Raw genomic sequence first — 115,343 nt, 5'->3', positions numbered from 1 at the left:
TTAGATAATCAACAAAAAAGATTTGGTACAACAGTAATAAATCTTGGAGCAACAACTACAGAGTTTGTTTGTTATAAGGGTAACTCTATGATTTATAATGGATTTATTCCTGTTGGGTCAAACCATATCACAAATGATTTATCAGTAATGCTTCATACTCCTCCTGTAGCAGCAGAAAGAATTAAAACTGAATATGGGTCTTTAACAAAAGATTATACACCTAATAATGAACTAGGTGTTACAAAAGTTAAAATTCCAAGAATAGGTGATGAGGATACTAACTCAGAGGTTGCCCTTGATTATATTCAAACTATCATTCATGCAAGAGTTGAAGAAGTATTAGTTCTTGTAAGAAATCAATTGAAAAAAAGTGGAATTTTAGATAATGTAGGTTCAGGAGTAGTTATTACAGGTGGAATGTCGAGTTTAGAAGGAATTAAACCTTTAGCTGAAAAAATATATGAGGGTATTCCTATTTCTGTTTCTAACCCTAAAAATATTAAAAATGGGTATTTAAATTTTGATGATCCAAGTATGTCTACAATAGTTGGATTATTAGAATATTCTTTAGGTGCGACAAGAAATTACGAGTTAGATTCAAGTAAACAACTTGTGAAACCGATAAAAAAAGAACCAAGAATTGAAAATAAAGTTATTGAAAATTCACAAGCCTCTATGAGTGATACAAGAAGAGGGTTTGAAAATGAGATGAATAAGCCAAATGAGGAAATAAGAGACACTTCAGCTGTATTAACACCTTTAGAAAAAGATAAGAAAAAAGGTGTTTCTAAGTTCTGGAGTAAAATATCGGAGTGGTTTTAAAATGGATAATTTATTTAAGGTGGACGATATCAAAGAAGAAATGCCAAACAAAGTGTTGTCAGATAATGTAGCAAAAATTTCTGTAATAGGAATTGGTGGTGGTGGTTGTAATATGATTAACCACATGATAAAAGAAGGTTGTAAAAAAGTTGATTTAATTGCTGCTAATACTGACTTACAAGTGTTACATATTTCTCAAGCACCTAAAAAAATTCAATTAGGTGTTAAGTTAACAAAAGGACTTGGTGCTGGAATGAAACCTGAAATTGGTAGAGATTCAGCTGTTGAGAGTTATGAAGAGATTAAATCTGCACTTAAAGGTGCTGATATTGTATTTATTGCTGCAGGACTTGGTGGAGGTACTGGAACAGGTGCTGCTGCTATTGTTGCTAAAGCTGCAAAGGAAGCAGGTGCTTTAACTGTTTCTGTTGTAACTAAACCTTTTACTTGGGAAGGTAAAAAAAGAGCAGGACTGGCAAGTCTTGGGCTTGAAGAACTTAAAAAAGTAAGTGATTCAATTATAGTTGTACCAAATGATAGACTATTAGAGATTATTGATGAAAATGTTGGTATGAAAGATGCCTTTAAAATTATTGATAATATTTTATATCAAGCTGTAAATGGTATGTCTGAGGTTATTTTAAATCCAGGTAATTCAGATATTAATACTGACTTTGCTGACGTTAAAACTATCATGCAGCATAGAGGTATGGCATTAATGGGTATTGGTAAAGCAAAAGGAGAAGATGCTGCACAAAGAGCCTTAGAAGATGCAATTGAATCACCTTTACTAGATAAAATGTCATTAAATGGGGCAAAGGGTATTTTAATTCACTTTAATATTCATCCACAAGTATCATTATTTGCTATTAATAATGTAATGGGAAGTATCAATGATAGAATGGATCATAATGCTGAAATTATATTTGGTACAACATCAGATAGAACACTTGAAAAAGATGAAGTAAAAATCACTATTGTTGCTACTGGTTTTGAATCAAAAGAAGATTTAGATAATGGAAAAGAAGACTCACATGAAGATGATGCAAATAAAAATTTATCATCTGATGATGAGAACTTTTTAGATATTCCACCATTAATGCGAGATTACGTAGTAAAATACCAATTTTAAAAAGAGGATTTTAATCCTCTTTTTCTACAATAACTATATCAAAAGATGTTTTTTGAACAACCAGAGCTTTTGTGTCTGGTACTACTGCTAAATTATTTATATTTTTCATTTTAGCTTTATATTCTTGTACTTCATTTTCAAGTTTTTCAAGTTTTTTATTTAGTTGAAGTATAATATCAACTCCAGCTAAATTTACACCTAATTCTCTTGTTAATGTTAGTACATATTTTATGTGGTCTATATCTTTTTGTGAATAAAGTCTTATTTTACCATTTGTTCTTGAGGGTTTAATAAGACCTTCTCTTTCATACTGTCTTAGTGTTTGAGGATGTATATTCAAAATCTCAGCAACTGCTGAGATTAAATACACAGGTTCTATATAGCTATTTGTTTCCATAATAAATCCTTTTATTCAGGAAGTTTATCTTTTAGTAACTCTACTAAACTCTCATCTAAATCTTCAACTTTAGGAAGAACAATATTTGCTTTTAGATGTAAGTCACCTTTTGTATTTGTTTTTCTATCTAAAACTCCAAGTTCTTTAACTCTAAACTTTTGATTTTGTTTAGTATTTTGAGGAACTTTTAGAGTAATAGTTTTATGAATTGTTTCAATTTCTACTTTTCCACCAAATAGTGCTGTTTTTAATGGAACATCAAAAGTTTTGATTAAAGTTGAATCATCTCTTTCATATTCATTAGAAGGGGCTACATTGATTTTTAAAATTAAATCACCTCTTTGTCCATGATATGATTTACCTTTTCCTTTTGCTCTAATTTTTTGACCATCTTTAATTCCTTCTGGAATTTTTACATCAAAAGAATCATTGTTTAAAGCAATATGTTGTTTACCACCTAAAATAGCAGTTGTGAAAGGTATTGTTATTTGGGCAGTTGTATCCAAATCTGGTTCATCAAAACCTCCAAATCCTCCAAAACCACCTTGGTTAAAGCCAGAAGAGCTAAATCCTGCTCCTCCACCAAACATTTGTCTAAGTATTTCATCTAAATCAACATTTCCACCTTGACCTCTAGCAAAATCATGGAAGTTTTGACCTCCAAACATTGAATCCCCATATTGATCATACTGTTGTTTTTTTTCTGCATCACTTAATACTTCATAAGCTGCATTTATTTCTTTAAATTTTTCCTCTGCAGCAGGATCTTTATTTACATCAGGGTGATATTTTCTTGCTAATTTTCTATATGCTTTTTTTATATCACTTACAGAAGCATTTTCACTTACTTCGAGTGTCTCATATAAACTTTTTGCCATTTTCCCGTCCTATAATAATTGTTAAGATATTTTTAAGAATATAATTATAGCATAAACTTGAGTCTAAGTCAATCAAGTTTAAAACTATATTTAGCACTATTAACCTTAAGTATGGTATTATGTTGAGTCTATTTAACTATAGTATTAATAAATATAAATGGAATATAAAATGTTTGAAAAAGATGAGTGGACACAGCAAGAACTATATAAATATACAAAAGAACTAGAAAAACAAGGAATTAAAGTAGTACTTATAGACACTATTTTAAAGCCTTTAGATAAAATAGAAACAATAACTTACAATCCTTTTGAAATGAATGAATATCCAAAAGGAACGGTTTTTGTTTTTTATTGTGATACAGGAAAATCTACAAAAGAGAGACTAAAATTTTATAAGTCAAAATTCCCTGATTATAGATGTATTAGTTTAAGAGGTGGAAGAGGTTATTGGCGACCTAATTATCAATTTATGGAAGAGTTAGAAAAAAATGTCTGAAAAAGTTTATGATTATATAGTTTTAGGTGCAGGAGTTGCAGGTTGTCATCTGGCTTATGAATTAGCCAAATATAATGAAAATATTTTGATAATTGATAGAAATAAGGATGTAGGTCTTGGTGCAAGTGGTGCTGCAGGGGCTTTTTTATCACCTTTATTAGGTAAAGATAATAAGTTTAAAACTCTTATTTCAAAAGCTTTAAGTTATTCAACAAAATTTTATAAGGATAATTTCCCTTCTCTTATTACAAATTGTGGAACATGTAGAATCCCTAAAAATGATGAAGATAGAAAGAAGTTTGAAAGTTATAAACCTTATATGGATTTTGAATATAAAGAGTTTGAAGATGGATATTTCTTTCCTATTGGTTCTCAAGTAAACTCCTATGAAATATGCAAGGCTTTAACAAAAAATATAAAAAAACTATTATCTTATGAAGTTTCTAAAATAGAAAAACTTAATGAATTTTGGTACATAAATAACGATATTAAAACAAAAAATCTAATCTTAACTACAGGAGCAGATATTTCTTTGATTAAGGAAGAGTATTTTAATATAAGAGCTGTTTGGGGGCAAAGAATCAATATTTCTTCTTCTACAGAAATAGATATAAATTATCATAAAGAGTGTTCTTTATCAAAATCAAGAAGTATAGAAAATAGTTCAAAAAATCTAATAAGCATAGGTGCTACACATAATAGATTTGAAGAAGATATGAGCCAAACTAGTTATGATTTAAAAAAAGCAGATTTTAACTATATAAAGCCAGATGAAAAAAGTTTAAAAATTATGGAAGATGATACTAAAAAGCTTTTATCTTTAGCTAATGATATCAAGCATTTAAAAAATGTAGAACTCTTAGATGTAAAAATAGGAGCAAGAGCTTCAAGTGTAGATTATTTTCCAATGGTTGGAAAGTTAGTTGACTCAGAAAAAAGTATTGAAAAATATCCTCATATTTTGAATGGAAGTTTTATAAAAAAAGAAAATTTAGAAATGATTAATAATTTATATGTTTTAAATGGAGTAGGGGGAAGAGGATTTGTTTTATCTCCTTATTTAGCTAAAGAGTTAGTTGAACATATTATAAATAAAAAAAATTTAAGTGAAGATATAGAAACATATAGGCTTTTTTCAAGATGGGCAAAAAGATTAAAAAATAAGAAATAGGAATAAAAGATGATAAAAAATGTTTTAAAAATTGTATTTTTAGGTGTTATAGGTTTTGCATTTTTAGTTTATTTAACTGCTCCTAAAGAAAGAGTAATACAAAAACAAGAAAATAGGCTTTCAAAAAATATTGCTTATTTATCTAGTCATTTTGAGATTATAGGTGAAAGTAATTACTTTAGAAAAGAAGTATTATTTCCAAAAGGTAAAGAAAAAACTATAATTGTTTTAAATCATGATGCCTTAGCTGTTTTTAATGAACTGGATAAATATACAAATAAAGATATTATACTTGTAGCAAATATATCACAAACTCCATGGGTAATAAAAAAATTGGCAGTAGATGGAAAACTTGAAGAATTATATAAAGATACAAATAATAAGCTTATAAATGATTCTTCTGGTGATTTTGTAAGAGTTCTTGGTTTAAATAGTATTATTCAAAATAAATATTATGTTTATAAAGTACAAAAAGATGGAAGTATTGAAAAGTCTTTTGAAGGTGAAGTAAAGCTTGATGCTATGCAAAAAGGAATATCAAAACTAGAAAAAACTTCTATTTTAAAAGCTTTATCTTTAAAGTTATAGTAAATTTATTTACTATAACTTTTCATAATATTTACAAGCTCATCCATTTTTGCCATAGCATCAGCTTGAGTTTTTGCCTCTTGGATTTCTTTTACTAAATGACCTTTTGCAAAATGTTCTACATAAGAGTTTATCATTCCATTTACAGCTCCTTTGATTGCTGTAAGCTGTCTTATAACTTCATAGGGATCTAAATGTTCATCCTTACAATCAATATCATTTTCAAGCTTTTTTTTCACGGAATTTACTTGACCATGAATTCTGTTTATTCTGTTAATTAACTTTTTATTTTCTACATCGCATTGATACATTTTAATCCTTTTATATAATACAATTTTTATGGTTTTGTATATTTTTTTCTGATTCAACTTGAATTAAAACATGATTAAAACCTATTTTATTTAAATTTTCTTCTATTTCTTCTGTGATTTTTTCAATCTCTTCAAGTTTTAAATTTATGTCATTTACTACTAAATGAAAAGAAATAAAATTATATTTTGTACTTGGTTTATGAATATGTAAATCATGGTATTGTATTACATTTTCATTTTTCTTAATTATTTTATTAAGTTGTTCTTGGCTTACTTCTACTATATTTATATCCATTAAAGATAAAAAACTCTTTTTTAATAAAGGATATGAATGATATAAAATATAAATACTAAATAAAACTGTTAAGATTGAATCAATAAAATAAACTTCAAAAAAGTAAATAAATATACCAGCAATAACTACGGCTACTGAGATTAAAGCATCGCTTAACATGTGTAAATAAGCTGATTTAATATTTGCATCTTCATCATTAGTCTGTGAATGATTATGTGAATGACTATGATTATGATCATGGTTATGTGAGCAAGAACTTACACCAATATTATTTAAAATATAAGCACTTATACCATTTGCTACAACAGCAATTAAACCTACAACAATCATATATATAGGGTTAATAGTTTCAGGGTTAAAAAATCTATTAATAGCTTCATAAATCATATATATCATAGTTACATATAAAAATAGAGTATTAACAAAAGCAGCCATCATTTCAGCTCTTACATAGCCAAATGTTTGTTTAAATGTTGTAGTTTTACTTCCTAATACAAGTGCTATATAAGTTACAACAACTGCTAAAACATCTCCTGCATTATGAAGTGCATCTGCAATAAGTGCAAATGAATTTGATAAAATACCAAATATTATTTCTGAAACAATAATAATGATATTTACAATTATAATAAGCAAAATCTTTTTTTCTCTTGACATAAAGAACCTTTAATATAATATAGTGGGGTATAGTATATTAAAAAAATAAAAAATTTGCAAGAAGTACTAAAAATCAATACTTCTGTAAATGGTACTTTTTATATTTTTTATAAAAAAGAGGTATTCCCCATCCAAGCAAAGGATAAATAAACCATAAAATCTCAAAGTTTGTAATTATATTTATTAGAATAAGAATTGTATTTACAAATAAAAAAGTTATGACACTTGTATCTTTTTTTAAAAAACTAAAGAAACTATTATCTGCTGTTGAATTACTTATTTTTTGATTTATTGGGTTTTTACTTTCTTCTATTATTTTTTGTAGTTGTGATACTTCAAGTTCGAAAGCTTTTGCTAAAGCATTTAGTGATTCTAAACTTGCTTTATTGTCTTTTTCTATTCTTTGTATTGTTCTTGAACTTAGATTACTTAATTGCGCTAAATACTCTTGTGACCAGCCTTTTTTTATTCTTAAATCTTTTATACTCATTTTTACTTCCTAAATTAATATATGATAATTTTACCATTTTTTAGGCTTTGTCGGTTACGACAATTATATGACAACTACTTAAATAAGATTATATTTATATTATTTTAGGGAAAGAGGAGTATATCCTCTAAATATATTTATTTCCCTGTAGCTACATTAAATTTTCCAACTGCACAAGAAACAAAACTTTTTGCAGTTGTTGTGGCTTTATCTAAACCAGATAACTCATCACTAGTTAGTGGGTAGCCAAGACTTCTTAGTTTTAATTTTAATGCTTCTTTTTTATCATCTTCTATATCAAGTGTGATTTTTCGTGGATTTACTTCTAAATCTACTTCAACTTCTCCAAATTCATCTTTTAAAGAGTTTATTAAAGTATTTGCACAACCACCACATTTTACATTGTAAACTTCAAATGTTTGTTTCATATTTATACCTTTTTATATGGAATTAATTTATATTATATACAAAAATCTTTATAGTTCAATTATTTGAAAAACTTATTTTCTAATGTATCAACTAGTTCTTGAACTGATGATATTGATTTATTAAATTCTTCTTTTTGTATATTAGTTAGGTTTAACTCAATGATTTTTTCCATACCATTTTTTCCAAGCATTACAGGAACTCCTGAAACAATATTTTTATGTCCATATTCTCCTTCAAGTTTAATAGCACAAGGGTAAATCTCTTTTTTATCTTCAAGAATTGCTTCTACCATCAAAGAAGTTGCATAAGCAGGAGCATAGTAAGCAGAACCAGTTTCTAAAAGTTTAACTATTTGAGCACCACCATTTTTAGTTTTTTCTACTATATCTTTTACATCATTTTCTTTTAATACTTCTGATAAAGGAACACCAGCAACAGTTGAGAAGTTTGGAAGAGGAACCATATCATCTCCATGTCCACCCATTACAGAAGCTTCTATTTGTCCTGCTCCATATCCTAGTTTTTCTAAAATAAAGTGAGACATTCTAGCACTATCTAAAATACCTGCCATTCCAATGATTTTATTTCTTGGGTATTTTGAAGCTTTTAATGCTGTGTAAACCATTGCATCAAGAGGATTTGAAACTATTATAATTATTGCATTTGGATTAAACGTAATTGTACTTTGTATTACTTGTGTCATAATTTTTGCATTAGTTAGAAGTAAATCATCTCTACTCATTCCAGGACGTCTAGCAACTCCTGCTGTTATTACTACTATATCACAGTCTTTGAACTCTTTATCTTTAATACAAGCTTTTACAATTGTATTTGATTTAGCTGCATTTGCACTTTGTGATATATCTAAAGCCATGGCTTGGACAATATTTTCTCTTATATCTTTTAACAAAATTTGTGAACATATATTTTTAGAAGCTAGTGTAAAAGCTAATGTTGAACCAACATTTCCAACACCAATAATACCGACTTTTTTATTATTCAAAATAGAAACCTTTAGTAAAATATTTTAAATAATTATATCAAATTGGTACTTATTTGTAGGATTTGAGATTGTTTATTTTGTGAGATAAAAGAGAAGTTTAAAACTTCTCTTTTTGTAGATTCAGTTATTAACCAATAATTGAATTTAAAGTAGCAGATGGTCTCATAGCTTTTGATGTTAATTCATCATTTGGTAAGTAGTATCCACCCATGTCTACAGGTTTTCCATGATCAGCAACTAATTCAGATACAATTTTATCTTCATTAGCAGTCATTGCTTCAGCAATTGGTGTAAATTCAGCTTTTAAATCAGCATCAACATCTTGTGCTGCTAATTCTTGAGCCCAGTACATTGCTAGATAGAAGTGAGAACCTCTATTATCAATTGAACCTAATTTTCTAGCTGGTGACTTGTCATTTAAAAGGAAAGTTCCAGTTGCTTTATCTAAAGTATCAGCTAAAACTTGTGCTTTTTTATTGTCTTGTGTATTTGCTAAGTGTTCAAAAGAAGCAGCTAAAGCCATAAACTCACCTAATGAATCCCATCTTAAGTAATCTTCTTTTTGGAATTGTTGAACGTGTTTAGGAGCAGATCCTCCAGCACCAGTTTCAAATAATCCTCCACCTTTCATTAATGGAACGATTGATAACATTTTAGCACTTGTACCTAATTCTAAAATAGGGAATAAATCAGTATTATAATCTCTTAAAACATTTCCTGTTACAGAAATAGTATCTAATCCTTTTCTCATTCTTTCAACAGATTTTTTAGTTGCATCTACAGGAGCCATAATAGAAATATCTAAACCAGTTGTATCATGTTCTGGTAAGTATTTGTTAACTTTTTTAATCATTTCAGCATCATGAGCTCTGTTTTCATCTAACCAGAAAATTGCAGGAGTATCAGATAATCTAGCTCTAGTAACTGCTAGTTTAACCCAGTCTTGGATTGGAGCATCTTTAGCTTGACACATTCTAAAGATATCACCTTCTTCAACGTCAAATGTAAATACATCATTTCCATCTTTATCAATAACTTTGATTTGACCATTAGCTTGTGCTTGGAAAGTTTTATCATGAGAACCATATTCTTCAGCTTTTTTAGCCATAAGTCCAACATTTGGAACAGTTCCCATAGTTTTTGGATCTAATGCACCATTTTGCTTACAATCATCAATAACAGCTTGGAATGTTCTTGCATAACATCTATCTGGAATCATTGCTAATGTATCTTCTTCTTGATCATCGGCATTCCACATTTTACCACCACCTCTAATCATAGCTGGCATAGATGCATCAATAATAACATCAGAAGGTACATGCAAGTTAGTAATTCCTTTATCAGAATTAACCATCGCTAATTTTGGTTGATTTGCATAAACAGCTTCAATATCAGCTTCAATTTCAGCTTTTTTATCAGCATCTACTTGATCTAATTTAGAGTATAAGTCACCTAAACCATTGTTAAAATTAACACCTAATGAATCAAATAATTCACCGTGTTTAGCAATTAAATCTTTGAAATATACTTTAACAGCATATCCAAACATAATTGGATCAGATACTTTCATCATTGTTGCTTTTAAATGAAGAGATAATAATACACCTCTTTCTTTTGCTTCATCAATTGCTTTTTGGTAGAATTCTTGTAATGATTTTGCACTCATTACTGTTGCATCAATAATTTCACCTGCTTCTAATGGAGTTGATTGTTTTAATACAGTCTCTTCTCCAGCTTCATTGAAGAAAGAAATTTTAACGTCATTTGCTTCAGTCATAGTTGTTGCTACTTCTGAACCATAAAAGTCATTTTCACTCATGTGTGCTACATCAGTTTTAGAGTCTTTTTTCCATTCACCCATTCTATGAGGATTGTTTTTAGCGTAGTTTTTAACTGCACTAGGAGCTCTTCTATCTGAATTACCTTCTCTTAATACAGGATTAACAGCTGAACCTAAAATTTTAGAGTATCTTGCAGAAATTTCTTCTGATTCGTCATAATTAGGTACATTGTAACCTTTTTCTTGTAATTCAGCAATTGCTGCTTTTAATTGAGGAATTGAAGCAGAAATATTTGGTAATTTTACAATATTTGCTGTTGGATCTTGTGTTAATTCACCAAGTTCTGCTAAGTGATCACCGATTTTTTGATCTTCTGTTAAGTTCTCAGGGAAGTTTGCAAGAATTCTTCCTGCAAGTGAGATATCTTTTGTAACCATTTCAATACCAGAACTTTTAGTAAAAGCTTTGATAATTGGTAAGAAAGAGTATGTTGCTAATGCTGGTGCTTCATCAACTTTTGTGTAAATGATCTTTGACATGTTTTTTCCTAAATTTTAATTTTTATGATGTCAATATCTTATCACTAATTAAATTTATCATAAATGAAATTTATAGTTAAAAATATGTCAAAAATATGTTTGTTTCAATTTTGCACAATTATTATTTTATATTCATCCATAAATCTTTTATAGAAGTAGGCTTTTGTTCGCTAACATCAGTTTCCATAATGGTTTTAGCCTCTTTATCAATTTGTGTTTCAACAGCTTTAACTTTAGTGTAACTTTTTTTAACACCTCTATTTGCTTTTATATTATTTACGTGTTCTTTGTAAGTCGTAGCAAATTTATGTAAACCTGTTTTATTATCTCTTACAAAATATAAATATTTGCTCTTCACAGGAAAAATAGCTGCTTTTATGGCATTTAAGCCTACTGCTGAAACAGGGTTTTTAGGTAGTCCAGGATATTTATATGTATTATATGAGCTATTATCTTCTTTGATTCTTTGAGCAGTTACTTTAATATGGGCATATTTACCATAGTTTAAAGTTCCATCCATTTGTAGTTTCATACCTTTTTTCAATCTATTATGAATTACACTTGAAACTATAGGCATTTCATCTATAGTTGCAGATTCTTTTTGAATTATAGAAGCTAAACTTAAATAATAATACCATTTCTTTTTATCATAAATACCAAATATTTTTTTTGAAAATTCTTCATATTTCTTACTAGTTTGAGATAATAAATATAACATTAAATGATCTTCTCTCATTCCATAAGGTAATGAATATGTATCTGCTAAAATATTCCCATCGGCTTTATATGCATGTTTATTATAAACTTCCCATAATCTATCTTCTGAAAGATTAAATTTTTTTGCTAACTTTTTTATTAAAATATAAGTAGTCTCACCAGGTACTAAAGTAACACTTTTTAATGCAGCTTTAGAAGTTGTTAATTTATATAAAAAATCCATTTTACTTAATCTATTTTCATCAATATTTATCCAACCACTTTGAATAAACCCTAAACTTCTTAATATAACTTTATCTATTATGTTAAGCTCAAAACCACTTTTATTTAGATAAGATACTATAGAATTAGTACTACCTTTTGGGATATACAAAACTTTTGTTGATGTCATTGGTATAGTTACATAAAATAAACCTATAATAGAAATAATAAGGAATAATTCAATAATGTTAAAAACAATTAAACTTTTATTAGTTTTTCTTCTTTTGCTTATATTTTCGGCGTTTTTGGTATTATTATCTGGCATAAAAATAGACTCTTTCTCTTTTGGTAATATAAATGTCACGCAATTCTATATAAAACTAGATAAAAAGCTTATTGTAGATGTCGAAAATATAGAATATAAATCAAAAAAATCACAAGTTCAGAGCTCTTATGATGATTTAAAGAAAAATATTGAACTATTGCCTAATATATTAAAAATATTTGAAAGAATTCATGTAGAAAGACTAAAGATCGATGGTAATGAGTTTACAATCTCATTAAATAATAAGTCTATTTACTTAGATAATAAGTTTATAAATTTTTCTTCAAATATTAAATTTCTATCTCAACAAATAGTATTTGATATGTATTCACTTTATTTAAAAGATGTGGATTTATTACTTGATGGAAAAGTAAGAGTTGATTATTTTAATGAAAAATTAGATTATTTTGGAAAATATTATTATCCAAAAGTTAGTGGAGATTTAAAACTTGAAATGACTGACAAATTGGCTAATTTTTATATAAATTCAAATAAATTTAAAAGTTTAAAATTTTTAAAACAGTTTTTTCGCTTACCAAATGAAGCAGAGGATTGGATGTATGAAAATGTGGAAGCCAGCTTAAAGCTAGAAGATTTTTACGGACAATTTGATTTAGAAAGAAAAACAGTAGTAGAAAAATCTTTGAGAGGAACAGCAAAACTATATGATGCAAAAGTAAATTTCCATAAAGGAGTCTCTCCTGTAAAAAGTAAACTTATCAATTTAGAGTTTAAAAAAGGTAATTTATATATAAATCTTAATAAACCTACTTATAAAAACATAAGTATAAACGGAAGTAATGTTGTAATTAGAAATTTAGCAAGCGAAAAAAATGGTGTTGTTGAAGTTAATATAAAAGCTAAGACAAAATTAAATACTCAAATAATTGATTTATTAAAAGTATTTGATGTACATATTCCTTTAGTTCAAGAAACTGGAATAACCAACGCCTCTGTTATTCTAAAAATTCCATATTCTTTAAAAAAAGAAATGACAACAAAAGGCTTTTTTACTGTAAAAAATGCAAAAATTAAAGCAAATGAGTTTGAGTTTTTTACAAAAAATGCAAATATAGTTTTAGATGGTTCTATCGTAGAAATAAAAAATTCTGATTTTGCATACTTAGATATGTTGAACTCAAAAATAAATAATTTAAAATTAGATACCAAAACTTTAAAAGCTAAAGGTGATGTATTAATAGATGAGTTTGTAGTAAAAACTACAGATACTAATATTGTGGATATTACTAATAAAAAAAGTAAGTTAGCACTTGATTTTAATGAAGCAGTATTAGTTTCTTTAGAAGATTTAGCCTTGAGTATTAATGTTGAGGAAAATGTAAATGTGATTTTAAAAGACTTATCAAAAATATATGAATACTCTTCTTTAATGAAAGAAAATTCTATTAAAAATGGAGCTTTAAGTCTTAATATTATTGATAAAGATAATCTTAGTTTTGAGGGTTCTATTTCAGGTTTAAATTATCCAATATATGAAAAATCAAATCTTGTCGAAAGTTTAGAAATACAAGGAAAACTAAAAGATAATAAAGTCTATATAAGCTCAAAAAATGATAAATTAAAACTTTTTGCAGAAAAAGAAAATATAGAAATATTTTTAAAAGATTACACTGTTGATTTAAGTAAAGAAGAGAATTCTAAAACTTCAACCCAAGTATTGACTATAAAAGGTGAAGATATTGTTTTAAAAACAAAAGATGATAAATACTATTTAAAAAATTTTAAGGCTAAAATAAATAAGGATAAAATAGATTTTGAAGCATTTGTAAACAATCTTGAACTTCCTTTACTTAAACATGGAAAAAAAGTAACTTCTTTAAATATTCAGGGTCTAGTTTTTAAAGATGAAATAAAAATAAATACTTTAAATAAGGACTTATTTGTAAGAATAAAAGATAAAAATAAAATTGACTTAGATATAAGTAATTATGATGTTTTAGTTAATTTAAAAGATGAAGAAAAAAATGATTTCACAAAAATTAATTTAAATGGTAAAAATTCTACAATTATTATAAATAATGAGTTTAAGTTTCTAGCTGATACTTATGAATTTAGATTAAAAGAAGATAATAGTAAATATTTACATTTAAAACATAAAAAAACTGATATAACTTATAAAGCTTCAAAAGAAGGAAAGATTGATATTTATGCAAATAATGTGAGTGATGAATTTATAAATACAATTTTTAATAAAGAAATTATTGAAAATGGTAAGTTAATGTTTCTTGCTAATGGTTTTGAAGATAATTTAAAAGGAAAAGTATTATTGACAAATGTTAAAATTAAAGATTTAGCAATTATTAATAATCTACTTATTTTTATACATAGTTCACCTGCTTTAATAAATCCTTTATTAGCAGTACCTTCTGTAGTTTCAATGGCTTCCAATAAAGGTTTTAATCTTACTGGATATAAAATAATAGATGGAGTATTAGAATTTGTTTATGATAATAAAAAGAAAATTTTAGATGTAAATAAATTGATTACAGTAGGTAATGGTATAGATTTTGATGGAAAAGGCAAAGTAAATTTAAATGATATGACTTTAGACTCAAAAATTAAATTGATTTTCTTTAAAGATTATTCGGCTATTGTAGGAAGTATTCCTGTTGTAAATTATGTTTTATTGGGTGAGAATAAAAGAGTAGCAACTCAAGTTAATATATTTGGAGATTTATCAAATCCAAAAATTTCTACAAATTTAACAAAAGATGCCTTTTCTGTTCCTGTAAATATTGGAAAAAGAATCTTAGAATCTCCTGTTAAACTATATGATTTTATTAAAGATTTAGGAAAGTAGAAACGAATAGAATTATTCGTTTCTTAATACATCGATAACATCGATTTTTGTAGCTCTTGAAGCAGGGTAGTAAGATGATAAAAGAACAATTACAACTGCTCCTACAATAATAGAAATAAAATCACTCGTTGCTAAATCAAGAGGTAATTTTGCTGTTCCATATACATCAGCAGGTAAAGATACTATTTCAAAAGTATCTAAAACCCATAATCCTATAAATCCTAAAGCAATACCAATTATAATACCAGAAAAGCCTATAATTGTACCAAGTCTTAAGAATATAGATTTAATCTCTTTAATACTAGCTCCCATAGATAAAAGTAGGGCAATTTCTTTTCTTCTACTCATAACAGTCATAAGTAAAGAAGATATGATATTTAAAGAAGCAACTAAAATTATTAGCATTAATACAATAAATAAGGCTGTTTTTTCCATTTTCATTGCTGCAAAGAAGTTTCCATTTTGTTGCCACCATCCAATAACGCCAGCACCAGTACCTTCTAAATCTTTTTGAATAAGCTTTATATCTTTAAAAGCATTATCTGAATATACATGAATTCCATCATAAGTTTCTTTATCCTTTTTTAATAGAGTTCTCAAGGCTTCTATTGATGTATACATATATGCTTTATCATAAGCATTTAAACCTGATTTAAATGACTCTTGAAAAGTAAATCTTTTCATTTTAGGAATCATAGAAAAACCAGTAGGATTTAAATCTGTGAAATATAAAGTAGCTTTTGAACCTTTGTTTAAATAAAGTTTATCACTTATTCCTTGTCCTGTGATAATATCATACTTTCTAAGTTTTAAATCACCTAAAGCTTCTTTATAAATAGAGTTTATTTTGGCTTCTTTTTGTGGAATTACTCCAAATATCATACCTCCACTCATAGAGTCACCACTTTGAATAATAGCTTGTGATGAAATATAAGGAGAAAACATTAAGTTTGGATATTTATTTTGAAGTTGATTTAGAATATTTTCATTTAAACCATTTTGAAATTTAGAATAAATTGTCAAAGGGTAATTCATGGTAAAAAGTTTTTTTTCAAACTCTTTTGCAGTTCCATTCATAATAGCCATAGATAAAATAAGAACCATAACTCCAATAGCTACACCTATAAATGCCAAAATAGCACTTATAGATATAAAAGGATTTTTTTTATCAAATCTTAGGTATTTTCTTACTATAAAGTTTACTAACTTTTTATTCAAAATTAGTTACCTGCTGCTAAACCTCTTTTAGGTCCGCTTTTTCCATGACATTGTTTATATTTTTTACCAGAGCCACAAGGACAAGGATCATTTCTTGCTATTTTCTTTTCATTTGCAAATATTTTATCTTCTTCCACATTTGTAATAGCACCTTCATTTGCTTCTTCCATTTGCTCTTTCATTTTAGCTAAAGCTTCTTGCTCTTTTTGGGCATCTTCATTTGATTGAAGTTGTACTGTAAATAAAATTTTAATAATTTCTGTTTTGATATTTGAAATTAATTCAATAAACATATTGTAAGACTCTTTTTTATACTCAACAAGTGGGTCTTTTTGATTATATCCTCTAAGTCCAATACCTGTCTTTAAAGTATCCATTGAGTATAAATGTTCTCTCCATGCATTATCTAAAATTTGTAAGTATAGTACTCTTTCTATTTCTGATTTTTGTTCAGGAGCTGCAATTGACATTTTTTGCTCATAAACTTCTTTGATTATAGATATTAATTTTTTCTCTAATTCTTCATAAGATTCAGCTTGAATATCTTCTAGTTTTATAACTAGATGTAATTCTTCTTTGAATTTTGTAATTATATAATCATAATTAAAGTCCTCAGAAGGCATACCATCAATAATTTCAGCATCTGCTAAAACATTTGCTATATACTCAGCTCTATTTTCTTCAAGTTTTGAATCAATATCATAGTCAGGTTTTAAAAGATCATTTCTAAATGCGTAAATTACTTTTCTTTGTTCATTTGCTACATCATCATATTCAAGTAAATGTTTTCTACTTTCAAAGTGCATAGACTCTACTTTTTTCTGTGCATTTTCAACTGCTCTAGTAACCATTCTTGATTCAATATGTTCACCTTCTTCAATACCAACTCTTTCCATTATTCCAGCAATTTTATCTGAACCAAAGATTCTAAGTAAGTTATCTTCTAGTGATAAGTAAAATTGAGATTCACCAACATCACCTTGACGTCCAGCTCTACCTCTTAATTGATTATCAATTCTTCTTGATTCGTGTCTTTCTGTACCTAAAATAACTAATCCACCTAAATCAAGAATTTCTTGTGACAATTTAATATCAACACCTCTACCTGCCATATTTGTAGCAATAGTTACAGCACCTCTTTGTCCTGCGTCTGCAATAATCTTACCTTCTTTTTCATGCTGCTTTGCATTTAAGATTGTATGAGGAATTTTTTTATCTTTTAATATTTTATGTAATGCTTCTGATTTTTCAATTGAGGCAGTTCCAACAAGAACAGGTTGTCCTTTTTCGTGTAATTCTTTAATTCTATTACACACTGCTTCAAATTTTTCTCTTTCACTTTTATAGATTAAGTCATTTTTATCAAGTCTTTGAATAGGTACATTTGTAGGAATAGATACAACATCTAAGTTATAAATTTCTGCAAATTCTGTAGCTTCTGTTTGTGCAGTTCCTGTCATACCTGCAAGTTTGTCATACATTCTAAAGTAATTTTGGAATGTAATATCTGCTAATGTTTGTGATTCTTCTTGAATTGATACACCTTCTTTAGCCTCTAAAGCTTGATGTAGTCCCTCACTAAATCTTCTACCTTCACTTAATCTTCCAGTAAACTCATCTACGATTATAACTTGATTGTCTTTTACAACATAATCCACATCTTTCTCAAAAATGAAGTTTGCTTTTAAAGCTTGATCTAAACTATGAGATAACATAGCATTTTCTAAAGAGTATAAGTTTTCAACTTCAAAAAGTTTTTCTGCTTTTTCAATACCTTGTTCTGTTAATAAAACAGCTCTGTTTTTTTCATCAACTGTATAATCACCAGTTGTAGTAGGTTTTTGGCTTGGGTCTTTAGGCTCAATTATTTCACCTCTTTCTAATTTTAAAGCAATTTCATTTGCTTTAAGATAGTTAGAGTTTTTATGGTTTGTTGGCCCACTAATTATTAGAGGTGTTCTTGCTTCATCAATTAAAATTGAGTCAACTTCATCTACAATAACAAAGTTATGTTCTCTTTGAACTTTTTCATTGATATCTAAAGTCATATTGTCTCTTAAATAATCAAATCCAAACTCATTATTTGTTCCATAAGTAATATCTGAATGGTATTGCTCTCTTCTTAAACCATCATCCCTAATATCTCCTGTAATAGCACCTACACTATACCCTAAAAAGTTATATAAAGGTTCAAGTTCACCTGCATCTCTTGATGCAAGATAATCATTTACTGTTACTACGTGTACACCTTTTCCACTTAGTGCATTTAATGAAACTGCAAGAGAACCAACTAAAGTTTTACCTTCACCTGTTTTCATCTCAGCAATTCTTCCTTCATGAAGTACCATCGCTCCAATTAGCTGTACATCATAAGGTCTCATATTTAAAACTCTTTTACTAGCCTCTCTTGTGATAGCAAAGGCATCATTAAGTACTTCATCTAGTGATTTATTTTCTTCTTGTACTTGTTTTTTTAATTCGTTAAAATTATCTTGTAATTCTTCATCGCTTAAGCTTTCGTATTTACTTTCTAAGGTATTAATAGCTTCAGCTCTTTTTCTATATTGTTTTACTTCTCTATCGTTTCTTGTGCCAAAAATCTTTGAAAAAACATTAAACATAAAATTAATTCCTTTTTGTTATAATCCAAAAGATTATATAGAAAAAAAGGTTAAAATATGTTTTATAAAACAGGATTGTTACTAATTGCTTGCTTAATAGTTTCAAATGCTTCAATTAATATAGAAAAATTAGATACATACAAATCAGATTTTACACAAAGTATTAAATCAACAACAGGTAAAACAATAGAGTATAAAGGGGCAGTTTTTATAAAAAAAGATGGAAAAATTCTTTGGAAGTATAAAACACCTATTATTAAAAATGTATATGTTTTAAATAATTTTGTCATAATAGATGAACCAGAATTAGAACAAGCAATTTATACAACTTTAGAAACAGAAGTAAATATTATTAAACTTTTAGAAGGGGCTAAAAAGCTTGAAAAGAATAATTACTTAGCAAATTATCAAAATGTAGACTATATTATTAAAACTTCAAATGAAGAAAATAAAATTGATACTATTTCTTATAAAGATAAATTAGAAAATAGTGTTACTATAAATTTTACTGATTCAAAAATAAATGTTAAAATAGAAGATAATATTTTTAAATTTACAGCTCCTGAATATTATGATATTATAAGAAAATAAAGTTTAAGTAAAATTAGATATAATTTCGCCTCTTTAAGGTAAACCAGACAATAGCTTGAATTTATATTCAAGAGGAAAGTCCGGGCTGCAGTGAAGTATGGTTCCATTTAGAGAATGGCTAGGGTAACCTAAGGGATAGTGCAACAGAGAGTAGACAGCCGAATTTTCGGTGATGGTGAAACGGTGAGGTAAGAGCTCACCAGACTTTTGAGTAATCTTAAGTGCTTTGTAAACCCAACCAGCAGCAAAAAGACCCGGTATTTAACTTCACATTTTTGGTCTTTGCAAGATTAGCTAAGTAATTTGCTAACTAGATAAATTATTGTCTTAAAAACAGAACTCGGCTTATTGGTTTACCTTATTTAATAGCAATAAAAAAACTACATATTAAAAAATCATTATCTTGAATATATTAATTTTAAATCAATCATAAAACACCTATGTATTAAGCTTTTTATAACTATAATAAGTATAATATTTTTTAGAAAAAATAAAAAGGTATATTTGAATATGGATTTTGAAGACATAACGATTTTATTAGTTGATGACAACTTAGAACATATAAAGCTTTTATCAGAAATACTTAATAAGTATTTTAAAAATGTTATAGAAGCAAATAATGGTAAAACTGCCTACGAACTGTATAAAAAAAATCCTAATATTGATATAATTATTTCAGATATAGAAATGCCAGAGGTTAATGGTTTAGAGCTTTTAAGGCTAGTTAGACTTTCTGATTTATATGTACCTTTTATTATTACATCTGCAAGTATAGATAGTAAAACTCTTTTAAAAGCTATTGATTTAAATGTAAATTCAATACTTACAAAACCTGTTGATATGAAAAAGCTACTTGAAAAAGTAGATATTTTAAGAGAAAAGAAACTTTTTGAAAAGAGATTTGAACAAAAGCGATTGGAGATTAAAAATTATATAAAAGCAGTTGATAAAGTTGCTTTAATTTATAAGATGAATGATAATGGAGGCATTACTTATATGAATGAAGGAATGCTTGATGTCTCAAAATATACAAAAGAAGAGATAAAAAATATAAACTTTAATGATTTAATTCATCCAGATATTCCAAAAAAACATATTGAAGAAACATGGCATGATATACGTGAAGATAAACTTTGGAAAGGTAATACCAAATTTATAAGTAAAGATGATGAAGTTTTTTATCTAAATAATACAATTTTTAAGATTAGAAATATTGATGATAGTATAGAGTATATTACAATTGCATTTTTAACTACTCAAGAAAATTTGAAAAAAAGAGATTTTCAAAAAAAAGTTTTACTAAATATAAAAGAAGCTAATCGAAAAGAGTTTAGTCTTAAAAAAGAAATTGATCAGTTAAGAAATGAATTATTTATGCTTAGAGCTTCTGTGTCAGATAATAGCCAATCAAACTTAGATGTTTTGACTAATAAAATAAAATCAAAAGAAAAACAAATCGCAAGTTATGAAGAACAAATAACAGAATTAAATAATAAATATAATAATATGCTTGTATCAAAAAAACAAGAAGTAGAACATCATGTAAACTCTATTCAAAGTTTTAAAATTAAAATTGATATGTTAAAAAATGATTTAGCTGTTAAAAGTGAAGAGTTAGATGTTACTCATGGAAAAATAAAAGAGTATCAGAATAATTTAGATAAAAAAGATAAGATTATAAAAGATTTAAGATTTATAATTGAACAGATGGAAGAAGAAAAAAACTAAAACAAACTTACAAAATAAGCTTCTAATAAAACTTTATATATAATCAAAACTATCAAAAGTCTAAAAAGAGATAATATATGAGAATAAATAATAATACTATATCAACACCAAATCAAGCTGATTTTAATAGACAAGTTAGATCAACGCAGCAAGTTGAACAAGCTAATTCAAGTAAAATAGGTAATGCATATAGTGTTAGTATTAGTAATTGGGCAAAAAACATAATGTCTGAATTTAAAGATGAAGAAATTGCTATTTTTAATTCTGATGTATTATCTTATAATAGTAATTTAGATTTAACATTAAAACAAAAAGTATAAGGTCTCTTATTGTTTGATTTTGAAGAGTTTACAAAAGAGGGCTATTTAAATGAATGGTATGCAATACCTGTTTTAATTATACTTATTATTTCTAAAGTTTTTATAGAAAAAAAATATGATGAAAATCTTAATAAAAAAAATAATGAAAAGAAGAAAGACTAAAAGTTAGTCTTTATCCTTTTTTATTTCTTGATAAATCTGACATTAAAATCGCAAGCCAATGAGTACTACTATTTGAATTAAAAGCAATTTTTAAAGTCATTGTAATAGGTACAGCTAAGAACATTCCTACTATTCCTAAAACCCATCCCCATAAAATAAGAGAAAAGAAGATTACTAAAGGTGAAAGCCCTAATTCTTTACCCATAAGTTTTGGCTCAATTATATTGCTAATTGAAATATTGATAGTCATATAAAGAACTATCAAAATAATAGTTGTATTTATGTCTGCATTTAAAAGTGATAAAAGTACAGCTGGAATTGCTGCTATGATAGATCCAACAACAGGAACAAAGTTAAATAGCATTGCTATAACTCCCCATAATACAGGATAGTCAACATCAAAATAAATTAAAGTTACAGTAATAATAAAACCTGTAAGAAAGCTTGTTGTAGACTTTACTAAAAAATATTTTTGAATATTATGAGAAAATAAATTGAAATGTTTTAACTTTTGTGCATTTGATTTAAATATTATTTTCAACTTTGTTTCAAAAGATTTACTTTCAGCTAATATAAATGCTATACCTATAATAATAAGTAAAAATTTAGATAAAAAGCTTCCTATATTTCCTATTATATTTGTAGTAAATCCAAAAAATGAACTTAGATTAAGTGTTTGTAGAATTTGATCTTTATCTACTGTATATCCGTATTGTTCTACTAAGTGAATACTATTTACTATTAAATCATTAAATCCTTTTTCATAAGAGCTAAGGTTACTTAGAAAATCTTTTAATGAAATATTTATAATATAATATACTAAAAGTGAAGCAATTGTAATAATTGATAATACTATTAAATATGAAATAAACTTAGGAACCTTACCTTTTTGTAAGAACTGTAATAAGGATGAAATAATTGATGAAATAAAAATGGACAGAAATAGTAATACCACTATCTCACTTGCTACTTTTAATCCTGCAATTATTACTACTGATGTTGCAAGATAAAAAAAGTAATTTCTTAAATTTACTGCATCCAAATTTTCTCCTTTTTTATTGTAATTATATCAATTGATTTTTAACAAATTCTAAATAATGACCCTCAACTTCTTCAAGTTCGTCATGATTTCCTCTTTGTACGATTTTTCCTTCATCTAAAACATATATCATATTTGCATTTTTTACTGTACTTAGTCTATGTGCAATAGTAATTACTGTTTTGTCTTTCAAGATAGGAATTAGAGCATTAAATAGTTTTGCTTCTGTTGACACATCAAGTGCTGATGTAGATTCATCAAAAATAACCACTGCAGGATTAGCTATTATCATTCTAGCAATAGATAATCTTTGTCTTTGTCCTCCACTTAATCTTACTCCATGTCTTCCTACTATAGTATCAAGTTTTTTTGGCATTTTTTCTATAGTTTCATATAGTTGAGCAATTTCTAAGGCTTTATATATTTCTTTATCACTTATATTTTCATTTCCCATAGTAATATTAAATCGAAGAGTATTATTAAAAAGTATAGGCATTTGTAAGACTAAAAATATATTATCTCTTATACTTTGTCTATTTAGTTTATCAATACTATGATTATTATATTTTAAATCACCACTTTTTTTAGAATAAAATCCAGAAATTATTTGAGCTAAAGTAGTTTTCCCACTTCCACTTGCACCAATTAAAGCTACTTTTTCTCCTGCTTTTATTTCTAAATTTATATTTTCAAGTACATTTTTATCTTCATTGTAAGAAAAATATAAGTTATGTAAGGAAATATCTACTTTTTTATCTTTTACACAAAGCTCTTCTTTCCCTGATTTTTCAGTTTTTAAATCTAATATTTTATTTAGTCTAACTAAAGCAGCATTTGCACTTGCATAAGAGTATTGAATTGTCAAAATATCTTGAACGGGAGTCATAATAAACCAAATATAACCAAACATAGCAAACATCATACCAATTGATAAAGAATCATATTCAACTAAAATTAATCCTGTAGCTCTAAATATTTCAAAAGCTACTAGAAAAATAGTAAATGAGAATCTTTCAAAAGCTACACTTTTATAATTAAATTCATTTGATGTTCTTTGTATATCTTTTGCTTTATCTATGGCTTTTTCAAAAAAGTATGACTCTTTATTACTTGCTTTTATTTGTCCGAATAATTCTAATGTTTCTCCTAAACTATCTTGAAAAGATTCTATTGTTTGATTTTCTTCTTTTTTTAAAATACCTGTTTTTTTAGATATTTTTTTAGATAAAATCATAACAATGGGTTGAATAAAAAGTATCATTAGTCCTAAAATAGGATCAATTGTAATAATTACAATTGCTACTGCTAATAAAGTTAAAACAGAAGCTACAAACTTACTAGCAATTGAGATAATAAAATTGTCTAATGTATTTATATCTGTAATAAGGTTTGATGTAATAGCACCTGAACCTAAACTTTCATATTCATTCATATTTACATTTTTTAAATGATTCAAGAGTTTTTGTCTGATTTTAAAAGTAACATACTTTGAGATTTTTGTAAAAATTTTGGTTATTACTACAATAAAAATAAAATGTATTAGTCTTAAAAATATTACTGCAAAAGTTACTAGACTTATATAATAAAAAGCATTTCCTTCGCCAAAAGTAGAGTTAATTGTATTTACAAATAAAGCAGGTTTATTAAGTAGTATTTCATCAACTAATACAGGAAGCATTAATGGTATAGGTACACTAATTGCAATAGCAATTACAGTAATTATTTGTCCAAGTATTAAACTTTTTTTATTTTCTAATAGTAGTTTAAATATATATTTTACTGATATTTCTTTTTTCATAATAGTCTTTCAATTTTTTATTATGAAATGTTTTACAATAAATAGCTTAAATTAAGGGTTAAATAAAAGTATTTTATCTTCAAATACACCCATAATTTTAATGGGTGTATATTTTAGATTTTAAGAAAGTTATTTTTTTCTACATTTTCAACTACATGTTTTGCAATATCATCAGTTTTTATGGCTACTTGATTCGCTTTATCTGCAATTTGAGCATTTTGTTGAGTGAATTGATCTAATTGATTAATTGCATCTGATATTTGTGACATACCTATAGTTTGTTCTTTTGCAGCATTTGTTACATCGTCAATTAATTGATTTGTTTGTAGAACTTTATCTTCTAAATCTTCAAAGCCATTTATCATATTATTACTTATGTCTTTCCCTTCTGTTGCATTTGATGAAGCACTCTCTACTAAGTCTTTTATTTCTTTAGCTGCTTGAGCTGATCTACTTGCTAAATTTCTAACTTCTTGTGCAACTACTGCAAAACCTTTTCCTGCTTCACCAGCTGTTGCTGCTTCTACAGCTGCATTTAGAGATAAAATATTTGTTTGGAAGGCAATTTGATCAATCATTGTAATAGCATCTGTAATTGCGATTACCTTTTCATTTATATCATCCATAGCTTTAGCTGTTTTTGAAGCTAAATCTTTCCCTTTAGAAGATGCTTCTTTAGTTTGTGATGAAATTTCAAGCATTGTTTGGGCTTTATGACTTGTATGCTTTATATTACTTGTGATTTCTTCAATTGAAGCAGCAGTTTGTTCTAAAGATGCTGCTTGACTTGTTGCATTTGATGATAGTGTTGAGACACTAGAAGATAACTCTTGAGCATTATTATTTAAGATATTACCATCTTTATAATTATCATTTAGAATTTGAGTAATCATACTGTTTAGGTTAATAATTTCTTTTCCTATTTTACCTGAGTTTTTTTCATCTAAAGTTTTAGTAAAATCTCTATTTGCATAAGAGTCTAATACCTTACTTAAATTATTAATATTTTCACCAACTTGTTGTTTTAAATTACTTAACATATCATTTAATAAGTCTTTTAATTCATTTAAAGCTTCGTTTGAAGTAGAAGTTTGGACATTTTTATCTAAATATCCTTGACTTACGTTTTTTACAATTTCTTTTACATTAATTATTAAATCATGATCTTCTTGTATTAATTTTTTTGTTTTATTTATATTCTCATTTACTATTTTTGACATTTCGCCAATTTCATCATTTGCTTTTATCTTTAAAGGGTTTGTATCAGTTTTTTCTTTATTTAAAAAACTAAAAAAGTCAAGTAATCCATCTTGGAAGTTGTTTAAGGGTTTAATTAGTATTTTATTTAAAATAAATATAAAAACAAGTGCAACTAATATTGATATAATAAGGCTAGTTAAAATACTCTTGTAAACGATTGTATTAATTTGATCACTTGCTTTTTTCTGCATATTAATAACTTCGTTTTCTATATTATCAATATAAGCACCTGTTCCAACTATAAAATCCCATTCTTTGAATCTTTTAACATAAGAAAATTTAGGTTGAGGTTTTTGTTTTCCAGGTTTTGTCCATACATATTTTACTAAGCCACCTGAATTACTTTTATTTGCTTTTTTTACAATTTCTTTATAAATATAGACACCATTTTTATCTTTTAAATTAACAAGATTTTTACCATTAAGTGAAGGTTTTGCAGAATGCCCAATAACTACATGATTAGAATCGTTTATCCAGTAATAACCATTTTTCCCATATTGCATATTCATTACAGCAAAAATAGCAGCTTTTTTCATTTGCTCTTCATTTGAACTATTACTTTGCTTATAAAAAGACTCAATAACTTTATATGCAAGTTCTACATAGTTTTTGAGTTCATTTTTCTTTGTTTCATAAGCTTTTTCTCTAAAGTCACTTATATTTATTTCATTTAGTTTTGTAATTCTATTTATAGAATCTATTATAGATTCTGTAGATATAACAAAAATTGTACCAACAGCTAGAATGAGAAGTTTTACTTTTATCGATAGATTCTTAAACATATCTTTCCTTCTATAGCATAATATGCTATTATTTATATGTAAATAATTATACTATTAAAAACAAAGAAATACTATAAATTGGAATATTAAAGTATAAAATCATAAAAAAAAAGAATTTAAATAATTGTTTATAACTATTCAAATGCTATATAAACGCTATAGTATGGTAGTGATTTAAAATTTAATTTTGAAGTTAGTTTTGAAAAAAGTTTAGTATTTATCTTGATATTTTATGTATTTAAGGTTTTAACCTTAAATACTTTATTAGTTAAATTGAAATTCTATATCCTACCCCAGAAATATTTTTAATTAGATTTTTATATATTTTTCTTCTTATTTCTTTTACTACAGACCTTAAGGCATTATGTGTCATCTCACCTTTCCAGAGTTTTTCATTTATTTCTTCGTAAGAAACTGCTCTATCTTTATTTTCTAATATGTAGTTTAAGAACATGTTTTCTTTTTTTGATAGAGAAATTATCTCTTTATCTTTCAATAAAGTATTGTTATATTTATCATAAATAAAATCATTTTCTAAATAAAGAATATTAGAACTTAAAGAATCAATATTTTTAATAACACTTAAAATGATGTTTTCTAATTCTTCTTTATTTGGTGTATTTGTTAAGTATTTTATATTTGTTTGCATAATTGCATCAAAGTATTCTTTTTTTGATATAGAGTTTGTATAAATAATAATATGAATGTGTTTGTATTTTGTTCTAATGATATTTAAAATATTATTTGATATTTTTTCTTCACTAAAAATAATGTCAATTTTTGATTGTTCTAAAACATTTTTGATTTCTTCTATGTTTTTTTTCACAATAAAATTATTTGCATTTTCTTGTAAAGTGTTTAGAACTTCTGAATCTTTATTTTTTAATATATAAAGTATGTTTAAATGTTTTAATCTTTTCATAAATTACCTTCTAAATTATTTATAACGTGTTTTATAACATAAAAAAATTAAAAAGTCTTTTAAAAAGTTATTTAAAATATATAAATGAGGTAAAAAGTAGCATTGTAACTACTTTTCACTAGGTGCTAACATCTTTTCACAAATTTCTAATTTCATGCCATCATGAAAACTACAGTTTAAGCCACATTTAAAAGTGCCTGTTTTTGAAATACCCATTGTTTCAAGTTGTTTAATAGACTCTTCTTTACATTGTTTTAAAGAATCAAAAGTCATTGGACTCTTTAAATTTCTTTTAGTGTTTGTTTTATCTGGATATATAAAAGAATGCCATTTTTCAATCTTTTTTTCTTCTGTTCCTAAGCAACCACTTAAAACTAAACTAACACATATTGCTAATAATATACTTTTAATCATCCATAACTCTCTTTTTATTAAGATTCTAGTCAAAAAATAGTTATAAAGAGTTAAATTACAGTGTTATGTAGTGTTTGTTTTATTAAGTTTATATTATTTATTTTATGTTTAAGATTTAGATTTTCTAAATACAAAGTTATTGCTTTTCTTAATTGTTCACTAACTTTTGCTGTTGAGGCTGCTTTATTTATAGTATCTGGCTTGTATCCTAATTCATAAGATAGTTTTTTATATGTTAGATTTAAATCTTTACAAACTTGTTTAATCAGATTAGGGTTTAATTCAGTATATATTTTTTCATAAGAAATATTAAATGAAATACAAGTATTAATAACTAATTCTTTCTTATCAAGAAGAATATTTCTATAATGATACTGTGCTTCATAAGGATTAAATAGCATAAGATTTTCTTGTTCTATTGAAAGAGATAGTTCCTTTCCATTACAAGTAACCATTTCATTAAAAGCTTTTGCTAATTCTTTTTCTTCTAAATGAAGAAAAGTCTCTATAAATAAATAAGAGTTTACAACATTTGTTTTACTTCTTGGATCTTCAAAATATTGAAATGTAAATTCAATATTATTACCTTTATATTTAAGGTTTAGATTTTGTTTATTTATACTATCTTTCAAAGTTAGATGAAAATGAAAAATATTATCTCTATTATTTGTTTGAATATTTACAATATTTGTTATATCTATTTTTTCATTATTTAATAGAGTTTTAATTAAATCCTCAACATATTTAGAGTCTTTATGGATTTTTTTTATATCTCTTACAAGGTAAGGAATTGTTTTAAATAGTTTACCTACTTGTGTCATTTTAAGTCCTGTTATATAATCTTTTAATCTAATCCTATTATACAGATGAAGCTTAAAGTTAATACCTTATATAAACTTATTTTTAGTATGTTTTCTTAAAAAAAAGTACTTTTTTTGTAAAATATCATTAATTGCTATGAAAGTGCTATATAATTCAAATTAAAATGCTACACTTGCTATGTAAGGTGCTTTACAATTATTATACGTTTGTTATGTTATAATTATAAAAAGTAAAGAGAAGATAAATGAAGAAAGTTTTATTATTATTTTTTTTTATAATTAATATTTCTTTTGCAAAAGTTGATTATTCAGAAATGAGTACACAAGAGTTAATTGCAATTATAGGATATGTTGAAAAACAAAATATAAATAAATTTAAAAAAGAACTTCAGTCGAGAATTCCAACTATGAGTGCAAAAGAAAAAGAAGAATATAAAAAAAATATAAGTAAATTAAAATGAAAACAAAATTATTATTACTAGAAGATGATATAACATTAAGTGAAACGGTTATTGATTATTTTGAAGAACAGGGGTTTAATATAGTTCCTGCTTATGATGGTTTAGAAGCAATAGAATTGATTTATGAAAATTCATTTGATTTACTACTATTAGATGTGAATGTTCCAGAAGTAAATGGTTTTGAAGTTTTAGAAAGAATAAGAAAAGACGAAAATAATACACCTGCAATATTTATTACTTCTTTGAATTCTATGGACTCTTTAGAACAAGGTTTTAACTGTGGCTGCGATGATTATATTAGAAAACCATTTGAACTAAAAGAACTTTTATTAAGGGTTCAAACAATTATAAAAAGAGAGTACTCAAATAAATCAGATATTATTAAGATATCTGATAATATTCACTTTGATTTAACTTCTAATGAGTTGAAAAAAGATGAACAAAATATGAAACTTAACTTAAAAGAATTAAAACTTTTAAAGTTATTTTTACAAAATCCAAATGAGCTATTAGTACACGATAGAATATATGATAATGTTTGGGATTATGGAGAAGAATATAGTGATAACTCTTTAAGAACATACATAAAGAATTTACGAAAAATATTAGGAAAAGATAAAATTGTCAGTCTTAAAAAGCTCGGATATCGATTTAACCAAGAGTGAAACTAGAACACTTTTAGGTTTTAGTTTTCTATACTCTTTTTTAACCTTAATAATTATTGGGGTTGTATCTTATCTTTATTATACTTTCCAAAAAGATTTAATGCTTCAAGAAAAAAGACAAATTCTTCAAGAATACTCAAATGATTTTGTATTTAGATTAAAAGATCTTCATGTAAATTTTGATAAATATAAATACTATCCTAGAGATGAAAAATTTAATTCAGCTATTTATGATAGTGATAAAATAGAAATTTTTTCAACTTTGGAATCAAATAAAATAAAATTTGATGAAGTAGCTTATATAAGCAATGATAAAATTCATTTTATAGAAAAACCAGAATCTTATTATTTAGGAGCAAAATATATAATAGTAGAAGTATCAGATGACAAGATATGGTACACAAAAGTAAAGAGTGAAATTATGATGTTTAGCCTAATTTCTTTTGCTATTATGTCTATTTTGGGATATTTTATTGCGAAATTGTTCTTAAAACCAATGAGAGATTCTTTACATTTGCTTGATAGATTTATAAAAGATACGACTCATGAGTTAAATACTCCAATTTCAGCAATTGTAACAAATATAGAAATGATAGATAAGAGTTTACTTGATGAAAAAACACTAAAGAAAATTAATCGTATTGATATTGGTGCAAAAACAATTTCAAATATTTATGAGGATTTAACCTTTTTAACTTTAAATAATAAAATTATTTCAGAAAATAAACAATTAGAATTATCAAAAATTATAAGACAAAGAGTAGAATATTTTAGAAGTTTAGCAACAATAAAAAGAATTAAATTTGATTTGAATATACAAGAAAATAGTACTTTATGGTGTGATGAAAAAAAGTTTTCAAAGCTTTTAGACAATCTTTTATCAAATGCAATAAAATATAATAAAATAGCAGGAATAATAAAAGTTTCATTAATCAAAAATAAACTTATTGTTGAAGATACAGGAAAAGGAATGAAACAAGAAAGTTTAGAAAATCTTTTTGAAAGATATAGTAGATTTGATAATAGTGTAGGTGGTTTTGGTATAGGTTTAAATATTGTTTATTTAATAGCAAAAGAGTATAATCTAAAAATAAATGTAAGTTCAAAATTAAAAATAGGTACAAAAATAGAAATATCATGGTAAAACTATTTATAATGGTCATTTTTCTAACTATCTCTTTATTTTCAAAAGAGTTAAACATCTATGAACAAAATTGTGTAAAGTGTCATAAAAAACTTCCTGTTTCTATTGATAAATATTTTTATAGATATCTTTTAAAGTATAGTTCTCAAAGAGAAGTAAAAAAAGCAATGAGCTCTTTTTTAAAAAAGCCAAAAGAAGATGAAACTATAATGCCTGAAGCTTTTATAAAAAGATTTGGACTTAAAAAACCAACAAAATTAAATAATAAACAATTACAAAAAGCTTTAGATATATATTGGGAAAAATATAAAGTCTTTGGAAAATTAAAATAGATAAGGATTAATAAGTGAAAAAAATTTTATTTTTGATTTATGTAGCTGTAAGCTTATCTTATGGGGATGAATTTACAAAAGAAGATGATTTTTTTTATAATAAAGAATATACGAAGTGTGAAGATGTAGCTACATCAAATATTTATGAAAAAGAGTTTAAGGCTTATGATAAAAAAGATTTTGGACTTGATAGTTTTGTTGGACTTGCATTAGGTGTAATTGCTGGAAGTCAAGTTGGAGATGGTAGTGGTAAAGAAGCTGCTGCTGTTGCAGGAGGTGTTATTGGTTTATCCATAGCAAATAGTTTAAGAGAAGACAATACTTTTAGATATAACTACGATTCTTGTGGTAATAGTACTTCAAAAAGTGATAAGACTAAGAGTTTAGCTCAATAGTCTTGTCACTGTTTGTTGATTTATATTGTTTGATTGAGCAGCTCCAAATGCTCCTATTTGAGCTAAAATATTTTGTTTTGAAAAACTAGTAACCTCTGCTGCAAAATCAGTATTAAATACATCAGCAGCACCTAAAGTAGAGTTGCTTTGACTTAATAAATTTCTTGTACTACTTTCAAGTTGATTTTGTACAGAAGCAAATTCTGATTTTATATCATTTAGATCATTTATTGCCGTGTCTAAAGTATCAAGATATGATCTAGCATCATCTGATGTAAAACTATTTGGATCTTCATTTAAAAGAGAATCCAAATTTAAGCCTTGAGTATTTGATTGAACACTATTTGTTTGAATTGGTGTTCCTTCTTCATCAGAAGTTTGGAATTGTAAAACTTGACTTTCTCCTTGATTTTCAGAACTATTTTGAAGTAAGGTATTTCCATTATAGTTTGTTTGACTTGCTATATCATCAAACTGAGTAAGTAAGTTTTGAATATCATTTAAAATAGCTTCTCTTCCTTCTTGATTTGTAGTGTCAGTTGAAGCTTGTAGTAATTTTTCTTTGATATTATCAAGAATAGTTGCTTGCCCTGTAAGTGCACCATCTGCTATTTGTGTTAATGCAATACCTGAGTTTGTATTTTCTATTGCTTGAGTATAACCACTTGTTTTTAGATTCAAATTACTTAATATAGATAATCCAGAGGGATCATCACTTGCTTGATTTATTTCAACACCTGTAGATATTCTATTTAAAGCCTGATTAGCATTTAGGTATATACTATTATTTACATGAGAGTTATTATTTACTTCCATGATAAACTCCTTATACTATGATTTTATAGCTATTGATATTAATTTAAGATTAAACATATTGTTAATTAGAAAATGAGGCTATTTTGATATAATCAAAAATTAATAAGGTATAGAATGAATTTACAAACACAATTAAATGAAATAATCAATGTTATAAATAATAATGACTTTGTAAGAGCCCATGACTTATTTGAAGAGTTATGGAGAAAATATAAAAATGATGAAAAGACAAGAAAAGAGTCTTTTATTTTAAAAGCTTTTGTAAATGGTACTGTATGTATTGAACTTTATAAAATGAAACGTATAAAACATAGTATAAATGTTTGGAGTACTTATAAAAAATATGAATATCTAATTGATGAATTTAAAACAATAAATAGTACAAAATATCAAGAAATAAAACAATTAATATATAAGAAAAGAGAAGAGTTTATAAAGTGATAATATTAGATTTTGAAACAAATACACATAATATTGGTGATGTAATAGAAGTAGCAGCTGTAAAACTTGATATAGTTGAAAATGGTTTTAAAATTGTAGATAAATTTCATAGGTATTATTTATCAAGATATCCAGTGAATTTTTATTCTTATGCTGTTCATAGATTAACACCTGAGTTAATAAAAGATTATAGAAAAGATAAAGATTATCCTTCATATTTCAATGAAGATGAGGATTTTAAAGAGTTTTGCTATGAGGCAAAAACTTTAGTAGCTCATAATATTAGTTTTGAATTAAGGCATATAGATAAACTTGCGAATTTTCAAAAACATATATGTACTATGAAAGATAATAAACATTTAGTTAAATCTTTAAATAGTAAAGGTAATATTAAAAACCCAAGTTTAGATGAGGTTTGTGAGTTTTATGGGATTGATTTTGATGAAAACTCACATCATAGTGCAACTTATGATGTAAGTAAAACCTTTGAAGTTTTAAAAAAAATGGGAATTTTAAAAAGTAATTAATTACTTTCTAAAATTTCTATTTGAATCTCTTTTTGTAGTTTTTCTTTTTTTCTTTTTTGCAGGCTGTTTTGTGGATGTAGATTTACTTACAGCTTTTTTCTGACTAAGTTTTTGTTTAGGTCTTGGTTTAAGTCCTCTTGGTTTTTTTTCTGTTGGTTCAAAGTCTTCAATGATATCTTTTTTCAAGTCTAAAATTAAATCTTTTTCAATTTTCATCATCATTTTATAGTCTTTGATGCTTAAAAGTGTAATAGCAATACCTGCATTTCCTGCTCTTCCTGTTCTTCCTATTCTATGAGTATAGTCTGCAACTGTTTCAGGTAGTGAATAGTTTACAACTACAGGTAAAAGTTGAATATCGATACCTCTTGCTGCAATATCAGTTGCTACTAAAACTCTAATGTCTCCACTTTTAAATTTTCTTAAAGCTTTTGCTCTTGCTGTTTGTCTGATATCTCCATGAATACATGAAGCTTTTAATCCATCTAATTCTAAGTGTTCTACAAGTCCATCAGCTTCTTTTTTTGTATTTACAAAAACTAAAACCTGAGAGTAGTTTCTTGAACCAATAAGATATGATAGCAGTTCATTTTTTTTAATTTCATCAACTTTTATAACTTGTTGATCAATTACATCAACACTTGATCTTTGATTTGAAACTTCTATTACTGATGGAGTTTCTAAAAACTCTTTGGCAAGTTTTTTAACATTTTGATTTAGTGTAGCAGAGAACATCATAATCTGTCTATTCATACTTGCATTTGAGAAGATTTTTTCAATATCTTCTAAAAATCCCATATCAAGCATAGTATCAACTTCATCTACAACAAGAGTTGTAACTGTTGATAAATTAACAGTTTTGTTCTTGATATGCTCTAGTAGTCTTCCTGGTGTTGCTACAATAATATCAACACCTTTTGCTATTTTTCTTTCTTGATCTTTTGATGAAACTCCACCAAAGACTACAGTTTTTCTAATATCTAAATATTTACTAAAATCTTCAATAGCTTTATTGATTTGATTTACAAGTTCTCTTGTTGGAGCTATAATTAAAGCTCTTAATGGATGTCCTTGATTATTTGTTTGATGTATTTCATCAATTATTGGTAGTACAAAAGCTGCTGTTTTACCTGAACCACTTTGAGCAGTTGCTATAATATCTTTTTTCTTTAGCGCAACGGGTATACTTTTCTTTTGAATTGGTGTTGGTTGTTCATAATTTAAATCTTCCAAGGCTTTAATAATACTTGGGTCTAAATTTAATGAATTAAATGCTTTGATGATAATTCCTTTAATATCTTTTTATAATCGCGATTATATCTAAAAATAGATAATTTTAATCAATATCTTTTTTAGGCGCACTAAAATGGTATCCTTGAGAATAATCAATATCTAATTGATTTACAACTCTTAAAACATCTTCATCTTCTACAAACTCAGCAATTGTTTTCATTTTCATTTTTTTAGCAAAATCAACAATAATTGATACAACCATTTTTGAGTCTTTATTTTTATGTATATCTTTTATCATAGAACCATCAATTTTTATATAATCTGCTTTTAGTTTTAATAAATATTCAAAATTAGAATACCCAGTTCCAAAATCATCAATAGCAATTTTTACACCATATCTTTTAACTTCTGAAATAAATCTTGATACCTCTTCAAAGTTTTCTATTGATTCAGATTCAACTATTTCAAATACTACTTGTGAACCTATTTGGTATTTTTCTAGCATTAAGAATATGTATGATTGTATATCTTCATTTAAAATATCATCTATTGTAAGATTAATAGAAAATTCATATTTACTATTTATAAATCTTTCAAAGCTTTTTTTAATTACCGTTTTTGTGATAATACTATAGTGTTTTGTTTTTTTAGCAATATTTAAAAAGAAAAAAGGTGATATAACTTTTTCTTCCTCATCTATTAATCTAACTAAAGATTCGTATTTTTCAATTTTCCCTGATTTATTATTTATGATTGGTTGGAAAAATGGAACAATCTTATCTTTTTTTATAGCAATTTTTAAGTTTTTTGTCCATTTAATATTATTTTCATATATTTTATCTAAGCTATAGTCATCTTTATAAACTAAAATATCAATAGCATTTTTCTTTGCATGTTTTAATGCCATATTTGCAGTTGATAATATTTTTTGATTTTCTTCATAAGAAATTGCAGCTGTAATACTAATACTCATTTCTTCATTTTCTATTTTAAATAAAGTATTATTTATTTTTCTTATAAGTTTATAAATCTCCCCAAAAAAGGACTCTTTTTCATAATTTTCACTTAAGTTGGCTATGATAGCAAATTCATCTGCTTGTGTTCTATATATAGATAAATTTTTATTACTATTAAATCTATTTCTTAAAAAATCTGCTATTTCTATAATAAGCTTATCTCCAAAGAAGTGTCCATAAAAATCATTTATTTGTCTAAAATTATCAATATTTAAAAAACATAAAGCTGGAATATCAATATTTTTTATATCATTTATAAGTTTTGCTCTATTTTTCAGGTTTGTAAGTTTATCTGTATTTGCAGCTTTTTTAATTGTTTCTCTTTGTTCAACTAATTCTGTAATATCATATCTAAAAGCAATATATTTAGTAATGTTATTATTTTCATCTAGTAATGGTCTAATAATTAAATTTACCCAGTAATAAGTACCATCTTTTCTTTTATTTTTTATTGTACCTTTCCATGTTTTTTTATTTTGAATAGTTTCCCATAAATCTTTAAATACTTCTTTTGGTGTATCTGGATGTCTTACTATACTATGGGGTGAGCCAATAGCTTCTTTTTTTGTGTAACCTGATATTTTTACAAAATTATTGTTTACATAAGTTATTTTCCCATTTATATCTGATTTACTTACAATAGCAGCATCATCCATAATAGATTGGTAACTATTTAAAAAAGCTATATTTTTTTCTAAATGATTTGATAAAATCTCAAAATCACTTGTAATAGTTTGTATTTCGTCTTTATTTTTACTATTTTGTAAAGAGTTTATAGAAATAGGTAACTTTACTTTCTTTTTTATATCTTTTATCATATCTTGAAGATTATTTATTGGTTTTAAGATATATTTATTAGTAAATAGAAATGATAAAAATAATGTTGCACTTAAAATAAGTAACCAAATATAAATAATAGTTTTTATAGTACTTTCAACTTTTTCATTGATAATTTTTTTATTTAATATATTTAGTAAAAATACATTGTTTTTATCTTTTAAGAAAGTAACTTTTTTTATAGAATAATCTTTTGATTTTTTGATCTTATCAAGTTCTTTTTTATTTAAATTTTTTGTAAAAATATAATGGCCATTTTCAAGTTGTATAATTATTTGATTAATAAAGTTTTCTTTCAAATTATTTAATAAAGTTGAATTAATATCAAAACACATCTTAATATAGCCAACAGTTTTATTATCTACATAAACTTTTGATAAATAACAGTTTTCAATAGAGTTATTTCTTGAAATATATTTAAATTTATTAAGTTCTAAACCTTCAATACTAATTGCTTTAGGTAGTTCTTTATCTTGAGAATTTAGCTTATTAACAAATATTTTTTTACCATTTTTATATGAAGTATATCCTAGAAGTCTTTTGTCTTGCATCTTTGAATTTACTAAAACTAAGTTTTTATCATTATCAAAAATTTTTATTGATATACCTTCTTTTAAACTAATCCATTGTGAAGATAAATCTAATAGTTTTTCTTTTTCAAAATCAAATACTACATTTGAATAATTAGCTGGATTTTGATAATTTGAAATAAGATTTAATGTAAGTTTTAAATCTTCATTTTTTGAGATATTTTGAGATAGATTTTTTATTTGTTCTTTTTTTTGAGTTAAAAATAACTTGAAAATTTTTCTATCATGTTTTATGCTTAAGATAGCTTGCTCTTCAAAAACTGCATTTATGTTTTTGTAGTAAACAATACCACTTAGAAGTAAACTAAGTGAAGAAATCGAAAATATTAATATAAATAATTTATTCCTTAACAAATATATCCTTTAAAATAATGGTTCAATTTTATGTACATTTTCTTTTGTAACTTTAATAGTGTTTAAATTTATGTTTTTTGCTACTTTTTTATTATTTATTATATCTATAATTGCATGAATACCTTCTTTAGCAGATGTTTGATAGACAAAGCTTGCATATTGTTGACCCGAAGTTATAGCATTTTTTGCACTTTTTATATAATCAATACCAACCATAGGAATATTTATTTTTTTATTATATTTTTTCATAACTTTTCTAACACCTTCTAGCATACTATCGCTATGAGAAAATATGGCATCAAATTTAATATTATTATTGTAAATATCTTCCATAACATTAATTGCATTAGCTCTTAAGAAGTTTGCATTTCTTTTTATAATATTTATGTTTGGATGTTTTCTTATTATCTCTTCAAAACCCTTAGTTCTTTCTTGTGTTGATGAAGCAGATTTAATTCCTTGAAGTTCTAAAATTGTACCTTTGTAGTCTAATTCTTTTGCTAGAAGTTCTCCTGCTTCTTGTCCAATTTTTTTATTATTTGGAGCAATAAAGGTTGTATAGTTATTACTATTAACAGTTCTACTTAGAAGTATTACTTTTATTCCTTTGTCAATTGCTTTTTTTAAAACAAGACTAGTAATATTTGACTCTATAGGACTTGTGATAATAAAATCAACATTTTGTTCAATAAAATATTCAATATCTCTTATTTGTTTTGTTATTTTTGCATTTGCACTTCGTACTAGTAGTTTTAAATTTTTATATTTTTTTACTTCATTTCTAAGCTCATTTGTTTGTGCTAATCTCCAGTCATTTTTTAAAGTGTCTTGTGCAAAGCCTATAATATACTCTTTTGCTTCTATATTTAAAGACAATAAAAAAAACAAAGATATTTTTATAATTTTTGAAAACAATATTAATCCTTATATTTTCTTGCAATAAGTTAAAATTATATTCTATTTAAACTTAAATGACTTATTAAATGTTATTTTGGTATAAATATAGATATTACCTATATTTTAGGAGTTTACATGGCGAAACGAATTCTTTATCCTTTGATGTTGATACTTTTAGCATATTTGTTGTTTTCAAATGAAGATGCAAAAATTATTATTTCAGGTGTTGCGATTTTTTTAATTGGAATGGTTTTTATGGAAGATGGTTTTAAACTATTTAGTGGAGGTATACTAGAAAAAGTTATTCAAAAAAGTACTAGTAGTATTCCGCGTGCAATAGGAACGGGTTTTTTGTCAACATCAATAGTTCAAAGTTCTTCTTTAGTTTCAGTAATAGTAATATCTTTTTTAAGTGCAGGATTGATAAGTTTAAGCGGTGCAATTGGTATTGTTTTTGGATCTAATATAGGTACTACTACAACGGCTTGGATTGTATCTAGTTTTGGTGTCAAAATAAAAATATCAGCTTATGCTATGCCAATGATTATTTTTGGTGTTTTATTTAGATTTTCAAAATCAGATACTTTAAAAGGTTTTGGAAATGTTCTAGTTGGTTTAGGCTTTGTATTTTTAGGTATTTCTTATATGAAAGATGGTTTTGAAACTCTAAAAGCTGCTCTTGATTTATCACAATTTGCCATAGAAGGTTATTTAGGAATTGTAGTTTATATTGCTTTAGGTGCAATTGCCACTATTGTTATTCAATCAAGTAGTGCTACTATGGCTTTAATTATCACAGCTTTAGCAACAGGACAAATTATATATATAAATGCCCTTGAACTTGCTATTGGAGCAAATATTGGTACTACAGTTACAGCAGTAATTGCTGCATTAGCTTCTAACTCAAATGGAAAAAGATTAGCCGTTGCCCACTTTATTTTTAATATAACCACAGGAATTATTGCTATAGTCTTTTTATATCAACTTGCTGATATAGTAGACTTTTTAGCTAGTAAACTTTTAATAGCACAAGAAAATTATAGTATGAAACTTGCATTATTTCATACCATATTTAATATTATTGGAGTTTTAGTAGTTTCACCTTTTACATATAAATTAGAGAATTTTTTAAAAGGCTTATTTAAAAATGAAAAAACATCAAAATCAAAACCTAAGTTTTTGGATATAGGTTTAACAAAAATTCCAGATGCTGCTTTAATTGGTATAAAAAAAGAGATTTTTCATCTTTATGAAAATGCACAAGAAGTGTTATCTCATGGTATTTATTTACACAGGCATAACTATAGAGGTGTTCATGTGGATACTTTAAGTAAAATTGTAAAAAATTCGAAACTTGATATTAATACTGATGTTAATCTCTTTTATACAAATAAAATCAAAAGTTTATATGGAGAAATAGTAAAGTTTGCTGCTTATGCCCAAGAAAGTATGGATGAAAAAGATAAACAAAGGGTTTATGATTTAAAAATTGCTGCAAGAAATATTGTTGAATCTACAAAAGATATAAGAGATTTACATAAAAATATTACTATTTATTTAAAATCAAAAAATGAATATATTAAAGAAGAGTATAATGATATAAGGCTAAGTATTGTAACTGTATTGAAAACAATCTATGATATAAAAGATGAAACAGATGAAATAGAAATTTTATCAGCATTAGAAGTATTAAAAGATAGTTTAAAACATTTAGATATTTTGAGAACACAAAAAATAGATGAATTAATTAGAGAGGATAAAATTGATAAAAAAATGGCAACATCTTTAATCAATGATGCATCTTTTGCCCATGATATTTCTAAAAACATAATTGAAGCAATGAGTATTTTACTTATAGATAGTAAAGACATCCAAGAATTAGGAGAGAAAATATGAAAGTAGAAAAAATATTTGATGAAATAAAAGATTTATATGATTTATCTTTAGGCACTACAAATTTTAGAGAGAAAAAAAGAGATATAAAAAAAGAAATTGAATCTAAAATTTATAAAACAAAAAAAGAATTAAAAAATCAACACTCTAAAAAACAAAAAGAAAAATTAGAAAAAAAATTAGAAATATTAAAAAAATTAAAGAAAAAAGTAAAGTAGTATAAACTTTTTAATATAATAACTCTATGACAAACTTTCCTATAAATGAAGTAATACCTCAAATAAAAGAGGTATTACAAAAAAAATCAAATCTTATTATTGAAGCACCTGCTGGAGCTGGTAAAAGTACTATTGTTCCTATTAGTTTATTAAATGAATCTTGGATTGAAGATAAAATGATTATTGTTTTACAACCAAGAAGGGTTGCTGCTATTGCAGTTGCTACACAAATGGCTTATCTTTTAGGTGAAGAAGTAGGGCAAACTATTGGTTATCAAATCAAATTACAAAAAAAGAAAAGTCAAAAAACTAAGATACTAGTTGTAACAGAAGGGATTTTAACTAGAATGTTACAAACTGATCAAGCTTTAGAGAATTGTGCTTGTTTAATTTTTGATGAATTTCATGAAAGAAGTATCAATAGTGATTTAGGTTTAGCTCTTAGTTTGCAGTCTCAAGAATTAATAAGAGAAGATTTGAAAATAATTTTAATGTCTGCAACTTTTCAAACAGATGTTTTACAAAATATTTTAACTAATTTTGAATTTATAAAAAGTCAAGGAAGAATGTATGAAGTTGAAGATATTTATCTTCCTTTGGATATAAAACATCCTTCATTAAATCAATTAGATGAACTTTTATCAAAGTACGTCTTAAAAGCTTTAGAAGATAATGAAGGGGATATTTTAGTATTTCTTGCTGGATTTAAAGAAATAGATAATTTAAAGAGGCTTTTAGAAAATAGTTTAAGTGAAGATATCTTAATAACACCACTTCATTCAAGTTTATCACAAAAAGAACAAAATCTCGCTATAAATAAAAATAAAAAAAGAAAAGTGATTTTATCTACAAATATAGCCCAAACTTCAATTACTATTCAAGGTGTTAAAGTAGTAATTGATTCAGGTTTAGAAAAGCTTTTAAGATATGATTATAATACTGGAATGAATCATTTAGAATACTCTTTTATTTGTGAAGATAGTTCTATTCAAAGAGCTGGTAGAGCTGGAAGGTTAAGTGAGGGTGTTTGTTATAAACTTTGGCATAAAAAAAGAATATTAAATCCAAGCACAACTCCAGAAATTTTAAGACTTGATTTAAGCTCATTTCTTTTAGATACTGCACTTTGGGGTGTAAATAATTTAGAAGAGTTAACTTTATTAGATAAACCTAAAAAAGAGTTACAAAATGCTTCTAAAAAACTTTTAAAAAGTTTAGAATTACTTGATAAAAACGAAAATATCACTGATTTAGGAAAAGATGTTTTATCTTTGGGTATTCATCCAAGACTTGGGTTTATGATACTAAAAGCAAATAGTTTAGGTTTTGCAAAAGAAGCTTGTATTGTAGCTTCACTTTTAATTGAAAATGATGTTTTACAAAATAATACAAAAGATTTTATGACAAGGTTTGAGGCTGTAAATGAACAAAGTCATTTAAATAGTGTGAATATAACCAGACTAAAAATTGTAAAAAAACAAGCTAATATGTTTTTTTCAAGACTTCAAAATTTAAAAGAAATAAAAAAGCAAGAAAGGTTTGATAAAAAGCTTTTAGGAATCATACTACTTTTTGCATATACTGATAGACTAGCTAAGAAAAGAGAAAATAGTGACAATATTTATGCTTTAAGTAACAAAAAAGCTGCAATACTAGAAGATGAAACTCTTCAAAGAAGTGAGTATATAGTAGTTTGTAATTTAAGTGCTAAACAAACAAACTCTTATATAAATCAAGCTCTTAGTGTAGATTTGAAAGAAGTTAAAAAATATTTGTCTAATCATCTAAAAACCACTATCCAAACAATTAATAAAGATAGTTTTGAATTATATGAAATATTAAAGTTCGAAGAGCTTGTAATCTCTTATAAAAAAGCCTCAAATATATCAAAAGAAGATTATATTCAAGCGCTTTTAGATTTTATAAAAACAAAAGGTGTAAAAGAGATTTTAACTTTTGATAAAAAAGCAATATCTTTACAAAATAGAGTGAATTTTTATAATAAAGCACAAAAACAAAATTATAAATGTGATTTAGAATTAGATGATTTTTCAGATGAAAGTTTGAGTAAAGATGTAGATATTTGGTTAAAACCTTATTTAAATAATATAAGAAAATTAGAAGAATTAAAAAAGCTTGATATTTATACGATTCTAGTATCAAGCATAGAATATGACATCTTAAAGGATTTAGAAAGACTTTTACCTACACATTTTACTGTTCCAAGTGGTTCTAAAATAAGAATAGAGTATTCACAAGATTTAACGGCAATTTTAGCTGTAAAAATACAAGAAGTTTTCTCTTTAAATACTAGCCCTAAAATTTTGGATAATCAAATACCTTTAACTATATATCTTCTAAGCCCTGCAAGTAGACCTATTCAAATAACTCAAGATTTAAAAAGTTTTTGGGATAACTCTTATGATGAAGTAAGAAAAGAGTTAAGAGGAAAATACAAAAAACATTATTGGCCTCAAAACCCTTATGAAGCCGTGCCTACGAATAAAATAAAGAAAAATATGTAGTATGAACTGATATATAAATACTATTAATTAATTCTTTTTTATTATAAAATAAATAAAAAAAAGGATTTATTATGAAATTAGGGGTATCAGCTTGTCTAATGGGGAGCATGTGTAGATATGATGGGACTAATTCAAAAGATGGTTTTATAGTAAATACCTTAGGTACTTATTTTGATTTTGAGCCATACTGTCCTGAAGCAGAAGTTTTTGGAACACCAAGACCAACAATAAGATTAGTTGAAAGAAATAATGAAATAAGAGTTGTAACTACTTATGATAAAGAAGATTTAACTGATACCTTAGATGAATCATGTGAAAAAAATGTAAATAGGATAGAAAATGATTATTTGTGTGGTTTTATTTTAAAAGCTAGTTCACCTACTTGTGGTTTAGAGAGGGTTAAAGTTTACAAAGAAATAAATGCACCAAGTGAAAAAAAAGGTGTTGGAAGGTTTGCTGCTAAGATAAAAGAAAAGTACCCTTACTTACCCATAGAAGAGGAGGGTCGACTAAAAGATGCTTGGCTTAGAGAAAATTTTTTGATGCAGATATTTGCATACAAAAACTTACATGAATTTATAGATACTAAGCCAGAGTTTAAAGATTTAGTTCAATTCCACACAGATTATAAATATCTTATTTATGCAAAATCAACTAAAGCATATAAAGAACTTGGAAACATAGTAGCAAATCATGATAAAAAAGATGTTGAAGATATTCTAAGAGACTATAAATTGGCTTTTTTGAAAGCTATAAATGAAAAAGGGAATATCAAAAAAACATATAATGTACTCTTACATATCTTTGGGTATTTTAAAAAGCTTATTTCAAAAGAAGAGAAAGAAGAAATTTTAGAATCAATTGAAGATTATAGACAAAAATTAATTCCTTTAATCGCAGTAATTAAAATCATTAATGTTTATACTAGAAGATTTGATGTTACTTATTTAAAAACACAGGTATTCTTAAATCCATATCCAAAAGAGTTAGCTTTAAGATCTGATTTAAAGGCATATAAGTAATGAAACAAGTATTATGGTTTAGAAGAGATTTAAGAATAACTAATAGTGCAATACTTTCTAAAGCAAAAGATGAAGTGTTGCCTATTTTTATTTTTGATACAAATATTTTAAGCTCACTTGAAAAAGATGATAAAAGAGTGAGTTTTATATATAAATCAGTCATAGAGTTAAAAGATAAATTAAAAAGTATAGGTCTTGATTTAGCAGTTTTTTATGGAAAACCTTTAGAGATTTTCTCAAAGCTTAAGGATTTAGGTTTTGATGAAGTTTTATGTTCATCTGATTTTGATTCTTATGCAAAGAAAAGGGATGAGGAAGTACAAAAATTAATACCTCTTAAAAAATATAGTGATTCATATATTATTAAACCTTGGAATGCTTTAAAAAAAGATGGCACACCTTACAAAGTATTTACACCTTTTTATAAAAATCTCTCTTTTCTTTGGGAAAGTGATGCCTTAGAAGAGTTTAAAGCAAATAGAGATTTAAAGCTTTTTTCTTATGATTATAAGCAAATTCCAACTTTAAAACAAATGGGTTTTGAGACAGCTGAATTACCAGAGTTTTTAAAAAAAAGTGCTGATGAACTAATAAATGAATTTTCGTTAAAAATTGATGATTATGAAAAAAATAGAGATATTTTTTATAAAAGTGCAACTTCATCTTTAGCTGTGCATTTAAGATTTGGACTAATTTCTCCTGTTGAGGTTTTTAACAAAATCAAAAAACTAAAGAATGCAAATATTGAATTTTTTATAAGAGAACTTTTTTGGAGAGAATTTTATAACTATATTCTTTTTCATTTTCCTAAAAGTGAGTTCGAAAACTTCAATGGTTTAGAAGTTTCTTGGAATCAAAATGAAGAAGATTTTGAAAAATGGTGCGAAGGTAAAACAGGAGTACCTTTAATAGATGCAGCAATGATTCATTTTAATAAAACAGGAACAATGCATAATAGATTAAGAATGATTGTATCTTCTTTTTTAACAAAAAATCTTTTGATTGATTGGAAAAAAGGAGAGAGATATTTCGCCTCTAAGCTTTTGGATTATGATGCAAGTTCAAATATAGGTTCATGGCAATGGGCAGCTAGTACAGGTGCTGATAGTGTTCCGTATTTTAGAATTTTTAATCCTTACACTCAAAGTGCAAAATTTGATAAAGAAGGATTATTTATAAAAAGTGTAATGCCAAAATTTAAAGATATTGATCCTAAATTATTCCATAAAGAAGGTGCTTTATCAAACAGTTTATTTGTGGATTATATAAAACCTATAGTTTCTATTGAATTTTCAAGAAAAAGAGCCTTAGAAGCTTTCAAAGGAGCCAAAAATGAAAAAGCTTGATATCGCTGTAGTTGGTTCTGGAATAGGGGGTAGTTTAATAGCTTCACTAAATAGTGATAAAAACTTAGTACTATTTGAAAGGGATAGAAATCTTGGTGGTTGTGCAAGTACTTTTAAAAGATTTGGAAGCTATTTTAATGCAGGAGCAACTACTTTTGTGGGTTATGAAAAAAATCATCCTATAAAAGAGATTTTTGATAAAATTGATTTTAAACCAGATTTATTAAAAAGTCAAGTTGCTATTAGAACTGTTCAAAATAAAAAGATTTTAGATAGAACAAAAGATTTTGATAAGTTTTTAGAAGATATAAATAAAATTTATCCAAATAAAAACAATGAGCTTTTTTGGAAAAAACTAAAACAAATTGATGAAAAATTTTGGAATTTAAAAAAACTTTACTTTGCAAAGTATAGTTTAAAGGCTTATATAAAAAGTGCTATTTTTGTAGCTGAACTTTTAAAAGAGTTTAAATTTGATATCTTTAAAAGTGCAAAAGGCTTTATAAAAGAAACTTTAGGTGATATAAGTGATGAGTATCAAAATTTTATAGATGCTCAATTGTTTATTACAGTTCAAACTACTTCAAAAAATATTCCTTTATTATCAATGGCATTGGGATTATCCTATCCTTTTCATGATGTTTACTATGTAAATAAAGGAATGGGACATATTTTTGATGGGATATTAAAAAGTGTAAATATTCACACTAAAGAGGAAGTATTAAAAATAATAAGAAAAAATAATGAGTATTTAATTCGAACTAATAAAGATGAGTATTTAAGTAAAAACATTATTTTAAACTCTACAGTATTTGATAGTAGTAGTTTTTTTGAAGATGAAAAAATAAAAAATTACTATAATTCTTTTAAATTCAATGATCAAAGTGCTTTTGTTGTATATTTAAAATTAGATATAAAGCCAGAGCTTATACATCATTATCAAATTATTTTAGATGAAAATATTCCAAATTGTATTTCAAACTCTTTTTTTGTATCATTTTCTGATGTGAATGATGAGGTATTAAGTAAAAAAGGTTTAAGTGTAACTATTTCATCACATACAAAAGCTAATTTATGGAAAGAATTTAATACAAAAGAGTATGAAAATAAAAAATTTGAAACAATGACTTATATTATAGAAGAGTTTTTAAATAATTTTGATATGATAAATAAAAATAATATTAAATCATTTTTTAGTGCAACATCTACTACTTTTAATAGTTATATAAATAGATTTAATTGTGGTGGTAGTGCTATTAGTATAAAAAATGCTTTTAGTCTTCCTTCTTGTAAAACACCTTTTAAAGGGCTTTATAATGTAGGAGATACAGTTTTTGCAGGACAAGGTTGGCCTGGTGTTGCTTTGGGTGTACAGGTTTTAAATAAGGAGTTAAATGAAGAGTTTCGAACTTAAAGTATCTTTTCAAGACTGGCTTTATATAATTGTAATTGCTGCATTTTTTGGATTTTTAATCTCTTTAGTTTTTTATTTTTTAAATGAAAATTTACAAAGAGCATCAACTATAATTTTTAGTACTTTTAGTGCTATTAATATTTCTATATTTGCTTCTGTTTTAATAACTATTTCAAATAATTTTATTCTTCCTAAAGTAAGTAAGCAGTTTTGGTACTTAATAAGTTTTGCTTTCTCTTTTTTATCTGGAGCTTTAGGTTTTTTATTTTCTTATATTTTCTTTTCAAAATTTAATATAAAAATAGTAGATTTTATTGAACCTTATGCAACGTATATTGGTATTACAATAGGTTTTCTTACTTTTTTAATAGGGCTTATTTTACATCAGTTTATTTCAATGAAGTATAAAAATGAATCAATAAAAAGTGAAATTTTGGAGACAAAACTAAAGGCTTTAGAGAGTGAATTAAATCCACACTTTTTATTTAATGCTTTAAACTCTATTAGTGAACTTATTTATATTGATAAGAAAAAAGCCGAACAATCAGTAATTAATGTATCAAAATTTTTACGAAATGCAATTTATACACAAAGTTTAATTAGTTGTGAAAATGAGCTTGAAATGGTTAAAACTTATGTAAATATAGAAAATACAAGATTTGAAGACAAGATAAAACTTTTTATTACATCAGATAATTCTAGTATGAAAAAATATATACCAAAATTCTCTATTCAGCTTTTAGTTGAAAATGCAATAAAACACGGCTATAGAGGAATTGATTTAAATATTTTTATAGAAATTAAGCAAGATAGAATTGAAGTTTGTAATGATGGGAAAGTAAGTGATAATGTAAATTATGGAACTGGTTTAAAAAATCTTGATAAAAGACTACAGTTATTAGAAATAGGTAGTTTAGATTATGAAATTGAAGATAAAATGAAGTTTATTATAAGGTTAAATAATGAAAATATTGATAGTTGATGATGAAAATTTAGCAATTAGTAGATTAAAAAGGTTGTTAAATGAAGAGGGTTTAGAGGATATTACAAGTTTTACAAATCCTCATGAAGCTTTAAAGCAATGTACAAAAGCAAAATATGATGCTGTTTTTTTAGATATTTCAATGCCTGAAATTACAGGTTTAGAATTAGCTAATAAAATATTAGAGCTAGAACCAAAAACTTTTGTAGTATTTCAAACAGCTTATGATGAGTATGCACTTGAAGCCTATAAAAATGGTGGAATGGGTTATTTATTAAAACCAATTGATAGTGAAGCTTTAAAAAATGAATTGAAAAAAATTGAAACTTATACACAAAACTCTATAAACAAAATACAAGATAAAAAGATTATTGCCAAAAGAGGGGACAAAATATATTTAATTGATTTGGATGATATTTATTATATAAGAGCAGATTTAGATGAAGTTATCATAAAAATAAAAGAAACAGATGCTTATGTGCGGAAAAAAATTGGAGACTTAGAAAAGCTGTTATCAAATAAAAACTTTTTTAGAGTACATAGGTCTTATATTGTAAATGTAGACAAAATTAAATCAATGCAAAGTGTGGAACAATCAAAACTTCAAATCTCATTTGATGATATTGATGAAGTAGTAACATCCTCAAAAGATGGAGCAAAAGAGTTTAGGGAGTATTTAGAGAGAAGATTGTTATAAGTTAACATTTTCTATATATTAAATACTTTATTTGAATGTTAAAATTTAAATAAAAAGGAGTTTACTATGAAAGAGTTTGAGAAAAGTACGCTGATTAAATGTAGTGTTGAAGAACTTTTTGATTTTCATACAGATACAAATAACTTAAAAGCAATAACTCCACCTAATATAAAAGTTGAACTTCTTACGCCTAATTTTAAAGCTCAAGAAGGAGAAATACTTAAAATTAAAAGTATAAAAAATTTTATTCCTATTAATTGGACTGTAAAAATACAGAAACTTCAAAGACCTAATATTTTGGTTGATGTAGCTTTAAAATCTCCTTTTAAATATTGGGAACACCAACATATTTTTATTGAACATGAGAATTTTACTGAGTTAAAAGATATAGTAAGTTATGAAATGCCTTTTGGAATAATAGGCGATTTTTTTGAACCATTTGTATATAATGATTTATCAAAGATGTTTGAATATAGACATGAAATAACAAAAAAATTACTTGAAAAAAATTAGCTTAGAGATTTATTTTCATTAAAACTTAATTGGTTATAATAACTAAAAATAATTTGGGAAAATAATTTGAAAAAAATACTAATAGTAGATAATTCTAAATTAATTATTAATGTTCTAGAAGAACTATTTTTAAAAAAAAATAATTTTGAAATATATAAAGCAAGCAGTTTACAAGAAGTTGAAACTTTAATTTTATCTAATGACTTTTTTTTAGCCATTTCAAACCTTGTATTGCCAGATGCTTTAAATGGGGAATTACTAGAAACTTTTAAGAAAGCGAATGTGCCAACTATTGTTTTAAGTTCTAAAATTGATGATAATTTTATGAAAACAATTGATAGTTTAAATATTCTTGATTATATTTCAAAAGACTCTATCCACGGTCTTCAGCAAGTTGTAGAATTAGCAGAACTTATTTTATATATTGAGAAAACAGAAATTTTAGTTGTTGAAGATTCTAAAGTTGTTGCTGCACAAATTAAATCTATTTTAGAAACACTTTTATTAAAAGTTAAAACAGTATGTGATGGTGATGAAGCATTAAAAGAATTAAAAAATAATAAAAATATATCCATGGTAATAAGTGATTTTAATATGCCAAATATGGATGGCTTAGAATTGACAAGGTATATTAGAAAAGACAAGCAAATTGATTATTTACCAATAATTATAATTAGTTCTATTGATAGTAGCAAAGAAAAGATTAAATTATTCAAAAATGGGGTAAATGATTTCTTAACTAAACCTATTTTAATTGAAGAATTAAAATCAAAAGTATTAAATACTTTTTTAAATACTAAAAAAATAGAAGATATTGAAAGCTTTAATGAGATTTTTAGTAAAAATATTATTTCTTCCTCAAGTGATAAAAATGGAATGATACAAACTGTTTCAACAGCATTTTGTGAAATATCAGGATATTCAAAAGATGAATTAATTGGTAAAAATCATAATATATTAAAACATCCAGATATGCCAGATTCATTGTATTCAGAACTTTGGAAAACAATCAAGTCTGGACAATCATGGAAAGGTGAAATTAAAAATCTGAAAAAAGATGGTTCTTATTATTGGGTAAAAGCCGTGATAGAACCAAAGTTTAATAAAAGTGGCGAAATTATAGGTTACTTTGCTATTAGAGAAGATATTACTGATAAAAAAAGAATTTATGAATTATCAATAACTGATGGATTAACTTCTTTATTTAATAGAAGGTACTTTAATGATACAGCAGATAATTTTGTACTTAAAACAGTTAGAAACAACAATATTTTTGCCTTTGTTTTACTTGATATAGATAACTTCAAAAAGTATAATGATACTTATGGACATCAAGATGGAGATGATGTTTTAATAAATGTTTCAGCTTGTTTAAAAGATACTTTCAAAAGAGATGATGATCAAGTATTTAGATTAGGTGGAGAAGAGTTTGGGATTTTGTTAAATGCCAAAACTAAATTAAATATAATGGATTTAGTTGAAGAAGCAAGAGATAATATTGAAAAATTAAATATTAAACATGAAAAAAATCCTCCATTAAATGTTGTAACTGCATCTTTTGGAGCAGTTATAATAACTATAAGTGAAAATAAAAATATGAAGATAGAAGATATTTATAAAAAAGCTGATGATCAACTATATAAAGCAAAAGAAAATGGTAGAAATAGAATTGAGTATTTAGAACTTTAAGTTTCTAAATACTTTTTTATTTTATTGGTAAGCTTATTATAAAACAAGCTCCTTTGTAGTTATGATTTTCAAAAGAGAAGTAGTTATTTTTTACTGTAATTTTACCTTTTATACTTTTTTCAATTATCTGTTTACTCATATATAGTCCTATCCCTGAACCACCTTTGTCTTTTTTTGTAGTGAAATGATTATCAAATACTTTATTGATATATTTTTCATTTATACCATTAGCATTATCTTGTATTTCTATAATTAGATAGTTGTTTTCTTTTTTAGTATTAATAAGTAAAACTCTTTTTTTATCTTTCTCTAGCTTTATGAGTTCTTCTTTTGCATTTTTAAGTATATTGATTAATACTTGAAGTAATTCATTCTCATAAGAGTACAACTCAATATCTTCAATATTTTGAATGATTTGAATATTGTTATTATTAAATTCAGACTTAATTAATTTAAAAGTTTTTTCAAATGATTTTCTTATACTAAAAGATTTTAATTCTTTTTCAGGATTAAAAAAGTTTCTAAAATCATCTATAGTATGACTAAGATTTTTAACAGACAGATTTATTGCTTCTATTGCTTCTTCTATTTCTTTTTGTGAAAAGTTATTATATTTTTGATTTAATTCAAGTAATCCATTTGAAGTACTTATTAAACTTAAAGGTTGTTTCCATTGGTGTGCAATGTTATTTATCATCTCTCCCATGGTTGCCATTTTTGATTGTTGTACTAATAGGTTTTCCTTTTCAATCAAGTTATTTGTTTGTTTAATTAAATCATTTTCATAGGTTATAAACATTTTAGATATTAATTTACTTATATAAAATGAAATTATTATAAAAATTATAGTTAATAAGAGACTAACAATTATTATTTTTTTAATAATATTATTATTTGATGCAATTAAATCTTTTTTTGCTTCTTCAATATTTTTGTTCAAATCATCAAAGTAAAAACCTGTACCAATAACCCAACCCCAATCTTCAAATGTTTTGATATATGATATTTTGTTAGTTGAAGTTAAATTTAATGAGGGTTTTATTGTTGATTTGTAATTAATAAACCCTTCCTTATATTTTTTTGCAAAATTTAATATATTTTTGATTGTATAAACACCATCTTTATTTTTTTTATTCAAACCATTTTTATATAAAAAAGTCTTTTCATAATGGGATAAAATATTACCTTTTAAATCTAACATAAAAATATAGCCATTTTTAGAATATCTTATACTTTGTATAAATTTTAATATATCTTTTTTAAGTTCTTCTTCAAAGTCTTCTATGTACTCACCTGTTCCAATAGCAACATTAAAAGGTTCAAAATATTTATAAAAGCTTATTTTTTTATATACTTTTTTATCTTTCGCATTTTTATACCAGTAATACGAATCAAATGTCTCTGTTTTGTTTTTTATAGTACGTATGATATTATTTACAAATTCATATCCTTTAGTATTTTTATATTTATAGAAGTTTTTGCCTTCTATTTCTTTATGTAAAGGTTGTAAAAGATTTGTACCTTTTTCATTATCAATAAATATATAGCCTCTTCCATTATTATAAATCATACCTTCTAATGCATGTTTAATAGTTTTAAAAATATGTTCTTTTGAATGAATATGATCTTCTTGTGATTCATTTAAGTAAATATTTGTAGCTATTTGGTGAGCTTCATAAACTCTATTTTTAATTCTTTGTTTTAAAAGATTTTCTGAACTTTCTTTTTTAATCTTTATATATTTATATATTTTGTTAACTTCTTCTTTTATTCTTTCTTCATTCTGTTTTAGATAGTTTTTTTCTAGTTCTTTTATTTCATTATTAAAAAAGTTGTTTTTTTCATTTATCAGAATTATAGTGATACTTATAGATAAAAATAGTACAAAAAACAATGGGCCATATTTAATAATGTTCAAAATATTGTTTTTATTATTGAGTTTTAACATATTAAATTATATCTTAATAATACTTTATAAATCTGTATAAATTTTTCTCAATAGTTTATTTAATTTTTATAAATTAAACTATCTTTGCTTTTCTAAAAAAAAGAAGTTATAATTAAATTATGTAGTATCAAACTTAATTTCAAGGTATAAGATGAAAACTTCAACTTTAGAAAATATTAGTTTATTATATGTAGAAGATGATGATACAACAAGAGAAACAATAACAAGATTGCTTAAACTCTCAATGAAAAATGTTTATACTGTAACCAATGGTAAAGAAGCATTAGCTTTCTTGAAAAAGAATGAAATAGATATCATTATCACAGATATTAAAATGTCAGAAATGAATGGTTTAGAATTTTCAAAAGTATTAAAAAATAATAATATAGAAATACCAATTATTGTTACTTCTGCTTATACTCAAACAGAATATTTACAAGAAGCTATTGAATTACATATAGAATCTTTTATGGAAAAACCTATTGATTTTAAAGATTTACAATTTAAGATAATAAAAATTGCAGAAAAAATAATTTCTACTAAAGAATTAAATAAAAAGAAAATAGAATTAGAACAATATAAAAAAGCTATAGAAATGACTAATTTAGTATTTTCAATAGATTTAAAGGGAGAAGTTAAACATGTTTCTAAAATGTTATTAGATTATTTAAAAACATATTTAAAAGAGTTTGATTTTAGACATATTAAAGATATCCTTCCTTTTCAATATGTTGAGATGTTAATAAAAAAAGTTAAAAAATATAAAATTTTTACTAAAACTTTAGTAATTAAGGTTTTAGATAGATCATTTACTGTTAATCTTACTGCTTTTGCTTCTGAATTTGATAATCAAAATATCAAGACTATAAAAGTGCTACTAAAAGATTTATCTCCTGTAGTAAAAGAAAAAGATGAAATAATAAGAAATTTATCTATTGATTCAGTAACTAAACTTAAAAATAAGTATTCTTTATTGAAAAGATTAAGTAAGCTAGATACAAATAATATCGCTTTATTAGTAATAGATATTGATGATTATATGAAATATATTAAAATGTATGGTTATAGTATTTCAGATGATATTTTAAAAGAAGTAGCTAAAAAAATTGTAGCTTTTAGCTCTTATGAAGTCTATAAACTTGATTCTGATAAATTTGGTATTTTAATTATAGAAGAAAATAAAATAAAGAAAGTAAAACTAAAGGCTTTTTTAGAAGAGTTAATCGAATTTTTAGATAGTAATATTTTCAAAGTTTCTTCTCATTTAAATTTAGACTTAAGTTTTACAATAGGAGTAAGTTTAAATTTAAAAGGAGATTTACTTGTTGAGGCTTTAATAGCTAAAGATATAGCTATTAGTAAAAAAGTTTCATATCTTTTCTTTGATGATATAAAAGATGTAAGAGAAAGTTTTTATAAAAATTTATTTGTTCAAAGAAAAATAAAAAAAGCTTTTGATAAAGACAATATCTTTCCTTATTTTCAACCTATTGTTGATAAAAATAAAAAGCTTATTAGATATGAAACCTTAGCTAGAGTATATGATGAAGAAGAAAATAGAGTTTTAACACCAGGGGAATTTTTAGATAATATTCAAAATTCAAAAAATTATACAAAATTTACAAAAAGAATAATTAGAAAGTCTTTTGAAAGTGCAAGTTTATTAGATAAAGCAATTTCAATAAATTTGTCTTTTGAAGATATTATAAATCCTGAAATTGTAGATTATATTGAGTATTGTGTAAAAGAGTATTCTATAAATTTAACTATTGAACTTCTAGAAAGTGAAGGTTTAAAAGATATAGAAAAAACAATTAGATTTTGTAATCTTATGAAAAGTTTTGGTGTAAAAATAGCAATTGATGATTTTGGTTCAGGGTATTCAAATTTTGAATACTTTTTTATTTTACCTATAGATATTGTAAAATTAGATGGGAGTTTAGTTAAAAAAGTTTCTGAGTATAAAGGATATATTTTATTAGAATCAATTATAAAATTTTGTAAAAAATCTGATATTCAAATTATTGCTGAATTTGTTGAAAATGAAAAGATATTTAATTTATTAGTTGATTTAGAAGTGGATTTATTTCAAGGATATTATTTCCAAAAACCATTACCTTTTGAGAAGATTATAAATGACTAAAAGAGTAGATTATTTAAAGCAATTTATATATCTTTTTATTTTAATTGGCACGTCTTTATCTATTTTAATTTTAGCAGTTACTTTTTTTGAACTAGAGAAATATAACAAAAAAGAGAGTTTAAAAAGTGCAAATACTGAAATTAAAGCAAAAATCAATGATTTTAATAAAAAGTATCAAGAATATAACAGTTTTTTAAGCTCTATAAAAAATAATTTGCTTTTCATTAATTATTTAGAAAATTCAAATTTTACAAATAAAAATAATTTAACATTTTTATTTACTGCATTAATGTCCCAAGAAAATGATGTTACACAATTAAGATATCTTGATATTAATGGCAATGAGAAATTAAGATTAGAAAGAAAAGTAAAAAATGATATTATAAATGTAGTTTATGAAAAGAAGTTACAAAACAAATTTCATAGAGATTATTTTAAAGAAGTTCTTAGTTTAGAAAAAAATAGTGTTTATTTATCAAAAATTGATTTAAATATTGAATATAATAAGATTGAAATTCCTTATAAACCAGTCTGGCGATTTGCTATTCCTATATATTTAGATGATATAAAAAAAGGTGTTTTAATAGTAAATTTTTTTATGCAAGACTTTTTAGAAAAACTTCTTGAATCTTCTTTATTTGATGTCCATATTTTTGATCAAGATAAATACGTTTTAGTTAGTAGTAAAAATAAAAACTCTTGGTCACGGTATTTAGGTAAAAATAAAATAGATGAGAATCAAGAGTTTTTGATAAAAAAAGAACTATTTCATAATGAAGGCAAAGAAAAAATATATATGGCTTTCACTTTAAAAGAAAATACAATAGATTTTTATAAATACTTAAATACAGAATTAATATTTTTGATATTTCTAATAATAATTATTGCTTTTTTTCTTGCGAAAGTTCTTTCTAATATACCTAAAAAGCTTTTTGACAAGATAGAGTTACAGCAAAAACTTTTAATACAACAATCAAAACACTCAGCAATGGGTGAAATGACATCAATGCTTGCCCATCAATGGAGACAGCCTTTAAATATTATTAGTAGTCTAATTCAAGAAATAGAAATAAAAAAAGAGATGAAAATTTTAAAAGATGAAGAATTTTTCAAAAATACTAAAGAGATTAAAAATACTTTGACTCACATGTCTTTAACAATCAATGATTTTAGTGACTTTTTTAAACCAAATAAATTAAAAAATAAATTTTATATTGATAAAGCAATTCAAGAATCAATTAAATTGATAGAAAAAAGATTAGAAAAATATAATATAAAATGTAAAGTGAGTTTATATAAAGTAAAAAATGATAGTGATTTGTTAATCAAAAGCTTTGAAAATGAGTTTAAAAATGTAGTGGTTAATTTATTAAATAACTCTATTGATGCTTTTAGTTTAAAAAGTATAGATAATAAGTTAATTCAAATAAATATTTTTTCTAATAAAAAAGAAATAAAAATAGATTTTATAGATAATGCAGGAGGAATAAATGAAAATATTTCAAATTCATTATTTGAACCTTATGTTACTACAAAAGAAGATTTAAATGGTTCAGGTTTAGGTTTATATATGTCAAAAATTATAATTGAACAAAATATGAAAGGTTCTATTATTGCTAAAAATATAGGTAAAAAAGCAGTTTTTAGTTTAGTCTTGGAAAAATAAAAGTAAAAAAAAAGGATTCACAAAATGAACCCTTTTTTTTAAATGTTGAAAACTTAAATTATTTAGCTACAGCTTCTTTTAACGCTTTACCAACTTTGAACTTTGCAACAGTAGTAGCTGGAACTTTAACAGTTTTGTCAGTACCAGGAACTTTAGCAGTTCTTTCTGCTCTATCAGCAGTTGAGAATGTACCAAATCCGATGAAACTTACAGATTCTCTTTTTACTAAAGTTTCAGTGATTGTATCTAATACAGCGTCAACTGCACCTTTTGCATCTTTTTTAGATAGACCAGCTTTTGCTGCTACTGCATCAATAAATTCTGCTTTGTTCATAGAAGAACTCCTTGTTTTTAATTAAATTACATAAACTTTATAGTATTTAAGCTTTAGAATAGCTAAAACTAGGGCTTTTGAGTGAAAAATAATTAAAAAAACAAGCTTCTTTTGATTTTTTTAATCAAAAGATGTCTTTATACTTAAAAGACGGCAAGAATTTTCTAGTATGGCAATTTTCTTTACAAGTTCATTTATATCCCTATGATAAGCATAAGTCCCAACGCCTTTTACAACCATTAGGTTGTTATTACTCTCTTTTAAATACTTTGTAATTTCTAAAGCATTTCTGTCATACCAAGTATTAAAATCTCCTGGGTCATAAATAGGGATTTCTCCAAATTCAGTTTTTCCAAAAAAGTCATCAAAGAATATATGATCATGTTCAAAAGTATATGCAGTTGTATAAATTGGCATTCCAAAAGCTATATATTTTGCTTCATGAATGTTTGAATAAATAGAAGCATGAATATGAGACTCAATACTTGCGATATTCCATCTATAATCAGGCTTATTTAAATTTAATTCACAAAAAGATTTATCATTCATTTCATCAAAAATAGCATCAGATGTGTTTATTAGAAAATTTTCTTGATCAAGTTTTGCTGAGATTGCTCCATGATAAATACCAAAGAAATTTTTTCTAAACATTGTTAAAGATAAATTCTTAAGTAGCTTAACAGTATTTTTATCAATCATTTTAAAAAGCCTTAAATATATTTTTGGATATTATATATTAATTTTAATAAGGACTGTTTTAATGCAAATTCCACATATTCCTGTTTTATATAATGAAACATTAGAAGCTTTTAATGATATAAAAGAGGGTTTTATAATAGATTGTACCACTGGTTTTGGTGGGCATAGTTTTGGTTTACTATCTCAAAATGACACTGTAAATCTTATTTGTAATGACCAAGATGATGAAGCTTTAGATTTTAGTAAAAAAAGACTTGAAGAGTTTAGTTCAAGGGTTACTTTTAATAAAGGTAACTTTGAGCACGTATTTGAAAAGTTTAAAGATTATGAGATTAGAGGTATTTTAGCTGACATAGGAGTTTCATCACTGCAACTTGATAAACTTGAAAGAGGTTTTGGTTTTGAGAGTGATACTTTGGATATGAGAATGAATCAAGAGCAAGCATTAGATGCTTCAACTGTTGTAAATACATATTCTCAAAATGAACTTGAAAGAGTATTTAAAGAGTATGGGGAAGTGCGAGAGTATAAAAAAGTAGCTTCTTTGATAGTAAATAATAGACCTTTTTCATCTTCAAAAGAACTTGCACAGTTTTTATCAAAAAAAATGCACAAAGGTAAAATTCATCCAGCAACATTGCCTTTTCAAGGTATTCGAATTGAAGTAAATGATGAGTTAGGAGTTTTAACTAGACTTTTTGATTCAATAGAGGCTTCAAAACCAAAAAATTGTACTGTGGCTATTATTTCTTTTCACTCTTTAGAAGATAGAATAGTAAAAAACTATTTTAAAAAATGGACTAAATCTTGTATTTGTCCTCCTGAAGCTTTTAGATGTACTTGTGGAAACAATCATGCTTTAGGAAAAGTAGTTACAAAAAAGCCTATTATTCCTACAAAAGAAGAAATAAAGCAAAACCCAAGAAGTAGAAGTTCTAAACTAAGGATTTTTAAATTTGATTAAACTTAATGCTACAAATTCTTTGATTATTGTATTTACCATATTAATTTTTGCAGTAGTAGTATATTTCCCTAAAATATACTTACGAAATAATATATATTATGTAAGTAAAGATGTTAATAAGCTTTATGCACATTATATTTCACTTCAAGAAGAAAATAGGTTTTTATCTCAACAATTAGAAGATATGAAGTTTAAAAATCAAATTATTGATTCACTACTTTTTAATCCCTTAAAGTTAGAAAATGATAAATAGTATTATAGACTTTTCATTAAGAAAACCCATTCTTAATCACCTTTTATTACTTTTTGTATTTTTGTTAGCTGTATTTGCTTATTTTAAAATACCAAAAGAGATATTTCCACCATCTGCTTTAGAAGCAGTTTCTATTAGTGGCTCTTATGTTGGAGCTAGTTCTGAATTACTTGATAAAATAGCTGTAAGTGATATTGAAGATGAACTCTTAGGATTAAGTGCTGCAAGTAAAATATCATCTACAATTAAAAATGGTTTTTTTAATATAAAAGTAGATTTAAAAGATGGTGAAAAACCAGAAGATGTAGTAAATGATGTAAAAGATATAGTTGCTAAGGTAAAACCAAACCTTCCAAGTGATATGGATGAACCAACAGTAAAGACTATGGAACACGCTTTTCCTCTTATCACAGTTGCTGTTTACTCAAAGGATAAAAAAGCTTCAAAAGAGTATTTAATTGATGTAGCCGAAGATGTGAAATCAGAAATTATGAAATTAAAAGATTTATCAGAAGTTACAGTACTAGGAAAAAGTGATAAAGAGTTATTGATTACTTTTAACGATGAGAAAATAGAAGCTTATGGTTTAAATAAAATATCTGTAATAAATGCTGTTCAAGGAATAAGTACTATTTTTCCTGTAGGAATTATAAAAGATAGTAGTAGACATTACTATTTATCAACATTTAATGGCTCAAAAGATATTGATTCTATAAGAAATACTATTTTAAAAGTAGATAATAAAAGAGTATATTTAAAAGATATAGCAACTATTAAGTTTACACTTGCTGATGTAGCAAATATTTCTCACTATAATGCAAATGAGAATATTGCTATTAGTATTAATAAAGGTTTTGAAGGTGACTCAATTGAGCTTGTAAAACAAATCAAAGAAATTACAAAAGCTTACGAGAAAAGATATGAAAATCTTGATTTTGACACTTATATAGATACTTCTATTTGGATTAAAAATAGACTTAATACAGTAGTTTCAAACATCTTATTTGGTCTATGTTTACTATTTATTGCACTTTTTTTCTTTATAAATATTAGAATTGCTTTAGTTATTGCTATTGGTATTCCAACTTCATTTATGATAGGACTTATATCAGCTGATTATTTAGGATATAGTTTAAATATGCTTTCACTTTTAGGTGCTTTGATTGCTCTTGGTATGCTTGTAGATGAGGCTATTGTAGTTGGTGAGAATATTTACAGACATTTAGAAATGGGTAAAGATAGATTTACAGCTGCAAAAGATGGTGCTATTGAGATGTATCCAGCTGTTTTAACAGCAACAGCTACTACTGTTTTTGCATTTTTACCAATACTTCTAATGACAGGTGAAGTAGGGAAGTTTATGCAAATACTTCCTATAATGATTACTATTTTACTTATAAGCTCCCTTGTTGAAGCCTTTTTCTTTTTACCACTTCATGCAAAAGAGCTTTTAAAAGTAAGTAAAGATGAAAGAAAATCTCACAAGGTTTGGGATTTTAACTATAGACTTTATGGAAATATCTTAGACTTTTTATTAAGAGGTAGATTTATAGCTTTATTTGTATTAGTAGGTTCTATAATTTTTGGAACAATTTTTATATTTAAAACTCAAAAGTTTGAGTTTATGCCAGCCTTTGATTCAACTCAAGTTTATATAACTGGATCTGTTGGAGTTGGTAAAAAAATAGAACAAACAGAAAAAGAAGTTTATGCTTTAGAGAGAAAAATACTTGAAAGTATGGATATGGATAAAACTTTAAGTTCTGTAACTTCTGTTACAGGAATGAAGTTAGATGGAAAAAACCAACCACATAATGAAGAGTTTTATTTTCATATTTTTATAAACTTAAATGAAAGAGCTCCTGTAAATGTATTTGAAAAGTATATAAATCCTTATCTTTCTCCAAAATATGATGATACAAATATGATAAGAACTATTGATGCTCAAACTGTAGTAAAACAGCTACAAGAGGTTTTAAAAGATGATATTAGTTCAAGTAGATTTGATGAGTTAAAAGTATTTGTACCTCAAGCTGGAATTGTTAAAAATGATGTGGAAATAGCAGTATCAGGTGAAAATGAAAAAGTAATTAAGGCTGTTGAATCATTAAAATCAAGTCTTGGTAGTATTAAAGGAGTTTCTAACATAGCTGATGATGCTCTTACTGGAAATTATGAGCTTAAATTAAAAGTAAACTCTTATGGAAATAAGTTAGGAATTACTGAACAAACTATTTTAAATGAGTTAAGACCTTTTTATTTTAAAGGTAGTTACTCAAAAATGTTTGATGAACAAGGAATAGTAGAGATTGTATTTCAAAGTAATTCTAAAGATGTTCTAAGTAGTTTAGATAGTTTTGAAGTAACAACTCCTTCAAATCAAAAAGTACTTTTAAAAGAAGTTGTAGAGTTTATAAAAATACCAGCTTATTCTCAAATCTTTAAAGAGAATAATGCTCAAATTATAAGTGTAACAGCTTCACTTGATAACATTACATCAGCAGAGGTATTTGAAAAGCTAAAAGGTGAGTTAGAAGTTTTAAAAAAACAAGTTAAACTTGAAATAAAAGGTGAACAACAAGAAAACGAGAAAGTTCAAAAAGAGATGGGGCAGGCAGCTTTAATAGCTGTAATTTTGATTTTTATAGCTCTTGTTTGGATGTTTGATTCAATTATAAAACCTTTTATTATTATAAGTACTATTCCTTTATCAATGCTTGGAGTTTTAATAGGGCATGTTGTAATGGATATAAATCTTACAATGCCAAGTATGATTGGTATGGTAGGGCTTGCAGGAGTTATTGTAAATGATGGGATTATTATGATGGACTTCATTAAAAAAGCTAAAAACTTACCAGAATTAGAGCATTATGCAAAAATGAGATTAAGACCTATTTTATTAACTTCTGTTACTACAATCTTAGGATTAAGTAGTCTTATTTTCTTTGCTTCTGGACAAGCTTTAATCCTTCAACCAATGGCAGTTGCTTTAGGTTTTGGTATTTTATGGGCTACTGTTCTTAATCTTTATTATGTACCTATGGTTTATAGGCTTATATATTTAAGAAATGCAAAATAGATATAGCGGTGATGTAGGTGATTTTGGAAAATTTCACCTACTTAGATTTTTACTAAATAATCAAGAGTATAATCTTTCTCAAATTTGGTATATGTATCCAGATGAAACTCATAATAATGATGGTCTATATATAAATTATTTTGAAAAAGTAAAAGAGTTTGATTATGAACTTGAAGAAAAACTTTTAGAAATTACTCAAACAAACAGATGTGTAAAAGCTTTGGAAGAAGCAAAGCTTGTAAAAAATACAAAATACTTTTCTTTATATGTAAATGAAAATGCAAAAGATGATTTACTTTATAGAAAAGCTTGGTTTCAAAAAGCCTTAGAGTTTAGTGAAAATAGTGATTTTATTGCAGTTGATCCAGATAATGGAGTAGCTACAAAACTCATCAAAAAAGATGAACTAAAAGATATAAAAGTTCAAAGTTTTGAAGACTTTAAAACAAAAAGTAAAGCAGGAAAATATATATTTGATGAAGAGATTAAACACTTATACAAAAACTGTAAGTGTTTAATAATATACCATCATTTAAACAGAACTATGAGCCATGATAAACAAATAGAGATTTTAAAATCAAAGTTTGAAAAAGAGTATAGAAAAGTGTTTGCTATAAAACATAAACCATACTCTCCAAGGGTATTTTTCTTTTTATGTAGTGATGAAAGAATAATTTTATTTTTAGAAAAGAAGCTAAAAGAGTTTGAAAACTCTTTTAGTGTTCATTGGAAATTGTTTTTATAGAATTACTAAACCTTGAATTTTTTTCAAAATACTTTTATCTTCATCAAAGTTTTTTAGTTCTCTACCCATATCAAGAGGTGTTATAGTGGCTTTCCCGATGATATGTCTGTATTCATTGCCATTTGAATCTTTTAGTTTTACACTCCAAACATTGTGCATTACAAGTGGTTCATTGTCTTTGATACCTACATAAAGCATAATATGACCTTTTAAATATACTAAAGTTGAGAAAGGCACTCCATGTTTCATTAAGAATAGTTTTTTCTGTTCATTTGATAGTTTTGACATATCTTTATAAAGGCCATTTTTTGTTTGACCCTTTGAATTTCTTTTTAAATACTTACCAAAAGGCGCAAAAAAATCTTTAGTAAAAGAAGAACAATCTCTATTGTTCAGTACTCCACCCCATCCATAAGGTTCATTTAGAAGTTGTTTTGCTATTTTGATTCTATTTTTTGTGTTGTATTTTATTGGAAAGGCTGATACTTCTTCATTTTTTATATCAATCAAAGAAATCTTTGCTTTTTGGTTTTGAACTTTTTTTGCTACTATATATTTATCATCTTTTTTAGGAAAAATTGTACCTACTTTTATATATTCTCTAAAACCATTTTCATATAAAGGGAATTTTTCTTTTGTTGCTATAAAATAATCATTTGTTTGAAACTCATTTGTAAAATCTTTATCTACAAAAGCAATATCTTTTGTGCTAATCCAACCACCAAAGCTAGAAGCTTGAGCATAGGCCCAAGCCTTATCTTTTGATAAGTGTGAGACTATAATAGGTGAGTTTATTTTAAGTAGTGAGTTTTGGTTATAGTCAAAAGGAAATCCTTCTCCTGGTTTTGTTGGTTTGAAAAACATAGGTTGATTTGTAGGTAAAACTCTTACATTTGTATTTTTTAGTGTAATTGCTTTTTTCTTTAAGGTATTATAGTTTTCAAAGTTTGCATTTATTTCTTGCTTTTCAAACCAAGATAAAGAAGCTTTTCTATAGTTCTCTAAATAAACCTCCCTAAGTTTATAGTTTAATCCCCATATTGCCTCAAGGTAAGAGTATGAAACTTCTGTTTGTTTCCAGGGTGAAAAATGTTTTTCTAATAGTTTATGAGCTTCATATTCTTGGTTCATAAAGTTATCATCTGCAAGTTTTTCATTAATATTTATTTGGGATAATTCAATTTTTTTAATATCTTTACTTGCACAAGCTGAAAAAAATATAGTTATAAAAATTACTAAAATATAGTTTAATATAATTTTATTCAATTGATAGTCCTTTTATTATATTTGTATAAATGGATTGTATTAAAATAAGATTGTAAGATAAGTTAAAATATGAATTAGTTTTAAAAAATATAGAGTTAAAAAGAGGTTTTAAACCTCTTTTTAAAATTCAAATTTTGTTTTTAATTTGAAGAAATAAACAATTGTTTTTATTTGAATATAAATAAATGGAAGCATTAATAAAAAGTATGCAAGAGAGTATTTAGCAATAACAGTATTAAATGTTAATCCAAAATTTACAAAGAACATACCAAATACAAAAAATGCAACGCCTGGACAAATAAGTGCGAAAGATACAGGTGATTTTTCATTTCCATGTACATATTTCTCAAAATATCCAAGTTGTTTCATTACTTTATATCCTAATAAACCAAAAATGATTTGTAATGAAACAATCGTTGCTGTAAGAGTAAATAATGATGATTTTGTTAGAACTGTTTCAAAGTTATGGTGTAAACCAAAAGTAACTCTAATAGCAGTAATTCCTAAAAGCGTTAAAATAGGTAGGATAATCCATAAAGAAGGGCTAGCTTCTATTGAAATTCCATGTTCAAACATATTTTTAAAACCCATAGTAAGTTTAATAATAAGTAGTAAAATACTCACAGAAGCAAAAAATATAGCTGCAAAAATACCAATAGCATTTATAGTTATATTATGACTCATAGCACCAGGTGCTGCAAAACCTACAGCTATCATAGCAAAAGCAAAAATTGAAATCATTTGTGAAAGATTATTATTTTTTGTAAAGTCAAAATCACCTTTGATTAAAAGTCTTGAAAAATAGTTCATAAATATTTTAAGACCAAAATACCCAGCAATAGCAAAGCCAAGTAATGCAAATGGGAACATATATTCAACTATACTCCATAAATTTGGAACAAAAACAGCACCTAAAACAAAGCATACATTGATAGTCATAGCATAAGTTAATGGCATAGTCATTAAAGTTATTTCAGAATTTGAATTTACTAAATCTTTATATTTATCAGTTTTTTTAAAAAGATTAAATTGTTTTGTATTCCAAATTAAAAGTTTAAAGTGAAAATATGCAAATACTAATATAAATACTAATGAGAATGCAATTACAAAAGATAGCCACGTTCCTTCTAAAAGTTTAGGCATAATAAAATCAAAGGTTGCCATAGGGACACCTTCATGTGGTACTAGAAACATTAAATACATAAAAAATGATACAGATAATCCTCCTGCTCCTAGTGCAGATAAAAAACACATTGGTGTGAATTTTTCTCTTAGTTTCATTTGTTTTCCTTATAATAAATTGTTTTATAATATTAGTTAAAATTATATTAAAATCTTATGAATAGTATATAAATAATACTTATAATACTTTTTAATATGGCTTACTAAGGGATTTATTGATATAGTTCTTTACTAAAAATAGGGTAGGTTTATGTATAAAATTTCTGTTTCTAAAAGTTTATTTGAAGATATTTTATTAAAAAAAACTTCTTTGCTTATAAAAGAAAGTTCAAAGTATTGGAAAAAAGAACTACTTGAACCTAAAATAATTGATGATAAAATAACATATTCTATAAAACAGTTTGATAAACTAACAATAACAAATGGTTTAGGTGATGATAAGCCTCAGTTAGTAGTTGAATGTAAGAAAATAGATTATTCAAGTTCATTTGATAGATTTGAGTTTACTTTAGGAAAAGTTATAGAGCAAAAAAACACTCAAATAGAAGAAGATTATAAAGATACATTAATAGAACAACTCTTAAAAGAAAAAGAGCTTTTAGAAGATAAAATGAATAGAGATCATTTAACTCAAGTTTATAACAGAAAAAAAATGCAAGAAGATTTAGATAAATTTGTAAATCAAAATAACTCAAATTTATTATGTGCTATTTTTATTGATGCAGATAGATTTAAAGGTATCAATGATAATTTTGGTCATGATACAGGTGATAGAGTCCTACAATATTTAGCAAATAAACTTCAAATTCATGCAATCTATTTAAATGGAGAAGTTTATAGATATGGAGGAGAAGAGTTTGTGATATTATGTTTTTTACCTAAAGAACAGATTGTAAAAAAAGTGGAAGACTTAAGAGTTGATGTAAAATCACAAAGAGTTTATCATAAAAATAAAGATATATCTCTTACTCTTAGTATGGGAGTTGCTTTTTATGATGATTTAAAAGATAAAGATTTATTACTTCAAAAAGCTGATGAAGCTGTATATAAAGCAAAAAACAGAGGTAGAGATACTATTGTTTTTATTTGAAAGTTGAATTAATCATAAAGAACAAAATAGCAGTTGGTGGAAAAACAGTGAAAGAGCAAACCTCATGTATTTTCAAAAGTATGGAGTGTACAATTGCGCTTACAGAAAATGAAAAAGAAGAGATTGCAAGAATTTGTAATAAAGTTTTGAAGAAACTAGAAACATAAAATATTTTATTGAATATTTAAGGTTCTAGGTCTATAAATAGTTAAACTAGAGTTAAACTCTAGTTTTAAGATTACTTAGCTATTTTATTAGCTATAGCTTCGATATCTGCATCAGATAATGAAGAAACTTGACCTTTCATTAAACCTTTCATTGGTCCACCGTAAGATCCATCTTTGTAACCTTTCATTGCTGCAATAAATTCTGCTTTAGACATATCTTTAATAATTTTAGATTTACCTAATGCTGCTTTTTCTCCATTTGCACCATGACAACCAACACATTTAGCATAAGGGTTTGCAAATGCAACACATGCTGTTAATAAAGATGCTACTACTACTAATTTTTTCATATTTAATCCTTCTACAATTTTATGATTACTTATTCTAATAAATTTTGTATTAGAAGTAATTGATTTTAGTCAATAATTGTGGAAAAAAAATCGAAAATATAGCAAAAAAGCTATATTTTGATTATTTTGATAGTAAAGAGTTCTTTAATTCTTCTTTGTTTATCTTATTTTTATCGCTAGGTACTAGTGGTAAAGACTTTTTATAAATTATTTTTGAAGGTATCATATAAGAAGCTAGATGTTTTTTAAGTTCAAAACTTATCTCTTTTGGTGCTATTTCACTTCTACTTGAATAAACCATTACAATTTCTTCTTCTATTTCTTCATTTGGAATAGAAAAAATTGCGCATTGTTCAATTTGTGGTAAATTTTGTTTTACAACTGATTCTATTTCATAAGGACTTACTCTAAAGCCTCTAGTTTTTATCATATCATCATGTCTTGAGACAAAGTAAAAATAACCTTCTTCATCTTTATATACATAATCTCCAGTTGCTACAACAATTTCATCTGTTAGTTGTCCTTCAAGATTTATCACATCTTTTAAAATTTGAATAGATTTAAATCTTTGAGCAGTTTCAATTGGAGCATTCCAGTATCCTTTATAGATATAACCGCCCCTATGAATTAGTTCACCAACTTCTCTTGGTTTACACTCTTTTCCTTCTTCGTTTATTACATAAAGTTCAACATCTGGAATTGGTTTTCCAATTGAATCAGGTCTAATCCAAATCTGTGATGGATCTAAGTATGTTGATCTAAATGCTTCTGTTAAACCATGCATTGAGTAAAATTTTGCGTCAGGGAAAAGTTTATCTAAACCTTTTAACATTTTAGCAGTAACATTCCCACCTGATGATGTAAGTACCCTTACATTTGAAAGTAAATCAGCACTTGGTAGTCTATGTTCATCTTCATCAAACATATTTGAAATAGTTACAGGCATTAAAGGAACTACTGTTACTTTATCATTTATTAGGTGATTATAAAAATCTCCAGCTAAAATAAATCTATGTAAGGCTAGAGTAGCTCTTTTGTAAAGTGAACAAAAAATTTGATTTAATCCATAGTCAAGATTAAAAATCAATGTTCCAGATATAACATCATCTTCTTTTAACTCTAAATATTGTGATACAACTCTTGCTGAATCTATTAAATTTCTATGAGAAATTACAATACCTTTTGGTTGACCTGTAAGTCCAAATGAATATGTGATAACCGCATTTTCATGTCCATTTACATCATGATAAAAAGGTTTATTATAATATTTATAAATTTCTTCAAAAGATGGGATTTCTTTATGTGTAGTTTCATAAGAAATGATATGCCCATCAAAGTTGATTTCTTCAATACTTTCAAGTTTTAATCTATCTGTGATAATACATTTTATATCACAATCTTTGATTATATATTCAACTTGTTCTGGTTTTAAAAGTCTTGTTAAAGGCACAAGTACATAATCAGTAGAAAGAATAGCTAAAATAGCGATAACTTGGTCAATTCCTTTATTAGAATATAATCCTATTCTTGAACCTTTTTTTAGATTTAATTCTTTTAAATAAAAGGCAACTTGATTAACTTTTTTAAATAACTCTTCGTAAGTAATACTTTTATTATTAAAAACAATAGCAGTTTTACTAGGATGTGAAACTGCTGAATCTTCTAATAATGTTCTAATACTGTTAATAGACATTTTGTTTCCTTATTATTTTTCTTTTACGCCAAGCGTCCAAATATCATAGTTGCTATCTAGTACAATATTTGGATTATGTTGAGAATTCATTATTTTTTGATAAAAAAATGATACTATATCTTCAATATCTTCTGGCTTTAATACCTTAGTTATTCCACCAGTAAATACAATTGAATTTAAAGCAAGTAATTTTAAATTTATATAGGCTTTTCTATATGTTGAAACTTTACAAAGTACTAAAAAAATTGCTAGTTGCATTAAGATTGTAGTTGCTTTTTGTGATGAATCTTCAAATATGTTTTCTGTAACTTTTAAATGTGCCAATAACTCATATACAAATTCATTATTTTTTGCTGCAAAAATTAGTGATTCTTTTGATTTATAAACTCCAAGTTTTTTAAATACAAGTCTGTCATATTCATTTTGAGTTACCATATTTTCATCTACTAGGTCTTTTGAGTAGTGAATATCAGTAGTTGCTCCTCCAATATCAATCAAGATATAAGGATCTGCAACTTTAAATTTACCACCAATATAAGGAAGAGTTTTATTTACTATAAAAGGAGTAGAATATATTTGATTTGATGTAATTTCATATAAGTGTTTAATATCTTCTTTACCCATAATATCAGCCTGATAAAGATTTGTTAAATACTCTTTTAGATGTTCTTCTTCAACATGAAGTTTATTTGTAATAATATTTGGTAGAATAGTTAAGTTTTCTATATTTTGTTTTAATAAAGAAGAATCCTTTTCATTTCCAACATATACTACATTTGAGTAGTTTATATTTTCTAAGAATTTAAAAAGTCTTTCATCAAAGACATTTGATACACTATTTATTCCACCAACTATAATTACTACATCAATTAAATCACTAGGAATAGAAGTTTTTTCAATATCTCTATATAATATTGATTCAATGATATTAATACCAGAATTAAAAGCGATATTTGTGGCATATTTTAGAGAAAAAGAGTTAGTAATACCTATAATAAGAGTTGTAAGACCTCCATTTGCAGAAGAACAGATATACACATCTTCTTTTTTATAGCTATTTATAGTTTCCCCACATTTATAAGTTAAGTCATCATAAATATCTTTATTAAAATCTCTAAAGTGTTGCTCCACACCTTTGGAAGTACTTAGTTTAAAATAAGTACTTCCTACATCGATTAAAAGTTTGTTATTTGTATTTTGCTTTACTTGGCTCATTGCATAATTCCTATATCATGGATAATATCATTTACTATGGAAGTAGTATCTTTTTTTAAGTCACATTGAGCTTTTTCATACTCAAAACATTTATCTGGAATTGGAACTTTTCCTCTTTTGATAATTCTAATATTTTTATTTTTATCTCTAATTGTAATCATTTCATTATTATTGATTATATGAGGAGAGAATGGTACATCAATTGTTCCATTTTTAATAGAGTTAAATACTTTTCTCCATAAAGTATCAGCAGGGTCATTAAATACAGCTTCCATAATAGCCATAACTTCTGCTGTTAGGTTTTCTTCCTCTTCTTGATCTACTACATTTGGAAGACCATTTAAAATTCTAAGAAGATATTGTGTATTTGCTACTGTTTCAGCATTTGCTTCTTTTGTAGGAATACCAGAGGCTTCTTGATTTGTTTTTGTAATAAGCTTATTTGCTCCAACCATTGCAGCAATAACAGTACTCATAGAAATAAGTTCAGACGCATAGTTTGAGTCCATAGGGAACGCACCCATCCATTGATGATAAACTAAATGAATATCAGCATCACTACAGTTAATCTCATTTGCATAATGACGTGCTAGTTTTTTGATAACTGCACCCATTACAATATCTTGATTCATAGAACCAGTTTGAGAGAAAGAAACAGAGAATGATTTAACTCCTTCTTCGAGTGATAATAACATCTCTAATAATTGAATTACAATAGTAATACAAGGCGGTACTAAAGTAGCAGTTAAAGGTCCAAAAGATTCTCTATTTATAGGTTCATTTAAAGTTGAGTATTTAGCACAAACTCTTTCTACATATTTCCAATATAAAAATGCCTTATCAAGTGGGAAGTTTTTAGAGTAAGGAAGAAGGTACGTAATAGGGCCTCCTTCAATTTCAAAAATACCAGATGCAATAGCTGTTTCAATTAAAAGTCTTGCATCAGGAGTTCCATGTCTTAATGAAATAGGTTTATTAAAATGAGTCATCATTTTTCTTGATGTTCTATATCCATGTGTTACTAATGGATAACCATTTAACATATCTACTTCATTTTCTTCACTAAGTCTTAGCATTTTTTTAGCAGTTGCATAGTCATTTAATCTTGTATTTGAATCAATCGTACATGGAAGAACATCAACATTTGCTTTATTAAAAAACTCATATAGAGCAAACATCTTGTCATACGTAGGAAATCCTCCTCTTGGTTGTACAAGCATTTTATTTTTTGTTTTGAAGTTATGAGAGATAAAAAGATCTTTTGAAGCATTTTTTACAAACTCTTCAACTTCTGCAAAATCAAAGTTATCTACATGTTCATTATTTAATATAATATTTCTTTCTTCTTGTAATAAACTCATTAGTTTCTTTCCTTCATGAATTTTTCTAACTCATCTAATCCCGTATTTAAATCTACTTGATGAAATACTAAATCAAAGCCATAGTTTTTAAATCTAGGAACAATATCATCTGCACTTCCTGTTCCTACTACTAAGTTACCACCAATCATAAATACTACACCATCTAATAAATTACCGTATTGAGACTTTAAAATTTTAAGTTCTCTTGCCCAACCCTCAGCTTCACCATTTAAGGATGAAATTAATAATATATCTGCATTTGTTTCAATTACTGCATCAACAAATTCTTCTAAATATGTATTAACGCCTAAATTAAATACTTCAAAGCCTCTTGCTTGAAGTGAAAGATCAATTAATCTATTTGCTACAACGTGGATATCATTTCCCACTACGCCAGTTACTACTTTCATATTGTGTGCCTATTTTTTATAGTTTTATTTCTTTAAAAAGGTGAATATCTTATCTAAAAAGTGGTTACATTTTTATTAGTATTTATATATAAATAGACTTAATAAATAAGTGGCTCTTTTATTTCTAAAAAGTTTCATATTAGTTATAAATAATAGTTTATTTATAGTGATTTTATTTTTTTTTAAGTTTCAAATTATTAAAATAATATCATAAATTATGATTAAAATTGATTATTAGAAGACGTAAAAAACTTTACTTTATTTGATTAAATTAGATTAAAAGGAAGGTGTATTATGAAACTAAAAATTAATTTAATGCTAGTAGTACTTTTAAGTACTATTTTAAATGCAGGTTTCTTTGATAAAGATGTTGAATTTTTAACTAATGAAAATCAATTAGAACGAAAATTCCCCACTAATAAAGAAGTAGTACTATCTTATAATAATGTACTTAAAAACTTAAAAACATCAGTTGTAAATATATCTACTAAAAAAAGAGTGAAATTAGGTTCTTATGCTAATCCTTTTTTTGGAGATCCTTTTTTCGATAACTTTTTTAGAGGTTTTGATGGGCCTAATTTATTTTTCCCAAAAGAAAGAGTTCAAAGTTCTCTTGGTTCAGGTGTTATAGTAACTAAAGATGGATATATTATCACAAATCATCATGTTATAGATGGTGCAGATGAGATAAAAGTATCAATTCAAGAAAGCAAAAAAGAGTATGATGCAAAAGTTATTGGAAGTGACCCTAAAAGTGATTTAGCTGTAATAAAAATCGATGCAAAAAACTTAAATGCAATTAAATTTTATGATTCTGATAAAGTAAAAATTGGAGATATTGTATTTGCTTTAGGTAATCCTTTTGGTGTAGGGCAAACAATAACTCAAGGAATGGTTTCAGCAACGGGAAGATCTTCTGTAGGGATAGTTGAATATGAAGATTTTATACAAACAGATGCTCCCATAAATCCAGGTAACTCAGGAGGGGCTTTAGTTAACTCAGCTGGTTATCTTATTGGAATTAATAGTGCAATAGTAAGTAAAAATGGTGGTAACGTAGGTATTGGTTTTGCTATTCCTTCTAATATGGTGAAAAATATCACAAAAGCTATAATAAATGATGGAGAATTTACAAGGGCATATTTAGGAGTTAGAATTAGTGATATAAGTGAAGATTTAATAAGCTTTTATGGTAGAAAAAATGGAGCAATTGTTACAAGTGTAGAAAGTGGAACTGCTGCTGATAAGTTAGGATTAAAAAGAGGGGATTTAATAGTAAGTGTTAATGATAAAGAAGTTAAATCTTCTTCTTCACTTAGAAATATTATTGGAACTATGACACCTAAAACACAAGTTACTATTAAATATATAAGAGATAAAAAACTTAAAGAAGGAACTGTTAGATTAAAAAGTATAAAAGATAGAACTTTTAATTCAACAGGATATGGCTATGAGTATAAAGGAATGAAAATAGAAACTTTAACAAGTCAACTAAAAAGACAGTTAGGTATTTCTCAAAATATTAAAGGTGTTTATGTTAATAAAGTAGAGGATAAAAGTAATTCTTATGAAGCAGGTATTTTAGCAGGTGATATTATCATACAAGTAGAGAATAAAGAAGTAAAGGATATTGAAAGTTTTAAAGAAATGGCATTAAAAGGCTTTGGTAAAAAAAGATTTTATATTTATAGAAGAGGAGGAATAATAGTGACTGTTTTATAAAATGGTCACTATTAGAAGAATTAAAGGTGAAAGAGTTTATTTCAATATTTCAAAAAAATAAAATTGAAATTTTAGAAAAATTATTAAGCAAAATAAAACTTGCTAATTTAAAAGATTTAAAAAGTGAACAGCTTTATGAAGCCTTTTTATATTTTGATGCCTTAGAAACTATATATGCTGTAGATGAAAACTTTATTCAATTATCGCCAATTTTTAATAGAAATGATAAAAATGGAGAGTTTATAGTTAATAAAATAAAAAATACATTAAAGTCAAATACTAATTTAAAGAATAAAGAGTATTTTATAAGTTCACCTTACGTGTCAGATAAAACTAATAAATATATCGTTACTTTTGTTAAAAAAGTTGAAGATAGACTTATTGCCATGGATTTTGACTTTTTTAAATTATTAAATGAGTATAGTAATACTGATATAAAAACTAAACTTTTTGTAAATATAGTACAAGTTGTTTATGCAATTATTGGAATTAGTTTAACACTATTTTCTTTGATATTGATTTTTTATTCTATTTATGATTTCGCAAGTCATATATTTGGAATAGCTGATAATATATTTCAATCTATTTTCAAATCTACAATTGGTTTAACTTTAGGGTTGGCAATTTTTGATTTAGCCAAAAATCTACTGGATCATGAGGTTATTTTTAAAAATCATACAAATGAAGCACATGGAAGTAATTCTTTATTGATAAAGTTTTTAATTTCTATAATTATTGCATTAGCAATTGAATCTTTGATGATGGTATTTAAAATAGCCATAAGTGATTATAAAGATATTTTATATGCTATATATTTATTATTTGGGATAGGATTTTTACTTATTTCTATGAGCCAATATAATAAGTATTTGAATAAAAAGAGTAATTAAAAATTAAATTTTAATTTTATCTGTAGTTTTTTTGACTATTATTCCTGCAAACAAATAAAAGGTATATTTTGAATACTTTACATTTAAAAGCGCATATTTTTGTAATGATAGCAACTATTTTGGTCGCAGGCTCTTTTATCGTTACTCAAAAACTTGCAGGATTAATTAGTCCTTTTTCTCTTATTTTATTAAGGTTCTTTGCATCAGCAATAATTTTAGCACCATTGATTTTTATAAAAAAAAGATATAGAGATAAGATACTATCTACTATGCCAAGAGCTATGGTAATTAGTTTTTTTTATGCAGGGTATTTTGTTTTAATGTTTGTTGCTTTAGAGACAACAACAGCATTAAATACAGGGGCTTTGTATACTTTAGTACCTTTAGTTACAGCTATATTTTGTATTTTTATTTTTAAAGACAAAATTACTTTATTTCAATGGATTGTATATCTAATAGGAATAGTAGGAACTTTAGGAGTTGTATTTAAAGCTGATCTTTCTTTGTTTTTATCTTTGAGTTTAAATAATGGAGACTTGATATATTTAGTTGGTATTTTATTTATGACTTTTTACTCTATTACTATGAAAACTTTATATAAACAAGATGATCCAATTTTATTAGTTTTTTGTACTTTACTTGGGGGTGCATTATGGATGGCTATAATTTTAGCTTTTATAAATGAACCTTTGAATTGGGGATTAGTAAAAGATGAAATGATTTTTTATATGGCTTATTTGGTTATCGCAACTACAATTATTACTTTATATTTATATCAAAAAGCTACTATTATATTAGGTCCTAAAAGTGTTATGTCTTATATCTATTTGACACCTGCAATTATTGCTGTTTTTGTGTATTTTGTAGATGAAGTTACTCTTTCTTTCCCTGTAATAATAGCAATTACTATTTCATTGATAGCAACATTAATTTTACAATTTAAAATAAAGAATTGAGTACATTAAAAAACAAAGAGTTTAAAAAACACTCTTTGTTTTAAAATATTAAAGTTCTGAATTAACTAGCTCTATTAATTGTTCTAATCCAAAATCTTTTAAAGGCTTTGAGTTTACAAAAAATGATGGAGTTTTATTTGCTCCTAAAGTTTTTGCATCAGCTAAGTCTTGTTTGATTATTTCATCAAGTTTAGGATCTTTTATAAACTCTTGCACTTTTGCCATATCAAGTAGATTTGATCTTTCTGCAATTTTCCAAACTATATTGTATTGAACTTCGTGGTGTTTTACCCAATATTTTTGAGTAATAAATAGTAACTCTAAAAACTCATTGAATTTACCTTGAGCTTTTGCAGCTTCTAATAGTTTTACAACTTTGTCTGAACCTTTATGAAAAGCTGCATATCTATATACAATTTTGATATTGCCTTCATTTTGTTTTTTCATTTCTTTTACATAAGGATGAAATAGTGCACAAGTTCCACAAGCAGGGTCAAAGAATTCTACAAGTTCAACTTTTGCGTCTTTATTTCCATCAATATAAGAGTGCTCTCTCACTAGCGCAGAATAGTTGTTTTGAACTTTTGACAACTCTTTTTGGTCTTGCATATTTTTATAAACATATCCAGAAACAAAAAATATTGCTAAAAGTGCAACAACTAAAATAATTACCACTTTTTTGTTTTGCATTTTTTACCTTTATTTTAATTCTTTAAAATTTTATCATAGCATGATTAACAAAAAATAAAATCTAAAAATTTTACGTTAAGGTAATTGTGAAATTGCTTTTATTCTTTCACTTAAATTAGTGTTTACTCTATTTAATGAGATTTGAATTTGTTTTAAATCCTTAGAGTTCTTTGTTAATTCTTTCGCTTTTAAATAATAGTTTTGGGCATTTTTAAGATTTTCAAACTTTTCTTGAAGTAAGGCAAGGTTATATAAAATTTCCCAGCTTTTTGAATTTAAAGCTTTATTTATCTCTTCAAGTTTATTTTTTGCTTCATTAAAATATCCATCATCTATTAAGTCAATAGCCATATCAAAAGAGTCTTCTTGAGTTTTCGATAGTTTAAGACTATTTACTTTTTCAATAACTTCTAAAGTAAAGTATTTGTAATGAACTGAAATATCATCTAAGAAATCAGAAGCAATTTGTCTTGCTAAAGAACTATTTATACTATTTTCATTCCTATGAAAGCTATTGTAGTAAGGGTAGCCATAATCTCTATAACATACATCTTCAAATTTAGTTTTTGTATAGATTTTAGAAAAAAGTAGTTCATTTGAAGAGTTCTTTAAAACTTCAATTTTTGTTTTTACTTTATAATCTCTTTTTTCACAAGGTATATATCTTTTTACATATTCTATACAGGTTCTTTTTTTTGTTTTTTTATCTACTTCATAAGTAAGACATCTAAGGTTATTAATACTTTGTTCATAATAAATGAAGTAGTTTAAAGATGATTCTAGTATTTCGCCTTTTATTGTTGCATCTGTATTAAAGCTATTTGTTTTTAATTTAAATAATTTTTTGTTTTCTAAAAAAGCTGAGGATAGTTTTGCTTTAATTTCATCTGTTTGGTTAATTTTATCATTTGTAAATCTATCTACAAAAACAGTATGAATCTTTTCATCTATTTGTGAAGGGTGAATAGATTTTATTGTTAGTTTTGTACTACACGCACTAAGTATTAATGCAATCAAAATTAACAAGGTTATATTGTAAAGTTTCTTCATATTAAGCCTTTAAAAGAGTTATATTATACCTTAATAGTGAAAAAATAGTGCTAAATAAGAATAAATTAATAGTAAAATGAGATAATATAAACTTTAATTAATTAACTTAAAAACAAGGATGGAATATGGGATTTTTTACAGCAGATTTATGTGATAACTATAGTGAAAAAACAGAAGTTTTAGGACCAAATTTCAAATCTTATGGGGGAAGTAAAAAATTCTCAGGTACAGCAATTACTTTTAAACTAGATAAAAATAATAAAGATTTAGCAGTGTTTTTGAAACAAAATGATGGTTTTGGAAAGGTTGTTGTAGTTGATGTAGAAGAAAAGTATTTTGCAGTTGTAGGTGATAACTTAATGAAATATGCAAATGATAATAAATTTGAAGGTCTTATAATAAACGGTTATGTAAGAGATACTGTTACTACAAAAGAGTTTCAAACAGGTTTATTAGCAAAAGGAACTTGTCCTAGAAAATATATACCAGAACAAAATGCGCAAATGAATATACCTGTTGTTATTGATGGGGTTACTATAAATGAGGGTGATTATATTTATGCTGATCATGATGGAATTGTCGTTTCAAAAGAGAGTTTAGTATAATGTATCTTTTTGGATTTGGTTCACTTATAAACCTAAACAGTGCTCAAAAATCTTTTGAAAGAGAGCTTAGTTATGAGGATTTAATTCCTGTAACAATCAAAGGTTTTAAAAAAGTTTGGAATAGTATTGAGCATATACAGTTTGATGGAGTTGATGTAAATGGAGTATTTTTAAATCTTCAAAAAGATGAAAATACATCAACAAATGGAGTTATTGTGAAAATTACACCTCAAGAGTTTGAAGTTTTAAAACTTAGAGAAAAAAACTATTCTCAAGTTATTATAAAAGCTTGTGATGTAGTAGGTGCTTCACTTGATGAAGATGTAGTTGCTTTTATGACAACAAATGAAGAAAAAATTGCTAAAGTAGGTGATAAGAACTGTTTTATTCCTGCAAAATATATAGATATTCTTACGAATGCTTTTGAAAACTATGATGAAAGTTTTGTTAAGCAATTCAAAAAAGAGTGTTTAGAGGATTTGCCTTTTGAGTTAAAACAAGGAACTTATAGCTTTAGTGACCCAATGCAGCAAAAGCTTGCAAAACAAGGAATAAGAAAATAGATGGCTCAGAATTGTTGTAGTATTTTTACCTCAAAACTTTGTAATACAAAAAGACGAAGTATTGATGAAAACATAATTTCTAAACATAATAATGAACTTCATATAACTTTTTGCGAAAATGATAGTTTAGAAAAATTTGAAGAGGATTTAAACACTCTTACTGGAAACTCTTTTTTATATTTTTTAAAAAAAAGAGTTTCTAATACTTTTATCTCAATTGTTTCTGTTGTAGTTATCATGTTTGCACTGATATCTGCTTCTATTTATGAGGATTTATTAAAAAAAGTAATTTTTGAGCTTCCTTTTTCTTGGGAGGTTTCAGATACTGTTTCTATAGTTTTTGTGATAATTTTCTTTTTAGGTTTGATGATGATGCCATCTATTTTAGATGGAGAGGGAAGTGAATTTAAAAGTATTTTAGCTTCTTGGTTTAATAAAGATATCAAAAAACTAAAAAGACTAAGACTAGCTTTTTCACTATTTGATAAAAAAATACCTATTCATATTTATAATCTGGATTTAGTAGATAAGAGGCATTGGGTTTTTAGGCTGTTATTGAAAGTTTTAGTAAAAAGATTTTCAAATCTAAATCTTTATATTAGAAATGATCAGATTAAAACTATTGAAAAAAGATTAAAGCAACTAGATGTTTTAAATATTGAAATCATAAAAGAAAAAAGAAAAAATAATACTTGTGATATTGATTTTCTTTTATCTTCAAAAGAACAAAGACTCTATTCTTTAATGCAGTTAAGTTCAACTAATATTGTAAAAAGAAAAGATAATAAGATATTTGTATCTTTAGAGCTTTTCGAATATTGTGGTAGAAACTTTTTTGAAAATGAAAAAACTACTTCAAGTCAGCTTATTTCAGGTTTTCAAAACTTTGTAAATAGAAGTTTTGATGATTTTAGATTTTTAACACAAGAAAAATCTATGCAAATATATTTTACATCACAAGCAAAGATAAAAGAGCTTGAAGATGAACAAAGAAGACTTTCTTATTATCTTAGAAATCATATAGAAGAGTGTGTGAATTACTTTGATAATCCAATTTCATTGCTTATTTTATACTATTATGTAAGAGATGTGGTTTTAGATGAAAAAAGAACTATTGCGATTTTAGAGAAGTTTATTTTATCAGTATATAAAAAACAACAATATGAATTAATAGATGAGTTTTGGTTTCAAATAGCAGGGCAGATGTTTAATCCTTTAGATATAAACTCTTTTGAAATGTCAAATAATTCTTATTATAGAAAGCTTTCAATTGCTTCATTAAATAGATTAATTTTTTTATTTGAAAGAAATGGACACTTTGAACAAGCTTTATTACTTGCTAAGTATTTATATGAAATTAATCCAAATAAATACTCTGTATCTATTTGTTCACTATATGAAAGAACAGGGCAGTTTGATAAAGCTTATAACTCATTACCAAAAAGCTTAAATATAGGGAAAAACAAAAAGCCAAGTGATATAGAAGTACGATATTTTCAAAGAAAAGCTTGGATTGTTGTAAGTCAAAGAAAAGATGACATTAAACAAGAAGGTTTAGATGCACTTCAAAGTCTACATGAGTTGATATTCTCTCATAATGATGATAATGAGCCTTTATGGTTATGGCACTATTATAATATAAAAGCTAACTATGAAGAATGGAATGAAAACTATTTAGGTGCAGTAAATAACTACAAAAAGTGTTTATCTATTCCAGCTTTAGGTGCATTTGAGTATGGTGCTACTTTTGTAAATATGGCAATAGCATATAGGTTTATGTACCTAACAGATAATACACAAAACTTTGATAATATTGATAAGTCTATTGAACTTGGAAAACTTGGAGTATTATTAAAAGAGTCAGTGGGAGATAGGGATGAAATGCCTGTAGTTCTTCACAATCAAGCCTTAAATGTTTTATATAAAATGAATTATAGTAGTATAGATGAAAAAGCATTGAAAGAGATTGTTTGTATAACTGATGATGCAATAAATATTTTAGATAGGACAAAATCTATAAAAAGACTTGGAATGCTTTTAATTGAAAATATAATTTCAAAACAGCTTTTAGGTTTGGACGTTTCATCTAATCTTGAAAGATTATCAAAACACTATTTATTAGTTGATGAGAATGAGTCTAAACAGATACAAAACCTATACAAAGAGTTTATAAAAACCAATAAGATAGCGAGAATTGAATTTTTAGATAATACATAATTAATAAAAGGAAAAAAATGGATTATATAAGGAATACTATTGATTTAAGCCAAGGTTCTGTTGAGGAAAAAAGAGAAGAGATAAAAAACTATTTTCTTCAAACTTATGAATTAGATGAAAAGTTGTTTGATTTACTAAAAGATGAAAAAAGTATTTTTGAACAACCAAATAGACTTAGACATCCATTGATTTTCTACTATGGACATACTGCTACATTTTTTATAAATAAATTAGTACTTGCTAATATCTTGTCAAATAGAGTAAATAAAGAGTATGAATCTATCTTTGCTATTGGTGTTGATGAGATGTCATGGGATGACTTAGAATCAAAACACTACACATGGCCAACTTTCGAAGAAACAAAAGCTTACAGAGATAAAGTAAAACAAATCGTTTTAGACTTAATAGATAATATTGAGTTTACTATGCCTATCAACTGGGAGTCTCCTATGTGGATTATTTTGATGGGAATTGAACATGAAAATATTCATATAGAAACTTCATCTGTACTTTTAAGAGAACTTAAAATCAAATATATGAGTGATGATGAGCTTTTTGAATATAAAAATGAAGAAAGCCATGACTATCCAACAAATGAGTTAGTTGGGGTAAAAGGTGGGGAAGTTGTACTTGAAAAAGATAGACAAAACCCTGTTTATTATGGTTGGGATAATGAGTTTTCTTATCACAAAGCAAACATCAAAGACTTCAAAGCTTCAAAATATTTAGTATCAAATGGTGAGTTTTTAGAGTTTGTAAAAGAGGGTGGATATAATAAACCTGATTTATTTACAGAAGAAGGAAAAGAGTGGTTAGACTTCTCCCAAGCTAAACATCCTACTTTTTGGCTAAAAAAAGAGGGTAGATACTATCTTAGAGAAATAAATAGAGTTATACCTTTACCTTTAAACTATCCAGTTGATGTAAATGTTTATGAGGCAGAAGCCTTCTGTAAATACCTAAGTTCTAAACTTGGATATGAAGTAAGACTTCCAAGTGAAGATGAATATTACAGACTTTATGACTACACAAATGCAGGGCAAAAAGAAGCAAATATTGGACTTAAACAGTTTAATCAATCACCTGTAGATAAGTATAAGTTTGATGAGTTCTATGATGTGAAGGGAAATGTATGGCAATGGAGTATAACTCCTATATATCCTTATGATGATTTCCAAACACATCCTATTTATGATGACTTTACGACACCTACTTTTGATGATAGACATGCCCTTATGAAAGGTGGGTCTTTTATCTCACTTGGAAATGAAACTCTAAAGAGTGCAAGATATGCTTTTAGAAAGCACTTCTTCCAACATGCAGGTTTTAGATATGTACAATCTGACAATGAATACAGAACAAAACTAAATGACAATGTATATGAAACAGATGATTTAATCTCTCAGTATTGTGAGTTCCACTATGGAGATGAGAACTTTGGAGTTAAAAACTTCCCTAAAAACTCAGTGGATTTAATCAAGCCTTATTTAGATGGTGTAGATACTAAAAAAGCTATGGATTTAGGTTGTAGTGTAGGTAGAAGTACTTTTGAGTTAGCAAAAACTTTTGATGAGGTTTTAGGTATTGACTTTAGTGCAAACTTTATCAATGTAGGTGTAAAACTTAAAAAGTATGATTCACTTGTGTTTAAAGTAAAAACAGAGGGTGAGCTTTTTGATGAAAAAAGCGTATCTTTAAAAGAGTTTGATTTAGAAGATACAAAAGAAAGAGTTACATTTATGCAAGGTGATGCTTGTAATCTAAAAGACCTATATACAGGATATGATTTAATATTTTGTTCAAATTTAATAGATAGATTGTATTATCCTCAAAAGTTCTTAGATGATGTACCAAATAGAGTAAATGACAATGGACTTTTAGTACTACTTTCACCATATACATGGCTAGAAGAGTACACACCAAAGAAAAACTGGCTTGGTGGCTATATCAAAGACAACAAAGAAGTAAAAACACTTGATACTCTAAAAGAAAACTTAGAAGATAGGTTTGAACTACTTGATACTATAGATGTTCCTTTTGTGATAAAAGAAACAAACAGAAAATACCAACATACAGTATCTCAAATGAGTATCTGGAAAAAAAGATAGGAAGCTTCTCCTGTCTTTTTAATTTTTCTTTCTTTAAATATTTCTACTAATAACTAAATATAATATTTATAACTAATTACCTAAACTCTATACATCTTTATGTTAAAATATCATCTATTATTATAAAGTGAGTAAAAATGGAAGTAAATATATTAAAGAAATTATCAGATTATTTAAAAGATGTTGGTTTTGTAGAAAATAATTTAGGAAAGTTTACTTTGGGGAAACAACTAGGTCAAGGTGGTACATCAATTGTTAGAGAAGCTATTTTAGAAGGTAATTCAACATATGCAATTAAATTTTTAACTGAAAACATAATATCAAAAGAATCAAGAGCTTATCTTCGATTTAAACAATCATATATAAATATACTTTCAATTCAGGATACAGGAGTAGTTCTCCCTCAAATTCATTTTGATAATATAAAAATAGATAAAGACACTATAATCCCTTATTCTATAATGTTAAAAGCTGATAAAACTTTAAAAGATATAGTATTTAAAGAGGAAATGACTTACGAAAGGTTTGAAAAAATATTTAAATCTTTAGTAACTATAATAGGAGTTATTCATAAATATAACATTATTCATAGAGACTTAAAACCTGAGAATATATTTTTAATTAATAAAAAATTAGTTCTTGGAGATTTTGATATTGCAAAGTTTAATGATGCAGAGCACATTAAATTTTACGAAACAAAAAGTAATGAAAGACTTGCAAACTATCAGTTCTCTGCACCTGAACAGTCAGTAAAAAAGTTTGAAGAAATTGACGAAAGGGCAGATTTATTTGCATTAGGACAAATTTTATACTGGCTTATAACAAAAACAACTCTTAGAGGACAAGAATCAATTAATTTAAAAAATTATGATACTAGATATAGAAAGTATGAGGAGTTAATTACTAAGTTATTACAAAATGAAAGAGATTCAAGGTTTTTAAATGTTGGAGAAATAGAACAGTTTTTAAAACAAAAAGATAGACATAGGCAAGAACAAAAAGAGATTTCTAAATCTTTTAAAACTTTAAGATTATTTGATGAAATAATTGATAAATATGCATATGATAAAAGGTGTCAAAGTTTCAAGAAAATCGAGAATAAAGACTTAATAAATGAAATAATGACTGACTTATCAAGTCAATTTAGACAGATGAGATTATGGTGGAGTCAAGGATTAGGAGATAATGAAATAGAAAAAATTGAAAAGTATGAGTCTTTATCATTAAAAGAAAGAGTGATTGATAAGTGTATAAAAAGTACAAAATGGATAGTTGATTATTTTGAATTTTCAATAAAGAGTATTTGGATATATAAATATGGTGATGTTGGCGGGAGTGTTATCATTATTGAAACAGAGCCACTTAAATCTTTTGGTATTTATAATGAAAAATATGATTCAGAAGAAGTTGCAGTATTTAAAGATAAGTACATTTCAAGAAGACATTATGACAATGGATGGACTGAAATAAATGGAAAGAAAGTTAGAATAGATTCGCCTTGTGAAATAAGAATTAGACACTTATATAGTGATTTGTTCTTCATAGCTCCTTATGATGGGTCAATAATTGCAAATGACCAAACAAGAACAGAATTAATACTTTTGGATATTTATGATAAGCATAAAGCAGGTACACCATTAAGTGAAAGTTTACTTGCACCAATAAAAGAGTTTAGAAGAAAATCAAAGATTGCATTGTGGAGTTAAAATAAATTAATTTTTTCATCTAATATCTAAAAAAAGTATAATTATGATTGGGTTTATGCCTCCTTATAAAATAGGTGTCATGTAATGAATTCCCACTTTTAAAAAAATTAAATTCACAATTAACCCTAACCTTGGCTCGAGATTAATATTAAGTTTATTCTAGGTAAATTCTATTATAATATGCAATAAAAGTAATATTAAAGCTGAATAACTAATTTAATATGTAAAAAAGGTATAATTATGATTGAGTTTATGACTCCTTATGATATTATGGAATAAAATAGGGGTCAGGTCATGAATTTACACTTTTTGAAAAATTTAATTCACAATTAACCCTACCTTAGTTCAAACTTAATATTAAGTTCATTCTTTAGTTCGCAATACTGTCTACTATAATTTATTTGATAATATGTTATATTGATAGTACAGGTGTTTCATAAAATGAAATTAGTTCATTTCTTAGTTCGTATAATAAATAAATATTTATAAAATGGATTTCTAAAAGATTAATCCCAATATAATATGCAAAAAATGTATAATTATGATTGAGTTTATACCTTCTTATGATATTAAAATAAAGAACTTAAAAACTACAAAGAAAGAGTTAAAAATAGGGTTCAGTTATAGATTTTTGCTTTTGTAAATTTATTGAGATACTGTAATAAAATAAATAAGATTTTTTTAGCTTATTTGTATACATCGCCTCTAAAATCAACATCAGTTACAATAGTGATGATTTTAACTTCCTGATTTACCAATTCAAATAAAATTCTAACTTTTCCAGATCTAATTCTATAAAAATGTTGTAAATATCCTTTTAGTTGTTTTACATCGACATTAATATCTTCTTTTAAAACAATTTTTTTTATAGATTTTATAACTAGTTCTTTGGTTTTTTCTTTTGAAAGTATATGAGAGTTTTTTGAAAAGAATTTATCTACTTTTTTAAGATATTGTATCTCTAAGTTCATAGTTGTATAGATTCTTTAGAAGATACAATTTTATCATCATTACTCATATTTTTGAGTAGTTTTTCATAATATTTTTGTTCATTCTCAGATACAGATTCAATCGTATCCGTTACAGTGATATTTTTGATAAAACCTTTTTTTAAACTATTTACAATATTTAAAAAAGATTCATAATTTTTATCATCAATTTGTAATTGAATAGTTTTCATTAATCATCCTTTCATCGAGGAATTTATTTTTTAATATTATATCTAAAATATGATTGACTATTTATAAATCATAAGGACTCTGTAAAGTAAATATATCTTTTAATCTATTGCTTCAAAGCCTGTAAAAGTTCAAGTTCTTCATGATTTTTTCTAAGCTCATTAACTTGTGCTTCATTTATAGTTTTATTTAGTTCATCGATATCATTTTGGGCTTTTTGGATTCTTTTTTGGAAGCCTGCTATATCTAAAGATATACTTTTACTCGTATCTGATTTATCCTCTTTTGAGATATTATTTACGTGTGAGTTTTCCATATCTATCACAGCTTCACCTTTTGCTCTTTTTTGAAGCTCTTTTATCATACGTTCTAATTTCTCCATCATAGAATCAATCTCTTTTATTTCATCAGAACTAAGTGGAGGTTTAGATTCTGAAACTTTCTTTTTTATTTCCTCAAGAAGTTTTTGAATCATTTCTAACTCTTCAACTGTAAGACCTGTTTTAAATAAAGACATAATATCCTTTAAAAGTTTATCAGCTATATCTTCCTCTTTCTTCTCTTCATTATATTCATTTGTTATTTCTGATGTGTTTTTTGTTTTTTCTAAATCTTTAGCAAAAGTTGAATTAGTTGGATTTTTTTCTTCAACAACTTCTTGTCCTGCTGCATTATAAGAGATAGTTTTAGTCTTATCAAAACTTACTTCCAAAATAAATCCTTTAAAATAAAATATTTATTATATTATCAGTTATAGTTTTAGAGTTATATAAAAGGAAGAAAAATCTTCCTTTTTTTTAGTTATTATATATAATCATTAAGTTTGAGTTATCACTTTTCTTTTCTAAATAATCATCTATAAGTTTTGTATTACTATTATTTTTATTATCAAGAGCTAGTATTTCATTTCCTCCAAATTCTAAAGCAAAAGAGAAGTGAGTTCTATCTTTTGTAAGTAGAGTGTTGTTTTTTATAGTTCTTAATTGAAAAATTTCAAAGTATTTTTTAGAAGTACTGTTAAAAGCTTCATTTTTAAGAGTTTGGGGTTCATGCCACATTATCATAGTTGGGATACTTGCTAGGGCTAAAGACATTTTTTCATCACCAAGCTTTTCTATATATAGTCTTTCAAAAAAGTCATCAAGATTATCTTTTGACCAGTTTTGTATTTCTTTTATTTGAGATAGAACCTCATCATCTATTAGATTAAATTCATTTAAAATAAGCATTGAGTATGGTATATCTTTTTCTTCTAGTAGATTTGTATTTAAAAAATTTTCATAAGATTCAATTCCAAGTCTTGCTTTTTTCTTAGAAGAAGGAATATAAAATGACCAACATTTTCTTTTATGATTGTCACTTACTAAACCTTCTTTTGTTTTTATAATATATGTAATATTATTGGCTTCTTTACTTAAGGGTATAGTAATTTCAGCTCTATATAGATAGCCAAACTTTAGATTTCCAAGTTTTTTGGCTTGTACTTGTTTTTCATCAAAAAAAACAGAGTATTTTTGGTTTGTTTTACTTAAAAAACACACAACATATTTATTATCATTTTCTAATGATAATAAAGGACCTAAAACTAGTTTTTCACTCATAAGGGCTCCTTTTGTGTTTTGTTAAAGCTAGAATTAAGATTATAGCATATAAGTTTGTTTTTGTATAATAATATTTATGATTATATACTATAAATATAAATACTATAATTATATAGTATTGACAACTTTTGTACTATCTGTGTTTTTTATAAATCTATCTATTGAGTATGCAAAATACCAAGAGTTAATCCATGAGGAAATTTATGAGTCAAAAGTTGAAGTTCAAAATATTTATGAAAAAGAAAACTATGATGTACTAAAATTGAAAAATAAAAATTTTACAATTTTTACAAATTTTGACAAAAATACACAAGTTTTGAAGTATGATATTTTAAATTTGGCATTTATAACTATAGATATAACTTTTATAGATTTTTTAAAAGGTTTTTATGTAAGGAGTATCTATTTTGATAAACTAGAAAAAAAAGATGGTTTTTCATCAAGACTTATAGACTATACAACTTCACAACATCATAACGAAATGATACAAGAACTCTTTTCTGCTTTGTTTTTTGCTAAGCCAATTTCAAAAGAGTTAAGAGAGGTTTGTACCAATTATGGTATTAGTCATCTCATCGCTCTGAGCGGTTTTCACCTTGCTGTTTTAAGTTTCATAATCTATGGTATTGTTTATTATCCTTATGCTTTTTTTCATTTAAGATATTTTCCGTATAGAAATAAAAAGTTTGATATATTGCTTATTACTTTAGCTTTACTATTTTTTTACCTCATCTTTACGGGTTTTGTGGCTTCTTTGACAAGAGCTTTTGTGATGATGGCTTTAGGTATTTATCTTCTACGATGTAATATAAAGCTTTTTTCTTTTACTACTTTGTTTATAGTCTTAGCTTTTGTGCTTTCACTATTTCCTAAGTATATATTTTCACTTTCTTTATGGTTTTCTATTTTTGGAGTTTTTTATATCTTTTTGTATATACAGTATTTTAAAGACATAAAAAACAAACTTTTGCATTTGCTTCTTTTTAATTTTTGGATTTATTTGGCTATGAATCCTTTGGTGCATTACTTTTTTCCTTTGACTACTTATGAGCAAATGCTTTCACCTTTTGTAACTATGGCTTTTACTTTATTTTATCCTTTAGAGCTTTTTGCTCATATCTTTTCTTTTGGTGGGTTTTTAGATGAGTATATTTTAATGTTTTTATCTTATGAATTTAAACCCTTTGATAAAATAACAAGCCTTTGGTTTTTGCTTATTTTAATGTTTTTTTCTTTTTACTCGATTTTTAATAAAAAGGCTTTTTATTTGTTAAATATTTTATTATTTGCTTTTACTGTGTATTTATATATCTAAGATATAATTTTACAAATCAAAAAAAGGCGAAACTTTGAAGATAGTTCATTTCTCAGATACTCACTTAGGTTACAATGATTTAGATATATTAGATGAAAACAATGTAAACCAAAGAGAAGCAGATTTTTATGATGCATTTACACAAGTAGTAGAGCAAATAAAACAAATAAAACCTGATTATATAATCCATACAGGAGATTTGTTTCATAGAGCAAGTCCTAGCAATAGAGCTATTACTTTTGCATTAGAAAAGATAAGAGAAATAAGCTCTTTAGATATACCTTTTGTTTTAATAGCAGGAAATCACTCAACTCCTAGAACAAACCTAAGTAGTCCTATTTTAAAGATATTTGAAAACTATAAAAACATCTATGTTTCATATAATCAAAAGTATAAAAAAATAGAATTTGATGATATTGTATTTCACACCTTACCACACATGAACGATGAGACAATAGCCCAGAACCAAATAGAACTATGTGAGCAAAACATAGATAAAAATAGAAAAAATATCATGATGTTACACTGTAGTGTGGGAGCTTGGTATCTTATGCAAGAGTTTGGAGAGTGGGTATATCCTGCTTCAAAAGAGTATATCTTTGAAAAAATGGATTATGTAGCCCTTGGTCACTGGCATGGTTTTGGAAATGTTGGAAAACATGAAAATGTTTATTATAGTGGAAGTACAGAGAGAACTAGTCTAAATGACAAAAGAAACTCAAAAGGTTTTGTAGTAGTAACCTTAGAAGAGAAACTCCAAGTAGAGTATAAAGAGATAAATATAAGACCAATTTTATCAAAACAAATAGATTGTACAAACTATGACCAAAGTATAGAAAAACTTGATACAAGTGATATAAAAGACGCCATTGTAGAAGTAGTACTAAAAGATTTGACACCAATGCAATCTATTGATATATCAAATAAAGATATAAAAGAGCTATTTAGTGAAGCTATGAGTGTAACTATAAAAAGAGAGTTCAAAAAAGATACAAATACACAAGACTTAGAAGAGATAGAAGCCATAAGCCTTGAAGAGTTTTTTATAGAACATATAAAAGAGGATAGTTTAGATGAGATAGAAAGTGATAGGCTTAAACAAAAAGTAAAAGAGTTATTTGCTAAGTATGAAGAAGAGGTAAGTGATGATATTAACTAAACTAAAACTAGAAAATTTTAAAAGATATGAGCAGTTTACCTTAGAGTTTAACCAAGGTTTAGTAGGAATAATAGGAAAAAATGGTAGTGGAAAATCTACTATCTTTGAAGCTATCTTCTTTGCTTTATATGGAGAGCTTAAAACAAAAGGTTATAAAGAAGTAGTAAGAAATGCAAACGCAACTTCAAAAGACCCGGTTGTAGTTGAGTTAGAGTTTGAGTATGAAAGTGTTGACTATAGTGTAAGAAGAGAGTTTAGAGGAAAGACCTTAAGTGCTAATGCTAAGTTTTTTAAAGCTGATGAGCTTATAACTTCTGGAGCAAAAGAAGTAACTACATCTATAGTAAATCTAATCAAGATGAGTAAAGAGGCTTTTTTACATACACTATTTGCTTCACAAAAAGAGCTTACTAGTTTAAGTAGTCTAAAAAACGAAGATAGAAAAAAGATGATTAGAAAGCTTCTTGGTTTAGAAAAGATAGATTTTATTGAAAAAGAACTAATTGAAAAAAGCCGAGAGTTAAAAAGAGAGATAACTGCATTTGCTGAGTTTTTAATGCCACAAGATGAGGTAGAAGAAAAGAAAAAACAAAAAGAAGAGTATGATCTTTTAGAAAAAGAGTTAAAACAAAAGCAAGATATAAAAATAAAACAGCTTGACGAAACTACTTTAAAAAGCCTTGATATTAAAAAAACTTTAGATTTCCTGCAAGAAACAAAAGATAAAAAACAAGATTTATTCTCTAAATGTGAGCTTTTAAAATCTACTATAAACTCACATATTCAAAACAGCAATAAACTAAAGCAAGAGTTAGATAACTTGGCTTTAAAACAAAAAGAGTTAAAGGGCTTAGAGTCTGTAAAACAAGAGTACACACAGCTTCATGAGGCTATTAAAATACAAGAAGAGTTAAAGTCTGCTAATATTAAAAAACAGTCACTTTTACAAGAACAAGAGAATTTAAGAGAGCACTATAAAAAATCAAGAGATACTATTTCAAGGTTAGAGCATGAAACCTCTTCTTATGAGCAAGCAGTTGAAAAGCAAAAAAGTATGGAAACAACTTTAGAAGATTTATCTCAAAATATAAAGAAAAACCAACTAGAAATAAATAAACTAAGCTCACAAATAGCAGGGGAGCAAAAGTTAATAGAAGATATAAATAAAAAGATTGAAAATATTCAGTTACTAGGAAAAGACTCAGCTTGTCCTACTTGTACAAGACCTTTACTTGAAGAGTATGATTTAGTACTAAATTCACTTGAGCAAATAGTAAATAAAACTGAAAAAGAAAAGATTGATTTTTTAAAAGAGCAAAAAGACTTACTTGAAGCTCAGCTAAAAGAGTTTGATGAAACTTATAAGAGTTTAAGTGAGGAAAATTTAGAACTTTCAAAAAAGATAAATCTTATGGAAAATCAAAAAAGAGATTTATTGGGTGAAAAAGAGCATTTTGAGAAAGTAAAAGAGCAGGGCTTAAAAAATAAAGCACAGTTGGAAAAACTAGAAAACATAAACTATGTAGAAGAAGAACATAACTTATTACTTGAAAGACAAAAACTATTAAAACAAAAGTATGAGTATGTATTAAGTTTAGAAGCTATGCTTAAAAGAGTTGATAGTGTAAAAGAAGACTTGGCAAGTACAAATGAAAATATAAAAAAATATGAACTTGACTACAACGAAAAAGAGTTAGAATATAAAAGTGTAGCCTATGATATAAAAGAGCATGAAGAGAAGAAAAAAGAGTATGAACAAATACTAAAATCAAAAGATGAGATTTCAAATGAGTTAAATGATATAAAAGTTCAAGTAGCTACTATCCAAGAACAAATAAAAAACATAAATCAAGCTTTAGATAACAATAATAAACAGTTAGAGAAATTAGGAACTAAACAAGATGATTTAAAAGATTATGACAAAATCAAAATAAGTCTAGCAAGTTTTAAAACAAAACTAAATGCAAAAGTAGCACCTAGAATTTCTGATATTGCTTCAAATATGTATTCACAAATTACAAAAGGAAAGTATCAGCATATAGAAGTATCAAATGATTTTGATTTTTATATTTACGATGAAGGTAAAAAGTATCCTATTGAGAGGTTTAGTGGTGGGGAGGTTGATTTGGCAAACTTAGTTTTAAGAATAGCTATTTCAAAGACTTTGGCTGAACTTAGTGGAAATAACTCAATAGGATTTTTAGCCTTTGATGAGGTATTTGGAAGTCAAGATGAGAATAGAAGAATAGAAATACTAGAAGCTTTTCATACTATAAAAGAACAATATAGACAAATCTTTTTAATAAGTCATGAAATAGAAATAAAAGAGATGTTTGAAAATATTATAGAATTATAAATAAAAAACTTAAGAAGTACACAGCTTATAAACAAAGTTTTATTATAATTTGTTTATATTTTATTTAAAAAGGTATTTCCTTGTCAGCTAAAAAACTTACAGTTCAAGATTTATTAGATAAAAAAACAAGAATAATTTTATATTTATTCTCTTTGACATCATTAGCTTTTTTACAAACATTTTGTACTAATGTTTGTCCTTTTATTGATGGTTTACAGCCAGAAAAACTATTTAGAAATTTATTCATTATTTTTCTTTTACATATAGTTTATAGAGAGTTTCTATATTATAAATTTAAAGAACCTAGGAAAAATATCTCTTTACCAAGACAAGCTTATTATTTAAGTGTTATTTCTTGGGTTTTTGCAGGAATAACTGCTTTTTTCCTTCATAATTTTTTGTATCCAGATTTTCCTATATCAAGTCATTTAAAGATATTATCTAGTTATATTACTTTGGGTGCAGCTATTTTAGCCCAATTGGAATATATAATTTTTGAAAAAAGATATAAAAAAATCTGTAAAGAGTTACAATATACTATTTTTAATGAGAAGTTATCAAGAAGAATTATTGAGACGTTTTTGATTTTTACAATAGCACCAATTCTTACTCTTTTATTAGTAGTAAGAAGATTTAATTTAGATGGAGTAGTTGATAACCATGTAACATTAGAAGTATTTTATATAGGTGTGCTAATGCTTGTGTCATCAATAATTCTAGCAGTAGTCTTTGGTAGAGTTTTAAAAGAAGATACAAATATTATTATAAACAATATAAAATCAGTGCAAGAAGGCTCTTTTACAAATACTAAAACAATCAATAGACCTGATGAATTAGGTGAAATATCTTATGCTATAAAAGATATGTCAACTTCAATAAAAGAGGGGATAAATCAAATTGAGTCCTTAAATGATGAGATTACAAATACTCAAAAAGAAGTGATTTATACTATGGGTGAAATTGCTGAAACTAGAAGCAAAGAAACAGGGAACCATGTAAAAAGAGTTGCAGAATACTCAAAAGTGCTAGCTTTAAAATATGGTTTAGATGAAAAAGAAGCTGAACTATTAAAATTAGCTTCTCCTATGCACGATATAGGAAAGGTAGGAATTCCTGATAGTATTTTGAATAAACCAGGTAAATTAACATTTGATGAATTTGAGATTATGAAAACACACGCCCAGTTAGGTTATGATATGTTAAAGTATTCTTCAAAACCTATTTTAAAAGCAGCTTCTATAGTTGCATATTATCATCATGAAAAATATGATGGAAGTGGTTATCCACGGGGCTTAAAAGGTGAAGATATTCATATTTACGGAAGAATCACTGCAATTGCTGATGTTTTTGATGCACTTGGAAGTGATAGAGTTTATAAAAAAGCTTGGGAAGATGAGCGAATATTTGAGTTATTTAAAGAAGAAAAAGGAAAACACTTTGATCCAAAATTAATAGATATTTTCTTTGAAAACTTAGATGAAATTTATAAAATAAGAAATATGTTTAAAGATATACAAAACTAAAAAAAGAGGCTTTTAAAAGCCTTTTTGCCTTTAACTTTTATTCAATATAATTACTATATAATAATATATAAATTGTATAAAGGTTTTTATGCTTACAACCCAAAATAATCCAGATTTTTTTAATGTTCTTACAGGTGCAAACGCTCATATAGTTGAGGCTTCAATAATAAGACTTTACTCTTCTTTGTATGGGAATGATTTTATTGTAGATGAAGTAATAGGTCGAAAAAAAGCAAGAGATATTATATACTCAGTTCTTCAAGAAAACCCTTGGCAAAATGATAATACTGATTCGAACTTTGACAATGAAAAAGATAAAGCTTCATATATTTTAAGAAGACTAAAAGATTGTGGTTGGATTGATTTTGTTATGGATAGAGCTTTATTAATCAAAACTTTTAATTTTACTAAAAATGGCAAAAAATTTGCTCAAACTTTATATTCAGCAAGTGATGAAGAGAATATTTCAACAAGACAAAGAAATGTAAGAGCTACAAAAGCCTCTTTAGAATCCTATAAAAAATCAGATGATCCAGCTGATTTAATTGATGCTATAAATTTCTCAAAATATATAGTTTCAGATTTAACTGATAATATAAATGATGTAAGGGAAGAAAAAAATCTTCTTATGAAGCTTGCCATGGAAGATGTAAAAGTTGCAGGTGGGAAGTTTATAGATTTTGTAAAAGAAAAGTTTGCTTCTGATATTGCTGTAAAGTTTGGTAAGGATTCAGCAAATAGATATATCTTAGATATTGAAGATATTGTAAGAGATTTAAGTATTGAAGGCTTAGAAAAAAGACAAAGAAAATTATTGGCTCATTTTCCTATGTACAAAAATAATCCAAATGCTTTAAAAAACATTTTAGATGCAATTGATTTTAGACTTAAAAATGCTTGTGATACGAAACTTCCTTTACTAAAGAGGGAAGTATCTTCCTATGTTCAAAGAGGAACTGTAATCTTTCGACAAACAAACTCTTTATTTTTTAACAAAAACAAAGAAATAAATGAAGTTGCTAAAATTATAAAAACTAAAAACAAGCAAGAAAAAGAGAAACTTTTAGAAGATATAGGAAAAGCAGTAAAATTCCCAAATCTAAAAATCTTAAATCTTTCAAATGTAAAAATCAGAAGAAAAGCTAAAAAAAATGAAATAGTAAGTTTTCTATCACCTGAGCTTACTATGCCAAAAGAAGCTTATATAAAAAGTACTTTTGAACAACAAAAACATTTAGCATTTTCATTTTCTCAAAAAGAAATAGATGAGTTTTTAAATAAGCACTTCAAAGATGCAAATAAAACAAAAATATCAAATAATGCATTTGAAATAAATAGTGTAAAGGATTTACTTATTTCTTTATATGCAAGTGACATAATCAAACATGATAATGAAAAGTTTGAAGTAAGATATACAAAAAATAGAAGTAAAAACATATATTTTGAAACAGATGAATATATAATCACAAAAAAGGAAAATAGTGGCAAGTAGTATTTATAATGAATTTGTAGAGCTTATAAATGAAGCAGGACTTGATTTAGAAGATTTTCAAGATATCACATCATATCTTTTAGAAAATGGTGTGATTTGTAGAGAAGATTCGCAAAAAGAAGAAAAGTATTATGATAATTTTTTAAGATTAGAAAGTATTGTTAAAGACTATTTAAATCTTATAAATATAAATGTAGTACATGATGAAGATTTATTATCAATACGACTTTATGCTCCTGGTTCTGATTTTCCCCAATCTTATTTGGATGATGATATAAAATCAAATATGTCAATGTCTTTAAGTAGTGAAGAAAGTGCATATTTAATAGCTTTGGCAATTTTATATAATCAAAAATTCAATGAAGGACAAATAGAAGATGATGCAAGTGTAGAAGTAGAACTTGAAGAGTTTAATACAGCTTTAGCTTCATATCTTTCATATAGTGCAAATGAAAATAAATCTATAAGAGATGAGGCTTTAAGAACATTAAGAAGACTAAAGGTTCTAAACTATGCAAAAGGAGTTTTTGAAAGTGAAGACGCTCCTTTGATTATAAGACCATATATCAAACAAGTTATTTTACCTGATATGCTAAAACCTTTTTTAGAAGAAACAAAAACAGTAGAAGATAAGGATATCTCAAATGAAAATGAATAAATTAATTCTTGCTAATTGGTCAAATATTCCAAATAGAGAGTATGATTTATCTGATTTAGTTTTTTTAACAGGTGAAACAGGTGTAGGTAAAAGTACTATGCTTGATGCAATTCAAACTTTGATGACAGCTTCAAAAAATGGAATTGTAAAATACAATGCAGGGCAAGATGAAGCTCAAAATAAAAAGAGAAATAAAGAGTATAGAACTCTTCAAGGTTATTTTGCAGGTGAAGATAGATTTAAGTTTTCAAGACCAACTGGTTGTAGAAGTACTATTGCTTTGACTTTTCAAAACTCACCTAAAGAAGAAGAGGCTTGTTTTTCTGCTTTGATTACGGGAAGTGTAGATTTTGAAGAATCAAAGGGTGAAAAAAAACCAAAACTTGATAGTTTAAAGTTTTATATTATTAGAAATATCCAACTTGTAAAAGAAGATTTTTCAAATGAGAAAGGGCAGTTATTAAATCATACAGATTTATATAAAAGTCTTTGTAATAAATATGACAAAGACAATGTGATTCATTGTACAGATAAGATTGATTATTTAAATACTTTATATGGCACTTTATGGGGAAGATTAAAAACTATATCTTCACGGTCTACAAAAGCTGCAAAGGCTTTTGCTAATTTTATTCATGCAAGACCAGTTGAAAATATCAATAGTTTTGTAAGAAATGAGTTTTTATCTCCAAAAAATATGAAAGAAGAAGTAAACTCTTTATCAAATACTATTAGATCCTTAGATAAGTTAAAAAAAGATGCAAGAGAAATTGAAGACTCAATAGAGGTTTTAAATAAGTTAGACTCAAAGCTTTATGCTTTGGTTAAAAAATGGCAAGTTCTAGGGGAAGAGCATTTTACTTTTTGTCATTATGATGTTTTAAAACAGAAAAATAAAATTATACAAGATGAAAAAAAGTATGAAAAACTTGAAAAACAAATCAAAAAATCCCAAAGAGCCTTAACTAAGCTAGATGAAGAACAAAAAAGTTTAGATGAAAAACTTATTGATTTAAATATCTCAAAACAAAGCAATGACAAGGTAAAAGAACTTGAAAGTTTAGAGTTTAAACTTGATGAAGCACGAAAAAATTTCAATACAGCTTTTTCAAATAGCATGAGGCTTGTTGGAAAAATTGAGAGTATATCAAATGATATAAATATGGTTTTCAAAAATCCAGAACAGTTTGAAGAACTTTGTATTTTGTTATCTGAATTTAAAGTACTTTTAGAAGAGTTTGTTAATAACTCTTTTAATACATATTTTATAAATAGTAATATCGATACATCTGATATAAACTATGAAATCACGAACTTTAGAGTTATGCTTGAAAAATTAGAAGATAGTTATACAAGTTTAGTTGAATCTTTTGAGTTTAAAGAACAAAAAGAAAAACTAGAAGATGAGTATAAAAACTTTATTGTAAAAAATAATGACTTAGATGAAAAAATAACTACTTTAAAAAGTGAGATTAAGACACTAGAAGAAACAAGATATTATTGTCCTCAACATATTCAAAACTCAGTTGAAAACCTAAGAAAACTCCTTCCAAAAGCCAATGTTCATTTACTTTATGAATTTATTGAGCTTAAAGATGAAGCTTGGAGAGAAGCTATAGAAGGTTATATAGCAAACAATAGGTTTGCAGTAATTGTATCAAGCCAATATGAAAGTCAAGCTATAGAAATTGTAAAACAACATGATTTAAAACTTAAGATTATTCAAGGTAAAAAGGTTCTTGAGGAACTATCTTTTAGAGGAAAAGCTGTACATGAAGACTCTATAGTTAATCTACTTGATGTATCAGATGAAAAAGCCTTAGCATATTTGATTTGTACATATTCAGAAGTTTTACAAGTAAATGACGCTTCTATTTTACCTATGATAAAAAGAGGAATTACACAAGATTGTAAGGCTGCTAGTTCTAATTTACTTTTTACTTGTAAGTTAAAAGATCAAAGATTTATTTTTGGACAAGAAGCCCAAAGAAGAACTCTTATGAAAATGAAAGATGAGTTAGAACTTTTAGAAAATGACTCGGATTTGATTACAAGTAAAATTGATATTTTAAATAAAGTAAAAAGAGTATTATCAACACTAAAAAGTGAGAATAAACTAGTAAATCTTGAAGATATTTCAAATATTTCTTACAATCATAAGATTTATCATGAAACAAAAGAGTTAAAAGCTTTAATAGATACTTCTGATTATGATGAAATAATAAAACAAATTCAAGAGTGTAATAAAAGAAAAGAGAGTATAAAGTACGAAATAAATGCTCTAAATCAAGAACTAGGAGCTAATACTAGGTCTTTAAATGAAAAAAATAGAGTAGAGCAAACAAATCAAAAAGATTTAGAAGATAAAATCAAAAAACTAGATGCTTCAAGATATATGTTTCAAATAATTTATAATAAATTAGTAGTAGAAACTAATATTGGTTTTGAAAATTATGAACAAAATATCTTAGATAAAATCGATATAAAAAATGATTATAATTTATCTGAAAATATTTCTGAGAGTTTAAAGAAATTACATCACAATTTTGATAACTATTTTACAAGTCAAAATCTACTTGGGAAAGTAGCTTTACCTAAGCCTTTGAGTTTTGATGAGCTTATAATTTGTGAAGAGCATTTTAATGAATTACTTACTTTTAGAAAAGATTTACTTGAAAAAATCGATGTTAAAAATAACTCTTTAACTTTTAAATATAAAAAAGATATTGAAAGTGCAGATAAGCAGTTTAAAAATATTTTTCTAAATGACTTTTGTAATGCTATTTATTCAAATATAAGACAAGGTGAGAATTCTATTGATAGGTTAAATGAAACTCTTAGAAAGCATAAGTTTGGAAATGAAACATACAAGATTAGAAGGTTTCCTGCTGATGAAGAGTTGAAGCAGTATGAAGAGTATTTTAAAGCAATTCATGAAACAAAAACTAATTTAGATGAAAACTCACTTTTTGAGGCTTTAGATAAGCAAGGCTTTGAACATATTTCAAAAGCACTTCTTGATAAGTTTATGGATAATGAAAAGCATATAAATGAGCTTATTAGAATTTCTGATTATAGAAACTATAACAATTATGATATTTACCAAGAAATAGATGGAAATAGTATTTCTTTAAGTAGAAATGGTAAAAATTCAGGTGGTCAAGGTGAAACTTCATACTATATAATCAGATCAATAAACCTACAATCTGCTTTAAAACCTTTTGAACCTGCAATTAGTTCTTTGGAGTCAATTATTATTGATGAGAGTTTTTTAAAATCAAATGAAAAAAGATCAAAAGAGATTTTAAGTTACTTAAATGAGAGTTTAGGTTTCCAAGTAATATGTGCAATGCCTACAAAAAATGTAGGAACTTTCTATGAAATAGAATCTACAAACTATCACTTTGTTCATCATCCAGGAAAATCAAACCCTTTAAGTGAACTTGATTATACAACTTACGCAGAGTTTAAAGTAAGAAATAATTCTATGGTGAAAAAGCTATTTGAAGAGGAAGAAAAAGACTTATTTGAAATAGCAAAACAAAAAGCAGAAAAAGTATATGAACAATAATCTTCTAAAAGCTTTTGAGAATCCACATATATCAAAAATACTAAATGAAGTTTTAGATAAGTTTGATAAACAAGCAAAAAGAGCAAATAAAATCTCTTTTGTTTTAAATGATAAAAACTTTTTAGCTTTATATTTTCCTACTGAATTTAATGAAGATATTGATTTAGAATTTGATATAAAAGTTTTATTAGACAATGATATTTTTGAATTGAAAAATGCATCAAAAAAAGATGAATTTTTACCTTTAGTTGAAAAAAGAAATGCTAAATTAATTTTCAAAAATGAAAAAGAGGATTTACTAAGAGAGATTTATAAAAGACCAAAACTAAAGTCTCAAAAACAATTATGGAGTGAAGAGTTAAAAAACTATTTTAAAGAAAATAGTAGATTGTTTGAAATTTTAGAAAAGTCACCTTTTTTTATAGAGAAAAAAACAAATAAAGAAGTTTTAGAAAAGCTGAAAGTTTGGGTAGAAACTAGGGATAAAACAAAACTTCAAAGACATGAATCAGCCAAATGTTTTTGGGGTATGTCAAAAATATTTGATAATAAAACAGATTTCTGTGAATATTTTGATTTAAAAGAAAAACCAGTCCTTCTTCAAGTTTTTGGAAAAAGTGTTAGTGCTTCAAAAATCCTTTTTATAGAAAACTTAGAAACTTTTACATCTTGTATAGAAAGCAAAAATAAAATTTTTGATGAGTGTATTTTAATAAATGCCCATGGGTATAAAGCCACAGCTAAAAGATTAAGAGTAAAAGATGGCTCAAAACTCTTTTTTAATAATGGTTGTAAATTAAACAAAGAAACAAAAGATGATTTTATATCTTGGTTTTATAGTAATCAAAATGATAAAGAGGTTTATTTTTGGGGAGATTTAGATTTTGAGGGTATTTCAATACTTGAAAAGCTTCAAAGAAACTTTACTTCTTTAAAAGCTTTTATTCCTGCTTATGATTTGATGATAAAAGAAGCTTTAGACGGAAACTCACACTTTTGTGAAGATACAAATAAACAAAATCAAAAGTTAGTTACAAGCACTTTATGTAAGTATACAAATGATGAGTTGATTCCATTTTTAAAAGAGAAAAAGCTATTTTTAGATCAAGAATTTGTTGATATTGGTAGTATATAAAAAGCCTTAATTCTTCTTATATAAAAGTTTAAAATACTCTTCTCTTGGTATTTCATAAGCTCCAAGGCTTGCTAAGTGGTCATTATGTACTTGGCAGTCAATTAGTCTTATATCATTTTCTTTGGCTTGTTGGCACAAGTGATAAAAAGCAACTTTAGAAGCATCACTTACTTTAGCGAACATACTCTCTCCACAAAACACATCATCAATTAAAACCCCATACAAACCACCAACTAACTCATCATCTAAATAAGTCTCAATAGAGTAGGCATAACCTAATTTATATAGATTTGTATAAGCTTGAATAAAATCATCATTTATCCACGTATCATCTTCATGTTTTCTTTTTGCTTGGGCACAGTTTTTTATAACTTCTTCAAAGTTTTCATTTGTTTTTATTATAAAGCCTTTATTTTTTATGGATTTTTTTAGGCTTTTTGATACTTTCATTTCATTTGGGTAAAGTATCATTCTTTTATTTGGACTATACCAATGTATATGATTGTATTCATCTATAAACCAAGGAAAAAGTCCATTTGAGTAAGCATTTATAAGTCTTTGAGGATGAAAGTCACCGCCCACAGCAACTAAATCATCCTTCATCATGCTTAGTGTTGGAAACTCATAATTGTTTAAATCTAGTAAGTATATTCCATATTCTTTGTCTAATAGTTCCATTTATTTTAGCACTCATCCTTTTTAGTTACTGTCCAGTTTTTATATTTTGGGTTGTTTTTTATATTATCAATTTCTTTTTGACTTAAATCTAAGTATTTCATCATTTTACCATCCCAAATAATACAAGGAAATTTCTCTTCTTCTTTAAAAAACTCTTTGATTTTTTCAAACATTATATATCCTTTAAAAATTCAATTATATATTAGTTTTTTTAAAAAATAATAAACCAAAGTGTAAGTTGGAAGCTGATAAGATAAATTATTACTAAAATCCAAAAAAATAAAGAACTTATGAAGTTAAAACAAGAATTATATATCATTTTTGAAAATCCACGAAAACATAAATATGGAACGATTATACAAGTAGCAATATTTTTAAATATTTTTATAAGTATTGCCGTTTTATTTTTACAAACTGAAAAAAGTTTATCTCAATATTTTAATATCTTAAGTACGATAAACTTTATAAATGTAGTGCTTTTTAGTATAGAATATCTTTTAAGAGTTTATAGTATTTCCTATAAAGCTAAAATAGTAAAATACCTATTTAGACCTTATATGATTATTGATTTAATAGCGATTTTGCCTTTTTATTTGTCTATGTTTAATCTTGATTTTGGATTTTTAAGAGCTTTACGAATTTTAAGAATATTTAAACTATTTAGATTGGCAAAATTTGGTGAATTTGATAATTTAATAAGTTCAATTATAAAAGAGAAAAAAGAAGAGTTTTTATTTATTACAGTAGTGCTTTTTGTATTACTTTTAACTATCACTCCTTTGGTTTACTATTTTGAAAAAGATGCTCAACCTGAGGTTTTTACAAGTATGATTACTGCTATGTGGTGGGCTGTTATTACTTTTACAACTGTAGGATATGGAGATATGTATCCAGTTACTGTTATGGGTAGAATTTTGACTACAATAGTAAGTTTTTTAGGAATAGCATTTTATGCAATTCCTGGCAGTATTTTTACATCTGCATTGTTAGAGAAAATAAATGAAAAAAAACATAATAAAAAAAGAGAAAAAGATGATTGATTATAATAATAAAATTACAATACATAGGCAAATGTATCCAATAAAAGATATAAATAATTCTTTTGAAAGTGATAGGGGAAGAATTTTATCAGCCCCTGCTTTAAGAAGATTACAGAAAAAAACACAAGTTTTTCCTTTGGAGTTAAATGCAGCTGTAAGAAGTAGACTTACTCACTCCCTTGAAGTTTCTCAAACATCAAGATATATAGCAAAAACTATTATAAAAAAACTTGATAAAAAACATGGTTTAGATGAATTAGGTGATGCTTTTGTTTCAACTGCTGAAATGACTAGTTTACTTCATGATATAGGTAATCCTCCTTTTGGACATTTTGCAGAAGTTGCTATAAATGATTGGATGAGAAATAAAGGTGTAAAGCTTCTTGATGATTTAGTTGATGTAGAAGAAGAAAATCAAGAGTTTAAAGAAATGTTAGTGGAAGATATTTGTAATTTTGATGGAAATGCCCAAGCTATAAGAGTTGTAACTAAACTTCAAAGATTAAATCTATCTTATACTCAAATAGCAGCAATTTTAAAATACTCAAGAGCAGCTTATGAAAAAAGACCATCCAAAGACCATCCATATAGTTATCTTATGAAAAAACCTGGATTTTACTATTCTGAAAAAGATATAGTAAAAGAAATATGTGAGACTTTAAATATAAAAAAAGGTTGTAGATTTCCAATAACTTATATCATGGAAGCTGCTGATGATATATCATATTTAAATGCAGATATGGAAGATGCAGTTGATAAAGGGATATTAAAATTTGAAGATGTTTATAGACTTATAAAAGAGCATTGTGAGAAAATAGGGGAGACTTATTTACATGATTTAGTTGAAGGCTTTTATAAAAAAGCAAAAGAGAATGAAGATGAACCTTATCAATTCAATCTTTTCTTAACTTTAACAAGAGCAAAACTTACTCATGCTTTAGTTGAACATGTATCAGATATTTATGTTCAAAATCATGAAAAAATCTTTAATGGTGAATTTAATGATGCTCTTTTAGAGTTTGATAAAAATAGTAAATATACAAAAGCTATTAATATTTTACAAGAAATATCTGTTAAGTATATTTATAGTAATAAGGATAAACAAACTTTAGAATTAAAAGGGCATAAGATATTAAGTTCACTACTTGATATATATACACCCTTATTAAAATTATCAAATACTGAATTTTTTGATTTAATTAGTGATAAAAATATTCCTTGTTTTCTTTCTCAGAGGTTAGTAAAGCGGTTATCTTCAAAACATATAGTAGCTTATAAAAATAGTTTAGATGATATAGAACATAGTAAAAATAGTGATAAATATAAGCTAGAAGAGTGGTATTTAAGGGCAAGACTACTTATTGACTATATCTCAGGTATGACAGATGATTTTGCTCTTGATGAATATAAAACATTAAATGCTTTAAAGTAACTAACCACTTTTAAGTTGCTTTTAAGTTAAAAAGATGTTATAATTACATTATCCGAAACAATATGGAGGTGTAAATGACGAAGGATTATCATTCTTAGTATTGTTGTAACAAACTTAAAATAATAAACATTCACTACATAGTGATTAAGATAAACAAAGATTGTTTATTCTTAAACTTGATAATATCAAAAAGGGGAAAAAGTTCAATCTTTTTCCCCTTTTTTGTTTTATGAAAGAATTCCTAATTTATTTAAAAATAGTATTATAATTGCGATTGGTACAATATATCTAATTAATATATACCAAATATTAAAAATAGTTTCATTTGTATGTTTAGTAAACTTTTCTTTTAACATATCTTTATCAACAAAATATCCTAAGAAAATACAAGTTAAAATAGCTGCCAATGGCATCATAATTGATGAAGTCATAAAGTCCATCCAATCAAAAGCATTTTTCCCAAAAAATGTTAATTCAGCCCCATAAGCTTTTGACATTGAAAGTAATGCAACTATTCCTAAACCGTAAAAAATTGAACCACAAAGAATAGTAGCTTTTCTTCTTGTAAAGCCAAATCTCTCAATAAAGAACTTTAAAGATGGTTCAATCATAGATACAGCAGAAGTTATTCCTGCAAATACTAAAGCTACAAAAAATGAAATAGCAATAACTTGACCTAAAACTCCCCATCCTGAAAAGATTACAGGAAGTGATATAAATACTAATCCAGGCCCAGCAGCACTTGGAGCTCCAGCTTCAAAAAGAAATGAGAAAATTATAAGACCTGCTACAATAGCGATAGTTGTATCAACAACTGCTACATAAAATGAAGATTTTACAAAGTTTGCTTCTTTTGGTAATGATGCAGAATAAGTCATAATAGTACCAACCCCAAGTGACAATGTGAAGAAAGCTTGACCTAGGGCAGCTAAAAGAGCATCACCATTTATTTTACTAAAGTCAGGGCTAAACATAAATGACACAGCTTGTGAAAATGAATCTAATGTTAAAGCGTAGATAAGTAATCCAGCTAAGATAAGACCTAAAAGAGGCATTAAGATTAAATTGATTTTTTCAATTCCTGCTTTTACACCTTTTAATACAATAAAAATAACAGAACCAGCAATAAGTGTATGATAAACTATTAAATTTCCAATATCATCACTAATAAGCTTCTCAAATGCAGCTCCTGCAACACTTGCTTCTGTTGGCAATGCTGAAAATGAAGTAATAACATAATCTAAAATCCATCCTAATACAACTGAATAAAATGATAAGATTAATAATCCACTTATAATCATAAAACCTGCAAACTTCCAATTTTCATTTTTAGACTTTGAAGTCTTAACAAATGAAGTTGCTACATCTGATTGTGCATTTTGTCCAATAACTGCTTCTGCTAAGAATACTGTTAAACCAATAAATAAAATGGCAAGAAGGTATACAAGTACGAATGCTCCCCCACCATACTCTCCTGTAACATAAGGAAATTTCCATATATTACCAAGACCAACAGCTGAACCCGCAGCTGCTAGAATAAATCCAATTCTAGAAAATTTGTTCAAGCTAAAACCCTTTAAAAAATTTTATGTAATTATAGTGAAATTAAATGAAACTTAAATGAAATAAAAAAGAATTTATAAATATTAACTGTTATATAGTAATAAAATATGTGTTTGATTTATATAATATTAACATTTCAAGATATATAATATGTTATATTGTTTGTTACTTAAAAACTAAATTAACTTAAAGTAGGAATAAATGAAAAAAATTATAACTTTTGGAACTTTTGATATCTTTCATTATGGACATTTAAAGATACTTGAAAGGGCAGCAAAACATGCAGATGAGTTGATTGTTGGTGTTTCTTCTGATAACCTTAATTTTAGTAAAAAAGGAAGAAAACCTATTTACTCACAAGATGAAAGAATGAAAATAGTTTCTTCTTTGGATTTTGTTACAGAAGTATTTTTAGAAGAGTCATTGGAATTGAAAAGAGAATATTTACTTAAACACAATGCTGATTGTTTGATTATGGGATGTGACTGGACAGGCAAGTTTGATGAGTTTAAAGATATTTGTGAAGTTATGTATCTTCCTAGAACTCCTGATATTTCAACTACAGAAATAATAGAAAAAATTAAAACATTATAAGAGGTAAATTTGAATTATAAGAATTGTAAAGTAATAGTATATTTTTGTGGAGGGATTAATTCCTACTACCAAATAAAACAATGGCAAATGCCTTTTGAAGAGTTAGATAAAAAAGAAAAGGTTTTATACGTCATAACAGATTATGAAGTTTATAATAAGTATATAAATGATGAACAAAGTATTGAAGTTGTTTATATAGAATCTTTTACTAATTTAATTGAATTTTATGATTTAAATGAGTTTGCTGTTATATTGTATATAAATAATTCTCTTAGAAATTTTCAATCTTTAAGATATAGTAGAGCTTATCATATCCATTTAAATCATGGAGAAAGTGAAAAAGAGTCTATGCGCTCTAATCAATCACAGGCTTATGATTATGTATTTACAGTAGGGCAAAGAGGTGTTGATAGATACAAAGAGTATTTACTTAATTTTAATGCAGACAAATTTATTCAAGTTGGACGACCACAACTTGATTATATAAATCAAATGAAAATCAAAAAAAGCGAAAATCAAAAAGTGATTTTGTATGCCCCTACTTGGGAGGCTACACATCCTTCAATGAACTATACCTCAGTTGTAAAGTATGGTTTGTTTTTAGTAAATACTATCTTAGAAAATGATAATTATATTCTGATTTATAAACCTCATTCTGCTTTAGGTACGAGATGTGAGAAAGCACAAATTGCTCATGATGAAATCAAGAAAATAGTAAATAGTTCTCAAAAAGCTCATTATATGGAAGAGGAAAATATAAATGATGTATTCACTTTAGTGGATTTTGCTTTTTTTGATAATACTTCTGTGATGATTGATTATTTGCATACTAATAAAGCTGCTGCATATTTAGAAATACTTGAAGATCAAAGTATAAATGAATTAGCGAAAGCTTTTAAAACAATAAATGATGAAAATTTTGAAAACCTTGGTGATATTTTAACAAATGAATTAACAATCGATTCAAATAAAGAAAAAAGAAAAAAAGTTAAAGAGTATTATTTAGGTGTATATAAAAAAGGTGAAAGTACACAAACTTTTATAAATAAAATTTCTGAATATATTATTCAAAGAAACAGTCTTATTAAAAATATAAAAAAATAAAAGGAATACAATGAGTAAAGATATTAACTATATTTCAAAAGAAGCAAAAGTTGGTAAAAATACAGTGTTAAATGCACCAGTTAGGCTTGTAGGAACTGCAAATGTTAAGCATTCTTGTAATGTTGGAAATTATACTTTTATAAATAGTGGAACAACACTTTTCCCAGGAACTAAAATGGGTAAATACTGTTCAATTGGAAAAAATTGTGAATTAGGTGCTTTTGATCATCCTACAACATGGCTTAGCTCTTCTGCTATACAATATAATTTAAAATTGCATTTTCCAGATTATATTGATGATTTTGAACAAAAAAAGATTGTAAGACCAAAAGAGACTATTTTTGGAAATGATGTTTGGGTTGGTTCTTTAGCCGTAGTAAAAAGAGGCTTAACAATAGGAAATGGAGCAATAGTAGCTGGTGGTTCAGTTGTTGTAAAAGATGTACCCCCTTATGCTATAGTAGGAGGTGTCCCTGCAAAAGTTTTAAAATACAGATTTGATGAAGAAACAATTCAAAGATTAGAAAAAGTTCAATGGTGGGATATGAAAGTAGAGGACTTAAAGGATATATCTTTTGATGATATAGAAAAAGCCTTAGATGAATTAGAGTCAAGAAAATAGTTTTATTATTTATATGTATTGTAACTTATATCTTAATTTAGATTTTTAAGTACAATACGTATTTCTTTTCTTATTTCATCTATGCTCTTAATTATTCTATTAGTTGCTTGTCTATCATTTTTCATTAAAGACCAATTTTTTTCCCAAATTTTTAATAAATTTTCAACAGCTTTATTTTTTTCTTTAAAAGATATAATACTTAAGTCTTGAATTATTCCAACTTTTACCCATCCTATTCTAGGGTTTCCAATTTTGTCATCTTTTTCATAGTGTGAGGCATAAACTATTTGTTCTAAGTTTGCTAATTCTTTTAGCATTTCAAAACTAGAAGTTCTAATATTACTATTTATTTCTGTTTGTTCTAATCTATATACATTATATGAAAAACCAACAAGAGTTAAAAGTATAGATAGTATTGAAGTAATTTGATAAATCTTAAGTCTTTTTTTTATTGAAGTTATTCTCATAATAAAACCTTTTTAGTTTATTATGAGAATATTGTATAGTAAGTTTGTAAAAACTTTGTTTATTAATATGTGTTAGTAGAACCTAAAACTTTATCTAATGTATATTTTAAATCTTCGTCTAAATCCATGTTTGACTTCATCCAGTTTAAATAACCTGAATCCTCTTTTGCTACTTCTGCTATATCTTTACCTTTGTGTTTACCAAATTTAAAAGTTTTTATATAAACAGGAGTTTTTGTAAGTTCTACTAATTTTTCCATGGGATTATAGTCTGGATAAACTTCTCTACACTTAGCTACAAGTTTTGTTAAGAAAAGTTTCATTACTAATACATCACCAATCGCATCGTGTGCTTTGATTGTTATATTATGTCTTGCTGCTTCTTCTTGTTCTGTTTTGTATAGTTCAAGGGCATATCTTAAATATTGTAGTCTATGATAAGGCATTTGTGGAAATAAATGTTTTGCACATCTTAAAGTATCAATAATTTTATATTGATTTTTAAAGCCTTCTTTTTCTATCATTCCCATATCAAAAGCAATATTATGGGCAATTAAATAGTTCTCGTGAGAGTTTAGTTCTTCTAATCTTTTGTAAAAAGTAGTTTCAGTTGCTACTGGCTTACCTTCAATTAAATCAGGGGTGATATTATGAACTTCCATAGCTTCTATTTTTATTTCAATATCACTATGACAAAACTCATCATAAGCTTCAATTTGTCCTCTTTGGTCAACTATCATAGCTCCAAATTGAATTACTCTATCTTCTTCTTGGTTTCCTGTTGTTTCTGTATCAAATAACACATAATGTGGCATATTGTATTTCCTTTATAATATATTCAAATTTTTAGATTATTAACATACCATCACCATAAGAATAAAATCTATATTTTTCTTTTATGGCTGTATTGTATATTTCAAGTGTTTTTTCTAAACCTACAAATGATGCAATTAGCATAATAAGTGTAGATTTTGGAAGGTGGAAGTTTGTAAGTAGATGATTTACTTTTATAGGCTCATTTGAGGGATTCAAAAATAAGTCACATTCACCTTGTATTTTATTTGTCCTTGCATAATATTCAACTGTTCTAGTAACAGTTGTACCAACTGCTAAAACACTTTTTGCTTTATCTAAAGCTTCTTTAGCTTTAGTTCCTATTTCAAAATACTCACTATGCATAGGGTGTTCTAAAATATCATCTGCATCTACAGGCTTAAAAGTACCAGCACCTACATGAAGTGTGAGGTAATTTACATCAAATTTGTTATTTATTTTTTGAAGTAACTCTTCTGTAAAGTGAAGTGAAGCTGTAGGTGCTGCTACTGCTCCATAGTTTTTGGCAAAAAGTGTTTGATAATCTTTTTCATCTTCTTGATTATCTTCTCTATTCATATAAGGAGGTAGAGGTAAATGTCCTATTTCATTTAAGATATTTACTAATTCTAAAAAGTCTATTTTTTCACCATTTTTAGTAAATTTTACAATCCTACTTCCATCTTCATTTAGTTCTAGTACTTGAGCTTGTAAGTCTTTATCAAAAAAAATCTCAGTTCCTACTTTTACTCTTCCTCTTGTCATAACAAGATATCTATCCATAAATAAAGGTTTATTTAAAAGAAGTTCAACTTTTCCACCTGATTCTTTTTTCCCATATATTCTAGCTTTGATTACTTTTGTATCATTTAAAAATACAGAAATATTATTAGGTAAAAAGTTCATTAGATTTTTAAAAGTTGTATGAGTTATAGTGTCAGTTTTTCTATCATAAACTAAAAGCCTAGCAGAGTCTGCTGGGCTTACAGGTTTTGTTGCTATGAGTTCATTTGGTAAATTATAGTCATAGCTTGAAGTTTTTAATGGGTCAAGCATATATTTTACTCTTCCTCCTCTTCTTCTTTTGGCGCAGGGTTAAATATTTTTGCTATATAAATAGATACACCATAAAGTATAATTAATGGTCCTGCCATTAAGAATTGTGTTAATACATCAGGCGGAGTTAAAAGTGAAGCTAAAATAAAAATCAATACAACTGCATATTTAAAGAAATCTTTTAACATTTTATCATCAACTAAACCAATCTTAGCAAGGAAAAATGTAATTACAGGTAATTCAAATGCAATACCAAAACCAAATAATAATTTTGTAAAGAAACCTACATACTTACCAATACTTGGTAATACTGTAACAACAGCTGAACCGAAGTTTACAAGGAATTCAAAACCATAAGGAACAACAACCCAATAAGCAAATGCTGCACCACTTAAAAACATTAAAGTTGCAAAAAATACAAAAGGTACAACTAATTTTTTTTCATGATCATATAAACCAGGTGCTAAAAATAGCCACATTTGCCAAAAAATTACTGGTAATGAAAGTAAAAAACCAGAGAAGAAAGCTACTTTTAAAGCTGTAAAGAAAGTCTCTTGAATTTCAACTGCAACCATTTGTGAATTTGGTGGAAGAACTGCCTCTACAGGTACCATCATCCAACCTAAAATTGGTTCATAAAAGAAAAAACATCCAAAGAACATAACAATCAAACATGCTCCTGAAATCATTAACCTTTTTCTAAGATCCGCTATATGCGGTTTTAAATCATCTAACATTAAGCGTTATCCTCTTTTTTTTCATTTAAATCTACTTTAAATTTATTTGCAGCATTTTGCATAATCTCTTCATTGTTTTGCTCAACTGTTTTTTCTTCATTTACAGTTTCTTGTGAATTTTTTTCTTTCTTTTTCTTTTTTTTCTTGAAAGATACTTTTTCATCACTTGAAGAGTTTTCTTCAATACTTTGAGTTTCATTTTTTGATGAAGAATCAAGGTCATCATTTATTAACTTATCTAAACCTAAATCAACATGATTATTAAGATTTACACTTGACTTAGTATTTTCAATTTGTGCCTTGAATTTTTGAGCTTCTTCTTTCATCTCTTTTAAATTTAGCTCGCTATCAAGTGTAGATTTTGCATCTTCAACACCTGATTTAAACTTTTTCATAAATTTCGCTATTTCTACCATTGCTGTAGGTAGTTTATCGGGTCCTAGCGCAACAATTGCAATAATTGCAATTAGTAGTATTTCCATAAAGCCCATTCCAAACATAATATAACTCCAATGTATATTTAAGGTTAAGATTTTAACTAAAATTTGATAAAATCTAGCAAAATAACTGTAAACAATAAAAAGGATAATGATGAAAATAATAGTTTTACTAGTGATTGGGTTAATTCTATTTTTAATAGCAAGAAATTATAAAACAGAAAAATTTAAAAATATTAATTTAAATATAAAAGAGAAATTTGAAGGAGATTTATTATCTCATGAAGCAGGACTTTTAGTTGCTTTAATGGCAAAAGTAGCAAAAGCTGATGGAAAAGTATGTGAATTAGAAGCAGAACTTTTAAAGCATACATTAAATGATATTTCAAGACATTTTGAAAATCAAGAAGAAATAAGAGATAGATTAAAACAATTATACAATGAACAGAAAAAGAGTTTTAATAATACTATTAATATTTGTGAAAAATTATACAGCTTAACAAAATATGATTATACAAAGCGTGTTAAAATTATGGAGTATTTGTTAAATTTAGCTTTTATAGATAAAGATTTTTCAGATACAGAAAAAATGATTACAGAAGATATTGCTAACGCATTAAAAATCAAAAATAATGATTTTGAAAATCTTGTAAGTAATTTTAAAGCTTTTTATGAAAATACAGCTAAAAATGAGGCTTTTAGTATTGACAAAGCTTATGAACTTTTAGAATCTAGTGTTAATGATGATGATACTACTATTAAGAAAAACTATAGAAAACTTGTAAAGAAATATCATCCCGATATAGTTGCAGGGCAGGGAGCTTCTCAAAATATCATAGATGAAGCAACATCAAAACTACAAGAGATAAATGAAGCTTATGAACTAATCAAAAAAAATAGGGGAATTTAGTGTTTGGTTTTGATGACTCTTATGAAGTATGTAATTGTAAAAATGTTACAATTGATGATATAAAAAATGTAATAAATAATCAAAATGCTAAAACTTTAAGAGATCTTCAAGATATGACTAAAGCGGGTACTGAATGTAGACATTGTATTTTTCCTGAAGGAGATTTTGGAAAAATAAAAAAGAGTATTTATTGTAAACAAATTTTAAATGAACTGAAAAAGGATTAGTTTAATGGCAAGAAATTTCCATCACTCTTATGAGGTATGTAAATGTAAACATGTAACATTAGCTGAGTTAATACATTCTATAAAAGAAAGAGGAGCTAATACTTTAGAACAGATTGGGGAATTGACAGACGCTGGTACTTGTTGTAAATCTTGTAAAAGTCCAGAAGATGATATCGGTGCTGATAAAATGGAACTTTATTTAGTTGAAGTTTTAGAAAAATTTAAAAAGTAGTTGAATGAAAGAAGAATTAATACAAGAAATAAAAGAGCTTATAAAAACATCTAAAGAAGATAGTATAGAAATAAATCCAAACTATCTTGAGTATTTTGAACAAGAAGAATTAGAAGAGATTAAAAATCAACTTATGCAAAAAAAAGAAAAAGTAAATATTGATAATGCTGGTTATTTAGATGAACTTTATGAGAAAACAAAAAAAGATGAGTTATAATATATCTTCACAAAAGGATATGGATTGATAAATTGGGATAATGTAAAAGAACAATTAATTACTTTTTTACAAGATGAAGTAAAAAAAACAGGTTTAAAAAAAGTTACTGTAGGTTTATCAGGAGGCCTTGATTCAGCTGTTGTTGCTGTACTTTGTAAAGAGGCTTTTGGTGATAATTTGAATTGTGTTTTAATGCCATCACAATTTTCAAGTCAAAGTTCAACTGATCATGCGGTTGAATTATGCGAAAAGTTTGATATTAGATATGAAATTGTTTCTATAGCTCCTATGATAGAAGCTTTTATTGATAACATGGATGATGACAAATTAAGAATTGGAAATTTTAGTGCAAGAATGAGAATGTCAGTGCTTTATGATATTTCATCAAGAGAAAAATCAATTGTTGTTGGGACATCAAATAAAAGTGAGTTACTTTTAGGTTATGGGACTATTTTTGGAGATATTGCTTGTGCAGTTAATCCAATTGGTGAAATGTATAAAAGTGATGAATTTGAATTTGCTAAGTTTTTAGGTGTAACTGATGCAATAGTAAATAAAGCTCCAAGTGCAGACCTATGGGAAGGTCAAAGTGATGAAAATGAATTAGGTTATTCATATAAACAAATGGATGATGTACTAAAACCTATGGTTGATGAAAATAAATCAAAAAATGAACTAATAGTTTTAGGTTTTGATGAGAAATTAATAGATATGTTAGATTATAGAATAAAAGCAAATGCTTTTAAAGGTAAACTACCTACAATAGCAAAAATTAAGTGGAGTTAAATTTATGAAAAGAGAAGTTGCAATTTATAAAGCATCTTTAGATAATGAAGAGTTAAATCAAATTAGAAGTGTTTTAGAATCAAAAGATGATTTATCAAAAGTACTTGAGTTTGAAGAAAGTATAAAAGATTTTGTAGGAGCTAAATATGCTGTTGCTACTGCAACATCTACAGCTGCTGTTCACCTTGCTTTAAGTGCTATAAAACTTAAAAGAGGAGACAAAATTTTAATGTCTGTAAACTCTTTTGTTAACTTACCAGAATGTGTTAGACATTTTGATGCTGAACCTGTTTTTATTGATATTAATAAGGAAGATATGAATATTGATGTTGATAAATTTGAAAAAGCATTAGAAGAAAATAGTTCTAAAAAGTTAAGAGGGGCAATAATTACTTTTGTAGGTGGACAAACTCCTGATTTAGATAGAATTTATGATATCGCAAAAAAGTATGGAATTATTTTAATTGAAGACTGTAGATCTTCTTTAGGTGCTACTTATAAGGGTAAATCAGTAGGTAATTTAAGAGCTGATATGACTATCTTTTCTACAAACCCATCAAACTCTAAATATGCTATTTCAAGATCAGGAATTATTGTAACAAATAATGAGGATATTGCTAATAGAGCAAAACTTTTAAGAACACATGCTTTAACAACTACTTATGATAATTATGGAAACTTAGACTATGTATATGATGTTGTAGATATTGGACATAAATATGATTTATCTGAACTAGATGCAGCTTATGCTTTAGCTCAATTAAATAAAACTAAGAAATTTATCAAAAGAAGAAAAGAAATTGCAGCTTTATATGAAAAAAGATTAACTGGTGTGAAACACATCACAATTCCACCACATAAAGATGAGCATATTTTCACTCAATTTATAGTAAAAATATCAAGAAATAGAGATGCTTTTGCTAGGGCTTTAAAAGATAGAGGAGTTGCTACTGGACTTAACTATATTCCATTACATCTTTTATCTTATTATAAAACAAAATATTCTATTAAAATTACAGCATTTTCAAATGCACTTAATAACTATCAACAAATACTTTCCTTGCCAATGTATGCAGGTCTTACAGATGATGAAGTAAACTATGTTTGTGACCAAGTAATTGAAGTTGCATCTGAGTGGATATAAGCTAACTTGAAACAAAAACTTTATACATGGATAGAAGAATACCTCTTCTATCCAAATACTTTCCAAAAATTTATATCATTTTTATTATTACCGTTAACTTTTATTTATATGCTAATAATATTATTTAAAAGAGTAATGGCAAAAGAAATAAATTTGGGTATTCCTGTAGTATCTATAGGAAATATTATTGTAGGTGGAAGCGGTAAAACACCTATTACTATTAAACTTGCTTCCAAATATGAAAAAGTTTGTGTAGTTTTGAGAGGTTATGGAAGATCTTCAAAAGGCTTATATGTGGTTTCTCATAATGGTGAACTTTTAGAAGATGTGGAAACAGCAGGTGATGAAGCTATACTTTTAGCAAATTCTTTACCAAAAGCTACAATAATTGTAAGTGAGAATAGGGTAAAAGCGATACAAAAAGCAAAAGAGTTAGGTTGTAAAATAGTTTTTTTAGATGATGGGTTTTCTAAATATCATATAAAAAAATTTAATATCTTACTTAGACCAAAAAAAGAACCTACAAATATGTTTTGTTTGCCAAGTGGATGTTATAGAGAGCCTAAAGGTTTTTATTTTAATGCAGATTTAGAACTTAGAGAAGGTAAGGATTTTAAAAGAGTTATTACTTTTAAAAAGGCAAATAACTTAACTAAAGAAGTAAAACTTCCTTCAAAACTTTTATTGCTAACAGCTATTTCTAAACCAAAAAGATTATTAGAGTTTCTCCCAAAAGAAACTAAAATGGTGAGTTTTCCTGATCATTATTCTTTTACAAAAGAAGATATTAATAATATTTATCAACAGTATAAGGAATATAGTATTATTACAACAGGCAAAGACTTAGTAAAACTAAAAAAGTTTAATATAAAAGATTTATATTTGATGGATTTAGATATAAAATTTGATGAAAATATAGATTTTTCAATAATGCAAGAGTATATAAAATCAGATGAATAACATACATTATATAAATGATGAGCCTTTGGCTCATCTTGATAGTACAAGAAGATTAAATTCGTTTATTTGGAGAATAATGTATAAACGAGTTTGTAAAAATATTGACACTTCAATATTAAATATTAAAAATATTAAAAAAGTATTATTTAATAAAAATGGTTTAAACCAAATGAAAATAGAAGCTGCTTTGCCTTATGTAAGTATAAATAATGAAACTATGTGGTATTTAGCAGATGATCAAGAAGAGTATTATTTACCTTTAAGTATTAGTTTTACGGATTCTAATATGTTCTATGATATAGTTTTAATTGATGGTAAAATTGATATTAGAGTGAAAGATTTAAGAAAGAAAAGTCCTTATTTAAATCATAATCCTATTTTACTTTTAAGGGATTTAAAAAAAATACAAGCTAATTTTGAAGTATTACTTAATACTATTTAATTTTTCTTTTTTAAATTTTAAATAAGGCGTTATAATAGTATGGTTTCTTGCCATTTTAGAGAAATCTTCTTTTTTTGTAATCTTCT

General features: G+C 26.0%; 108 protein-coding genes, 1 other RNA gene and 3 pseudogenes (2 of these 112 running past the window's edge). 66 read left to right on the top strand and 46 right to left on the bottom strand.

The genetic code is table 11. The features are described 5' to 3' along the window. Positions 1-822, top strand: partial view of a cell division protein FtsA gene (gene ftsA / locus ACH5BK_RS02945; protein ID WP_404304313.1) — the 3' portion only. The gene continues 576 nt to the left of window position 1, outside the view; 822 of the gene's 1,398 nt are visible here — the last part of the coding sequence; its start codon lies off the left edge, out of view; its stop codon occupies positions 820-822. Between the two features lies 1 nt (position 823). Next, positions 824-1,954 carry a cell division protein FtsZ gene (gene ftsZ, locus ACH5BK_RS02940; protein ID WP_404304312.1) on the top strand — a complete coding sequence of 377 codons (1,131 nt, stop codon included), beginning with the start codon at positions 824-826 and terminating at the stop codon, positions 1,952-1,954. 10 nt (positions 1,955-1,964) lie between these two features. On the opposite strand, the gene ACH5BK_RS02935 is transcribed toward ftsZ, so the two are convergent. After that, positions 1,965-2,351 carry a heat shock protein transcriptional repressor HspR gene (locus tag ACH5BK_RS02935; RefSeq protein WP_404304311.1) on the bottom strand — a complete coding sequence of 129 codons (387 nt, stop codon included), beginning with the start codon at positions 2,349-2,351 and terminating at the stop codon, positions 1,965-1,967. Positions 2,352-2,362: 11 nt separating this feature from the next. Continuing rightward, on the bottom strand, positions 2,363-3,229 hold the full coding sequence (locus ACH5BK_RS02930) for a DnaJ C-terminal domain-containing protein (protein WP_404304310.1): 867 nt from the start codon (positions 3,227-3,229) through the stop codon (positions 2,363-2,365). Positions 3,230-3,398: 169 nt separating this feature from the next. On the opposite strand from ACH5BK_RS02930, the gene ACH5BK_RS02925 reads away from it, so the two are divergent. Genes ACH5BK_RS02925 through ACH5BK_RS02915 form a run of 3 tightly spaced genes read left to right on the top strand, consistent with a single transcriptional unit; the run spans position 3,399 to position 5,484 of the window. Continuing rightward, on the top strand, positions 3,399-3,725 hold the full coding sequence (locus tag ACH5BK_RS02925) for a hypothetical protein (RefSeq protein WP_404304309.1): 327 nt from the start codon (positions 3,399-3,401) through the stop codon (positions 3,723-3,725). Further along, entirely contained in the window at positions 3,718-4,896 is a 1,179-nt protein-coding gene (locus ACH5BK_RS02920) for an FAD-dependent oxidoreductase (RefSeq protein WP_404304308.1), read from the top strand. Before ACH5BK_RS02925 ends, ACH5BK_RS02920 begins: the two co-directional genes overlap by 8 nt. A 9-nt stretch (positions 4,897-4,905) precedes the next feature. After that, complete coding sequence (locus ACH5BK_RS02915) at positions 4,906-5,484, top strand: hypothetical protein (RefSeq protein WP_404304307.1); 579 nt, start codon at positions 4,906-4,908, stop codon at positions 5,482-5,484. Between the two features lie 5 nt (positions 5,485-5,489). Here the strand turns inward: ACH5BK_RS02915 and ACH5BK_RS02910 are convergent, their stop codons facing one another. The 7 genes from ACH5BK_RS02910 to mltG all read right to left on the bottom strand — a co-directional run bounded on the left by ACH5BK_RS02910 (position 5,490) and on the right by mltG (position 12,232). Continuing rightward, positions 5,490-5,795 (bottom strand): metal/formaldehyde-sensitive transcriptional repressor, encoded by a 306-nt coding sequence (locus ACH5BK_RS02910; protein ID WP_404304306.1) that lies wholly within the window; start codon positions 5,793-5,795, stop codon positions 5,490-5,492. Positions 5,796-5,805: 10 nt separating this feature from the next. Further along, positions 5,806-6,747 carry a cation diffusion facilitator family transporter gene (locus ACH5BK_RS02905; protein WP_404304305.1) on the bottom strand — a complete coding sequence of 314 codons (942 nt, stop codon included), beginning with the start codon at positions 6,745-6,747 and terminating at the stop codon, positions 5,806-5,808. A 73-nt stretch (positions 6,748-6,820) separates the two neighbouring features. After that, on the bottom strand, positions 6,821-7,237 hold the full coding sequence (locus tag ACH5BK_RS02900) for a helix-turn-helix domain-containing protein (protein ID WP_404304304.1): 417 nt from the start codon (positions 7,235-7,237) through the stop codon (positions 6,821-6,823). 137 nt (positions 7,238-7,374) lie between these two features. Continuing rightward, a complete protein-coding gene (locus ACH5BK_RS02895; RefSeq protein WP_404304303.1) occupies positions 7,375-7,665 on the bottom strand; it encodes a heavy-metal-associated domain-containing protein in 291 nt (96 codons plus the stop codon). 59 nt (positions 7,666-7,724) lie between these two features. Further along, the gene (locus ACH5BK_RS02890; protein WP_404304302.1) at positions 7,725-8,669 is read right to left on the bottom strand and encodes a malate dehydrogenase; all 945 of its coding nucleotides are present in this window, start codon (positions 8,667-8,669) and stop codon (positions 7,725-7,727) included. Positions 8,670-8,796: 127 nt separating this feature from the next. Next, on the bottom strand, positions 8,797-10,989 hold the full coding sequence (locus ACH5BK_RS02885) for an NADP-dependent isocitrate dehydrogenase (protein WP_404304301.1): 2,193 nt from the start codon (positions 10,987-10,989) through the stop codon (positions 8,797-8,799). Positions 10,990-11,110: 121 nt separating this feature from the next. Next, positions 11,111-12,232 (bottom strand): endolytic transglycosylase MltG, encoded by a 1,122-nt coding sequence (gene mltG, locus ACH5BK_RS02880; RefSeq protein ID WP_404304300.1) that lies wholly within the window; start codon positions 12,230-12,232, stop codon positions 11,111-11,113. On the opposite strand from mltG, the gene ACH5BK_RS02875 reads away from it, so the two are divergent. After that, entirely contained in the window at positions 12,153-15,053 is a 2,901-nt protein-coding gene (locus ACH5BK_RS02875; protein ID WP_404304299.1) for an AsmA-like C-terminal domain-containing protein, read from the top strand. The genes mltG and ACH5BK_RS02875 overlap by 80 nt on opposite strands. A 12-nt stretch (positions 15,054-15,065) precedes the next feature. Here the strand turns inward: ACH5BK_RS02875 and ACH5BK_RS02870 are convergent, their stop codons facing one another. After that, positions 15,066-16,271 carry an ABC transporter permease gene (locus ACH5BK_RS02870; RefSeq protein WP_404304298.1) on the bottom strand — a complete coding sequence of 402 codons (1,206 nt, stop codon included), beginning with the start codon at positions 16,269-16,271 and terminating at the stop codon, positions 15,066-15,068. A 2-nt stretch (positions 16,272-16,273) separates the two neighbouring features. Further along, complete coding sequence (gene secA, locus ACH5BK_RS02865) at positions 16,274-18,892, bottom strand: preprotein translocase subunit SecA (protein ID WP_404304297.1); 2,619 nt, start codon at positions 18,890-18,892, stop codon at positions 16,274-16,276. 57 nt (positions 18,893-18,949) lie between these two features. On the opposite strand from secA, the gene lolA reads away from it, so the two are divergent. The 5 genes from lolA (at position 18,950) to ACH5BK_RS02840 (ending at position 21,693) form a co-directional block, all read left to right on the top strand. Beyond that, positions 18,950-19,483: a LolA-like outer membrane lipoprotein chaperone gene (gene lolA / locus ACH5BK_RS02860; RefSeq protein ID WP_404304296.1), complete on the top strand. Its 534-nt coding sequence runs from the start codon at positions 18,950-18,952 to the stop codon at positions 19,481-19,483. Between the two features lie 35 nt (positions 19,484-19,518). Beyond that, positions 19,519-19,847, top strand: an RNA gene (gene rnpB / locus ACH5BK_RS02855) — RNase P RNA component class A. A 146-nt stretch (positions 19,848-19,993) separates the two neighbouring features. Continuing rightward, complete coding sequence (locus ACH5BK_RS02850) at positions 19,994-21,211, top strand: response regulator (RefSeq protein WP_404304295.1); 1,218 nt, start codon at positions 19,994-19,996, stop codon at positions 21,209-21,211. A gap of 77 nt (positions 21,212-21,288) precedes the next feature. Then, positions 21,289-21,531 carry a hypothetical protein gene (locus ACH5BK_RS02845; RefSeq protein ID WP_404304294.1) on the top strand — a complete coding sequence of 81 codons (243 nt, stop codon included), beginning with the start codon at positions 21,289-21,291 and terminating at the stop codon, positions 21,529-21,531. Between the two features lie 9 nt (positions 21,532-21,540). Then, positions 21,541-21,693, top strand: coding sequence for a hypothetical protein (locus tag ACH5BK_RS02840; protein ID WP_404304293.1), 153 nt, complete (start codon positions 21,541-21,543; stop codon positions 21,691-21,693). A gap of 10 nt (positions 21,694-21,703) precedes the next feature. On the opposite strand, the gene ACH5BK_RS02835 is transcribed toward ACH5BK_RS02840, so the two are convergent. From ACH5BK_RS02835 to ACH5BK_RS02810, 6 genes and pseudogenes are all read right to left on the bottom strand, one after another. Further along, positions 21,704-22,735, bottom strand: a complete 1,032-nt coding sequence (locus ACH5BK_RS02835; RefSeq protein WP_404304292.1) for an AI-2E family transporter — start codon at positions 22,733-22,735, stop codon at positions 21,704-21,706. Between the two features lie 22 nt (positions 22,736-22,757). Beyond that, entirely contained in the window at positions 22,758-24,530 is a 1,773-nt protein-coding gene (locus ACH5BK_RS02830) for an ABC transporter ATP-binding protein (RefSeq protein ID WP_404304291.1), read from the bottom strand. 113 nt (positions 24,531-24,643) lie between these two features. Continuing rightward, positions 24,644-26,473 (bottom strand): annotated as a pseudogene (locus ACH5BK_RS02825) (methyl-accepting chemotaxis protein); the annotation flags it as partial. Between the two features lie 367 nt (positions 26,474-26,840). Continuing rightward, positions 26,841-27,494 carry a transcriptional regulator gene (locus ACH5BK_RS02820; protein ID WP_404304290.1) on the bottom strand — a complete coding sequence of 218 codons (654 nt, stop codon included), beginning with the start codon at positions 27,492-27,494 and terminating at the stop codon, positions 26,841-26,843. Between the two features lie 108 nt (positions 27,495-27,602). Next, positions 27,603-27,908: a hypothetical protein gene (locus tag ACH5BK_RS02815; RefSeq protein WP_404304289.1), complete on the bottom strand. Its 306-nt coding sequence runs from the start codon at positions 27,906-27,908 to the stop codon at positions 27,603-27,605. Positions 27,909-27,958: 50 nt separating this feature from the next. Further along, positions 27,959-28,729: a hypothetical protein gene (locus ACH5BK_RS02810; protein ID WP_404304288.1), complete on the bottom strand. Its 771-nt coding sequence runs from the start codon at positions 28,727-28,729 to the stop codon at positions 27,959-27,961. A gap of 245 nt (positions 28,730-28,974) precedes the next feature. On the opposite strand from ACH5BK_RS02810, the gene ACH5BK_RS02805 reads away from it, so the two are divergent. The 5 genes from ACH5BK_RS02805 (at position 28,975) to ACH5BK_RS02785 (ending at position 31,726) form a co-directional block, all read left to right on the top strand. Continuing rightward, the gene (locus tag ACH5BK_RS02805) at positions 28,975-29,190 is read left to right on the top strand and encodes a DUF1104 domain-containing protein (protein ID WP_404304287.1); all 216 of its coding nucleotides are present in this window, start codon (positions 28,975-28,977) and stop codon (positions 29,188-29,190) included. Further along, on the top strand, positions 29,187-29,855 hold the full coding sequence (locus tag ACH5BK_RS02800) for a response regulator transcription factor (RefSeq protein ID WP_404304286.1): 669 nt from the start codon (positions 29,187-29,189) through the stop codon (positions 29,853-29,855). The genes ACH5BK_RS02805 and ACH5BK_RS02800 overlap by 4 nt, the downstream gene beginning before the upstream one ends. Before the next feature lie 100 nt (positions 29,856-29,955). After that, positions 29,956-30,999 carry a sensor histidine kinase gene (locus ACH5BK_RS02795; protein WP_404304285.1) on the top strand — a complete coding sequence of 348 codons (1,044 nt, stop codon included), beginning with the start codon at positions 29,956-29,958 and terminating at the stop codon, positions 30,997-30,999. Further along, on the top strand, positions 30,993-31,331 hold the full coding sequence (locus ACH5BK_RS02790; protein ID WP_404304284.1) for a hypothetical protein: 339 nt from the start codon (positions 30,993-30,995) through the stop codon (positions 31,329-31,331). Before ACH5BK_RS02795 ends, ACH5BK_RS02790 begins: the two co-directional genes overlap by 7 nt. Before the next feature lie 14 nt (positions 31,332-31,345). Next, on the top strand, positions 31,346-31,726 hold the full coding sequence (locus ACH5BK_RS02785; protein WP_404304283.1) for a hypothetical protein: 381 nt from the start codon (positions 31,346-31,348) through the stop codon (positions 31,724-31,726). Here the strand turns inward: ACH5BK_RS02785 and ACH5BK_RS02780 are convergent. After that, the gene (locus ACH5BK_RS02780; RefSeq protein WP_404304282.1) at positions 31,715-32,542 is read right to left on the bottom strand and encodes a flagellin; all 828 of its coding nucleotides are present in this window, start codon (positions 32,540-32,542) and stop codon (positions 31,715-31,717) included. The genes ACH5BK_RS02785 and ACH5BK_RS02780 overlap by 12 nt on opposite strands. A 114-nt stretch (positions 32,543-32,656) precedes the next feature. Here ACH5BK_RS02780 and ACH5BK_RS02775 point away from each other — a divergent pair, with 114 nt between their 5' ends. Together ACH5BK_RS02775 and ACH5BK_RS02770 are read left to right on the top strand one after the other, a co-directional pair. Continuing rightward, entirely contained in the window at positions 32,657-32,983 is a 327-nt protein-coding gene (locus ACH5BK_RS02775) for a DUF309 domain-containing protein (RefSeq protein ID WP_404304281.1), read from the top strand. Then, the gene (locus ACH5BK_RS02770; RefSeq protein ID WP_404304280.1) at positions 32,980-33,510 is read left to right on the top strand and encodes an exonuclease domain-containing protein; all 531 of its coding nucleotides are present in this window, start codon (positions 32,980-32,982) and stop codon (positions 33,508-33,510) included. The genes ACH5BK_RS02775 and ACH5BK_RS02770 overlap by 4 nt, the downstream gene beginning before the upstream one ends. On the opposite strand, the gene ACH5BK_RS02765 is transcribed toward ACH5BK_RS02770, so the two are convergent. From ACH5BK_RS02765 to ACH5BK_RS02755, 3 genes are all read right to left on the bottom strand, one after another. Further along, positions 33,511-34,743, bottom strand: a complete 1,233-nt coding sequence (locus tag ACH5BK_RS02765; protein WP_404304279.1) for a DEAD/DEAH box helicase — start codon at positions 34,741-34,743, stop codon at positions 33,511-33,513. A gap of 103 nt (positions 34,744-34,846) precedes the next feature. Further along, a complete protein-coding gene (locus ACH5BK_RS02760; RefSeq protein ID WP_404304278.1) occupies positions 34,847-37,540 on the bottom strand; it encodes an EAL domain-containing protein in 2,694 nt (897 codons plus the stop codon). Between the two features lie 9 nt (positions 37,541-37,549). Further along, on the bottom strand, positions 37,550-38,455 hold the full coding sequence (locus ACH5BK_RS02755; RefSeq protein WP_404304277.1) for a substrate-binding domain-containing protein: 906 nt from the start codon (positions 38,453-38,455) through the stop codon (positions 37,550-37,552). Positions 38,456-38,572: 117 nt separating this feature from the next. On the opposite strand from ACH5BK_RS02755, the gene ACH5BK_RS02750 reads away from it, so the two are divergent. From ACH5BK_RS02750 to ACH5BK_RS02705, 10 genes are all read left to right on the top strand, one after another. Continuing rightward, complete coding sequence (locus ACH5BK_RS02750; RefSeq protein ID WP_404304276.1) at positions 38,573-40,333, top strand: Na/Pi cotransporter family protein; 1,761 nt, start codon at positions 38,573-38,575, stop codon at positions 40,331-40,333. After that, positions 40,330-40,548, top strand: a complete 219-nt coding sequence (locus tag ACH5BK_RS02745; RefSeq protein WP_404304275.1) for a hypothetical protein — start codon at positions 40,330-40,332, stop codon at positions 40,546-40,548. Before ACH5BK_RS02750 ends, ACH5BK_RS02745 begins: the two co-directional genes overlap by 4 nt. 26 nt (positions 40,549-40,574) lie before the next feature. Continuing rightward, complete coding sequence (gene hrpB, locus ACH5BK_RS02740) at positions 40,575-43,073, top strand: ATP-dependent helicase HrpB (protein WP_404304274.1); 2,499 nt, start codon at positions 40,575-40,577, stop codon at positions 43,071-43,073. Positions 43,074-43,144: 71 nt separating this feature from the next. Continuing rightward, positions 43,145-44,095: a YbgA family protein gene (locus ACH5BK_RS02735; RefSeq protein WP_404304273.1), complete on the top strand. Its 951-nt coding sequence runs from the start codon at positions 43,145-43,147 to the stop codon at positions 44,093-44,095. After that, positions 44,095-45,441 (top strand): cryptochrome/photolyase family protein, encoded by a 1,347-nt coding sequence (locus tag ACH5BK_RS02730; protein ID WP_404304272.1) that lies wholly within the window; start codon positions 44,095-44,097, stop codon positions 45,439-45,441. Before ACH5BK_RS02735 ends, ACH5BK_RS02730 begins: the two co-directional genes overlap by 1 nt. Next, complete coding sequence (locus tag ACH5BK_RS02725; protein ID WP_404304271.1) at positions 45,428-46,855, top strand: phytoene desaturase family protein; 1,428 nt, start codon at positions 45,428-45,430, stop codon at positions 46,853-46,855. Before ACH5BK_RS02730 ends, ACH5BK_RS02725 begins: the two co-directional genes overlap by 14 nt. Continuing rightward, positions 46,836-47,837 carry a sensor histidine kinase gene (locus ACH5BK_RS02720; protein ID WP_404304270.1) on the top strand — a complete coding sequence of 334 codons (1,002 nt, stop codon included), beginning with the start codon at positions 46,836-46,838 and terminating at the stop codon, positions 47,835-47,837. The genes ACH5BK_RS02725 and ACH5BK_RS02720 overlap by 20 nt, the downstream gene beginning before the upstream one ends. Continuing rightward, positions 47,818-48,534: a LytR/AlgR family response regulator transcription factor gene (locus ACH5BK_RS02715; RefSeq protein WP_404304269.1), complete on the top strand. Its 717-nt coding sequence runs from the start codon at positions 47,818-47,820 to the stop codon at positions 48,532-48,534. The genes ACH5BK_RS02720 and ACH5BK_RS02715 overlap by 20 nt, the downstream gene beginning before the upstream one ends. Positions 48,535-48,600: 66 nt before the next feature. Further along, positions 48,601-49,047 carry a hypothetical protein gene (locus ACH5BK_RS02710; protein ID WP_404304268.1) on the top strand — a complete coding sequence of 149 codons (447 nt, stop codon included), beginning with the start codon at positions 48,601-48,603 and terminating at the stop codon, positions 49,045-49,047. A 66-nt stretch (positions 49,048-49,113) separates the two neighbouring features. After that, a complete protein-coding gene (locus tag ACH5BK_RS02705) occupies positions 49,114-50,736 on the top strand; it encodes a diguanylate cyclase (protein ID WP_404304267.1) in 1,623 nt (540 codons plus the stop codon). Positions 50,737-50,752: 16 nt separating this feature from the next. Here the strand turns inward: ACH5BK_RS02705 and ACH5BK_RS02700 are convergent, their stop codons facing one another. After that, entirely contained in the window at positions 50,753-52,654 is a 1,902-nt protein-coding gene (locus ACH5BK_RS02700) for a cache domain-containing protein (protein ID WP_404304266.1), read from the bottom strand. 181 nt (positions 52,655-52,835) lie between these two features. Between ACH5BK_RS02700 and ACH5BK_RS02695 the strand changes: the two genes are divergently transcribed. Both ACH5BK_RS02695 and ACH5BK_RS02690 read left to right on the top strand, forming a co-directional pair. Then, the gene (locus ACH5BK_RS02695; protein ID WP_404304265.1) at positions 52,836-54,827 is read left to right on the top strand and encodes an EAL domain-containing protein; all 1,992 of its coding nucleotides are present in this window, start codon (positions 52,836-52,838) and stop codon (positions 54,825-54,827) included. After that, the gene (locus tag ACH5BK_RS02690; RefSeq protein WP_404304264.1) at positions 54,820-56,493 is read left to right on the top strand and encodes a sensor histidine kinase; all 1,674 of its coding nucleotides are present in this window, start codon (positions 54,820-54,822) and stop codon (positions 56,491-56,493) included. The genes ACH5BK_RS02695 and ACH5BK_RS02690 overlap by 8 nt, the downstream gene beginning before the upstream one ends. A 58-nt stretch (positions 56,494-56,551) precedes the next feature. Here the strand turns inward: ACH5BK_RS02690 and ACH5BK_RS02685 are convergent, their stop codons facing one another. Both ACH5BK_RS02685 and ACH5BK_RS02680 read right to left on the bottom strand, forming a co-directional pair. Next, a complete protein-coding gene (locus ACH5BK_RS02685) occupies positions 56,552-56,827 on the bottom strand; it encodes an HU family DNA-binding protein (protein ID WP_404304263.1) in 276 nt (91 codons plus the stop codon). 120 nt (positions 56,828-56,947) lie between these two features. Continuing rightward, on the bottom strand, positions 56,948-57,526 hold the full coding sequence (locus tag ACH5BK_RS02680; RefSeq protein WP_404304262.1) for a class II aldolase and adducin N-terminal domain-containing protein: 579 nt from the start codon (positions 57,524-57,526) through the stop codon (positions 56,948-56,950). A gap of 61 nt (positions 57,527-57,587) precedes the next feature. Between ACH5BK_RS02680 and rsmH the strand changes: the two genes are divergently transcribed. The 4 genes from rsmH to ACH5BK_RS02660 are packed head-to-tail and all read left to right on the top strand — an operon-like array spanning position 57,588 to position 62,567. Further along, positions 57,588-58,490, top strand: a complete 903-nt coding sequence (rsmH, locus tag ACH5BK_RS02675; RefSeq protein ID WP_404304261.1) for a 16S rRNA (cytosine(1402)-N(4))-methyltransferase RsmH — start codon at positions 57,588-57,590, stop codon at positions 58,488-58,490. After that, a complete protein-coding gene (locus ACH5BK_RS02670; RefSeq protein WP_404304260.1) occupies positions 58,483-58,743 on the top strand; it encodes a hypothetical protein in 261 nt (86 codons plus the stop codon). The genes rsmH and ACH5BK_RS02670 overlap by 8 nt, the downstream gene beginning before the upstream one ends. Continuing rightward, positions 58,733-61,822 carry an efflux RND transporter permease subunit gene (locus ACH5BK_RS02665; protein WP_404304259.1) on the top strand — a complete coding sequence of 1,030 codons (3,090 nt, stop codon included), beginning with the start codon at positions 58,733-58,735 and terminating at the stop codon, positions 61,820-61,822. The genes ACH5BK_RS02670 and ACH5BK_RS02665 overlap by 11 nt, the downstream gene beginning before the upstream one ends. Then, positions 61,812-62,567 carry a hypothetical protein gene (locus ACH5BK_RS02660; protein ID WP_404304258.1) on the top strand — a complete coding sequence of 252 codons (756 nt, stop codon included), beginning with the start codon at positions 61,812-61,814 and terminating at the stop codon, positions 62,565-62,567. The genes ACH5BK_RS02665 and ACH5BK_RS02660 overlap by 11 nt, the downstream gene beginning before the upstream one ends. Here ACH5BK_RS02660 and ACH5BK_RS02655 read toward each other — a convergent pair. After that, positions 62,562-63,833 (bottom strand): SH3 domain-containing protein, encoded by a 1,272-nt coding sequence (locus ACH5BK_RS02655; RefSeq protein WP_404304257.1) that lies wholly within the window; start codon positions 63,831-63,833, stop codon positions 62,562-62,564. The genes ACH5BK_RS02660 and ACH5BK_RS02655 overlap by 6 nt on opposite strands. Positions 63,834-63,953: 120 nt before the next feature. Then, positions 63,954-65,114, bottom strand: coding sequence for a TsoY family (seleno)protein (locus ACH5BK_RS02650; protein ID WP_404304256.1), 1,161 nt, complete (start codon positions 65,112-65,114; stop codon positions 63,954-63,956). 151 nt (positions 65,115-65,265) lie between these two features. Between ACH5BK_RS02650 and ACH5BK_RS02645 the strand changes: the two genes are divergently transcribed. Next, positions 65,266-66,105, top strand: a complete 840-nt coding sequence (locus ACH5BK_RS02645) for a GGDEF domain-containing protein (RefSeq protein WP_404304255.1) — start codon at positions 65,266-65,268, stop codon at positions 66,103-66,105. Continuing rightward, on the top strand, positions 66,102-66,272 hold the full coding sequence (locus tag ACH5BK_RS02640; RefSeq protein ID WP_404304254.1) for a hypothetical protein: 171 nt from the start codon (positions 66,102-66,104) through the stop codon (positions 66,270-66,272). The genes ACH5BK_RS02645 and ACH5BK_RS02640 overlap by 4 nt, the downstream gene beginning before the upstream one ends. Before the next feature lie 71 nt (positions 66,273-66,343). On the opposite strand, the gene ACH5BK_RS02635 is transcribed toward ACH5BK_RS02640, so the two are convergent. The 5 genes from ACH5BK_RS02635 to glmS form a co-directional block, all read right to left on the bottom strand. Continuing rightward, entirely contained in the window at positions 66,344-66,622 is a 279-nt protein-coding gene (locus ACH5BK_RS02635; protein WP_404304253.1) for a c-type cytochrome, read from the bottom strand. 121 nt (positions 66,623-66,743) lie between these two features. Then, positions 66,744-68,315, bottom strand: a complete 1,572-nt coding sequence (locus tag ACH5BK_RS02630) for an AMP-binding protein (RefSeq protein ID WP_404304252.1) — start codon at positions 68,313-68,315, stop codon at positions 66,744-66,746. A 12-nt stretch (positions 68,316-68,327) separates the two neighbouring features. After that, positions 68,328-69,530: a glutamate mutase L gene (locus ACH5BK_RS02625; RefSeq protein WP_404304251.1), complete on the bottom strand. Its 1,203-nt coding sequence runs from the start codon at positions 69,528-69,530 to the stop codon at positions 68,328-68,330. After that, a complete protein-coding gene (locus tag ACH5BK_RS02620) occupies positions 69,527-70,891 on the bottom strand; it encodes a methylaspartate mutase (RefSeq protein ID WP_404304250.1) in 1,365 nt (454 codons plus the stop codon). Before ACH5BK_RS02620 ends, ACH5BK_RS02625 begins: the two co-directional genes overlap by 4 nt. Next, positions 70,891-71,301 carry a methylaspartate mutase subunit S gene (gene glmS / locus ACH5BK_RS02615; protein WP_404304249.1) on the bottom strand — a complete coding sequence of 137 codons (411 nt, stop codon included), beginning with the start codon at positions 71,299-71,301 and terminating at the stop codon, positions 70,891-70,893. The genes ACH5BK_RS02620 and glmS overlap by 1 nt, the downstream gene beginning before the upstream one ends. Before the next feature lie 294 nt (positions 71,302-71,595). Between glmS and ACH5BK_RS02610 the strand changes: the two genes are divergently transcribed. The 3 genes from ACH5BK_RS02610 to ACH5BK_RS02600 all read left to right on the top strand — a co-directional run bounded on the left by ACH5BK_RS02610 (position 71,596) and on the right by ACH5BK_RS02600 (position 74,869). After that, the gene (locus ACH5BK_RS02610; RefSeq protein ID WP_404304248.1) at positions 71,596-73,023 is read left to right on the top strand and encodes a Do family serine endopeptidase; all 1,428 of its coding nucleotides are present in this window, start codon (positions 71,596-71,598) and stop codon (positions 73,021-73,023) included. 26 nt (positions 73,024-73,049) lie between these two features. Further along, positions 73,050-73,913, top strand: coding sequence for a hypothetical protein (locus tag ACH5BK_RS02605; RefSeq protein WP_404304247.1), 864 nt, complete (start codon positions 73,050-73,052; stop codon positions 73,911-73,913). Positions 73,914-73,981: 68 nt separating this feature from the next. Beyond that, complete coding sequence (locus tag ACH5BK_RS02600; RefSeq protein WP_404304246.1) at positions 73,982-74,869, top strand: DMT family transporter; 888 nt, start codon at positions 73,982-73,984, stop codon at positions 74,867-74,869. A gap of 48 nt (positions 74,870-74,917) precedes the next feature. On the opposite strand, the gene ACH5BK_RS02595 is transcribed toward ACH5BK_RS02600, so the two are convergent. Both ACH5BK_RS02595 and ACH5BK_RS02590 read right to left on the bottom strand, forming a co-directional pair. Beyond that, on the bottom strand, positions 74,918-75,559 hold the full coding sequence (locus tag ACH5BK_RS02595; protein ID WP_404304245.1) for a thioredoxin domain-containing protein: 642 nt from the start codon (positions 75,557-75,559) through the stop codon (positions 74,918-74,920). 75 nt (positions 75,560-75,634) lie between these two features. Next, positions 75,635-76,609: a tetratricopeptide repeat protein gene (locus tag ACH5BK_RS02590; RefSeq protein ID WP_404304244.1), complete on the bottom strand. Its 975-nt coding sequence runs from the start codon at positions 76,607-76,609 to the stop codon at positions 75,635-75,637. Between the two features lie 125 nt (positions 76,610-76,734). Here ACH5BK_RS02590 and rraA point away from each other — a divergent pair, with 125 nt between their 5' ends. The 5 genes from rraA (at position 76,735) to ACH5BK_RS02565 (ending at position 83,808) form a co-directional block, all read left to right on the top strand. Then, positions 76,735-77,214, top strand: a complete 480-nt coding sequence (gene rraA / locus ACH5BK_RS02585; protein WP_404304243.1) for a ribonuclease E activity regulator RraA — start codon at positions 76,735-76,737, stop codon at positions 77,212-77,214. Next, positions 77,214-77,777, top strand: coding sequence for a hypothetical protein (locus ACH5BK_RS02580; RefSeq protein WP_404304242.1), 564 nt, complete (start codon positions 77,214-77,216; stop codon positions 77,775-77,777). The genes rraA and ACH5BK_RS02580 overlap by 1 nt, the downstream gene beginning before the upstream one ends. Beyond that, positions 77,778-79,994: a hypothetical protein gene (locus ACH5BK_RS02575; protein WP_404304241.1), complete on the top strand. Its 2,217-nt coding sequence runs from the start codon at positions 77,778-77,780 to the stop codon at positions 79,992-79,994. Between the two features lie 17 nt (positions 79,995-80,011). After that, on the top strand, positions 80,012-82,102 hold the full coding sequence (gene ovoA, locus ACH5BK_RS02570; protein WP_404304240.1) for a 5-histidylcysteine sulfoxide synthase: 2,091 nt from the start codon (positions 80,012-80,014) through the stop codon (positions 82,100-82,102). A 137-nt stretch (positions 82,103-82,239) separates the two neighbouring features. Then, positions 82,240-83,808: a protein kinase gene (locus ACH5BK_RS02565; RefSeq protein ID WP_404304239.1), complete on the top strand. Its 1,569-nt coding sequence runs from the start codon at positions 82,240-82,242 to the stop codon at positions 83,806-83,808. A gap of 686 nt (positions 83,809-84,494) precedes the next feature. Here ACH5BK_RS02565 and ACH5BK_RS02560 read toward each other — a convergent pair. The 4 genes from ACH5BK_RS02560 to ACH5BK_RS02545 all read right to left on the bottom strand — a co-directional run bounded on the left by ACH5BK_RS02560 (position 84,495) and on the right by ACH5BK_RS02545 (position 86,587). Further along, positions 84,495-84,779, bottom strand: coding sequence for a type II toxin-antitoxin system RelE/ParE family toxin (locus ACH5BK_RS02560; protein ID WP_404304238.1), 285 nt, complete (start codon positions 84,777-84,779; stop codon positions 84,495-84,497). After that, complete coding sequence (locus ACH5BK_RS02555) at positions 84,776-84,988, bottom strand: hypothetical protein (protein ID WP_404304237.1); 213 nt, start codon at positions 84,986-84,988, stop codon at positions 84,776-84,778. The genes ACH5BK_RS02560 and ACH5BK_RS02555 overlap by 4 nt, the downstream gene beginning before the upstream one ends. Positions 84,989-85,092: 104 nt before the next feature. Next, positions 85,093-85,698 (bottom strand): hypothetical protein, encoded by a 606-nt coding sequence (locus tag ACH5BK_RS02550; protein ID WP_404304236.1) that lies wholly within the window; start codon positions 85,696-85,698, stop codon positions 85,093-85,095. A gap of 85 nt (positions 85,699-85,783) precedes the next feature. After that, on the bottom strand, positions 85,784-86,587 hold the full coding sequence (locus ACH5BK_RS02545) for a hypothetical protein (protein WP_404304235.1): 804 nt from the start codon (positions 86,585-86,587) through the stop codon (positions 85,784-85,786). Between the two features lie 118 nt (positions 86,588-86,705). Here ACH5BK_RS02545 and ACH5BK_RS02540 point away from each other — a divergent pair, with 118 nt between their 5' ends. The 9 genes and pseudogenes from ACH5BK_RS02540 to ACH5BK_RS02500 all read left to right on the top strand — a co-directional run bounded on the left by ACH5BK_RS02540 (position 86,706) and on the right by ACH5BK_RS02500 (position 99,796). Beyond that, positions 86,706-87,902: a ComEC/Rec2 family competence protein gene (locus tag ACH5BK_RS02540; protein ID WP_404304234.1), complete on the top strand. Its 1,197-nt coding sequence runs from the start codon at positions 86,706-86,708 to the stop codon at positions 87,900-87,902. A gap of 34 nt (positions 87,903-87,936) precedes the next feature. After that, positions 87,937-89,061, top strand: coding sequence for an exonuclease SbcCD subunit D (locus tag ACH5BK_RS02535; protein ID WP_404304233.1), 1,125 nt, complete (start codon positions 87,937-87,939; stop codon positions 89,059-89,061). Next, a complete protein-coding gene (locus ACH5BK_RS02530; protein WP_404304232.1) occupies positions 89,048-91,417 on the top strand; it encodes an AAA family ATPase in 2,370 nt (789 codons plus the stop codon). The genes ACH5BK_RS02535 and ACH5BK_RS02530 overlap by 14 nt, the downstream gene beginning before the upstream one ends. 80 nt (positions 91,418-91,497) lie before the next feature. After that, positions 91,498-92,028, top strand: a pseudogene (locus ACH5BK_RS02525) (hypothetical protein); the annotation flags it as partial. Positions 92,029-92,292: 264 nt separating this feature from the next. After that, positions 92,293-92,940, top strand: a pseudogene (locus ACH5BK_RS02520) (HD-GYP domain-containing protein); the annotation flags it as partial. An 88-nt stretch (positions 92,941-93,028) separates the two neighbouring features. Further along, positions 93,029-94,432, top strand: coding sequence for a Wadjet anti-phage system protein JetA family protein (locus ACH5BK_RS02515; protein WP_404304231.1), 1,404 nt, complete (start codon positions 93,029-93,031; stop codon positions 94,430-94,432). Next, positions 94,422-95,090: a DUF4194 domain-containing protein gene (locus ACH5BK_RS02510; RefSeq protein ID WP_404304230.1), complete on the top strand. Its 669-nt coding sequence runs from the start codon at positions 94,422-94,424 to the stop codon at positions 95,088-95,090. The genes ACH5BK_RS02515 and ACH5BK_RS02510 overlap by 11 nt, the downstream gene beginning before the upstream one ends. Beyond that, positions 95,077-98,661: an ATP-binding protein gene (locus ACH5BK_RS02505; RefSeq protein ID WP_404304229.1), complete on the top strand. Its 3,585-nt coding sequence runs from the start codon at positions 95,077-95,079 to the stop codon at positions 98,659-98,661. The genes ACH5BK_RS02510 and ACH5BK_RS02505 overlap by 14 nt, the downstream gene beginning before the upstream one ends. Further along, a complete protein-coding gene (locus tag ACH5BK_RS02500) occupies positions 98,651-99,796 on the top strand; it encodes a Wadjet anti-phage system protein JetD domain-containing protein (RefSeq protein WP_404304228.1) in 1,146 nt (381 codons plus the stop codon). Before ACH5BK_RS02505 ends, ACH5BK_RS02500 begins: the two co-directional genes overlap by 11 nt. 6 nt (positions 99,797-99,802) lie before the next feature. Here ACH5BK_RS02500 and aat read toward each other — a convergent pair whose 3' ends face one another. Further along, entirely contained in the window at positions 99,803-100,474 is a 672-nt protein-coding gene (aat, locus tag ACH5BK_RS02495; protein WP_404304227.1) for a leucyl/phenylalanyl-tRNA--protein transferase, read from the bottom strand. A gap of 5 nt (positions 100,475-100,479) precedes the next feature. Next, positions 100,480-100,647: a hypothetical protein gene (locus ACH5BK_RS02490; protein WP_404304226.1), complete on the bottom strand. Its 168-nt coding sequence runs from the start codon at positions 100,645-100,647 to the stop codon at positions 100,480-100,482. 117 nt (positions 100,648-100,764) lie between these two features. On the opposite strand from ACH5BK_RS02490, the gene ACH5BK_RS02485 reads away from it, so the two are divergent. Continuing rightward, the gene (locus ACH5BK_RS02485) at positions 100,765-101,514 is read left to right on the top strand and encodes an ion transporter (protein ID WP_404304225.1); all 750 of its coding nucleotides are present in this window, start codon (positions 100,765-100,767) and stop codon (positions 101,512-101,514) included. Next, the gene (dgt, locus tag ACH5BK_RS02480; protein WP_404304224.1) at positions 101,474-102,946 is read left to right on the top strand and encodes a dGTPase; all 1,473 of its coding nucleotides are present in this window, start codon (positions 101,474-101,476) and stop codon (positions 102,944-102,946) included. Before ACH5BK_RS02485 ends, dgt begins: the two co-directional genes overlap by 41 nt. Positions 102,947-103,173: 227 nt before the next feature. On the opposite strand, the gene ACH5BK_RS02475 is transcribed toward dgt, so the two are convergent. Beyond that, positions 103,174-104,511 (bottom strand): sodium-dependent transporter, encoded by a 1,338-nt coding sequence (locus ACH5BK_RS02475; RefSeq protein ID WP_404304223.1) that lies wholly within the window; start codon positions 104,509-104,511, stop codon positions 103,174-103,176. Between the two features lie 199 nt (positions 104,512-104,710). Between ACH5BK_RS02475 and ACH5BK_RS02470 the strand changes: the two genes are divergently transcribed. From ACH5BK_RS02470 to ACH5BK_RS02460, 3 genes are read left to right on the top strand one after another with little or no spacing between them, the layout of a single operon-like run. Beyond that, positions 104,711-105,103 (top strand): adenylyltransferase/cytidyltransferase family protein, encoded by a 393-nt coding sequence (locus ACH5BK_RS02470; protein WP_404304222.1) that lies wholly within the window; start codon positions 104,711-104,713, stop codon positions 105,101-105,103. A gap of 9 nt (positions 105,104-105,112) precedes the next feature. Next, positions 105,113-106,207: a CDP-glycerol glycerophosphotransferase family protein gene (locus tag ACH5BK_RS02465; RefSeq protein WP_404304221.1), complete on the top strand. Its 1,095-nt coding sequence runs from the start codon at positions 105,113-105,115 to the stop codon at positions 106,205-106,207. Positions 106,208-106,217: 10 nt separating this feature from the next. After that, positions 106,218-106,829 (top strand): CatB-related O-acetyltransferase, encoded by a 612-nt coding sequence (locus ACH5BK_RS02460; RefSeq protein WP_404304220.1) that lies wholly within the window; start codon positions 106,218-106,220, stop codon positions 106,827-106,829. Between the two features lie 32 nt (positions 106,830-106,861). Here the strand turns inward: ACH5BK_RS02460 and ACH5BK_RS02455 are convergent, their stop codons facing one another. The 5 genes from ACH5BK_RS02455 to tatB form a co-directional block, all read right to left on the bottom strand. After that, positions 106,862-107,296, bottom strand: coding sequence for a hypothetical protein (locus ACH5BK_RS02455; RefSeq protein WP_404304219.1), 435 nt, complete (start codon positions 107,294-107,296; stop codon positions 106,862-106,864). A 62-nt stretch (positions 107,297-107,358) separates the two neighbouring features. After that, complete coding sequence (locus tag ACH5BK_RS02450) at positions 107,359-108,111, bottom strand: exonuclease domain-containing protein (protein WP_404304218.1); 753 nt, start codon at positions 108,109-108,111, stop codon at positions 107,359-107,361. A 31-nt stretch (positions 108,112-108,142) separates the two neighbouring features. After that, positions 108,143-109,165, bottom strand: coding sequence for a tRNA preQ1(34) S-adenosylmethionine ribosyltransferase-isomerase QueA (queA, locus tag ACH5BK_RS02445; RefSeq protein WP_404304217.1), 1,023 nt, complete (start codon positions 109,163-109,165; stop codon positions 108,143-108,145). A 5-nt stretch (positions 109,166-109,170) separates the two neighbouring features. Then, positions 109,171-109,902, bottom strand: coding sequence for a twin-arginine translocase subunit TatC (gene tatC, locus ACH5BK_RS02440; RefSeq protein WP_404304216.1), 732 nt, complete (start codon positions 109,900-109,902; stop codon positions 109,171-109,173). Next, a complete protein-coding gene (gene tatB / locus ACH5BK_RS02435) occupies positions 109,902-110,384 on the bottom strand; it encodes a Sec-independent protein translocase protein TatB (protein ID WP_404304215.1) in 483 nt (160 codons plus the stop codon). Before tatB ends, tatC begins: the two co-directional genes overlap by 1 nt. Positions 110,385-110,493: 109 nt before the next feature. On the opposite strand from tatB, the gene ACH5BK_RS02430 reads away from it, so the two are divergent. Genes ACH5BK_RS02430 through ACH5BK_RS02395 form a run of 8 tightly spaced genes read left to right on the top strand, consistent with a single transcriptional unit; the run spans position 110,494 to position 115,257 of the window. Beyond that, positions 110,494-111,249, top strand: a complete 756-nt coding sequence (locus tag ACH5BK_RS02430; RefSeq protein WP_404304214.1) for a TerB family tellurite resistance protein — start codon at positions 110,494-110,496, stop codon at positions 111,247-111,249. After that, positions 111,249-111,476, top strand: a complete 228-nt coding sequence (locus ACH5BK_RS02425; RefSeq protein ID WP_404304213.1) for a (2Fe-2S)-binding protein — start codon at positions 111,249-111,251, stop codon at positions 111,474-111,476. Before ACH5BK_RS02430 ends, ACH5BK_RS02425 begins: the two co-directional genes overlap by 1 nt. A 4-nt stretch (positions 111,477-111,480) precedes the next feature. Further along, the gene (locus ACH5BK_RS02420; protein ID WP_404304212.1) at positions 111,481-111,708 is read left to right on the top strand and encodes a (2Fe-2S)-binding protein; all 228 of its coding nucleotides are present in this window, start codon (positions 111,481-111,483) and stop codon (positions 111,706-111,708) included. Between the two features lie 4 nt (positions 111,709-111,712). Then, positions 111,713-111,925 (top strand): hypothetical protein, encoded by a 213-nt coding sequence (locus ACH5BK_RS02415; RefSeq protein WP_404304211.1) that lies wholly within the window; start codon positions 111,713-111,715, stop codon positions 111,923-111,925. 24 nt (positions 111,926-111,949) lie between these two features. Further along, positions 111,950-112,711, top strand: a complete 762-nt coding sequence (locus ACH5BK_RS02410) for an NAD+ synthase (protein WP_404304210.1) — start codon at positions 111,950-111,952, stop codon at positions 112,709-112,711. Between the two features lie 4 nt (positions 112,712-112,715). Next, positions 112,716-113,855, top strand: coding sequence for a DegT/DnrJ/EryC1/StrS family aminotransferase (locus tag ACH5BK_RS02405; protein ID WP_404304209.1), 1,140 nt, complete (start codon positions 112,716-112,718; stop codon positions 113,853-113,855). Between the two features lie 6 nt (positions 113,856-113,861). After that, positions 113,862-114,815, top strand: coding sequence for a tetraacyldisaccharide 4'-kinase (locus tag ACH5BK_RS02400; RefSeq protein ID WP_404304208.1), 954 nt, complete (start codon positions 113,862-113,864; stop codon positions 114,813-114,815). Further along, on the top strand, positions 114,808-115,257 hold the full coding sequence (locus ACH5BK_RS02395) for a hypothetical protein (RefSeq protein WP_404304207.1): 450 nt from the start codon (positions 114,808-114,810) through the stop codon (positions 115,255-115,257). Before ACH5BK_RS02400 ends, ACH5BK_RS02395 begins: the two co-directional genes overlap by 8 nt. On the opposite strand, the gene ACH5BK_RS02390 is transcribed toward ACH5BK_RS02395, so the two are convergent. Then, on the bottom strand, positions 115,240-115,343 hold the final stretch of the coding sequence (locus ACH5BK_RS02390; RefSeq protein WP_404304206.1) for a hypothetical protein. The gene runs 940 nt beyond the window's last position; 104 of the gene's 1,044 nt are visible here — the last part of the coding sequence; the start codon falls outside the window, past its right edge — the gene reads right to left on this strand; it ends in the stop codon at positions 115,240-115,242. The two genes, ACH5BK_RS02395 and ACH5BK_RS02390, sit on opposite strands and share 18 nt — an antisense overlap.

It is taken from the genome of Arcobacter sp. YIC-80 (assembly GCF_044841725.1).
Taxonomy (GTDB): Bacteria; Campylobacterota; Campylobacteria; order Campylobacterales; family Arcobacteraceae; genus Arcobacter_B.
This window is presented reverse-complemented; position numbering and strand designations above follow the sequence as displayed.

Excerpts from the sequence above, each read along its gene's own strand:
- ACH5BK_RS02815 (WP_404304289.1), bottom strand. The coding sequence starts at position 27,908 with ATGATTAAAAGTATATTATTAGCAATATGTGTTAGTTTAGTTTTAAGT.
- ACH5BK_RS02430 (WP_404304214.1), top strand. The coding sequence starts at position 110,494 with ATGAAAATAATAGTTTTACTAGTGATTGGGTTAATTCTATTTTTAATA.
- ACH5BK_RS02450 (WP_404304218.1), bottom strand. The coding sequence starts at position 108,111 with ATGCCACATTATGTGTTATTTGATACAGAAACAACAGGAAACCAAGAA.
- ACH5BK_RS02780 (WP_404304282.1), bottom strand. The coding sequence starts at position 32,542 with ATGGAAGTAAATAATAACTCTCATGTAAATAATAGTATATACCTAAAT.
- ACH5BK_RS02485 (WP_404304225.1), top strand. The coding sequence starts at position 100,765 with ATGAAGTTAAAACAAGAATTATATATCATTTTTGAAAATCCACGAAAA.
- ACH5BK_RS02555 (WP_404304237.1), bottom strand. The coding sequence starts at position 84,988 with ATGAAAACTATTCAATTACAAATTGATGATAAAAATTATGAATCTTTT.
- ACH5BK_RS02715 (WP_404304269.1), top strand. The coding sequence starts at position 47,818 with ATGAAAATATTGATAGTTGATGATGAAAATTTAGCAATTAGTAGATTA.
- ACH5BK_RS02885 (WP_404304301.1), bottom strand. The coding sequence starts at position 10,989 with ATGTCAAAGATCATTTACACAAAAGTTGATGAAGCACCAGCATTAGCA.
- ACH5BK_RS02470 (WP_404304222.1), top strand. The coding sequence starts at position 104,711 with ATGAAAAAAATTATAACTTTTGGAACTTTTGATATCTTTCATTATGGA.
- ACH5BK_RS02845 (WP_404304294.1), top strand. The coding sequence starts at position 21,289 with ATGAGAATAAATAATAATACTATATCAACACCAAATCAAGCTGATTTT.
- ACH5BK_RS02920 (WP_404304308.1), top strand. The coding sequence starts at position 3,718 with ATGTCTGAAAAAGTTTATGATTATATAGTTTTAGGTGCAGGAGTTGCA.
- ACH5BK_RS02560 (WP_404304238.1), bottom strand. The coding sequence starts at position 84,779 with ATGAACTTAGAGATACAATATCTTAAAAAAGTAGATAAATTCTTTTCA.
- ACH5BK_RS02875 (WP_404304299.1), top strand. The coding sequence starts at position 12,153 with ATGTTAAAAACAATTAAACTTTTATTAGTTTTTCTTCTTTTGCTTATA.
- ACH5BK_RS02730 (WP_404304272.1), top strand. The coding sequence starts at position 44,095 with ATGAAACAAGTATTATGGTTTAGAAGAGATTTAAGAATAACTAATAGT.
- ACH5BK_RS02515 (WP_404304231.1), top strand. The coding sequence starts at position 93,029 with ATGCTTACAACCCAAAATAATCCAGATTTTTTTAATGTTCTTACAGGT.
- ACH5BK_RS02930 (WP_404304310.1), bottom strand. The coding sequence starts at position 3,229 with ATGGCAAAAAGTTTATATGAGACACTCGAAGTAAGTGAAAATGCTTCT.
- ACH5BK_RS02925 (WP_404304309.1), top strand. The coding sequence starts at position 3,399 with ATGTTTGAAAAAGATGAGTGGACACAGCAAGAACTATATAAATATACA.
- ACH5BK_RS02575 (WP_404304241.1), top strand. The coding sequence starts at position 77,778 with ATGGCTCAGAATTGTTGTAGTATTTTTACCTCAAAACTTTGTAATACA.
- ACH5BK_RS02915 (WP_404304307.1), top strand. The coding sequence starts at position 4,906 with ATGATAAAAAATGTTTTAAAAATTGTATTTTTAGGTGTTATAGGTTTT.
- ACH5BK_RS02795 (WP_404304285.1), top strand. The coding sequence starts at position 29,956 with ATGCTTCAAGAAAAAAGACAAATTCTTCAAGAATACTCAAATGATTTT.
- ACH5BK_RS02625 (WP_404304251.1), bottom strand. The coding sequence starts at position 69,530 with ATGAGCCAAGTAAAGCAAAATACAAATAACAAACTTTTAATCGATGTA.
- aat (WP_404304227.1), bottom strand. The coding sequence starts at position 100,474 with ATGGAACTATTAGACAAAGAATATGGAATATACTTACTAGATTTAAAC.
- ACH5BK_RS02820 (WP_404304290.1), bottom strand. The coding sequence starts at position 27,494 with ATGAAAAGATTAAAACATTTAAACATACTTTATATATTAAAAAATAAA.
- ACH5BK_RS02790 (WP_404304284.1), top strand. The coding sequence starts at position 30,993 with ATGGTAAAACTATTTATAATGGTCATTTTTCTAACTATCTCTTTATTT.
- tatC (WP_404304216.1), bottom strand. The coding sequence starts at position 109,902 with ATGTTAGATGATTTAAAACCGCATATAGCGGATCTTAGAAAAAGGTTA.
- ACH5BK_RS02455 (WP_404304219.1), bottom strand. The coding sequence starts at position 107,296 with ATGAGAATAACTTCAATAAAAAAAAGACTTAAGATTTATCAAATTACT.
- ACH5BK_RS02935 (WP_404304311.1), bottom strand. The coding sequence starts at position 2,351 with ATGGAAACAAATAGCTATATAGAACCTGTGTATTTAATCTCAGCAGTT.
- ACH5BK_RS02745 (WP_404304275.1), top strand. The coding sequence starts at position 40,330 with ATGAAAGTAGAAAAAATATTTGATGAAATAAAAGATTTATATGATTTA.
- ACH5BK_RS02630 (WP_404304252.1), bottom strand. The coding sequence starts at position 68,315 with ATGTCTATTAACAGTATTAGAACATTATTAGAAGATTCAGCAGTTTCA.
- ACH5BK_RS02405 (WP_404304209.1), top strand. The coding sequence starts at position 112,716 with ATGAAAAGAGAAGTTGCAATTTATAAAGCATCTTTAGATAATGAAGAG.
- ACH5BK_RS02635 (WP_404304253.1), bottom strand. The coding sequence starts at position 66,622 with ATGAAAAAATTAGTAGTAGTAGCATCTTTATTAACAGCATGTGTTGCA.
- ACH5BK_RS02610 (WP_404304248.1), top strand. The coding sequence starts at position 71,596 with ATGAAACTAAAAATTAATTTAATGCTAGTAGTACTTTTAAGTACTATT.
- ACH5BK_RS02810 (WP_404304288.1), bottom strand. The coding sequence starts at position 28,729 with ATGACACAAGTAGGTAAACTATTTAAAACAATTCCTTACCTTGTAAGA.
- ACH5BK_RS02750 (WP_404304276.1), top strand. The coding sequence starts at position 38,573 with ATGGCGAAACGAATTCTTTATCCTTTGATGTTGATACTTTTAGCATAT.
- ftsZ (WP_404304312.1), top strand. The coding sequence starts at position 824 with ATGGATAATTTATTTAAGGTGGACGATATCAAAGAAGAAATGCCAAAC.
- ovoA (WP_404304240.1), top strand. The coding sequence starts at position 80,012 with ATGGATTATATAAGGAATACTATTGATTTAAGCCAAGGTTCTGTTGAG.
- ACH5BK_RS02900 (WP_404304304.1), bottom strand. The coding sequence starts at position 7,237 with ATGAGTATAAAAGATTTAAGAATAAAAAAAGGCTGGTCACAAGAGTAT.
- ACH5BK_RS02805 (WP_404304287.1), top strand. The coding sequence starts at position 28,975 with ATGAAGAAAGTTTTATTATTATTTTTTTTTATAATTAATATTTCTTTT.
- ACH5BK_RS02530 (WP_404304232.1), top strand. The coding sequence starts at position 89,048 with ATGATATTAACTAAACTAAAACTAGAAAATTTTAAAAGATATGAGCAG.
- dgt (WP_404304224.1), top strand. The coding sequence starts at position 101,474 with ATGAAAAAAAACATAATAAAAAAAGAGAAAAAGATGATTGATTATAAT.
- ACH5BK_RS02505 (WP_404304229.1), top strand. The coding sequence starts at position 95,077 with ATGAAAATGAATAAATTAATTCTTGCTAATTGGTCAAATATTCCAAAT.
- ACH5BK_RS02590 (WP_404304244.1), bottom strand. The coding sequence starts at position 76,609 with ATGAAGAAACTTTACAATATAACCTTGTTAATTTTGATTGCATTAATA.
- ACH5BK_RS02695 (WP_404304265.1), top strand. The coding sequence starts at position 52,836 with ATGAAAACTTCAACTTTAGAAAATATTAGTTTATTATATGTAGAAGAT.
- ACH5BK_RS02725 (WP_404304271.1), top strand. The coding sequence starts at position 45,428 with ATGAAAAAGCTTGATATCGCTGTAGTTGGTTCTGGAATAGGGGGTAGT.
- rsmH (WP_404304261.1), top strand. The coding sequence starts at position 57,588 with ATGCAAATTCCACATATTCCTGTTTTATATAATGAAACATTAGAAGCT.
- ACH5BK_RS02660 (WP_404304258.1), top strand. The coding sequence starts at position 61,812 with ATGCAAAATAGATATAGCGGTGATGTAGGTGATTTTGGAAAATTTCAC.
- ACH5BK_RS02565 (WP_404304239.1), top strand. The coding sequence starts at position 82,240 with ATGGAAGTAAATATATTAAAGAAATTATCAGATTATTTAAAAGATGTT.
- ACH5BK_RS02595 (WP_404304245.1), bottom strand. The coding sequence starts at position 75,559 with ATGCAAAACAAAAAAGTGGTAATTATTTTAGTTGTTGCACTTTTAGCA.
- ACH5BK_RS02685 (WP_404304263.1), bottom strand. The coding sequence starts at position 56,827 with ATGAACAAAGCAGAATTTATTGATGCAGTAGCAGCAAAAGCTGGTCTA.
- ACH5BK_RS02800 (WP_404304286.1), top strand. The coding sequence starts at position 29,187 with ATGAAAACAAAATTATTATTACTAGAAGATGATATAACATTAAGTGAA.
- queA (WP_404304217.1), bottom strand. The coding sequence starts at position 109,165 with ATGCTTGACCCATTAAAAACTTCAAGCTATGACTATAATTTACCAAAT.
- mltG (WP_404304300.1), bottom strand. The coding sequence starts at position 12,232 with ATGCCAGATAATAATACCAAAAACGCCGAAAATATAAGCAAAAGAAGA.
- ACH5BK_RS02720 (WP_404304270.1), top strand. The coding sequence starts at position 46,836 with ATGAAGAGTTTCGAACTTAAAGTATCTTTTCAAGACTGGCTTTATATA.
- ACH5BK_RS02775 (WP_404304281.1), top strand. The coding sequence starts at position 32,657 with ATGAATTTACAAACACAATTAAATGAAATAATCAATGTTATAAATAAT.
- ACH5BK_RS02545 (WP_404304235.1), bottom strand. The coding sequence starts at position 86,587 with ATGAGTGAAAAACTAGTTTTAGGTCCTTTATTATCATTAGAAAATGAT.
- ACH5BK_RS02905 (WP_404304305.1), bottom strand. The coding sequence starts at position 6,747 with ATGTCAAGAGAAAAAAAGATTTTGCTTATTATAATTGTAAATATCATT.
- secA (WP_404304297.1), bottom strand. The coding sequence starts at position 18,892 with ATGTTTAATGTTTTTTCAAAGATTTTTGGCACAAGAAACGATAGAGAA.
- hrpB (WP_404304274.1), top strand. The coding sequence starts at position 40,575 with ATGACAAACTTTCCTATAAATGAAGTAATACCTCAAATAAAAGAGGTA.
- ACH5BK_RS02895 (WP_404304303.1), bottom strand. The coding sequence starts at position 7,665 with ATGAAACAAACATTTGAAGTTTACAATGTAAAATGTGGTGGTTGTGCA.
- ACH5BK_RS02420 (WP_404304212.1), top strand. The coding sequence starts at position 111,481 with ATGGCAAGAAATTTCCATCACTCTTATGAGGTATGTAAATGTAAACAT.
- ACH5BK_RS02735 (WP_404304273.1), top strand. The coding sequence starts at position 43,145 with ATGAAATTAGGGGTATCAGCTTGTCTAATGGGGAGCATGTGTAGATAT.
- ACH5BK_RS02830 (WP_404304291.1), bottom strand. The coding sequence starts at position 24,530 with ATGAAAAAAGAAATATCAGTAAAATATATATTTAAACTACTATTAGAA.
- ACH5BK_RS02490 (WP_404304226.1), bottom strand. The coding sequence starts at position 100,647 with ATGTTTGAAAAAATCAAAGAGTTTTTTAAAGAAGAAGAGAAATTTCCT.
- tatB (WP_404304215.1), bottom strand. The coding sequence starts at position 110,384 with ATGGAAATACTACTAATTGCAATTATTGCAATTGTTGCGCTAGGACCC.
- ACH5BK_RS02395 (WP_404304207.1), top strand. The coding sequence starts at position 114,808 with ATGAATAACATACATTATATAAATGATGAGCCTTTGGCTCATCTTGAT.
- ACH5BK_RS02665 (WP_404304259.1), top strand. The coding sequence starts at position 58,733 with ATGATAAATAGTATTATAGACTTTTCATTAAGAAAACCCATTCTTAAT.
- ACH5BK_RS02910 (WP_404304306.1), bottom strand. The coding sequence starts at position 5,795 with ATGTATCAATGCGATGTAGAAAATAAAAAGTTAATTAACAGAATAAAC.
- lolA (WP_404304296.1), top strand. The coding sequence starts at position 18,950 with ATGTTTTATAAAACAGGATTGTTACTAATTGCTTGCTTAATAGTTTCA.
- ACH5BK_RS02645 (WP_404304255.1), top strand. The coding sequence starts at position 65,266 with ATGTATAAAATTTCTGTTTCTAAAAGTTTATTTGAAGATATTTTATTA.
- ACH5BK_RS02460 (WP_404304220.1), top strand. The coding sequence starts at position 106,218 with ATGAGTAAAGATATTAACTATATTTCAAAAGAAGCAAAAGTTGGTAAA.
- ACH5BK_RS02710 (WP_404304268.1), top strand. The coding sequence starts at position 48,601 with ATGAAAGAGTTTGAGAAAAGTACGCTGATTAAATGTAGTGTTGAAGAA.
- ACH5BK_RS02620 (WP_404304250.1), bottom strand. The coding sequence starts at position 70,891 with ATGAGTTTATTACAAGAAGAAAGAAATATTATATTAAATAATGAACAT.
- ACH5BK_RS02850 (WP_404304295.1), top strand. The coding sequence starts at position 19,994 with ATGGATTTTGAAGACATAACGATTTTATTAGTTGATGACAACTTAGAA.
- ACH5BK_RS02580 (WP_404304242.1), top strand. The coding sequence starts at position 77,214 with ATGTATCTTTTTGGATTTGGTTCACTTATAAACCTAAACAGTGCTCAA.
- glmS (WP_404304249.1), bottom strand. The coding sequence starts at position 71,301 with ATGAAAGTAGTAACTGGCGTAGTGGGAAATGATATCCACGTTGTAGCA.
- ACH5BK_RS02500 (WP_404304228.1), top strand. The coding sequence starts at position 98,651 with ATGAACAATAATCTTCTAAAAGCTTTTGAGAATCCACATATATCAAAA.
- ACH5BK_RS02680 (WP_404304262.1), bottom strand. The coding sequence starts at position 57,526 with ATGATTGATAAAAATACTGTTAAGCTACTTAAGAATTTATCTTTAACA.
- rraA (WP_404304243.1), top strand. The coding sequence starts at position 76,735 with ATGGGATTTTTTACAGCAGATTTATGTGATAACTATAGTGAAAAAACA.
- ACH5BK_RS02415 (WP_404304211.1), top strand. The coding sequence starts at position 111,713 with ATGAAAGAAGAATTAATACAAGAAATAAAAGAGCTTATAAAAACATCT.
- ACH5BK_RS02690 (WP_404304264.1), top strand. The coding sequence starts at position 54,820 with ATGACTAAAAGAGTAGATTATTTAAAGCAATTTATATATCTTTTTATT.
- ACH5BK_RS02650 (WP_404304256.1), bottom strand. The coding sequence starts at position 65,114 with ATGAAACTAAGAGAAAAATTCACACCAATGTGTTTTTTATCTGCACTA.